We start from the raw sequence: 115343 nt of genomic DNA on the forward strand, positions 1-115343 counted from the left end.
AAATTGGCTGTACTGACCGCCAATCAAGAGTTCCGCTTTAACGGTAACGATAGTACGGAGCTAGTTCGTAATGTGCATGCGGCTTCGGTGTTGTCATGGAAAGAAGGCAAACTCACTTTTGAAAAAGATCAGTTGAGTGAAGTGTTGGTATCGTTGGAAAATAGGTATGGTAAAAAGTTGGTGTTACTGTCGAAACATAAAGCAGCCATGGAGATTTCCGGCACATTCGACCGGAATCAATCGCTCAGCGATGTATTACATATTCTTTCGAAGGTCTATGGCCTTCGTCAGCAAAAGCAAACTGACGGCACTATTTGTATTAACTGACCAAAATATATATGCCATGACTGAGAGATTTACTTAAGAACAAAAAACCGGATAACGCAAGCGTATCCGGCTCGTCGCGATGCTGATGACACCAGGCCTGAGAAACCGCGTCATCCCATCGCTGTCAATTACTCACCCGAAGGATTAACTAATTAACAAGGTAAAAGTATGAATTTTTTCCTGGGGAAACCCTGTGCTTATTTAAAATGGGTTATGCGTATTTCTTTTTACGTAATGGTGCTGTCGCTCACAGTTACCAACCTAATGGCCAGCGTCGCTTCCAGGGGGCAGTCTGCCGATAACATTCGGATGTCGCTAGACATTCACGGACAGCCTCTGAGAACGGCATTGGAACAAATTTCCACCAAGTCAGGTGTGCGTATCTACTTCAATGATGAAAAAGTAGACCGGATCAAACAGGTTAGCGTGCATGCACAAGATGAACTGTTGATGGATATCCTGAAAGATCTCCTCTCTTCTTCAGGAATGGCGGCACAAATATATGCCGACAACAAAATCACCATCATTCCTGCCAGCGACCTGCCACCGCCTGTTAAAGGGGTTATTATCGATAAAACCACCGGCACTCCGCTGCCTGGCGTAGGCGTACGCATCAAAGGCAAGCAGGGAGGCGTTATCACGGATGGTAATGGTCGGTATACCATCAATATCCCTGATGGCGGCGCTACCTTGCTCATTACCTACATCGGTTATGAACAACAGGAACTGCATGTAGGCGCAGGTACTACTACATTGAATATCTCCCTGAAACCTTCGCGTACCCAACTGAGTGAAGTACAGGTACAGGCCCGTCGTAAAGCCAACACGGAAATGGCCGTGCTGTCTGAACGCCGCGCTGCCGCTATCGTGCAAGATGGTATCTCTGCTGCTAATATTGAGAAAACAGCGAGTATCACCACCACACAGGCATTACAACGCGTTTCTGGGGTAACAATTACAGATGATAAATATGTGGCGATACGTGGTCTCGGAGACCGCAGCGTTATTGGTCAGTTGAATGGGGTGCGACTCGCATCTTCCGATCCTGACAGAAGCGCTATTCCTCTGGACCTCGTTCCTGCTGGCCTTTTGGATAATATTACTGTTTATAAAACCTATACCCCCGATAAACCTGCCGATGCAGCCGCTGGTATCATCGAGCTGAAAACCCGCTCTGTTCCTGATTCCGCCACTTTCAATGTGACCGTACAGGCTGGGTTTAATTCCAATATCGGTCTCGGTGGAAAAGTGAACAGCTTCTATAATAGCGATCCTGGTTTCCTCGGACAGAAAGTAAAAAATGCCGGCCTTTCCAACGATTTCGTGCAGTTGGGAAAACAATATCCTGGCGGATTTTCTTCGGTGCAGTCTATGATTGCTAATAGCGGCAATGATCCTGCCATGCGACAAGAAGTAAATAGAATCAATGGCATCATGCATGGCTTTGATCCGGTACTCACTACCCGCTATACCACCGCGAAATTGAACCAGATCTATTCCGCAACTTATGGTAACAGTTTTACCATATTTAAAAAACATAAGCTGGGTGTTATTGCCGGCGTAAACTACTACCAACGTTCTACAGATATCCAAGGCGGTGATCTCACCCAGTGGAGCATCTATCAAGGGGTACTCACCGGAAATAACCAGGTGAGCAGTACCCGTATCATTCCAAATTATATCACTCCTAACAATATCAATCTGGGAAAATATATTTCCTATAAAGAAAATACGGGAACGTCTACACTAAACTATGGATTCCTGGGAGGATTGACCTATCGTGTGAATGCGCGCAACGAAATCAGTATGCAGTATATGGGTAGCCGCGGCGCCGAAGTGCAAGCCAGCAACCTCTATGGCGCATATGAATATACCGGACTCCCAGGAACAGTGAGCAATGTGGTGTACTCCCTTCGTCGTAGTTATCGTACCCTGAATACTTTTAACTTGCAAGGAGAGCATCGTCTTTCAGCGAGGGAATATGCACCGCGACTCAGTTATAATTTAGCTACTTCTACTTCCAGCCAGGATGATCCGGATTATCGTTTTGTGAACTTGGCTGCTTACAGACCCGCCGGTGGCGGCAGTTACACCGGCAATGGAAGTTTACCTAATACGGGTGGCGCGCCAGAAGGTACGCCTGTGTATTACTCCCTCGTTTCTGGCTATGTGAATGGTTATGGACCTTATGGTATCATTCAGGCTGATCCTAACGGTCGCCGTTATAGGAACCTGCATGAAACAAACTATAACTATAAAGCAGACCTCTCTTTCCCTTTCCGTTTATTCGGACAAAGACAGGAATTCAAAACAGGGGTGAACTATCTGCACCGCGATAGAACCTTTAATGAAAACGTGTTATCACTGCCGGGTTCGAACTTTTCTTCTACTGGTAATATGGCATTGTACACCGTTCATGGTAACCTGGACAGGCTCGTTGGGTATGATCAGATTGGTGTTAAACTGCCTGGTGGCGCCACCGGAGAAGGCCAACCAGCTATTGGTGGATTCCTTTATAATGCCCAGAAATCACCGAACAACTATAAAGGGTTTTATGAAACACGCGCCTTCTATGGCATGCTGGATCTACATTTGCTGAAGAACCTCCGTGTAACCGGCGGTACGCGATTTGAACTGACAGATATCCAAGCAGCCGTAGATACAGCCGGCGTATTCCTGGACCCTAGTTTGACCACACCTAACAAAGATGGTCAGACCGTGAAGTTGGTATTTACACAACCGAATTCAGTATATAAAACAGACTATACTCCTTACTATTCACTCAATATCACCTATAATCCTCAGCAGGACATGAACTTCCGCCTGGGCTACAGTACAACGCTTGCCAGACCAGAGTTACGGGAGATCACCAATGTGTTCGAGTTTGATCCGTTTCAATTTGCATTAGTGGTAGGTAATCCTAAATTGGTGAACCAAACCACTACTAACTACGATTTTCGTTGGGAATGGTTTCCTGCTGCAGGAGAGGTGATCGCTGCTTCCGCGTTCTACAAGGAAATAGACCACCAGCTCACTAAAGTTTACAGCGCTAATTCTACCGGACTGGATGCGCGTTTCCCAGAATTCCCTTCTATCCGTTTTGAAAATGATCCTAACAAAGGACGTGTATACGGTATTGAGCTGGAAGTAGTGAAAAACCTGGGCAGATGGTGGCGTCCGTTGAAACATTTCAATCTGGGTAGTAACCTCTTGCTGGCACAGAGTGAAATTAAAAAATCAACTGAACGCCTAAATGATTCCAGGATTGTAGACAGACGTTCTCCTTCTAATAGTCCGCTCTTTGAACAAGCGCCTTATTCTGTGAACGTATGGCTCAACTACAGCAATCCTGCGAGCAGAACAGACTTGACGCTCACTTTCAACGAAGTAGGAGAGCGACTGATCCAGATCAACCTGACAGGGGAACCGGATTTGTATAGCAGGCCAGCGCCGGTACTGGACTTCGTTTTCAGTCAGTACCTCACTAAAAGATTACAACTGAAAGGATATGCCAAGAACATCCTGAACCCAGCATGGCAAGAAGTGTATGCCAACCCAGGAACAGGTGGTAAGTATTATGGGAATACGTATATCCGTCGCAGTTACTACCGCGGTACGGAGTTCATGATTGGCCTTAACTACAATATTTTCTAAAGTGACAGCCCGAAAAAATATGATGATGAAAACTGCAAAATATCTTTCGGCCATGCTGCTGTTAGCCAGTATGTGGGCTTGTAAGAAAGATAAAAAAGACTTTGTCTACATAGAGCAGACGGTTCCACCCTTAACCTCATCTACCGTTAGGCTGATGAATTACGGGAGAGGAGCCACAGAACTGACTATTAACGATACGCCACTGACTAGTTTTATTGCACCCAGTATTGAAGGAATATATACAGAGGCAGAAACCAGACCGACGATTTATTTCAGCAATGGCCGGTTGGGTAAGACTTACACCATTCCACAGCGCTTTATCCGCCAGGATGGTACGGCGAATGTAAAGATGGGCTCGATGGCATATGGCATGAAAGACATGCAATATCCGAAGGTATTCCAGGTAAAAGAGAATGTGAGTGTACCTACCGATTATTATAATGTGTTGTATGGAGACCACAAGTCATCTGACATAATCGGCTCTGACAGCTTGTTTGCGATTCCTCGATCTGTTTCACCCCCATCGGACCCTAAGCATTTCCGTATTCGCTTGCTGAACCTTAGTTCTGCACCGGATAAAGTGGGATTGGAAGGGAATATGACACTGGTGTTTGCAGACGGTACGCCCGTTAGTGGCATGACCAGTCATGTAGCCACTGGTAACTACTCCGACTATACCGAATTACCTTATGGTACCTATCAGTTCAAAGTAATCACAGATGACGGTAAAGTATTGCCGGCAGTACCTGTGAACCCAGATGAGCAACTGAAAACACTGAATGGCACCACCGCCACCATGACAGTAGGGAATAATCCGCCAACAGATTTATGGCTGACCTATGCCCCTAGTCAGACCTTCCAACCCGGAGGCGTATATACGGTGATGGTCTGTGCTAGCAGTGCTTTCGATTACTATCCAGCAGGAAATAATACCAGTAGCCAGACAACGCTGAATGCCTATCGTATTATCCCGGATATTAAGGAGTCCCTGAATATCACTTGGGGTAGGATACAAGCAGTCAATGCATACCCTAGCAATAATATCCGTGTTAGCGTGGATAATCAGCCGATACAGGAAGATGTATTGGCCTTTGGGAATGCGTCTCCCTATAAAATCTTTATCACTGGCAATCATATCATACAGGTTACGGACGCTAGTGGTAAATCGCTGGGATCCACTACTGTGAATATTTCCGGCAGTGATAACTACAGTATCTGGTGTTATCCGGATGCCACAGGCCAACCTGTGGTAAAAGCCGTTGCCAATAACCTCAGTGGTAGTTTTTACGCCAATCGCAACAATAGTGGGGATGATGGCTCTGCCAATCAATTCAAGGTAACCATGCCTTTCTGGATTCGCTTCCTGAACCTGAGTACAGATATCCCTGAAGTAACCTTTACGGGTGCGGATGGCCAGTTGTTGAACAGCTTCCTTACTTATAGCGGAACTGCCAGTCAGCGCTTACAACAAGGGCAAATTATCACTACCAACCCATATATGTTGTTTAGTCCTGTGCTCGGTGTAAACAAGCTACAGGCGTATGCATCAGGGCCTAATATGTTACCAGGTAACTGGATTCAAGCGATTCCTTCATTGAAGGGTACTGATTTTATCGCTCGCCCAGACCTATATAAAACCGTCAACCTGCCACCTTATGAATGTGGCGTGTATACGGTAGCGTTAGTAGGTTCTTTGAATCCTAAGAAAGCAGGAGACGTACCTGCGAAAATGATCATCATTAAGCATAACCAATAATTCACTGCAATGAAAATAACATATCACTTCCTGTTGCGATGGATGGCTGGTGCAGTACTGTTACTAACTGCATGCAGGAAAACAGATTTCCCGGAAGTAAGTTCCCCGGCCTATCTGCGGGTATTCAATTGCCTGACTTATAATATCACTATTGCCAATAAAGATGCACCGCAACCATTTCTGACCATGCTGGTAGATCCACAATTGGATGCTTCCGGTGCGCCTATAGGAGCGGCTATCACTTTCGATTTCATGGATGTACGCGGCGAACTGGCCCGTCCTTACCCGGATGCAGGTAATACCGCGCTGTTCCAGAAAGATTTCCCAGGAACCGCCAAAATCCCTGTGGGGCCTATTGTTAACGGTTATGACCTTTCCGGTTATGGGATGATCAGCAGTGGTACACACCGTTTCATGTTTGTGACGAGGCCACGTAGTACCCAGGCATTCTACTCGCTGTCTGCGGACATCCGTAAGCATATATTGGTGGATACTACGGTAAGACTGGATCAAGGAGAAGTATATACGATGAATGTGTTGGAACAGTCTATCTATACGAGGAAAACAGGCGTTTATCTGCGCCAGGAACAGTTTACAAAATTGCCTTTGTCGGACTCCCTGGTATATGTAAATTTTTATAACCTCAGCTCAGAGGGCTTTTCAGATACTTACAACTATGGCGCGTTGAATTCTTGGTTTAACCGGGCGATACGTGATACTATGAACGTATACTATTCCCTGTTTGCTACCAATAGAAGAAGTATCAATGGCTACAGGAACGTATTCACGTCTAAGCTGATTCGTTCACAGGACCCGGTGGTACATCCGTATAGTAGTTTCCCTTTATTCCCGGATACCACTGCTAGTCATATCTACGCCGGTACTACAGGACAGGTGCTTACCTTCTTGCTGCCTGGTGTACCGCCTGAAACGCCGTTTGGTAATAACCAGGAAAGCTATGGCCTGTTTACTTCGCTGGCCATTGGTCCGGAAGCGCCGATTGGGGTATTCAATACCATGGCAGATATCAATAGCGGATTAGTGATATCTATTCGCTCTGGTAAATATAATCCACGCTCATTTGCCACTGTCAATACGGTGGAATACGTTAACGGGAACTTGTATATCACTACGCTGCAACGCAGGTATGATCCTCCCATTTACAATTAATCTGATTATGAAACGTAGTACCATACTATATATGCTGTTGATTTTCCTGGGAGCTGCCAGTTGCCGGAAAACAGATCTGACAGTAGAACAGGAACGCAATAGTGAAATCAGATCGGCGGGGGATTTTATCCGCAATAACTATGATCTGAGCCTGCTGGCAGCGGCTTTACAACAAACTGGTTATCTGGATTCCCTGAATGCCACAGATAAACTGTTTACCATCTGGGCGCCAGACAACAATGCGTTTAACAACATCGGTATTAAGTCCGCATCAGATTTTAAAGCTATGAATACAGACAGTTTACGTACTGCTGTGAAAAATCTCATCATACCAAACCGCGTATACATCACGGATTTGCCATCCCAGTTGGATAATATTTATACCGCATTGGGTGGTGGACCGCTTTATATTTCTGTAGTCGTACAGGGAAAGAACGCAGATGCGTACAAAACTTCTGTAAGTGGCTGTGATGTATACGATGCGCCTAAACGCAATATCGCGCTGCGTAATGGGGTATTGCATGTACTGCAATCTGTGCCTAAAATCATATCAAGTAACATACAGGATTTTATTGCGGCAGATACGAGTCTCACGCTGTTTGCACAGCTCATGAAGAAAACCGGCCAGTGGGATGCACTGAAAACCGTGCAACCATTGACGGTATATGCCCCGCAGAACAGTGTCTTCCTAAACTATCAACTCACTGCTGATAGTATCAACAGATTGGATGTAAAGCGATACAGGCCGGTGGCATTCAATGTTTACACATTGGCATTACAGCAGCACCACCTGTTCTCCAACGATCTACAACTGGTAGGTGGCGCCAACGACAGACTGTTAATAGATGGTTACGGCGTAGCGCCTGCCAAAACTATTACCATCTGGGCGCCAAATGGTAGATGGGGATACCACGGACCCAATAATATTGGCATGGCCGGAGGAGACGCTGGTAAAGACTTTCAGCTCAATAACGGGGTGTTGCACCGTATCAATAATATCATGTTGTATCCAGATTCTTTGCTGATCAAATAACCGGTAATCATGAAATTTAGAAAGATAATATATACACTGGCGTTAGTAGCCACCTGTTGGACGGCCTGTACCCAAAAGGATGCACAGGTAGCTCCAATCGGTAAGCCCATTGATTATGTAGGCCCGGCTAAAACGATTCGCCAGCTCCTGGACAGCACCAATTGTACTATTTACAAGGCTGCCTGGAAGAAAATCAATATGGATTCCATCATCAGTGCGCAGGTATTACAAGCCTATACGTTGCTGGTACCCACAGATGCGGCATTTAATAATGCAGGCATCACGTTGGATAAAATTGCCAGTATGTCTGTGGAAGACGTGGATACGCTGCTCCTCTTTCATACCTTGAATACTTGGGTGCCAGCGGCTACCATCAAGGGTATCAGTGGCAGTATGTCCGTAAAAAGCTTGCTGACAAGAGGGGATTTTTCAGATTATAACTCCTGGACTACCTATACCTATTTCCAGTATATCGGCGTGCATAATAATCAACTGATGTTGAATGGTAAAGCACATCCATATAAAGCGCTGGAAGGTACGAACGGCACTATTTACCTGCTGGATGAAGTACAGAAAAAGGCAGAAACGGATATGATCGATTACCTGCAATCCAGTCCTGATTTCACTTTCCTGTTGGAAGCTTGTCGCATCAACGATAGTATATACCAGCAAACATGGGGGCAGCAAGGATTTCTGAAGTTACTGACCACCAGTACCAGATGTTCTCCTTTTACCTTTTTTGCGCCTACCAACAGGGCTTTTCAAAAGGCAGGATTCAATACGATTGATGATCTGCGCCAAAGAGCGCTCTTGTATGAAGTAGACTGGCCAAATTATGATGATAAAGGCTACTATCGCTATACCTACACCTCGCTGGATACCATGTTGCTGGCACATCACCTGGATTATACCGGTGCGGAACCGGCGAACTATAACATGGTGATCTTTAGCAATGACATGCAGGATAATCCTTCGTTGTCCAATTTTATGATCACACCTGGACGCCAAAGTGGAGAGCCGCCGAAATATATTCGACTGAATTTCTCCAAAACAGGAAATACCATAATGGTAAAAGAAATTGGCAGTACAGTAGGCGCATTGCCGCTGAAAACAACAGACCTGGTATTCCGGAATGGTGTGATGCACATTATAGACGATGGATTGCTGCATCAATAATTTCTCCTTAAACTTTAAGACAAGATGAAAAAACATATACTGTCTGCCGCTTTGCTGCTGTCGCTTTTCGCCTGTAAAAAAGATAAGGAGCCCGCAGCGCCTGTTGGCGGTAGTACCAATAACCTGCTGTATGTGATAGAAGATAACAAGTTTAACTTCTCTTATTTTAATACAGCCCTCACCGTTACCAACCTGGGTAAAAGTCTTACCGCAGCGGGGCCATACACCGTATTGATCCCGGATAACAGTGCCTTCCAGCGGGCGGGGTATAATTCCATTGATATGGTATCGCAGGAAAGCGGAATTGTATTGAAAAATATGGTACAATACCATACCCTGAACGGCCAATGGCAACTGGATAAACTGCCTTATCGTTTTAATCAACAAATCACTACGGTAGCAGGTACACAACTCTTCGTAACCCACTGGGTAAAAAATAATGATACCATCATCACCATCAATGGCACACGGGTTACGGCTCAGAATATGCCTGCCAGCAATGGTTTGATACAGGTCATCAATGCGGTGATGCAACCGCTGACGCAGGATAAAATCAGTGACGCTGTTGCAGCAGATCCGTCGCTGACCTTCTTCAATGCCGCACTTCAACAGGCGGATATGAAAACGTTACTGCGCGGCGATGGACCATTTACCATTTTTGCTCCTAATAATGATGCCTTTAAGAATGCAGGATTCCCATCTACAGACAGTATCCGCAATACAGATCCGGCGGTACTGAAAAACCTCCTGCAGTTCCATATCCTGAATAACCGCCGGTTTATATATGACTATGTGCTTTCCACCGGCGACAATAATATCACCAGTCAGACAATGTTAAACAACAGTACCACTACGGTTAATCTATTATCTAACGGCGTCGACTATACGGGAATTACAATTCAAGGAGCTGGTAATACCACACCCTGTCAGGTGTTGAAATCCAATGTACTAGCCAATAATGGCGTACTGCATGTCATAGACAAGCTATTGATGGAAAACTTCTAAACGTTAAAGGAATGAGAAATCTGTATATACTTTGTTTCCTGCTGTGTACATTGTTCGCAGTCAGACTCAGCGCCCAGGAAACCAGTGGCCGTATAGATGGTAAGGTGACGGATGCCAAAGGGCAGCCCGTTCCTGGCGCCACCGTATTGGCCATTCATACGCCAACGGGCACCCGCTACGGTACCATCTCCGAACCAGATGGACGTTATCACCTCACGGGATTACGTGTAGGCGGTCCGTTTACCATCACTGTATCCATGATGGGCATGGGCACGCAGCAACAAGATGGGATTATGGTCCGACTCGGAGAACCATTAATCATCAACCTGGTATTGGCCGATGATAAAAAGCAATTATCTGAAGTAGTGGTAAAAGGTAAGAAAACGCCAGCGGCGAGCGCTTATGGCGCTGGACAGAATATTAGCGCCGTGCAACTGCGTAATATGCCTACCATCAACCGTAGCATCCAGGATATGACGCGGATGGTACCACAAGGCTCGAAAGATAACAGCTTTGCCGGCACCAACTTCCGCTATAACAACGTTACCCTGGATGGCGCCATCAATAATGACGCTATTGGCTTTAGTCCTTCTACAGGCGGTATCACCGGTACTTCCGGTATGCCAGGCGCCAGTACACATACCAATCCGGTATCCCTGGATGCGATTGAAGATATGCAAGTATACCTGGCGCCATTCGATGTGAAAATCGGAAACTTTACAGGTGGTAGTATCAACGCTGTAACACGCAGTGGTAGCAATACTTTCACAGGTTCCGTTTATGCGATGGGTAGAAATGCAGGGATGGTTGGTAAAGACAAAGCGGGGAAGCTGGGGAAGATGAATGCTGATTTTTATGATTATCAAACCGGGATCAGATTGGGCTTTCCTATCATTAAGGATAAGCTGTTCTTCTTTACCAACGAAGAAATAACTGGCCGTCAGGATCCTACCCAGTTGATGACTGGTCAACAGGAAACAGCGCAAATCCTCAGCGTAAAAGATGAGGAAAATATCCGCAATGCAACCCTACAACGCTATGGCAATGCATTCGATCCAGGTACTGGAGGTATTTACAACGCTTCCAGCAAGTCTGCCAAGTTTTTTAACCGATTGGATTGGAACATCAATTCCAAAAATCAGTTATCTATTCGTAATAATACCATCCTGTCCGATGCCCTCATCATGGACCGGGATCAACAGGATTTCCGGTTTACCAGCATGGCTTACAAACAGACGAATAACCAAACCTCCACGGTCGCGGAACTGAAAACCCGCTTTTCGCCTAAACTGGCCAACAGCCTGATTGTGGGGTATACGGTGGTAAATGATAAAAGAGATCCACAGTCGAATCCCGCACTGCCACAGGTGCAGATCATGGGGCGCACGCCTGGTACCACTATTTACTTAGGTACGGATAGAGAGGCCGCCATCTTCAACATGCAGCAACGCACCTGGGAGATCACAGATAACTTCACGATGTATAAAGGAAAACATACTTTCCTTTTTGGTACGCATAATGAATTGTATCATGTGAAATATGGCTTTGTAAACAGTTGGAACGGACGTGTAGACTATCTCAGCATCGATGACTACCTGAATAACAATCCTTGGAGAGTAAGAGGAAATTATAATTATACAGATAATAGTAGAGACTACATTCTGTCGCATCCACAGTCGTTTAACGTAGATCTGATGAGTGTTTACGCCCAAGATGAAATCCAACTGACGGATAAACTGCGTTTGACGCCGGGTATACGTGCCGACTATACGTTGCTTCCACAAGCGCCACTGCTGAGCGATAAAACGAGAACGGCGATACAGGATGGATTCTTGGGTAACACCTACTACTATACGCCGTTAAATCATATTACGAACAATTATTTTGATAAAGTACAGATCTCACCTCGATTAGGTTTCCGCTACGACTGGTTAGGTAATCAGCGACTGATATTACGCGGAGGGGTGGGTATGTTCACTGGCCGTATTCCATTGGCATGGCTGGCTTACGCCTACTACAATAACGGGGATAGTTATGGCTCTTTCGATCAGAAAGCAGATCAGCAGGTATTTGTAAAAGGAACCGATCCATTGAAACCTGGTAAGAATGGCATTGCAGATTTCATTGAACAGAATGGAGCAGTGATCAATAACAAGAATGGAGGTAAAACACAGGTAGATGTGGTGGATAATGGTTTCGTGATGCCTAAAGTAGTGCGTGCCAGCCTGGCGATGGATTATACTACGGAGAACGGCTATAAGTTCACCGTGGAAGGTATTTATACCAAGAGTTTAAAAGATGTGATGTTCCAGCAGGTAAACATCAAGGACGATCCGAAGTATTACGGATATGATGTCTCTATGAAACAGCCTGTTTACGCTGGTTCTATAGATCCTCGTTTTGCCAATGCCTATGAGCTGAGCAATACCCGGAAAGGATATCGGTATAGTCTTACAGGTAGCGTATCCCGTAATTATAAAATGGGGCTGAATATAAACCTGGCTTATACCTATGGTGAGTCTAAAGACATTTCCAATGGTATCCGTAACTCTATGGAAAGTAACTGGCAGTTGAATCAGGCATTGAATCCGAACAATCCGGAACTGGCCTATTCCAATTTTGATATTCGTCATCGTATAGTGGTAAGGGCTGATTACCGCAAGGCCTGGAACAGTCGCTGGGTAAGCAACCTGGCGCTGTTTCTCAGTGCCCAGTCGGGTTCTCCATTTACATACGGCATCGTGAACAATAGTACTCAAGGATTGCCGCAGCAGGTGAGCCTGATATACATTCCGCAGGCAAAAGACGCCATCAATTACTTCCAGGATTACACCGATGCATCAGGTAATGTAGTAACGGCACAGGCCCAAGCAGACGCCTTTAATCGCTATGTAGATGGTAATGCTTACTTGCGCTCTCGTCGTGGCGATTTTACAGAAAGAAATAGAGGACGTACACCATGGAATACGCAGGCTGATTTTCATTTCGCGCAGGAATATCATCTTTCTGCTAAACCTGGTAGCAGCTACCTGACATTCACCCTCGATATCATGAACGTGACAAACCTGCTGAACAAAGAGTGGGGAAGGAGCTACTTCTCGCCGAATACCTTCAACTCTACTGCCAGCGTGGGATTGACGCCAGTATATCCTGGTCGTCAGACGAAGGAGAATACGCCGGTATATCAGTTTACAGATCCTGGACAGCCGTATGCAATCGACTTTTTCAATTCCCGATATCAGTTGCAGATGGGGCTGCGCTATTCCTTCTAATTTAAATCAAAACAGATGAAAAAACTGATCTATCTCGGTTTGATGATATTGGCGGTGATGGCAGGGTGTAAAAAAGACAATCCCGCTGCCTCCGTTCAACTGACAATAAAAGACTTTTTCCCGGTAAGTGGAAATCCAGGGACCGTGGTAACGATCCGGGGTACAGGCTTCGGTAGAGACTTAAATGCCAATGCCGTTGCTTTCAACGGAACAGCCGCCCGCGTGCTGAATGTAAACGACACGATGTTAGTGGTACAGGCGCCGGACAAAGGCACTACTGGTAAAATCACCGTTACCGCCCATGAACAGACTGTTAACGGTAACGTATATACGTATCAGGCGTTGAGCGTACACCAGCTTTCTCCGGCCAATGGTCCGGAAGGAACGAATGTATATATCTCTGGCGCTGGGCTCGCAGGTACAGACGGGCCTGCAACAGTTACCATCAATGGCAAACCTGCCATCGTATCCAATGCCAATGACACCTTACTAGTGGTAGTTATTCCGCCAGGAGCAGGCAGCGGACCATTAGAGATTGCCGTAAACGGACAGAAGACAGTTAGTCCTGCTTTCACCTTCCAGGCCATCGGCAGTATTAAACCGTTGAAAGGTGGCGCCGGCACCAATGTGACGATAACTGGTACTGGTTTCAGTTCAAATCTCCCCGATAATATAGTGGCGTTCAATGGTGTGAATGCCAAAGTAGTAAGCGCCACTGCCACTTCTATAGTGGTTACAGCGCCTACAGGCGTGCAAACGGGACCTGTTTCCGTGACCATCAACGGTCAGAAAACAGCAGGACCGGTATTCACCGTAGTACCAGCGCCTACTGTGAAATCAGTAGCACCATTGAGTGGCCCGGTAGGGACAGTGATAACAATTACTGGTAAAGATTTCAGCGAATTAAAAGAGGAGAATAACATCACCATTAATGGGGTACAGTTGACGATTTCCAGTGCCTCTGCAACTCAACTCACCGCAGTGATTCCCGCAGCGGCTACTACTGGCCCTGTGGCATTGAATGTAAACAATCAAATGGTTACTGGCCCGGTATTCACCGTGCAGTCGCTTGGTGTATCTCAATTGCTACCTGATAACGGTCTGGCAGGCTCCATTGTAGTGATGAAAGGAACGGGCTTCAGTACTACTATTGCGCAAAACCAAGTAACCATCAATGGGCTTACAGTACAGGTAAACGCCGCTACGGATACTACCCTCACCGTGCAAATGCCTGTAGGCGTGACCACTGGTACGTTGAATGTAAAAGTAGGTACCCTCAGCGCCACAGGCCCTGTTTTCCGCAGAGCAGGCGTGGAGGTATTCTATACAGGTACTTGGGGGAATGCGCCATCATCGCATATGGTGTTTGATTCCAAAGGAAATATGTTCGTAGGTATTAATGCTAAGATTGGACGTATTGCACCGGATGGAACCGCTACTGCTTTTGCAGGCAGTGATAATACAGGAAACCAGGATGGTACAGGTACTGCTGCACTGTTCAGTAATATCGGTGGATTGGGTATTGATGCGCAGGATAACCTCTATGTGGCAGATGCTTGGAATGGTAGTATTCGTAAGATTACGCCCGCAGGAGAGGTATCTACCTATTATCAGGGTATTACCTTCTCTCCAAGATTTGTAAGCACGGATGCCGCTGGGAATGTGTATTTCGGTTCAGAATACAATGGTTATTTCAAGTTGAATCCAGGCGCTACCCAAATGACGCAGGTAGGCAGGGTAAATGGCAATGCGCAGTTTGTAGTGAATAACGGTAAAATCTTTTACGCAAATACAGATGGGCATACTATTCAGCAGATCGTGATGTCTACCGGTATGATCAGCACTTTTGCAGGTGCCTACTGGCAGGATGGTTATGTGGATGGACCTGCAAACCAGGCCAGGATGAATAACCCTGCGGGTATTGTGTTTGACCCTGTATCTGGCATGTTCTATTTCAATGATGCCTCCAACTTCTCCATACGCGCCTTTGCGCCGGATGGCACCGTTAGTACTATCACTGGTGCTGCTGGCAGCTATCAGCCTTGGATGTCTGGAAATGTAAATGGCACTTTAAAAGATGCATTGTTCGGGATGAACCAGTCTTCCGGTATAGCGGTCGACAAAGCTGGGAATATCTATATCTACGAACAGCGTTATAGTCAAATCAGGAAGATCATTCTTCAATAAAAGTTGTGAAGCTGTGCAAGAGGCTGTATCATATTAATGATGCAGCCTCTTTTTATGCGATGAAAATGGTTTTGGGAGACACGTGCTGATCAGTACAGCCATAATTCCTTCATTCTCCGGTAGAAGTTGGTAAGATAAATTTAACATTTGAAAGCAGACTTCCACAGAATGTTACCAGAATCGGTTCCTAGTTTTGGGTCATTATTTAATCCAATACATTACAATATGAAAAAAATCACCTTGATTGCCCTGGCATTTTGCCTAGTAGGTGGAGCTGTATCTGCACAAGAAAAAAAAGCTACTTATACCCCTACTGCTGAAGCACAGGCGGCATTTGCTAAAAAATTCCCAGGCGCTGAGAATGTAAGATGGAAAGCAGAAGGAAAAGACGGGGAAGCGAAATTTATGTTGAATGGGGCTAAAACAGAAGCCGTTTTCGATAATAAAGGTAATTGGATACAAACCGAAACAAAAGTGGCCGTTACCGATTTGCCTGCATCTGCTGCGGCATACATGAAAAAGAATTACCCAAATATTCCGGTGGAGAAATTAGCTAAGATTGTAAAAGCAAATGGTACTGTGCTGTTTGAAGTAGAATCAAAAAAGAAAGATATTCTGTTTGATACTGCTGGAAAATTTGTAGAAGAATCAAAAGACTAAGGGAGATAATTATAGATCCTTACCAAAAGCTGCCCAAAAGGCAGCTTTTTTGGCATAATTATGGTGCAATTGCGGGAAAATTTTTTAACCCATTCGACTATATGAAAAGAGTATTACCGTTGTTATTGGCCATGTTTGCCATTGTATTATTCTCCTGCAGTAAAAGTGAAAAGACTACCACAGTTGCCGGAGACGCTTCCTGGAAATTTGGCGATTATACCTATGTAAAAGGAACTTCTGCCCAATCATCTTCCGCAAATGGAAGTGGCAGTACGATTACTGCCATGACTGTAAGTACAATGGGAGACGGTGGCAATTATGGCGTTTTTTCTGGAAGTGCCCTGGTGATCACATTTTACAGTAATCTGGGCGAAGGTACCTATACATTGGGCTCTACGGAGGCAATGGTATCTAACCCGGGTTTGAAAATCATGAATATTACTTGTACCATCGGTACCGCAGTGAATACTGGCGCGGTGCTGTATGATATGACTACCGCCAATGGTACTGCGGAAGTAACCAAAGACGCCAAAGGAAATTATCATGTGAGCATTAAATCTGCCGTGACCCTCACGAAAAAAGTGATTGTTGGCGGTGGTATTGCTAGTGCAAAAGATACTTATGCGTTGACAGTGAATAATGCGAACTAATTTTTCCGCTCATTAGATGCACAAAAAAACGGGATGCACTTGCATCCCGTTTTTTTATCCCCTAATCCAAAGTGCACCGTTCTTGGTATCCAATCGCTTTAGTTCTTTCTCGTCGACTAATTGATTTAATATCTGTTCAGCTATTTCCGGTGATATATCGGCTAATGTTGCAAACTCCCTTCTGGTAAGTGTTGGATATGATGTAAACAGGCTTTTCCAGTCTTTGGAATAGATGGTTTTGATGGCGGAAGGATCAATTTTTAACAATCCCTCTTCAAAAGAGGTATAAGGTCTTGTACCATAAACGGTTTCCAAATTTCCTTGGGTATCGGCGATGAACATAGTAGGAAACCCTCTGATACCCATGTTCCTAGCGTAGTTTAGGTCTTCCCGGAATAATAGTACGGCATTCCCCTCGTAATCATTTTGCAACTGTTGTACATTCAGTCCGGCCTGTTCAGCGGCTTGCGACAAATGTTCCCATTTGGTAATGTTTTTCTTTTGCAGAAAAACCATTTCCCGGATTATTCTTAAAAAGGTGATGGCCTTATTGTAATCCTGTAATTGAGCGGCTTTAAATGCGATAGAAGGAGGGTAGGAGGAATGCAGGGGATCTTCCAACCACACATCACCATCTATGGGCATTTGATAGTAGCTGCTGACTTCATCCCAGTGGTGCGCCACATCGGATGGTTTGCTGATGCCGCCACTATTATAGCTCCAATCGGGCAGCAGGCCGCCCATATGGTACGCTATCTCAACATTATTCCCATATTCCAGTTTCAGTCTTCTCAACTGGGGCTCAATGCCCCAGCAGGAAGAACAGATGGGGTCTGTAAAGTATATGATTTTAACTGCTTTGCTGGGAGCCGTTATTTCCTGGTTTTGTGTATTCCTCTCTGTAGCAGGCAATTCGCAGATGCCAGTTGCCGGATTGCATAAAAGCGGATTATTTTTATTTTCCATTGTCATGTATTAAACCTTCCCGTATCTTTATTCCTACTTTTGCACAAAGGTCCATAACACAACGATGACTAGCAATAAGTCAGAAAAAGATGACTACTAAAAAGAATGACAATACTGAAATCTGCCCTGCACAGGGATTACTGAAGATGTTATCCGGCAAATGGAAGCCGGAAATCTTCCGACTGGCGGTAACGGCTCCACTCCGTTTTAATACCCTGCTTCGTCAGATCGAGGGGTCCAACAAGCAATCGCTGGCCACTGCCCTGAAGGAAATGGAGGAATCCGGACTACTGGAGAAAACCATTATTCAGCAGAAACCCTTGCATATTGAATATACCCTGACGGAGAAAGGGCAATCCCTGGTGGCCGTTTTCCAGCAGTTAGAAGGCATGAATACCTAATATTTTAAGCAGCTTTTTTGCCAAAATACCTACCCTGATTTTTCCTTTTCTGGGAAAAATTCTACTATCTTTATAGGCCCTTAACCCTTAGTTACCTTGAAAACACAACCCTTACGCCAACAACAAAATTGTCTGAATTGCGGGAATGATGTACCAACCAGATTCTGTGGCTATTGCGGACAAGAAAATATTGTTCCGCACGAAACCTTTGGTCATCTCGTAAAACATTTTGTCGCAGATATTTTCCATTACGATTCCCAGTTTTTCCTGACGATAAAATATCTCTTTACCAAGCCGGGCTTACTTTCCCGCGAGTACCGCGAAGGCAAACGTGCACGGTATATGAATCCTATCAAACTGTACGTTTTTACTTCGTTCTTTTTTTTCTTCATATACCTTACCTGGCAATCGCCAGAGGCGAAAAGTGCAAAAGTGCATACTACTGAAGCTGGCCCCCAAGCGGTCCAACTAGGTCACACAGATGAACTATGGAAACTGGAAAATAAGCTCAAAGATGGTGTAGAACGACATGATTCAGGGGCTATCAGGAATATGAAACTCCTGGAAATGATTGCAGCATCAACATCCCTGGAGGAATTCGATTCTATCCACCAGCAATTGCCTGATTCATTACAATTCTCATTCTGGATGAAATTAATTGCCCGGGCAGATGCACGTTCTTTGAAGAGCTATAGTTCCAATGAAGAAAGGGAAAGAGCTTATGGGGAAGGCTATTATCATAACTTCCCCAAAATAATGATCCTTTGTCTGCCACTATTCGCTTACTTCCTGAAGCTCATTTATTTCAGAAATAAGCAATGGTTCTATGTGGATCATGTGATTTTTACGCTGCATTTCCATGCTTTTGCATTCATCGTGACAGCGGTTTTGCTGCCTGTCATTCCTTACTTTTACGGTTGGTTCGGCAATGGCACGCTGTTCTACCAAATTTTCGCTTGCATAATGGCAGGTTATCTCATTATTGCGATGCGTAGGAATTATGAACAGTCTATCTGGAAATCCGCCATCAAAGGGATAATACTATACGCTGTGTATTTAACTTCCCTGAAGGTAGTATTGTTATCAACCGCGCTGTTTATAACCCTTTATCATACTTATTTTTAATCCAGTAGAAACATGTCATATGACGCAGTGGGACAGGTAGTGGTATCGTCCCGTAACGTGTCTCCCTAAAATAAAATGACCAGACTAAAGTTGTAGGTGATTTCATGGGAAATGATAGCTGTAATCGCTACATTTACGGACCTGCTATAAGCTTTATGTCGATGAAAATATTTTATAAATCGCTGATCTGCCTGCTGGCAGTGACTCCGGCGGCCTTTGCCCAGCCAAAACCTATTCCGGTTACAACGGGCGTTTCCCTGGAGCTGGCTACCTATCGTTACAGCGTCATTGGAGATATTACCTATACGTTGCATTTTCATATTCCAAACGAAAAAGCAACGACGATTCCCGCGAAAGAAAAGCTGGAATTTACTTTGAAGGAGGTTTCGCAACCGCTGCAATTGGACTTCAAACAGCCAGTGGAAAATATCACCCGCCTGGTAGTGAACAGCGTTGCTACGCAAGCAGTGATGAGTAATGAGCATCTGCTGATTCCCACTACATTATTAAAAACTGGGAAGAACAATATAGAACTGGAATTCACTGCGGGAGAAGGCTCTCTCAACCGCAATGCGGAATTCCTCTATGCCTTGTTTGTTCCGGACAGAGCCAGATTCGTATTCCCCTGCTTTGATCAGCCAGACCTGAAAGCAGTATTCCAGTTGAGTATGGAAGTGCCGTCCGATTGGAAAGTGCTGGCCAATGGCTGGATGAAAGATAGTCTCCCTACGCCTGCTAACTATACCGCATACACTTTTGCACCAACGGAGAAACTGCCTACCTACCTGTTTTCCTTTACTACAGGCAAATACAGCGTGGCGCAGCAGGATGTCAATGGTAAACCGGCTACTCTCCTCTACCGGGAAAAAGATCCTGGTACGAATATCGATAGCGTTTTCCAACTCCATCGGGATGCAGTGAAGTTCCTGGAACAATGGACGGGCATCCCTTTTCCATTCCAGAAAATGGGCTTCGCAGCGATACCCGACTTTCAGTTCGGCGGCATGGAACATCCCGGCGAAGTACAGTATAAAGCGTCTGCACTATTCCTCCAAAATCCTACGAAAGATCAGTTGCTGGCCCGTACTAACCTGATCTCCCACGAAACGGCGCATATGTGGTTCGGGGACCTGGTGACCATGAAATGGTTTAACGATGTGTGGATGAAAGAGGTGTTCGCCAATTTCATGGCGGATAAAGTAGCGGAAGATATCCTCGGTAGCAAACAGTTTAACTTGCGCTTCCAGCAAGATCATTATCCACGCGCTTATAACGTAGACCGCACTGCGGGCGCCAATCCTATCCGTCAGCAACTGGAAAACCTTCAGGATGCCGGCACGATGTACGGCGATATCATCTATCATAAAGCGCCAATCATGATGCGACAGATAGAACTATTGATGGGCAAGGATAATTTCCGCAAAGGGGTACAGGAATACCTGAAAACATACGCCTATGGCAACGCTTCCTGGAACGATATGATTGCTATCCTGGCAAAATTTACGAAAGCGGACCTGTACAAATGGAATAATGTATGGGTAAACCAGCCAGGAAGGCCCGTATTCGACTATAAAATGACTACCGCCAACGGCAAAATAAAACAATTCACCATTACCCAGCATCCAGAGTCAGGAGAGAAGCGTTTGTGGCCGCAGGTCTTTGATATCGCATTGGTGTATGGTGGCGGCATGCAGGAGTCGCATACTTATCCTGTCACGGTTGAGGAATTGCGGGTGAATATGAACGATTTTAATACAGTGGTGAAAGCGGCAGTGGGTAAGAAAAAGCCGGATTATATCCTCTTTAATTCCAGTGGCCTTGGTTATGGCTTGTTCCCATCAGATAGCGCTGCTACCATAGGCATGTTTGAGCTGGCCGGTTCTGTATGGAGTGCCACTGCTTATGTAACGGCCTACGAAAATGCCCTGGCCGGACGTACTTATAAACCCAATGCCCTGCTACGTATATTCGTGAACGGTTTATTCCATGAAAAAGAAGAAACCAATCTTAAACTCCTGACCAATTATATCAGTACCCTCTTCTGGGAATTTACCACTCCCGCAGAACGTGCTGTTTTCGGCCCTGAGCTGGAGAAACAGATGTGGGAGGCGATGCAACAACAAACACTGACCAATAACAAAAAGTTATTGCTGAAAGCCTATCAGGATATATACACGACGCCAGATGCCGGCAAACGTATATACGATATCTGGGAACAGCAACAGCCGCCAAAAGATATAAAACTCTCGGAAGAAGATTACATCTCCCTGGCGCTAACGATTGCATTGAAAACAGATACTGCTGCCAATGTGCTGGCTACCCAAAGAGATCGACTGAAGGATAATGATAAGAAAGACAGACTCAATTTTCTCATGCCGGCATTATCCGCAAAGGTGGCCGAAAGGGACCAGTTCTTCGCTTCTTTACATGATAAGAAAGGACGTGCCAAAGAATCGTGGGTAGTCACCGCTTTGTATTTTCTCAATCACCCACTGCGTCAGGCTACAGCTATGAAATATCTGCCGGAAAGCCTCCTATGGCTGGAAGACATTCAGCGTACTGGTGATATATTCTTCCCTGCCAACTGGCTGGGGGCTGTATTTGGGTATTATCAATCGCCGGAAGCTTGGAAAGTAGTAACTGATTTCTTGGCTACTCATCCCGACTATAATCCAAAATTGAAAAATAAAATCCTGCAAGCAACCGATAATCTGCATCGCGCGCAGCTTTTGTTGCAATAGCAGTGAAATATAGTATTTTAGGGAGATGGCCAGTTGTCGCGACAACTGGCCATTCTCATTTTCATGGCATAGCGCTGTTTTACCGACCGTCCTCCTCGATTTGTATATTACCCGCCAATTTTGTAGTATTGGTGTATGATGTCCCCCAAGATTACTTATGAATACGAGCGTATTACCGATATTAAACGCTTGAACTTTATCACAGACAGCCTAAAAGACACGATCCCTGCCAACGCCACCATTCTCGATGTAGGTTGCGGAAACGGCGTTATTTCCCGCCATCTTGGTCAGTTTGGATATACGGTACTCGGCATTGATGTCAGTGAAAAAACCATTGCTGTAGCGCGTAGCAAAAACACCCTTCCCAATGTTCAGTTTGAAGTGATCAGTGCAGAAGCCTTGATCGCCCAAGGGCAGCAGTATGATGCTGTTATATGCAGTGAAGTGTTGGAGCACCTACACCAGCCGGGTGTATTGCTGCACACCATTTATCAATCGCTGCGCGATAACGGTACGCTCATCGTTACCGTCCCTAACGGCATGGGCCCAAGGGAGGTATTCGTTACCAAGCCTATGCTGTCAGTGCGCAAAAGTCCTGGATTGCAGGCGTTTGTGAACAAGGTGAAAGGCCTACTGGGCTACAGCGGTACCACCGTACAATCGCAGGCAGATAACTTGGATCACGTGCAGTTTTTCACCAAGAAGGACCTGCAACAGTTGGCCGCGGAGAACAAATTTGAAATTATCCGGTTTGCGAAAACGAATTTTGTGGAAGACGTGTTTCCCTTTTCCCTGTTGACCAAACGCGTGAAACCTTTGCAAGCATTTGATTGCCAGGTCGCCGAAATACTGCCGCTAGCATGTACCGGCGGTTTCAATACCGTCTGGAAGAAGAAATAAAACTGATTTTTCATAGTAATGGCGCGGGAATCGCGCCATTTTTTATGGCGTAAAGCAGTATATTTTAACCTGCTTTGAGTATATTGTTCAGTATAATTTTATGTGAACAATGGATCATCAACATGCAAGGAGAGTATTCCTGAAGCAGGTGGGTTTGCTGACTGCAGCCCTGACATTGACAAAACTGCCTGCAATAGGCCAAACGCTGCTGCAGCCGCCCTCTCCCAAACATAATATACCACTCGATAAGCAGTTGAATCCCATATGGATAAAATCCCTCTATACAAGGGAGCAACCTACTCACTACAAAAAATCCAATAAGGAACTTAAATACCTGGGCATGCCCGTGAGCGGACTCCATACTGGCACCGTTTATGCCGGCGGAGATGGCCGCCTATGGCTCTGGCAGATCTATAATCAAAGTATGGAAGGCCAGCATGAAGGTATTACGGCACATACTACCATCTGGAATGATGGCAGTAGTGAAAGAAAAATTCGTCCCCGCGATGGCGCCGCCTATGTGAACCCGCCATTGGCCAATAGCTTCCGGGTATTGGAACAGGGCTTTGCGCTGGAACTGCGCATCGGCGATCAAATCCTCCTGAAAGAACTAAATGAAGATTGCTGGGATGAAGTCATCTTTAAACCTACCTATCCCATCGCCACTATCGAATTTCGTTCAATAGATTTGCAGCTATGGGTGGAGATGCAAGTCTATTCTCCTTTCATTCCACTGGACCCCGACAACTCCGCGCTACCTGCTACCATCCTGCGTATTACAGTAGTCAACGATACTACAGCGCCAGTAGAGGCCCGTATCACCGGATGGATGGAGAATGGCGCAAACAAACTATCTGCTGCCAGTGGTAAAGGTTTCCGCAGGAATACGCTTGTATCTTCAGCAGATAGCACTAGTATTTTCATGGATTTTGACGCCACAGATGACGCCCTGAAAACCAGTCAGGATGCGGGATCTGTTTGTCTAACCCTCCATGGCAAAGCTACAGGGGCTAATACCGCCTTTAATCCTTGGCCGGTAACGACAGAGGGCTGTAATATCTTCATTAAAGCAGTAGCCCATATGCCAGCTCCCGAGAAACTAGTGGGTAGTATACAGGCTGGCAGTACGATTGCCCCTGGCGGTAAATGGCAGGCGGATTACAGCATTAGTTGGCATTTCAATCACCCCCATCCCCAATTAGTGAAGCTGGTACACGATGCGGCGGAAGGGTATTGGTATGGCCGCAAGTTCGCTACTGCATTGCAGGTGAGCCAGTACATACAGGATAACTTTACCTACCTAACGGGTACGACTGAATTATGGACAAAAACCTGGTATGAGGGCACCTTGCCTTATTGGTTCCTGGAGCGAACGTTCAACAATATAGGCACCCTAGCTACGGCCAACACCTATCGTTTTGCTAGTGGCAGGTTTTGGTCATGGGAAGGTATTGGCGCCTGTGGAGGCACCTGTACGCATGTATGGCAATATGCGCATAGTATGGCACGTGTCTTCCCAACACTGGAACGAGACATGCGCCAACGGGTAGACCTAGGTACCGGCTTTATCCCGGACACCGGCGCGATCCTCTTCCGTGGCGAAATGGAAACGAGGCCGGCTATAGATGGACAGGCTGGTACGATCCTCCGTTTTTACAGGGAACATCTAATGAGTCCGGATAATACGTTTCTACAACACAACTGGGCAAGCATGAAAAAGACAGTGCAGTTTATGCTGGCACAGGATAAGAATAAAGACGGCATGACGGATACCCCAATGGAAAATACCCTGGATGCTGTATGGGAAGGGGAGATCGCTTGGATAGTAGGACTCTGTATCGCTGCAGCAGCAGCGGCTGAGCAAATGGCCATAGAAATGAAGGATACCGGTTTCGCCAAGGTTTGCCATGATTATGTGGCCAATGGTCGGCGTAATATGGAGCAATACCTCTTTAATGGGGAATACTTTATCCATCGCCCGGATGCTGTGCAAGGCCGCAAGCAGCTTGGATCTTACAATACCTGTCATATAGACCAGGTATACGGACAAAGCTGGGCCTTCCAGGTAGGACTGCCACGCATCCTGGATAAGGACAAAACGTTGTCGGCTTTACAGGCACTCTGGAAATATAATTTTACTACGGATGTTGGTCCCTATATCAAAACGCATATTGGTGGCCGGCCTTACGCCCTCGCTGGAGAAGCGGGCATGATCATGAATACCAACCCACACAATGAACCACGCCCTTATGGAGAGAGTATGACCTGGCAACTAGAATACTTCCATGAATGTATGAGTGGCTTTGAACACCAGGTGGCGGCCCATCTGATGGCGGAAGGCATGACAGATGAAAGTTTGGTCCTTACCCGTGCTATACACGATCGGCATCACCCCGCTAAACGAAATCCTTTCAATGAAATAGAATGCAGCGACCATTACGCCCGTGCTATGGCCAGCTATGGCACTTTCATCAGTGCTTGTGGCTTTACTTGTCATGGCCCTCAAGGCCGTATAGGTTTTGCGCCACGCATACAACAGGAAAATTTCAAGGCCGCATTTACTGCTCCTGAAGGCTGGGGTACTTACGCACAATCGCTTACTGCCAATGGGCAGCAACATCGGCTGCAACTGGCTTTTGGAAAACTACGCTTGAAAACATTGGATTTGATCATGATAAAATCAACAACGCCCAAGCGTGTAACCGTTACCGTGAATGGAGTGAATAAGACGGTGAAATTCAAAATGAATGAAAATCAAGTGGAGATTGATTTCCAACAGGCGTTTACGTTAGAGACTAACCATGAGTTACAGGTAGAGATAATTTGTTGATGTATTTAAGTAGCTATATTTGACGTGAAATATTATGCTATGAAAAGATCTTTTAAACCCTATATGCTGTTTTTTGTACTGGCGATAATCACTATTGTTACAGGATTCGTGTATCCTCCTAAGATAACTGAGGTGCATTTGTATGATACTTATTATATCTTCTCTATATCTACACCAATTTATGGTTTTGCAGTATTACTGCTGATCGGTGGGGGAGTGTATTGGCTGATCGATAAATGGGTGTATTCACAGAAGTTAAGCTGGTGGCATGTCATAGGTACAATGGTGCTATTGGCGATTCTATTGTTATTGGAGATAAATGCGACTTATTATATTCGGGACATGCGGTATAATGATAGGTTTTCATTTATGCTGTTGAATCCTGTATGGTTTTATTTGGTGATTATACTATGGCAGTTGATTTTCCCTTATAATCTAATACGGGGCTTGTTGAGAAGACCATAGCAAACCTTCCTGCCTTTCGTCCCTGCCCGCAGGGCAGGGACGACGAAAAAGATCAAAAAAGGGAAATTGATGTCGCAGATGTCAATTTCCCTTTTTTGATACGACTTTTTTTCGCTTTTATTTACCCATCGCATGTTTACCAAACATTCGCGGATAGTACGCAATCGTACACATAAAGAATTGTTGCATCACATTGGAGGTACAGGTAGTAATGAAGTTCTGTTGTGTAGTATTGGTGATACCTTTGTTCTGACGCAGGATATCATATGCCGCCAATCTCACTTCTGCATTTTTCCCTTTCAGGAAGCGATAATTCGCACTCATAGACCAATTGGTGAATCGAACACCCTCCGTTCCAGAACTAGTGTTGGTATTGCGATCTACATCCGTGTAAAGCGTAAATGCCTTATTGATGTACCAAGTAGCTAGTAATCTAAGCGAATTGTTCAACACCTCACTGCTGGTATTGCGGTAATCCTGTTGAGAATAATTAGTGGTGATACCCTCTGACAATTGTACGGATAGTTTATTCTGTAGCTCATAACCCAAGGTTAGATTTCCCTTATATGTTTGTGATTTTAATTCACTATTCACACTGTTTACAAAAGCGGGCGTACTGCTCAATGATATATCGATACTAGGTTCAATGGTATACAGCGTTTTGCCAAATTTAAATCCTCTACGTGTACCGGCATGGAATATAGCAGATCGGACGTTGTTTACATTGACAAGGTATCGGCGTGTTTTTCCATCATCTGTATAGATGGTACTATCGCCAATAGCATTATTGGTGCGACTAATTTTGGCATATACAAAATAATCGAGTGGATTGCCGGCATTCAGCTTGTCCATATTATAATTAAACATTAACTCCTGTGCGCGACTTTCCTTCAATCCTGCATTGCCATACTGTTGATACAGTACATTGCTGCTATCGATTAACGGCGCCAGTTCGTTGATAGTGGCATAGTTTATTCGCTGCGAAAAGCCCAATTTCATTTCAGTGGACCTGCGATCATACAAATAATTGTTATAGAAAATGGAAGCTTGCGGAATAAAATTGCTGTAACGTCTTGTTATATCCTGGAAGCTTTTCTCAGAATTATTGTGCATAAAAAAGAACTCTTCTTTCAGTACAAAGTTGAAATTAAGCGACCGGTAATAGCGATTTACAAAATTCTTAATGATACTTTTATTGAACTCTAATGACGGGATTTCCTTTACCTGCAATAGGTCCGACTTATTCGTCAAATAACTGTTAGCAGTATACGTTTTTTGGGTAGTATCATAGTCCTGTACTGCTGTATTGCCCTTGTCCTTTGAAATGGAGAGGTTGTTAGATGCATTAATGGAAAACGGCAGTAGCTTACCATTTTTAATTCCTTTGGATAAATCTCCAAACCTGGAATCCAATGTATGACTCATACCATTTTTATGCGTATCATAACGACGATTATAATAGGTGTCCTGTTTGTCGTCTAGGAAGGAATGGAAATTTGTAATACTGTTATTGACAATATCATTGGAGGTAGTCTGGAAGCGATAATCATGTGTAGTAGTGAACCTTCCTTTGATATTTCCTCTATATGATGGATTTTGCGTGAAATGAATGTTTAACGCTGCCTGTTTGCCGTCATTCGTGCCGTAAGAGGTATTATTATTCTGACTTACATCTCCTGCGGAAGAGCTGCTGGTATTGGTTTGATTAGAAGATTGATTGCGAGAATTGGAGAAGTTAGCGGAAGGCGCAATAGTAAGTTCGAAATTTTCAGTACGTCGATCATACTTAGTATTCGCATCCATTCTTTTCGTCCAATTGATACTGCTGCTGGCACTATTGCTGGTCTGCTGTCCTTGTTCCAGTAGGGTAATTTGGTTTTTAGTGCTATTGGTATGCGTATTCAGATCATCATATTTGAAATTCCCTTCCAATGCATTTTTATTATTGTAATCATTGGCGCCTTCGTTGAAATCCCGCCGGAAGATGAAGCCGCCGGATTTGGTTTGCTGAATGCCAGCGGCACTGAAGTTAGGCCGGTAAGAAGACAGCCCGGAAAAAGTTTTGTAAGAACCATTATCAATTAACGAACTAATATTAGCAGCGGATTTATTGACATTATTCGTGGCCCCTGCCACGGCGAACTGCGTACGTTTATTAAAGAGACTAAACATCACGTCCGACTCGTATCTCCCGTCAGTACCGCCTCCGGCGGCAATTTTTCCAAATTTCCCCATCTTCCACTCCTTCTTTAATTTGATATTGACATGGGTGACAGAATCCTTGATAGGCGATGTCGGATCTTTTTCACGTTGGTATACCTGGATTTTATCTACGGCCTGCTTAGGAATATTCTGCAATGCCATATTCACACTGCCTCCGAAGAATTCTTTCCCATCAATCAATACTTTACTGACAGTCCGGCCATTCACCGTAATGGTGCCATCTCCCCAGATAGTGATGCCTGGGAGTCGCTTGAAAAGATCTTCTATGACCGCATTGGAGTCCAGCTTAAAGGCATCTGCATTGAATTCCAGCGTATCTCCGTTCAGCTCTACCGGCGGCCTCGTGATCACCACATCTTTCAAGGTATGTACGCCGCGTTCCATATTTATCTTTTTCAAATCCCGATCTTTCGTCTCCAATGGAATTTTTGTGTAGATGATGGCCGACTTATAACCCATAAAACTCACTACTACTTTCAACGGAATATCAACGGGCACCTTGGCTATACGAAAATCACCAAACCCGTCTGTCAATTGAAAAGAGAGCAGACTGGAATCTGTGGCCTTGTAAACGGCTATAGTGGCGGAGGGTAGCACATAATCATATGCCGAATCCAAAACATTGCCATGAAGGGTACCGAGCGGAATGGTATCTTTTTGCTGTGCATATGCCGCTGTTTGCAACAGGAGGATGCAGAGCAGGAAGGGAATAAACAAGATGTACTTCATGGCTAGAATTTTTCTTTGAGCTTAAATAGGACGATTACAGGGTTGTCGGTAGGTTTGCCCTTTAGGAAATATTGCTGTAACGCTGGCGGATAAACGGGCCTACGTACCGTTTTACCCACTTCATGCGCATTGAACATCGCATTGGAAGGATGTGATACATAGCAATAATCATCTACTACGCAATGAATGGCAGTTCTGCTCCAGCCACTAGAAGTCGCTACAGGTAAGAAATAGGTGGTACTATCGGAACTGACTTTCTCCAGGCAGAGTAGTGAATTCGATTGCAAATGATAGGCAAATGTATTGTTGGCATCCTCCCTCATGTTGGAGGAAAGCAGTCGAAATAGCAGGATGTTTTTAACATCTGTAATATAGCCTGCTGCATAGATCGCATCTTTGTGATTTTGGAGATATTCAATTCGTTTATTGTCTAATGTGGTATCGGTGCCAAATCCTTGCGGGAGGGTCAAACTCATCGGGTACACCATTTTGAAAACCGCTATGGCAGTATCACTGGAGATCCGGTAAATAATATCTGAATATACCTTATTGTAATAAACATATTCCCCGCTATTGCTCCGTGTTTGTTGAATGATGCCATCGGAGAAAAAGAAATCCGTAGATATCAGCATTTTATTCCACTGGAATGGCAGGAATTTATTCGTACGAACGGTGTCTTTATACACATCAAATTCATGAATGATACTATCCTTTTTTTCCCTGGAATAGAAATAATGTGCCAGTACAGCGCCATTTTTCAGGCGAACGTTATAAGGCGAAAGAAATTTATAGTCGAGTTTTTCCCGCTTTAATTCTTTACCATCAAAGTTGCAGGTGATGCGTAGGGCTTCGTTGAGCTGATAATAGATAATTGTATTTTGCTCATGGTCTACCATCATACCACCAATCTGTCCTTGAAAGACAAATTGAGCAATTTTAGGTCCGGCGATTTTTGCGTGAAATTTGCCTTTTTTGTCGAAAATCAAAATGGCATTCGTGGTTTGATCTGCAATGATGAAGTAATTTGGCGTGACTTCCAATTTATCAATTTTTCCAAACAGGCTTTCCTTGGTCGTTTCCAGGGGAATGTACTGGACATTTTCAAAAATCTTGCTGCTGGTGCCACCATGGGCAGTATTGGGATCAATGCGTAATACACGCTCCTGGGCATGTAGCGATAATGCTGTACAGCAGAATAGGACAATTCCCACTAGAGGAAAAAGGTGACGCATAAAGAAGAATATAAGGACATTTATCTTGGGCAGACAGCGAGAGGTATTGGTTGATCACTGTGCATTTGCTCGTATTTTGGCTGATTTGTTTATCTCACTGCCTGTAGTGATCTTGACTCAAAATTAATACCAGTCGTGCCTTTTTGAAGGTATTTTTTGGACTGGATAAGTAGGGGGAGACACGGGTCAAACGAGCCGCAATTGGTAATGCATTTCTTCGTGTGTGCCTTCGGGTGAGATATCCTTAAAACCGTGGCGTAGTAAGGATTGTATGGAGGGCTGATTCGCCGCAGCGACGGTTGCATTAATAAAGTGCGCGTTCATTTTGTCAAATACAAACTGTATCACCGCGCTCATGGCTTCATGCATGATTCCTTTACCTTGCCAGGAAGGGTGCAGCTCATAGCCGATTTCTACACTGCTATTTTCAACATTGAAATCATACAAACAGATGGTGCCTATCAAATGGAGGTCTTCCTTGGAAGTAATCCCCCAGTATAGCCCTTCCCCATTGGCCACTCCATTATTGATAGTGGTAATAAACTGTTGTGCAGCTAATAGGTCTTTCGTGGGTTCCCTATCCAGGTAACGATTCACGGCTTTATTGGAGCGAAGATCCAGTATAGCCGCATCGTCCGTGGGTTCTAATTCACGGAGCACCAGCCGGGTGGTGGTTAAAAGGGGAAATGGATAAAAGTCTGTCTTTAACATAAAGTGATGATTATTCTTCCAAATGCGTAACGCTATTGTAAAGTTGGCAACTCCAGCTATTATCTGCATGCAGTAGCTCGGTAACAGCCGTATTTTTTAGCATTACTTGATGTGGTGCCTCTGGTACCAGGTGGCTAATCAATTTACGAATAAATCCACCATGACTAACAATCAAAATGTTTTTTCCGGCATGTTCCGCCAGTAGGTCATCCAGGAATGAAACACCTCGGGCGATCACTTCTGTGGTGGCTTCCACACCCAGATCCATCAGTTTCCAATCGCTGCCCCATTGTGCAATGCGCTCTGCTTCTGTAGTCCCCTCTATGAGTCCGCCACCAGCTTCGCGCAGGCGGGCATCTTCCATTAGTGTATGCGGATGCGTTATAGCCGCAGCCATGATACTAGCCGTTTCTTTGGCGCGCTGTAAGTGACTGCTATATACCAGGTCCCAGGGGCCCTCTGTCATTCTCTGTCCCAGTTTGCGGGCTTGTTCTCTTCCTTCTTCATCCAAGGGAATATCAGAATGCCCTTGTAATCTGCCTGCTTTGTTCCAGGCTGTAGTGCCATGTCGGATAATGGCTATTCGTGTAGTCATATCGGTTTAAAAAATATGTATGCGCTGCAAAGATAAAAAATGATCGTGGTTGGTTCGGGTACAAATAGTTAAATTTAGAAAGCCAAAAAAGTTATGTTATGTTATCCTTGGACAAAATCAGTGAGTTATTAGGAAAAGAAAGTGAGCTACTATTGCAGCATACCAGTCAGACGATCGACAAATCCCTGCTGCATTTGCCTAGCCCAGAAACAGTAAATGAGATATATGGCCCTTCCAGTCGGAATCCACAGGTATTGCGGAGTTTGGGGCAGCTTTTCGGCTCGGGCCGCCTGGCCAATACGGGGTATATGTCCATCTTGCCAGTAGATCAGGGAGTAGAACACAGTGCGGGTGCTTCATTTGCTAAAAATCCCATCTATTTCGATCCTGAAAATATAGTTAAATTAGCCATAGAAGGGGGCTGTAACGCCGTAGCCTCTACGTTTGGCGTATTGGCCTCCGTTTCGCGGAAATATGCCCATAAAATCCCCTTCCTGGTAAAAATCAATCATAATGAGCTGCTTACCTATCCCAATCACTTTGATGAGGTATTATTCGGTACCGTAGAAGAAGCTTGGAACTTGGGTGCGATGGCAGTAGGCGCCACCATTTATTTTGGCTCGGAGAACTCCGACCGGCAGTTGGTGGAAATAGCGCATGCCTTTGAAAGAGCCCATGAGCTGGGCATGGCCACGGTGCTCTGGTGCTACCTCCGCAACGATGCCTTCAATAAGGATGTAGATTATCACCTGGCAGCGGATCTCACCGGTCAGGCCAATCACCTCGGTGTTACCATCCAGGCGGATATCATCAAACAGAAACTGCCGGAAGTAAACGGCGGCTTTAAAGCCATGAATACAGGCACTTCCAGCTATGGTAAACTGGATGAGCGTATCTATACACAACTGACATCTGATAATCCGATTGATCTATGCCGTTACCAGGTAGCCAATTGCTATATGGGCAGAATGGGGCTGATCAATTCAGGCGGCGCCTCCAAAGGAGCAGAAGATATGGCGGATGCCGTACGTTCTGCAGTGGTGAATAAACGCGCTGGCGGGGCAGGACTCATCTCTGGCCGTAAAGCCTTCCAGCGGCCTATGGCAGATGGGGTCGCGCTGCTCAATGCCATCCAGGATGTATACCTGAGTAAAGATATTACAATCGCATAACTGAAGCAGGATGTTGGCAAACGGCATCCTGCTTTATTTTTTAATAATCACTTTGCGATGCTCACGCCCCCAGTTAATCATTTCCATAATGATCTTCCCGAAAGTCCGGCAGTAAGGCGTTGGCTCATAAGTCACCAATACGGGACTGTCGTCATAAACCGTACGCTTTACCAATTTATTGAGTTCCATCTCCTTCAATTCCTTCGATAACATACGGGTAGTGATACCCGGAATGCTACGCTCAATTTCCCTGAAACGCCTGTTCCCATTGCATATCGAGTTGATAACCGGTATCCGCCATTTCCCCCCGATAAAGTAAAGCGTGTCTTGTAATGCCTTCAACTCTTCTTCCTGATTTCTTTCCATAATGCTGAAATTAAACTGGTATACTTCGTGATACTGGTAACAAAAGTATACCAATTGGCGGGTACTTTTGTCAAAAAATAAAATACGATGAAACGATTAACAGGAAAAACAGCACTGGTTACTGGTGGAAACAGCGGAATAGGCTTTGCAGCAGCAGCGGAATTGGTAACACAAGGTGCGAAAGTAATGATTACAGGTCGCCGTAAAGAAGCGATTACTGCGGCGGCAGCACAAATAGGCGCTGATTATTTCCTTGCCGACCAGGCAAAGATCCAGGATACCATTGCCCTGGCAGAAGAGGTGAAAACGAAGTATGGCCAACTGGATATTCTCTTTATCAATGCAGGTATAACAGGCGAAAGAATGCTGATTGCAGATGCCACCCCGGAGAATTTTGATCAGGTGATGGACATCAATTTCAAAGGGGCTTATTTTACACTCAGCAAGCTAATACCAGTATTATCGGATGGGGCTTCCGTAGTGATTTTATCCTCTATTGTGGCAGGGACGTATTATCCGCAGAGTTCCATATATCAGGCCAGTAAAGCGGCCCTGAATTCAATTGCCAAAACAGCGGCAGCGGAATTGGCATCCAGGAACATCCGCGTGAATATTGTAAGTCCCGGCCCTACCAGAACGGAAGTACTCAGCAAGAACGGTGCAGACCAAAAAGAAGTGGAGGCAATTTTTGATCAACTGAAAAGCACCATACCACTGCGACAAATAGGGGATGCTACCGATATCGCTAAAATGGTTGCTTACCTCTGTGATAATGCGGCTAAATTTATCACAGGGGCTGAATTTGTGATAGATGGAGGCATAACATTATAACAACACAAAGGCTGTCTCCACAATGACGAGAGACAGCCTTTATGTTTAAAATATGATGAACGAATGCTATTCCCTTACCTGGCCATCTCCATACACAAACCATTTCTCGGTTACCAATTTCTCCAATGCAAAAGGACCACGTGCATGCAGTTTCTGCGTGGAAATGCCTATCTCGGCGCCCAGGCCGAAAACGCCTCCATCTGTGAATCGCGTAGAGGCGTTCACGTAAACGGCGGCCGCATCTACCGCATTCAGAAATAATTCGCTCAGTGCCGCATCTTTCGTGATGATGGCTTCTGAGTGTTTGGACGAATACGTTTGTATATGCTGTAAAGCTTCCGTGATATCATTCACCACTTTTACAGAACATTTCAGGGAAAGAAACTCTCGGCCGAAATCTGCTGCGGTAGCAGGATAGAGTTGTGGGTATCCGGATTGTCGCAATAAATCAAATGCTAACGGTTCCGCATATACGTCTACTTGGTAGGCCGACAATTGCGGCGTGAGGATGCGCAGGAAATCCGCTGCCACGGCCTTATCCACGAGAATTGTATCCAGGGCATTACATACCGAAGGACGGGAAACCTTTGCATTGGTCACGATCTTGGCGGCCTGTTCGAGGTCGGCGGTTTGCTCCACATAAGTGTGACATACACCTGCACCGGTTTCGATGACGGGCACTTTGGAATTGGCCCGTACAAAGTCGATCAACTGTTGCGACCCGCGTGGGATAATGATATCGATGTATTTAACGGCGGTCAGCATTTCTGTCACCAGACTTCTGTCCGGTGGCAGTAACTGTACCGCATGTATATCGGTTTGAAAAGCACCCAATTGCTCCTGAATAATGTTTACCAGGATGGTATTGGTGTGAAGGGCATCGGAGCCGCCGCGTAATACGCAAACGTTTCCTGAGCGAATACAGAGTGCTGCCACATCCACGGTTACATTGGGACGGGATTCATAAATAACGCCCACAACGCCCAGGGGAACGGTTTTTTTCTGCACAAGCAAGCCGTTGTCCAGTTTCCTTTCCAGGAGCAGCACATTGGCTGGATCGGGGAGTTGTGCAATATCATGTAAGCTATCCGCCAGCGCTTTGATACGAGCGCTGTTGAGCATTAGTCGGTCTTTTTTGGGGTCTGTATCCGGCATTTTGTCCAGATCCAGTTGATTGGCGGCTATGATATCCGCCGTGCGTGCCTGTAGGGCATCTGCCAGGGTATATAATAAAGCCTGGCGTTTATCTTCCGGCAGTTGCCGGAGTGCTGGAGCGGCTTGTCTGGCCTGTTCCAGTAAGGGTTGAATCGTTTGCATGTCAGCGTTATTTACAGTAGCACGATATCGTCCGCATGTGCTACTTCTGTATTTTGTTGCCGACCGTGTTTTTCCAGTGTATCGGAAGATAGCCTGGCTCTCCCCACGGCAACGGCTATATTATTTTCGTTGACCATTTCTATTACTTCGCCGCCTTCAAATTTTTCCAGGATTTCCTTTACGCCTACTGCGAGCAGACTATGGCGTTTCAAAATGGCCTCCTGAGCACCGGCGTCTATCAGTACTTTACCTGTTACCAAACTGCCGCTGGCCAGCCATTTCCGACGGGCAGGCATGCTGCAGGACTGAGGCAAACATAAAGTTCCGGTTTTTCCTGCAATCGCATTTAGAATACCATCTTGTGTACGGATGCCGAATATTACTACCTTTATGCCCATTCGGGTAGCCAGTCGGGCGAAGGTGAGCTTGGATACCATGCCACCTAATCCCAATGCTGATTTCTCTTTGTCTGCCAGTCCAAGTGCGGCCTGGTCGATGACATCGATCTTCGGCACTACCTTCCCTTCGCGATCCAGCACGCCCGCAACGGAGGTGCTAAACAGCAGGAGAGAGGCCCCGAAGCCCACAGCAATGAGGGTTGCGAGTTCGTCGTTGTCAGAGAATTTCAGTTCCGTATCGCTGACCACATCGTTCTCATTGGCAATTGGAATGATATTGCTAGCCCAAAGTTCTTCGTAAGTTCGTTTTAATTGCAGGAACCGTTCGCGGTCGGAGAAGTGGTTACGTTCACAAAGACTCTGTGCCACCGCAATATTATACGGGGCGAAATAGCGGCTGTATTTATTGAGGAGCAGCGGGTTGCCGATGGCGGCTGCTGCCTTGCGTTCACTGATAGTACCGGAATATTGTTGCAGGAACTGTTTCCCTGCGGCGACCGCACCGGAAGACACCAGTACGACATGGTATTTGCTATGCAATTCCGCCACCTGACGGGCAATGCCAGCGAGCACGGTTTCGTCCAGATCCCCGTTTTCTCGGGTGATGGAGGCTGTCCCAAATTTGATGACAAGTATTGGTTTACTCACTTTGTTAGAAATTTGATAACAAAAGTACTATAACAGTGTGAGAAATTACAACATTAGTAGATATTGGTTGAAATATAACTATATATGGTTAGAATATTGGTAATTGAAGACGAGGAAAGGGTTGGAACGCTGATCCGCAGAGGATTAGAAGAACAGGATTATGAAGTGACGCTAGCGCGAGAAGGGAATGCCGGCTTGAAACTGGCGCTCACAGGGGAGTTTGAACTAGTAATCACGGATATCATCCTGCCTGGAATCGATGGATTGGCCATCAGCCGGCAAATCAGGGATGCTCTTCCTGAAATGCCCATCCTCATGCTGACCGCCCTAGGGACCACCGATGATAAGGTGGAAGGCTTCGATGCCGGGGCAGATGACTACCTGGTGAAACCCTTCGATCTGCGGGAACTGCTGGTGCGTATCCGTGCGCTCCTCAAACGGCATACGGTGGCGCAACCGCAAGCAGCGGCACAGTTGCTGTACGCAGACCTCCAACTGGACCTGCGCACCAAAACCGTTACCAGAGGAGGGAAAGAAATCAGCCTGACACCGAAAGAATTCCGTTTATTGGAATACCTAATGCAAAACCGAGAACGTGTCATCTCCCGTGCCGAAATAGCAGAAAACGTATGGGACACCCATTACGACACAGGAACTAACTTTATTGACGTTTATATCAATTATCTTAGGAAAAAAATTGACAAGGAATATTCCTTAAAACTCATTCATACCAAAACAGGTATGGGTTTCATTTTTAAAGCAGGATAAAATGAAAATCCGAACGCGGCTGACATTCCTGTTCTCCGGCATTACTGCGGCTATACTGCTGCTGCTGGTAACAGCCATCTACATTTCGTATGCTCGAGACCGTGAGGAGGATTATTATAAAAACCTCCGGCAACAGGCGGTTACTAAAGCCAACCTGTTGTTCGATGCCGGCATCGACCCGCATGTATTGCAACTGATCTACCGCAACAGCTCCAGCACCCTCTCCCAAGAAGAAGTAGCGATTTACGACACGGATATGCACCTGTTATATCACGATGCCGTAGATATCGATAAAGTGAAGGAAACGCCGGGAATGCTGGAAAGAATCAAAGCGAAGAAAGAGATTTTCTTCAAACAGGCGCAATTGCAGGTAGTAGGATTTACGTATCTCCACAACAATAAAACTTACCTGATTACCGCCGTTGCAGAGGATGAATATGGACTGGCTAGGCTCCGGAACCTGGGATATATCCTTGGTTTTTCTTATCTGGCAGCAGTACTTTGTATCATTGTAGCAGCATGGTTCTTCGCGCGTAAGGCGCTGAAACCCGTGTCTGATATGGTAGACAGGGTAGAAGAGATTACCGCCACCAACCTGGATCTGCGTTTGCCAGAAGGCAATGGAACAGATGAAATGGCCGAGCTAGCTATTACCTTCAATCTCATGCTGGATCGGCTGGAGCAGTCGTTCGATGCGCAGAAACAATTTGTATCCAATATTTCTCACGAGTTACGTACGCCGTTAACCGCCATGATGGCCGAGTTAGAGATCTCCGCTTCTCGTGAAAGGCCAGCAGCCGAGTATCTGCAAAGTATGCATCATGCTATTTCAGATGCGAAACAATTAGTAAAACTCTCTAATAGTTTATTAGACCTCGCCAAAGCCAGTTACGATCCTTCTGAGATCAACTTCAAGCCCATGCGCCTGGATGAACTGTTGATGGAAGCCCGTGATGAAGTGCTGAAGGCATTTCCGTTTTATAGGATCAATGTCAATTTTGAAGAGCCCCAGGAAGACGAAGATTATCTTTCCGTAGAAGGAAATGCCTATTTATTGAAAGTAGCCTTTGTGAACCTGATGGAGAACGGGTGTAAATTTTCAGCTTCCCATGAAATGCAGGTAGTAGTCACCTGGTTCAAAGAGTCCACCATTCTGCGCTTTAGCGATGATGGCGTAGGCATCTCCAAGAAAGACCTGCCAAATATTTTCACGCCATTTTACCGGGGTGGTAATGGCCAATATGCCGATGGCAATGGGATTGGACTAGCGCTGACCTCCAGGATTGTGAAGCTACACAAGGGTACTATCAGTGTGGTATCCAAGGTAGGGCAGGGAACAACTTTTACCGTCGAGTTTACTCATGTCTGACCGTAGGTCAAAAAAAAATTCATTGAAAAATTTCGATATTTCGAAAAAGGACCTATATTTGCATCATGGATTTGGGATTAATTGAAAAAGCAGCCAACGCCATTGCGGACAAGCACCGATTATCCATATTGATGGAGATCGCGAAGAAGGGAAGCATGGCTTGTGGCGACATGTGTGGTCTGTGTTGTTTATCTCAGCCTACAATATCTCACCACGTGAAGATATTGACAGACAGTGGTGTATTGAACGCTACTAAGAACGGACGTGTGCTGGAGTTGACGGTGAATAAAGAAATGATGAAGCAACTGTCTATGTTCTTTTTGAAATTGAGCTGATATGTGCGCTCTTGGCGGCATCCGGCTTTTTTTATCCACTGAAATATTGATTGTTTTAAATGTATAGATATAGGGAGATGAACATCCCTTTTTTTAAATGTTTAAACATCGAAAGTTTTAAATAAATCGAAGAAACAACAGCAATCTAGATTCCAGCACGGGCGCTGGGGATAAAGATTTTGGGATAACGGTTAGTACAATAAATAATGAAGGCGCTTTCCCAGCACGGGCGCGGGGAAGGCGCAACCTTCAGGACTTTCCTTAAATAAAAACTGTCAGCCACGCGTACTGCGGGTATTATTTAAGTCTTTATAACAAAAAAAGTATAGTCAAAAGGATTTCGGCCTGTGGCCAAACAAAGTAACTGATATCAAATATGACAAAGCAACAACAGACAGTCGTTATTACAGGAGGAAACAGTGGAATTGGATATGCAACAGCAGAAGAATTTTTAGGAAGAGGATATCGGACACTTATCACAGGCAGAAATCCTGCGGCGATACAAGAAGCGGTATACCAGTTGGGATTTCCAGCAGAAGGTTTTACGGCGGATCAGCGTTCACTGGAAGATGCACAAAAACTGGCGGATTATGTTCGCTCCCGTTACGGTAAGATAGACGTACTCGTTATCAATGCCGGTGTCGGGAAGTTCGGACCATTCGAAGCAACAACAGAAGAACTATTTGACGAAGTGATGGACATTAATTTCAAAGGAGCATTTTTCACAGTGCAGCATTTGTTGCCACTGTTGAATGAAGGCGCCAGTATTGTGTTTCTTTCTTCCAGTAATGCCAACGGCGGAATGCCGGGAGCATCGGTGCATTCAGCGAGCAAAGCAGCCATTAACTCCCTTGCCCGCACCTTATCACGGGAGCTTGCCCCTAAGAAAATAAGGGTGAATACCATCGTTCCAGGCCCAGTAGATACGCCTATTTTACAGAAAGCAGGTCTCGGACAGGATACACTCGCGCATATGGCTAGCCGCATACCACTCGGCAGAGTGGCCGTGCCCGCGGAAATAGCCAAACTCGCAGGTTTTATCACTTCCGAAGACGCTACTTTCATCAATGGGGCAGAATTCAGTATAGACGGTGGATTCTCTGTACACCCACTGGCCGGTTGATTCATTTTTTTCCCTCACAACCAGATCGACTTCATCCATTAACTCCGAAAATTAACTTCATCCATTGGCTTGCTCCTCCATTCCCTTCAGCGCGTCAGCGCTTTTCTTTATCATCCATATATTGAAACTTTTAAATTAATCGAAATGAGTAGTTATCAAGATAAAACGGTGGTTGTCACCGGCGGAAACAGCGGAATAGGCTTTGCTACAGCGGAAGAATTTTTGGCGAAAGGATACAGGGTGCTCATTACGGGCAGAAACCCCGATGCGGTGAAGAAGGCAGTACAACAACTGGGAGAGCCAGCAGCAGGATTTACAGCAGACCAGCAAAGTCTGGAAGACACTAAGCAATTGGCGGAGTATATTCGTAACCGTTATGGTAAAATAGATGTGTTATTCATCAACGCAGGAGTGGGCAAATTTGCGTCCTTCCAAGATACGGATGAAGGCCACTTCGATACCGTAATGGATATCAACTTCAAAGGGGCATTCTTCACCGCTCAATATCTGCTGCCACTGATAAATGAAGGAGGTTCTATTATATTCCTTTCTTCTATCAATGCCTTAGTAGGTATGCCAGGAACGGCGGTATACAGCGCTAGTAAGGCGGCACTGAACTCCCTTGCCAGAACCTTATCCCGAGAGCTGGCACCAAGGAAAATACGTGTAAATGCGGTTAATCCGGGTCCTATTCAGACCCCTATTTTCGATAAAGCCGGTTTTCAGGCGGAAGCGTTAGAACACTTCAGCACCCTTGTTCCGATGAAACGCATCGGGCAACCTGCTGAGGTAGCCAAACTAGTGACCTTCCTAGCTTCGGATGATGCTAGCTTCATCACCGGGTCGGAAGTGAATGTGGATGGCGGTTTTGCCGTGCACCCTTTAGCTGGCTAATTTGATTTGTTTTGTTTTGTTTATCCGGCAGTAACATTTGTTGCTGCCGGATTTTTTATTGCATTTTACGAATGAGTTTACCCAGCGTTTTCAGACTCTCCTCAACCTGTTTAGACCAGGGCACGCTGAAGGATATACGTAAACAGTTGGAGTAACGGTCCTGCAAACTGAACACCCTACCCGGACAGAAGCTGATCTTATGTTTCAGCGCCACCTGGAATAATTCGTAGGTATTAATTTCAGGGTCCAGCTCTATCCACAATACACAACCTCCCTGCGGACGAGATATTTTTGTACTCTCCGGGAAATATTCCATAATGGCCTGAGAATAGCGTAAAAACTGGGTATGCAGGATCTTCCGCAAGTTGCGCAGATGATTTTCATACCTGCCAGTTTCCAGGAAATAAGCCACAGATGCATGCGTAACAGTAGGACAAGCAATGGAATGATGCCGTTTCATTTGCAATACTTTGTCTTTATACTTGCCGGGGATCGTCCACCCTACGCGAAAGCCCGGTGCTACTGATTTGGATACCGAACTGCAATACAACACATTTCCTTTCTTGTCGAACGTTTTGCAAGTGGCCGGACGCTGTTTGCCAAAATACAGATCTCCATAAATATCATCTTCAATCAGCGCGATATCATATTTCTCCACGATATGCACCAGCGCCTGCTTATGCTTGTCGGGCATACAACAGCCGATAGGATTGTTGAAATTAGGAACAAATAAGCAAGCTTTGATTTTATGACGAGGAATGGCTTTGTCCAGGTACGCGAGGTCCACGCCAGTAATAGGATGGGTGGGCACTTCCAGCACTTTCAGTCCTAGTCCCTCTGCGAGTTGTAGCGCGCCATAATAGGCCGGACTTTCAATCGCAATGGTATCCCCCGGTTGGGTGGTGGCGGTGAGACATAACGTCAATGCATCTACGCAGCCGTTGGTGGTGATCACGTCATTTTCTGTATAGGCGCCGCCCCAGTAGAGAGCATGCAAGGCTACTTGTCGGCGTAACCTTACATTTCCTTGTAACTGTTCATAACCAATCCCATAATTGGGGAGGTCGCGCATGGCTTGTACCACCGCTTTGGCCAATTTGGCCCCTGGGAGGAGACTAGGTGGAGGCGTGGCTACAGAGAATTTCATCACATCGTCGTTGGCCATATGTTGGAATACGGCATCTACCATTTCATGAACGGTAACGTCTGTGGCTTTTTTTACCGGTTCGCAGCTAGTAGGGATATCCGGCATCCGGCGGGTATTAAAGCGAATATAATAACCCGATTTCGGCCTGGATTCAATCAGTCCCTTTGATTCCAGGTGGTAATAGGCCTGGAAAGCAGTAGAGAGGCTGATGCCCTGTTGCTTGCTCAGCGTGCGTACAGAAGGGAGTTTCTCGCCAATTTTCAGGACGTCCTTCTCTATCAGTGTTTCTATATTGTCTGCCACCTGGAGATACAGGTGATCGGCTGTTTTTAGCATGGTAAAAAAATCTGATATGGTCAAAAGTACAAAAAATACATCTGTTTTATTTAAGAAAATATTCGCAAGAATCGGGCTTGGAACTGTGCGTTGATTTTTTATTTTTGTATACTATGGATGTTCAGCAGATTTTGGTGGATGTAACTGATCCGGATAATTTTTCTTTCCAGGAATGTTTGATATTCTTGGGGCGTTCTGACAAAGAGAGTTTGCATTTTATCCGAGAGGGGCAGTTGCAGAAAGTGATTTTGGCAGACGGCATTCCCGTGTTGCTGACAATTTCTGATAATGGAGACGGTCGGGTGGCCGTAGCCGTATTGCCGGTAGCATTTACAGAGTTGGAAGAAACGGCGACAGCACTAAGCAAGGCAGCCATCGCGGAGATACAGCGCTATGTGACCCGCTGGCTACACCTCGACGCGGATTTGCGCGCTTTTTATACATGGGCGGATGCCAACCCATTGCTAGCAGGACTACCAGCCAGGTATCGGGGCTTGCGATTGATAGGGATTCCTGATATGTTTGAATCCCTCTGCTGGACCATCATCGGGCAACAGATTAACTTGGCTTTTGCCTACACCTTGCGTCAGCGGTTGATAGAACATTTTGGCTACAGTATTACGGTGAATGGCTCCGTGTATAACCTGTTCCCTAGGCCGGAAGTAATTGCGGCCCTTACGCCGGAAATGCTGACCCCATTGCAGTTTTCAGGAGGGAAAGCCAAATACCTGATTGCTACTGCCAATGAAATTGTAGCAGGCACTTTTTCCGCAGCGATGTTGGACAGTATGAATTATCAACAGGCGAAAGAGAGACTGATAGCATTGAAAGGGATCGGCAACTGGTCGGCCAATTATATCTTGATGAAATACGGCCGTTTCCCAGAAGCATTACCTTTGGAGGATGCGGGCCTGCACAATGCCATCAAAGCCAGGATGCAATTATCCGCCAAGCCAGATGCAGCATTGTTAAAGCAAATTACTCATGGCTGGCAAGAACATGCCGCCTATGCAACATTTTATCTGTGGAGAACACTACTACCCCAATAAATACTATGGATACGCAGTATCATCTTCGTATAGACACTCCCGTTGGGCCGCTGGTAATCACCGGCACCCAAACCCATATCAATGCGGTTTCCTTCACCGAGGACCCAGAGGAAACTTTCCTGGAAGCGCCCCCATTGTTATTGGAGTGCGCCCAGCAATTGCATGAGTACTTCACAGGGGAACGCAGGAAATTTGAACTGCCTTTATCTCAACCGGGCACCGATTTTCAACAATCCGTCTGGGAGCAATTATTGCATATTCCCTTTGGGCAAACGATCACCTATATGCAACAGGCCAAGCGAATGAATAACCTCAAAAGCATTCGCGCAGTGGCGTCTACCAACGGTAAAAATGCACTCGCTATCATTGTACCCTGTCATAGAGTAGTAGGCGCAAATGGTGTACTGACGGGCTATGCGGGCGGATTATGGCGCAAACGCTGGCTGCTGGATCATGAGCGCGGCGATTTGTTTACTGGATTGCGTTAACTGTTTACAAAATAGCTGCTTTTAAATCTGATATCCTCAAAAAATCAAAAACTGGATCTGTTTTAGAATTTGAAAATGTGTCAATTTTGTGCCGGAATAGCGAATGATTCACCCTTAAAGATTCCAGGCATCCATGAAGTTATCAGACGATTTAAAGTACACAGACCAGCTATTACAGCTCACCAAAGACTTTAGCAACAGGTTTTTATCAGTAGCAGATAAACTGGCTCCCCACAAGGCTAATCATTCGCTTCCTACTGTGACATTGCCGCAGGCCGGCATGGGCGGTGCAGCCACCCTGGAGAAATTCAGACAATTATATGGTGATCAGCTCACCGCCGCAACAGGGCCGCGTTACTGGGGCTTTGTAACCGGAGGCGTTACGCCGGCGGCGCTCATGGGTGATTGGATCACCTCCGCATTGGACTTGAATGGCTCCAGTAGCGGAACAGTAGCCACCTGCATAGAAGAAGATACCATTCAACAATTAAGATCCTTATTCGATATACCAACGGAATTTCTCGGCGCTTTCGTTAGCGGTGCTACCATGGCTAATTTCACGGGCCTGGCCATAGGCCGGCAGTGGTTAGGGAATCAGCTAGGAGTAGACATCGCCGCTGATGGGATGAGCGCATTGCAGCACGTGAAGATTTTGTCTTCCGTACCACATTCCAGCATCCTCAAATCTATGTCTATGCTAGGTTTAGGAAGGAATAGTTTGGTGCGAATACCTGCATTGCCCAATCGGGAGAGTGTAGATCTACAAGCACTGGAAGCCTATTTGCAGGAGCATCCGGATCAGCCGTTTATTTATGTAGCCAACGCGGGAACCGTTAACACCGTTGATTTTGACGATATCGCGGCGATTGCGGCGTTGAAAGAGAAATATAATTTCTGGTTGCATGTAGATGCCGCCTTCGGTGGATTTGCCGCCTGCTCAGAGGAACATAAACATTTACTCCAGGGATGGGAACAGGCCGACAGTATTACCGTGGATGCCCATAAATGGTTGAATGTACCTTATGATTCCGCCATGGTTTTCAACAGGCATCCAAAGTTGCAGGTAAGCGTATTCCAAAACCCTGGAGCAGCCTATCTCGGCGATCCGCTCCAGGAATTTCATTACAATAATTATATCCCGGAAAACTCCCGTCGACTGCGTGCATTGCCGGCCTGGTTTAGCTTACAAGCTTATGGTAGGGAAGGATATCGGTACATCGTGGAAAACAATGTCAACTTAGCGCGGAAGCTGGGAGCATTGATCGCCTCAGACGCTCGTTTAAAACTGCTGGCGCCTGTACGCATGTGTGTAGCCTGCTTTACACTGGATGTACCCTCCGAAACGCAAGCAGATGCAGTGTCGGGATTCCTGACTGCATTGAATAACAGTGGAGTAGTATATATGACGAAAACGCAGTATCAAGGGCAACCCGCTATACGCGCGGCATTGGTCAACTGGCGCACGACCGAAAAAGATATTCAACTAGTATGGGATACCATACAACAATTGTTAACCAGAAAATAAAAATTATGCGGAAATCATTAACAATGGGCTATGTGGCATTGGTCATCGTAAGTATTTTTTGGGGAACTACTTACCTCGCATCCCGTATCGGCGTAAGACATATTCATGGCATCACACTGTCTGGATTAAGGCAAACCACAGCAGGGTTCATACTCATACTATTTTTCCTGTTGCGTGGCTATAAAATCCCGCAACGGGTGGTGCTCTCCAAATTATTTATCATCGGTTTACTGATGCTTTGCGGCAGCAACGGCCTGATGACATGGGCGATGCAATATATCCCTAGTGGATTAGGCGCTATCATCAGTGCTACCGTACCTATTTGGATTACCTTATTTAGTTATTTCCTGGTACAGAAAACCAGGATGAGTTTACAACTCATTATTGGGCTGGTATTGGGATTCGCAGGAGTAGCCTTTATATTCTACAATTACCTGTCGAGTTTGATGAATCCGGAGTTTCGCTTTGGTATTCTATTATCCATTTTGGCGTGTATCTTTTGGGCATTAGGTTCTGTGCTAACTGCTAAATGGGCGATTGAAGTGAATTTCTTGTATGGAGCCGGATTCCAGATGTTTTTCAGCGGCGTGGTGATGTTGTTGATATCTACATTGTTTATGGGGCAACACATTAATGCCGGCACTTTCTCCACAGAGTTATGGGAAAGTTTGCTCTACCTGATATTGGTAGGATCACTCCTGAGTTATAGCGCTTATATTTTTGTGTTGAATAATCTGCCCACCTCTCTGGCCTCCGTGTATGCTTATATCAACCCGATAGTAGCGGTATTGCTGGGGTGGATACTCTTGAAAGAAGGGCTGACTTGGATGATGGGCCTGGGCTGCCTGATCACCTTGGGTGGGGTGTACCTGGTCAATAATGCGGTGGCCAAGAATAAGCAACTAAAAGCAGCCAAATAACGTTATCCTATATACGAAAAATGTTTTAAGGTAGAAGTATAGTCAGATGCCGCGCCGGTTTCCACCGGATCAGGCATCTGATCTATTTTTAGGAAAATAGTTACCTTGTATAAATATTATAAAAAACAGATCTTATGGAAATCATCCAGGCAAACACCTCGTGGGTCAATGAAGCAGGAGCCCTGTTCTTCGAATATCGTAACTTTTACCGTCAGGAGCCTGATTATGAAGGTGCATGGCAATTTATGTCAGACAGGATCAACAATCAGGATAGTATGATCTATCTGGCCCTGGAAGAGGGTAGAGCTATTGGTTTTGTGCAGTTGTATCCCATTTTTACCTCAGTTGGCATGAAACGTGCGTGGATGCTGAACGATTTATTTGTGCTGGAAGCCCATAGGGGCAGAGGCGCTGGTAAATTACTGGTGGAAAGATCCCGCCAGTTGGCTAAGGATACAGATGCGAAATGGATGATGTTACAGACGGAAATCACTAATACAGGCGCACAAAAATTGTATGAGAGCCTGGGTTTCCAGAAGGATAATGACTTCCTCACTTACTATCTGTCCATCTAAAGCCGATCCAAATAACTTTTTTACATTGCAGGATGGATATACACAAAAACCCCTGGAAGATAACTTCCAGTGAGCTGAAATATGAGAATAACTGGATTAGTGTTACCCACCATCAAGGGGTGAACCCAGCAGGGAATCCAGGTATTTACGGCGTGGTACACTTTAAGCATTTGGCGGTAGGTGTATTGCCGCTGGATGAGGAAATGAATACTTACTTGGTAGGCCAATACCGTTTCCCGTTGAATCGTTTCAGTTGGGAACTTCCAGAAGGAGGAGGCACATTTGGAGAAGATCCCCTGGATACGGCCAGGAGGGAACTGTTAGAGGAAACTGGTCTGGTAGCCCGAGAATGGGAAGTACTTACCCGACTGGATACCTCCAATTCCGTGACAGATGAATCGGCCATCGTATTCCTGGCCCGTGGCCTAGAGCAACAAGAATCGACCCCGGAGGAAACCGAACAGTTACTGGTCCGGAAGGTACCTTTTGAGGAAGCGTATAGGATGGTAAAGGATTTCGAGATAACTGACTCTTTATCTGTAGCGGCTATTCAGCAGCTTAAATTGCAGTTACTGGGGCATTAACGGGCTATGTCCGCCAGGACTAGTATCTTTGTGCCAATGGAAAGGAAATTTAAGAAGCACGCGAGCCCGCGTCCAAAGCAATCATCGTTGATTATCGGTCGTCAGCCTGTTATTGAAGCCATTAACAGCGGTAGACCAATAGAGCGGATATTTATGCTGCGCAGTGCTACGGGAGATATCATCCCACAGATTAAAGAAGGTGCTCAGCAATTTAATATACCGGTGAACCTGGTGCCCGTAGAAAAGCTGAACGGGATGACCCAGGCGAACCATCAGGGCGTTATTGCCCTAGTAGGAAATGTAACCTATCTGGATTTACAGGATGTCATTTCCCATGTAACAGAACAAGGTCAGACGCCGTTGTTCCTGATACTGGATGGTATCACGGATGTACGAAATATTGGCGCCATCGCGCGTAGTGCGGTGTGTTGCGGTGCTCAGGCAATCATCATCCCGGATAAAGGGATTGCTGCTTTGAATGAGGAAGCCATGAAATCTTCCGCCGGTGCACTGGAAAAAATTGCTGTTTGTCGCGTGAACAGCTTGCTGAAAGCGATCGACACCCTGCACCTGAACGGAATCAGTGTACTGACCAGTGAAATGGAAACAGATATCAAACTGGGTGATTGTAACCTGACAGAGCCGGTAGCGGTAATCATGGGTTCCGAAGATCACGGCGTTTATCCTGCATTGCGCAAGGCTTCAGACGTATTATTCCGTATTCCTATGGCCGGAGAATTTGAATCCTTCAACGTGTCTGTAGCAGCCGGAATTATCCTGTATGAAGCGATGAAGCAGCGGATGTAGTTTCACGCAGAGACGCAAAGAATAAATACGCAAAGGGCGCGAAGAATATTTTGTAAAATTGCGTCTTTGCTCCCTTGCGACCTTAGCGAGACACTTAACTGCCCATTCCAAATTATGCATATGCTTAAACTGATTGAATGCCCAAGAGATGCTATGCAAGGCTGGCATCGAATCATCAGCACGGAAGAAAAAGTGCAGTACCTGAACGCACTGTTGCAGGTCGGTTTTGACACGATCGACTTCGGCAGTTTTGTATCGCCGAAAGCCATTCCACAGATGGCCGATACGGCGAAGGTATTGCCACAGCTTAAACTGGAGGGCAGCAAAAGTAAGCTGCTAGCGATTGTAGCGAATGTCCGCGGAGCAGAGGAAGCGGTGGTATTTGATGAAATCAATTACTTAGGGTTTCCTTTCTCCGTATCAGAAACATTCCAACTGCGCAATACCAATAAAACCATCGCAGAATCCCTGGAACAGGTGCAAACCATGCAGGAGCTCTGTATCAAGAATCATAAGGAACTGGTGGTGTATATTTCCATGGGCTTCGGCAATCCTTACGGAGATGCCTATAGTCCGGAAATCGTGCTCCGTTGGGTAGAGGAGATGGCGAAACTGGAGATCAATATCATCTCCCTGGCAGATACTGTTGGCGTAGCAGATCCTGTTACGATCTCCAATCTCTTCCAGCATCTTATTCCAGCCTATCCGAATGTGGAGTTTGGCGCACATTTCCACGCCGCTCCGCACCAATGGGAGGAAAAAGTACTGGCTGCCTGGGAGCATGGGTGTCGCCGGTTCGATAGTGCCATCAAAGGCATCGGAGGATGCCCTATGGCGAAGGATGAACTGGTGGGCAACCTGGCTACAGAGAACTTGATTGCATTCTGCGATAAACACCAGGAATCCCTGCCGCTGGACAGAAATGCCCTTATAAAAGCGCAGGCCCTGGCGGATTTAGTGTTTACGAATTAACCGGATAACATGCAATTTCACCTCGGATTTCCAGTGGAACCACTGGAAAATGCCATCCAGTACAGTGATAAGCTGATGCTGATGGGGTCCTGCTTCGCTGAAGAAATAGGCGAAAAACTGCAGGAGCACCGTTTTAATACCCTTATCAATCCGCATGGTATTCTCTTCAATCCCCTGAGCATTACCCATGCGCTTACCGCTTACCTAGACGGTAAAGTATATACGGAAAAAGACCTCTTTCTTCATAACGATATCTGGCATAGCTGGGATCATCATAGTCGCTTTTCGGATGTAAACCCCGAAAAGGCACTACAGCAGATGAATACCGCTGCCGCCGCTGCTGCGAATACCTTAGAGCAGGCCGATTGGCTCGTGCTCACCTTGGGTTCCGCCCATGCTCATTTCCTGAAAGAAAATAATCGCCTGGTGGCCAACAACCACAAGGTACCAGCGGCCCATTTCTATAAACGCATGTTGACGGTAGATGAAATCATTACTGCCCTGGATAATGTGATGCACCGACTGTTTTTCCGTAACAGGAAAGTCAATATCCTGTTTACGGTGAGTCCTGTCCGTTATATCCGGGATGGTGTGGTGGAGAATAATTTCAGCAAAGCGATCCTGTTACAGGCAGTACATCACCTGGTGAATAAATTCGATCGTTTGTTTTATTTTCCTGCGTATGAACTGGTGATAGATGATTTGCGGGATTATAGATTTTTTAAGGAAGACATGGTTCATCCGAATGAACTGGCGGTCAACTATGTATGGGAGAAGGTGGTTCAAAGCTGCGTGCATCCTGAAAGTCAGCCTTTACTGCACCAGATTGCGGAAATCAACCGGGCGGCCGCTCACCGACCTATGAACCCGGAAAGTACCCAGCACCAGCAGTTTCTGAAAACCTATACCGATAAGGTGAAAAAACTGATGCTGGACCATCCGGAGCTGCAACTAGCCGACCTTTTGGAGCGACTCTCGTCTCACTGAATTTAATGCTTCGCCTTTACGGTCTTTAATCAACAACATACCTACTACAAAACATATCAACGCGATAGCCACCGGGTAGATTAAGCCTGCCAGGTGGTTATGGTAGGTGGTAACCAATATCGTGGAAATAGTAGGTAGGAGTCCGCCGAATACGCCATTCCCGATATGATACGGCAAGGACATTGAAGTGTACCGGATACGCGTAGGGAATAATTCCACCAGGAAAGCCGCGATGGGCGCATATACCATCGTTACGAAGAGTACCTGTACAAACACCAACAATATCAAATAAATCATATTCGTCCGACTCACCGTAATCTCTTTTTTATCGCCTGTTTCCTGTAGGATGGTTTGGTCGTCATAGGTATGGATACGGGTGCTTACCTGTACCAGTTCTCCCTTATCGTTTTTATGGCTGTTACTTTCGATGCGGAATTCGCTGGCGAGTTCCTTTTTTATACTGAGATTACCGATATTATCCATTGTATAATATATCGGGAAATAGGCCAGGGCAGCCAATAGCATACCTGCCAGCATGATTTTTTTTCGTCCGATTTTATCGGATAATCCACCAAACCAGATAAAGAAAGGCGTACCCAGTAATAATGCCACCGCAATGATGATATTAGACTGTACAAATTCAATATTCATGGTTTTCTGGAGGAAAGACAGTGCATAGAATTGTCCGGTATACCATACCACCCCTTGTCCCATAGTGGCCCCGAAAAGCGCAATCAGCACCAGTTTCAGGTTTTCTTTATTACCGAAGCTCTCTTTAATAGGATTGGTACTGGTTTTACCTTCCTTCTTCATTTGTGCGAACAACGGTGATTCTGAGAGGCGGATGCGGATATAATAAGACATCACCACCAGCAGAACGCTCAGCAGGAAAGGAATACGCCAGCCCCACTCGTTGAAGGACTCCGTGCTCATACTGGTGCGGGTAACGAGTATCACGCCGAGCGACACAAAGAGGCCCAGTGTAGCAGTTGTTTGGATAAAACTGGTATAATATCCTCTTCTTTCTGCCGGCGAATGTTCGGCCACATAGGTGGCGGCGCCGCCGTATTCTCCGCCCAGCGCAAGGCCTTGCAGGAGTCGGAGTATGAGGATCAATGCCGGCGCTATAATCCCGATGGTATGATAGCTCGGAATGAGTCCTATAGCGAACGTAGAGCCACCCATAATCAATAAGGTGAGGAGGAACGTATACTTACGTCCGGCGATATCCCCTAATCTTCCGAAGACGATCGCACCAAAAGGACGTACCACAAAACCTACCGCGAAGAAGGCCAGTGTGGCGATATACGCAAGATCTGGATTGCTGGGTGGAAAGAATTTTTCAGAGATAATGGCAGAGAGACTTCCGAAGATGTAGAAGTCGTACCATTCTATCAAAGTGCCCGCGGAAGAGGCAAAGATAACCTGCCAGATATTCTGTTTAGCAGAGAGTTGATTCATAGACGTGTAAATGGATGGATTAATATATAGGTAAAAGTTAACGAATTCTTGTAACGTTTCATAACTGCATATGAATCTTTCTTTATCTTAGTGTAGCGCTCGATACTCATGAACCCAAGACAGAACAAAAGTTTCCGTTTAATATTCGTCGCGCTGCTACTGTGCCTACATGTGATTTCCCAGGCGCAGCAGCGGCCGAAGATTGGCCTTACCCTCTCTGGGGGAGGAGCCAGGGGCTTGGCGCATATTGGTATCCTGGAGGCGATAGACAGTGCTGGTCTGAAAATCGACTATCTAACGGGAACGAGTATGGGAAGTATTATCGGGGGCTTATATGCCATGGGCTATTCCGGGGATACCATTGAAGTACTCGCCAAACGGATGGACTGGAATGCATTGTTCTCCAATCAGCCTAATATCCAGGATATATCCTACGAAGAAAAGAAAGAGTACAACAAATACATCATAGAAATTCCTTTCGAATTTGGGAAGCCAAAGTTGGCATCCGGCGTAATCACTGGACAAGCGCTCTGGTTGGAACTGGCGAAGTTGTGTTGGCCTGCAAAAGACCAGAAGAATTTTTCAGGGTTTAATATTCCTTTCAAATGTATTGCCACAGATGTTGCTACCGGGGAGATTGTCACCCTCGACAGTGGCGAGATTGTGACCAGTATGCGGGCGAGTATGGCCATTCCATCCATCTTTACGGCTGTTTCCATTAATGGACGCAAGCTAGTGGATGGGGGCGTGGTTCGAAATTTTCCGGTGATCACTGCCAAAGAGATGGGAGCCGATATAGTCATAGGATCTAATGTCAGTGGAGGCTTGCGTAAATCTGAGCACCTGGTCACCCCGATAGATATTTTATACCAATTGGGATTTTATAAGGATGCCGTAGATTTTGAGAAAGAGCGGAAGGAATGTGATATTTATGTCTCCCTAAAAAAAGAATTGGAGCCTTATACTGCTGCCAGCTTTGGCAGTGTAGATTCCATTATAGAAGCCGGAAAGCGGGTGGGCAGAGAGATGTACCCGGTATTTAAGCATTTGGCGGATTCGCTAAATGCGTTGGCGCCTGGTCCTGCGTTTGTAAAGAATCGCTTGCCGTTTTCAACAGATATTGAGCTCAGTAGTATCCATGTAAAAGGATTGGTGCATTCAGATGAGAAATTCTTTATACAACGATTGCGATTGAGACCAGGCGGTTGTTATACGTCGCAGCAATTGCGGGATGCCGTGCAAAACGTGTATGGTACTCGTTTTTACAAGGTCATTACGTATGAATTGACACCGGAAGGATATGGTCAAAGCCGGATGGATATTACTGTAGAAGAGAATGCATTGACATCTGCCAAATTCGCCCTGAATTATAATAGTCTGACCAATGCGATGGCGATTGTGAACCTCACACAGCGCAATTTTATCACGAAGAATTCCCGTTCCTTTGTGACGTTGGGTATCAGTGAAAATCCGCGTCTGCAGGCGGAATACTTCAAATATTTGGGTGGTCGGAGGAATTTTGGATTGGGATTGAATGCTTATTACGAAAACAATGGTATTAATTTTTACGATGAGTCTTTCAATAAGCTACAATCATATCGGAATAAGTTTGCCTATGTAGGCATGGACGTGCAGTTCACCTTTGGTAATACCATGGCCATGGGCGCTACTACTCGATGGGAATACATTAAATATTTGCCGCAATTCTCGCCCTACTTGGAGTTGCGTGGCAGTACCAATCAATTGAATTCATTTATTTATTTCGGCGTGAATTCGCTGGATAGGAAAATATACCCTAGCAAGGGGATGTTGTTGGATTTTAAGACCGGTTATATTTACAATCAGCATAGCGGGATAAGGGTGAATGTCAATGGGCAGCCGGTGGAGCCAAAAGATGTGGGCATCGACTTCCAGGATTTCATGCATGCCATGATCAAAGCGAAGTATTATCTGCCTACGGGGGATCGTTCTTCCATCACCGCCAATGCTGCGGGTGCCGTTAATTTTGGCAATCGTCAGACGGGCGTGAATACCTATTTTGTAGGTGGCATGACCGATGTGATGTACAACCAGATTCCATTTGTAGGCTTATATGAAGGCGAAGTGATTACCACCAGTATAGCCGCCATGCAGTTGGGATGGCAATGGGAAGTATTGCGGAATATTTTCGCCATGCCGAAAGTGGGGGCAGCCGTGTATGATTTGAATGCCAGTACTTCGGGGAAATATAAATATCTCAGCGGATATGGGCTAGGAGCGGGTTACAGCAGTAGATTAGGACCGATAGAAGCCACTATGATGTATAGTGATCAAGTGGGAAAGCTCCGGTTTTACGTGAATATAGGGTATAATTTCTAGGGAACTTTGCCTCTGGGCGAAGTGATAAAGGAGATAAATAATATCGGGAGACACGTGTCTCCCGATATTATTTATACAAATCTCATCTTCGTGTGCGATTAGTGCATTCTATCGCCGCGCACTTCAATTTCATTCATTATTTCAGCTTCTCTGTGCAGCCATTCTTGCCAGCGTTGGCGTACGCGATCTTCTGGGAAGTATTCGATGGCTAGGTCGATGAAGAGGCGGTAGTGGCCGGCTTCAGAGATCATAAATTTCCGGTAGAATTCGCGCAGGTATTCATCTTCCAGTCCTTCGCTGAGGAGGCGGAAGCGTTCACAACTGCGGGCTTCGATGAGTGCAAATATCAGGAGAGAATCCAGGAAAGCATCTTCGGCGCTGCCGCCTTTTACTTTGAATTCCAGCAAAGCGTTAACATAATCGTCTTTTCTTTGTTTACCCAATTGAAGGCCTCTCTTCTTCATTTCGGCCAATACTTGGCGGAAATGACCCCATTCTTCCGTTACGATAGGCGCCAGTTCTTCCACCATTCTGGTTCTGCCGGGATTGCGCTGAATGAGGGAAATAGCAGATGAAGCCGCCTTTTGTTCGCAATAAGCGTGATCCGTCAGAATATCTTGGAGGGAGATGGCCGCCAGATTTACCCACCTTGGATCGGAAGGTAATTTTAGGCCTAAAATGGAAACTTTACTCATGATATCGGCAAATGCAATTTTTTTGCGAAGATAAGTTTGATTTTTAACTTGGTGGCAATACAACAATTATGGAAGATTTCTTACAACAGCAGTTACAGCAACGCAGAGAGCAGCATATGTTCCGGAGCCTGCGCCATTCCGGTAATCTCGTTGACTTTTGTTCCAACGATTACCTGGGACTCGCCAGGAGTGCCGCCATGAAGGAAGCCGTTCACACTTTGACGCAAGAACGGGCCCCGATGATGGGGAGTACTGGATCGCGACTGCTGGCAGGTAATTATCCCTGGATAGAAGAAGTAGAGCAGGATTTGGCCGCCTTTCACCAGGCCCAGGCCGGCCTTATATTCAATTCCGGTTATGATGCCAATTTGGGGCTCTTTTCCACTGTTCCGCAGAAAGGAGATACCATTGTGTATGACCAGTTGATACATGCCAGTATCCGGGATGGTATTCGCTTGTCGAACGCCGAGTCCTTTTCCTTTGCCCATAACGATTTGGTGGAATTGCAAAAGAAAATCGAGCGTGCAAAAGGGAATGTCTTTGTAGCCATAGAATCCGTGTATTCTATGGATGGAGATATGGCGCCATTGCAACAAATCGCCAAGATGTGTAAAGAGTTAAATGCTTGTCTGATAGTGGATGAAGCCCATGCCACTGGCATCATTGGCGCCAAAGGAGAAGGGTTGGTGCAGCACCTGGGGTTGCAGGACTATTGCTTTGCGCGGGTACATACCTTTGGGAAAGCGGTCGGTTGTCATGGAGCGGTCGTGTTGGGATCTACTACACTGCGGGATTATCTCATTAATTTTTGCCGGACTTTCATATATACGACCGCGTTACCACCGGCGGCCATTGCGGCCGTGCAGGCCTCTTACAGTTTGTTCCCTTACATGCACGAAGCGCGGGCGCAGTTAAAGCAGTTGACAGCCTATTTCCGGAAGGGGATACATCATTTTGAAAACATTCCCAGTGAAACACCGATACAGGCTGTGATTACTAAAGGGAACGAATATACGAGAACAGTAGCTGCCGCGTTGCAGGAATCGGGGTTGGATGTGCGCGCCATTTTACATCCCACAGTGCCAAAAGGAGAGGAGCGGTTGCGGATTGTACTGCATAGTTATAATACCACAGCGGAAATCGACCGATTATTAGCAGTATTAAAACAATGACGGAATTGCAACAAATTTGATGTATTTTACATATTACATTCCTTGAAGTAATATGAGAATCATCCCCGCAGTTATTTCCGGCGCCATCACTATATCGTTGACCTGGGCGCTGAACACCAAAATAGGTTCCATACCGCCACTGGGTAAGTTATTGAGCCCCCAGGAGGGTTTCTGGGTAAATGCAGATCCCATTGATGGCACGCGCGAATCCATCAAGTTACCAGGATACAAAGGGAGTGCGGAAGTATGGTTTGACGACCGTATGGTACCGCATATTTTCGCTCCTAGTGAGGCAGATGCCTTTTATGTACAGGGATATATCACCGCCAGGGATAGGCTTTGGCAGATGGAGTTGCAGACGTTCGCTGCTGCAGGCAGACTGTCGGAAATCCTAGGACCTTCCATGATACCATATGATCGGGAAGCCAGGCGTAGAGGGATGGGTTATGGTGCAGAGGAATGTTTAAAAGAGATGTTGGCCAATCCGGCTACCAAGGATGCCATAGAGTCTTACGCTGCTGGTGTCAATGCCTATATTGCCACGCTCACCGATGCCACCTTACCAGTAGAATACAAGATATTGGATTACAAGCCGGAAAAATGGGATGTAATCAATTCCGCCTATCTGTTGAAATACATGGCGCATGATCTAGCAGGATTTGCTAACGATCTTGGCTATACGAAAGCTAGACAATTTTATAGCCAGAAGGATTTTAACGTGATGTATCCGGATTTCTTGGATAGCACCGATCCTATCATTCCCCAAGGCACAGCCTACGAAAAGGCCAGCAGTAAAGCGGTAGCGCCGCCAGATTCTGTACTGGCAATGGATGCCGCCTACATGAAATATCAAATGAACAATCCGGACCCTGCCAACGGTAGTAATAACTGGGCCGTAGCGGGGAGTAAAACCATGAAGGGAGCGCCTATCCTCTGTAGCGATCCCCATCTGGGATTGAGTTTGCCTTCTCTCTGGTATGAAGTACAGATTCATACGCCAGAAATGAATGTATACGGTGCGAGCTTGCCAGGAGCGCCGGGCGTTATCATCGGGTTCAATGATCATATCGCCTGGGGTGTAACGAATGGCGAAGAAGATGTGAAAGATTTCTATCGCATGCAGTTCCGCAATGGGAAGTCGGAATATCTTTTCAAGGGAGAGTGGCGCAAAGCAGAACAGCGGATAGAAGCCATTAAAGTGCGTGGTGGTAATACCGTCTACGATACGGTGGCCTATACCGTATGGGGCCCAACGATGTTTGATAACACTTATCCGGAGAAGACTTTAAATCAACAGTTCCTGGCCATGCATTGGAAAGCGTTGGATCCATCCAATGAATTCCTCACCTTCTACAAACTAAATAAAGCCAAAAATTACGACGATTACCTGGATGCGCTCAGCACTTATCAGTGTCCTGCTCAGAACTTCGCCTTCGCTGATAAAGATGGTGATATTGCCATTTGGCATAATGGGCAGTATCCTTTGCGCTGGAAAGATCAAGGAAAGTTCGTGATGCCCGGAACAGACAGCAGTTTTGCATGGCAGGGATATATTCCACATGGAGAACTGCCGCATATCAAGAATCCGGCGCGTGGCTTTGTGAGCTCCGCCAATCAACGAGCCACCGACAGTACCTATCCATACAACCTTTATGGTTCTTATGATCTCTTCCGTGGCAAGCATGTGAATGAAGTGTTGGCCGGTAAGAGCAATATCACCCCTAAAGACATGATGAACTTACAAACAGACAATACCAATCTGTTTGCCCGTGATGCCATGCCAATGCTAAAAGCACACATGTATACCGGTTCCCTCAACGACAAGCAGAAAGGGTACTGGAAAGAGTTGGTCGATTGGGATGGGGTGGCTAGTCCTGGGAGTCGCGCTGCTACTATCTTCAATTTGATGTGGGGGCATTTAGAGGATACTCTCTGGATGGATGATATACATATCAATGATAGTATCATGTTGCCGTACCCGCAGTCGACAGCCACTTTGATGATGTTGTTGCGGGATACGACGGTTAAGTTCATAGATGATAAGCATACACCGCAGCGAGAGACATTATCCGACCTTGTGCATGCGTCCTTTATCGCCACCGCCGGTGAAGTTGAGGAGGCCGATAAGCAAGGGATACTACCACTCGGTAAATATCGTGGCACCGACATCCGTCACTTGACGCGGGTATTAAAAGCCTTCAGTGCCATGCATCTGAATACCGGTGGCGGTCAGAACATCGTCAATGCTACGAAGAAGACGCATGGTCCTTCTTGGAGGATGGTGGTGCAGTTGACTTCCAAAACGGAGGCCTATGGCATATATCCAGGAGGGCAGAGTGGAAACCCTGGCTCCCCGTACTACGACAATGCCGTAGCGGACTGGGTAGCAGGGAATTATTACCTACTGCGGATATTTGAACCTTCCGAGAAGGATGATCCGATTATTCGCTACAAGATGTTATTCGGCGGCAAGTAACCTCCTCATTTTCAACTTTTTAAATATTTTTTGAATAAAATTTGGCGGGAATAAAATAATTCCTATCTTTGCACTCCCGTTACAAACAAGGGTATCGCGGTGAAAGCAGCGATATGATTCCGTAGCTCAGTTGGTAGAGCAATACACTTTTAATGTATGGGCCCTGGGTTCGAGTCCCAGCGGGATCACGGATAAAGCCACTTAAGTCTTAGGATTTGAGTGGCTTTTTTGTGTTTGGGGAATTGTAGATCATTTCAAAATAGCCTTTGAAATAAGTTTTGATTTCCTCTTGTGAATCTTCCTTGCTACGTTGCATCTAAATTTATTCATTAAGATTCTGTGGAATCTCAAACTGAAAAAAAAGGAACAAATTTATATTCATAATTTAGGACTATCAGTAGTTGAAATAGGTAGCAATCCGTTTTTATCAATTCTTTGAGATTAGATTATACTATAAGGTAAGATACAGTATCTCAATTTGATTGTTCGCAAAGTCCAATATTTGGGGGATTGCGATCAATAAAGCAACTCTATTCAGCAATGGAACGTGCCCAGGTTTGATGGATAAATTCTAATTAAGATCAGGATTTATTATTAAGGTATGATTCAATCCATCATCATATGAGAAAAGGATAGAACCTTTTAAAAAATATTTGAGATTACATTGGAATTTCACTACTTTCCGAGTTACACCGCTTGATAAGCAATGGTTTATGTGTGGATTGTAAAATAGGAAGTTTATCACTGAGTAGTGGATAATAATACAAGTGGAAAAAAGGTACAAATTAAAGAAGGCAAAATATATCCCAATAAACTATGAACTACATCCTGAATCAACTCAATCGAAAAATTAACTTATTATTATCTCAAGATAAGAAGACTGAACTTAAAACACATCTTCAAGCTAAGCTTGAGTTTTACCTGGTTTTTATTCTCGGGTATTTATGGAATAAAAACTTAGATAAATTAGAAGAGGAAAAAAAAGCGGAGGTTATTAATGCAATTTTGAAGCCTTCCATTGGGAGTATTGTTGCTGTATCTAGGAACCTTGATTTAAAATCAGAGATTTTTGGGAATAAGAAGTTGAGAAAACTAATTGAAGCGATTGAAAGATATCCTAATCTTCGAAATGAACAAATTGGGCATGGATTTTCATTCGAGGATGATATTGATAATTATATTACTAAGTTTACCGAAATTTTGTCTCAATTTGAAGAGACTGATATCTGTCAAATTTTAAAAGAAAATGATCTAGTAATAGTATCATCGCTTCGTAATGGAGTATACAATGGAATTATTTTTAAGGCGAATGGATCTGATTATAATGTGTGGTCATGTCCTAAAGAGGTATGTGATTTTAAGTTAGATAGTTTGTATGTGAAATTAAGTGACAACCTGTATGGTAGGCTAACTCCCTTTATAGTTATAGATAATGAGAATGATTTTTTTACTTTTTGTTCAATTGAGGAGAAATTGACTGGTAGAGTGGTGTATAACCAATTAATTAGAACAGGTCGGAAAAAAATTGAGTGTAGTGAATTGGCAAGTATAAATATAGTAGAGGATGGATTTAAGCGCCGAACATCAAACGGTACGATTATTAATAATTATACAAAGAACTATAAAAAATATATAGACCTTTCCGTATCAAATCAAATAATAAACTTTTTAACTAAAAATAATTCCACTGTATTTGCTACTTTATGGGGACATGGTGGCATTGGAAAGACTGCTGCAATTCAAAACACATGTGAAATACTGTCCAATCAAGAATTTAAAAAGTTTGATTATATAATTTTCTTGTCTGCAAAGGATAGGTATTATAATTATTATAGAGGGATCATACAGGAAATAAAGGGAAATATCAATACACTAAATGAAATAATTGAGTTTATTAATAGGTTGATGTTTGATACTGTTGACACAAGCGAGGAGCTTATTATTAATTATCAAGGGCGAGTGCTAATTGTTATTGATGATTTTGAAACATTTAGTAAAGATGAGAAGAATAAGATTACTTCATTTATTCAACGACTGAATATTAACTCACATAAGGTAATCTTAACAACTAGGTCTGCAACTCTAATAACTGGGCTTGAGATTGAAACTAATGAATTAGATGAGAGCAAAACTATTGAATTCCTAATTAAAGCATCAAAAAATGAATTTCCAGATCTGAATATTGACAAGGACATAAAAGTTTTTCGGAAATATTCTAAAACAATACATGCTATTACATCAGGTAGGCCACTTTTTATTTTACAGTTCCTAATAATGTATGCATTAAAAGGATCAATAAATGAGGCGTTATTAATTGATATTAAGTCTTTGGATGAAGCTAAGAAATTTTTGTATGATCGGATTTATGACTATTTATCATTGGATGCAAAGAATATGTTTCTTGGAATTAATTTACTTGTAAATTCCGATGATTTAACTGGGGTTATTGAAAATTTAAAATTTATCTTAAATAAGGAAGATAATGAGGAATTGTTTGATAACTCACTGAATGAGCTAATCAAGCTTCGTATAATCGAAAGAATTGATAATGATTTATTCAAAGTGTACTCGCCTGAAATTCTCAAACTGATGAGAGTTTATTATGAGAACAAAGGGAGGGAATATGACGGAGATATAACAAATCGATTTAATCTGATAAAGAGTGGAGAAAAACTAGAGACAGATTATGCACTATTGAAAATTGCGGATTCAAAGAGAATTGACTCATCAGAAAGTGAGGTTGAAAATCAGTATCGTAGAATTATAAAAAGAGAATCGGCTAAAATTGAGGTTAGGCTAAAGGCATTATTAAATTACGCCAATTATTTGTTTACCCAAAAGGGAAGAATTGATAAAGCAATAAAATTATTTAAGGATTATTGGCATTGGTTTAAAGCCCAACCTGATTTTAATATTATGAATGCTAGGTATCACTGGGCAGAAGGAAGTTCTCAGTTTCGATACAAAGCAGTAGAGATACTCGACAATTACTTAGGAACAAAGCCGAAGATAGCAGAAGAAATATATCTTGAAATCCTGGGAACCCATATGGTGTATGCATCCAACATACTTGTAACTGAAAGAAATGAGCTTAAAGATCGAAAGCGCTTTAATGAAATTAATGACAGAAATTATAGATGGATGTATAATGATCAGAGGGACCGATTCAATAAATTGTTTAACTATCCAGGGTCAAGGCTTTTTGATCTTATTAGGAATCGAGACTTAATGACCTTGAGTCCCAAATGCAGGACTTTTGTTTTAGATGGGTTGACAAGCCATGTTGAGGTTTGTATTAGACTGAATAAACATGAAGTTGCGAAAGAAGTATGTTTTAAAGTACTAGACCAGATGCCTGCTGATTATCATAAACCATTCGAATTCAAAATGAATAAGATTGACAATATTCTTGAGAACGACGGGGAGAGCGATCAAAAGTCTGCGAGAAAGCCAAAGGCTACATTATTAGGTTTGAGACTCTCCGAAGCACTTTACAAAAGGAATGAGAGTTAATCATATATAGTTAAAATCGAGCCATATGAGACTATTTAATTAGATTTTCTCCAAAGATTAATGTAGGCACATACAATAATAGCTTAGATTTGTAGCCAAATTTTATTATATCTTAGAAATAAAATTTTGTTAAACGGTGTCAATAACGGGTGTGAAATATATAAGCCAGTCGATTAAGGGGATCAATAAAAATGAGAACCAAGACAATTTTTTTATTGAGGAAAACTTAAACTATTATTTTTTTGTTGTTTTTGATGGAGTAGGAAGTGCAGCAAATGGCAAACTAGCTACCCAGCTTGTATGTGATTATTTAAAACATCAAATTAATAAGCATGTTGATGTGTCTAGTATTAACCTTAGAGAGCTGATGTTTGGGTGTCATTTGTACCTTTTATCTCTGGAACTTCCTGAAGCATTTACAACCTACTGTTCTTTATTTGTGCCTACTGATGAAAATGAGAGAATCGTTTACTCTTCTATGGGAGATTCTAGGATTTACGTAATAACCAATCAATATATTGAGCAAATAAGTCAAGATGATAAAATTTCTGGAGATCGCAATGTTATTACTAAGTGCTTAGGATTGGACTCTGTTTCAATTAGGGACTTTAAACAACAGAGTATTCCAAGAATGGATGGGCATATTTTACTATGTACTGATGGATTTTATCATTTGTTGGAGGACAATAAAGCTGAATTTTTTGAGTCCATAAACAAGAAGTCTTTGACCACAATTGAAAGTGACTTAGATAAGTTGACGAGAAATAAGAATATTGATGATTCAACATATATATTAATTAGATAAGCATGTTTACTACGGAAAGACAATTGGTAATTAAGTTGAAGAGTAATTTTTCTCCAATTTGCAATTGGACAAGTAACAAGCTTAATACAGAAGTTCTAGAGGAAGTTAACTTAGGATATGGAATTGCCGATCTTGTGATTACTAAAATTAAAAAAGAGAAGAAAACTAAAAATAGTTTAGGTTACTTCGATATACTAGTATATAAAATCATCGAAAGTGGCATTAAGGTATCAATTAGCAAAATAAAGGAGATAACGAAGGCTAATGAGTTCACAATAAAAAAGTCCTTGAATAAATTAATTGTTGATTGTTACATAAATCAACAAGATGGATATTACCAGTTTAAAAAATCGTATGATTTAATTGCCTCGGATTCCATAGCAATTGAGGCTAAATTGAAAAACTGGAAACGAGCTTTAAATCAGGCTTATCGATATAAATGGTTTGCAAGTCAGTCATACGTCGTTCTTGATAGTAATTATATTAATCCTGCGTTAGCAAATTTAGAGGATTTTAGAAAGTATAATGTTGGATTAGCTGAAATTTGTAATAGCGGAATATTAAAAATCCACCATAGGCCCACTAGTGAAAAACCCATAGATGATAAAATGTTCATTTTGCTTAATGAGCAAATAAGACTCAATTTACTTAGCAAGCAAGTATGACTTCCATACTCCAAGGTGATAATTCCTGCTCTCATCTTGAAAATAGACACTCTTTACCTCCAGTTGATTGTAAGAATCTATAGCTCTATCAATTAACCTTATTACGAAATTTTTTCTATCAATCAAGTTGTCGATGGATCCAATTTCTTTTAATATTCTATCAATTGATAATATATAGTTCTTGTGAACGTCAGCCTTTTGATTACTCCAGGGGTAGTTGGCTTCGAGTATTATATCAGAGAATATATTTTTTTCATTTTTGATTAGTTCTAAACCATCTTGTTGCCGAATAAGTTCGATAAATGGAGCTTTTATAAAATTTAATAGTTTCTCTGAATAATACCACCCTTTAGAAGGTCCTCCATCCTCAGAACTCAAAAAACGCTTTATATTAAACGATCTGAGATTTTCATATGTGGCTATTGTAATGTAATCAATGTCGCATGTTGCCAAGAAGATCATGGTATCCCAATTCGCATAAGAATAAATTGTAATGAATTTTTGCTTTTTGAGAACTTCAAGTACTCGAGATAAGTTCCTTAAATATTTAAAATCAATATTTATCTTCTGCCGGATTTCTAGCTTGGGCTCACAAACAATATAATAACCATCAAACTCAATATCTATATCTGTTAGTGTATAGAGTAAATCATCTATTTTTTTTGCATCGATTATGGTATGATAGGTTATTGGAATAGTCATATAGTATCTCTTACTTCCAATTCTATTTTTTTTGAGCCATTTATTTATTGTAGCTACTAGACCCATAAATTGGCCAAGGTCGTCATTCTCATAATAGTTTGGAATTATTATATCCGTAAGTCCTAAATCAGTTTGAAATTTGACCCCGTTTATTATTGAACTCTCCATATAGCAAGTTGTTTGACTTGCAGTACCTTGATCAGCTGCAGGATGGAATGGATAAAGACTTAATTTTCCTTTTCCTATATTCCCTGACTCTTTTTTCCCAAAATATTGAAGATCAATGAATGATTTTTCGAGTACTTGCAGGCTATCTATTTTGTTTATCTTTTCCTTTGTATAGAAGTCAGGTTCAAAGCTATATGCGCAAAAAATGAACCCATCACCAATGCCATTTTTGAAATGTGAATCCAAATTCCAATTATGTCTATGGCCAACTAAATGTAATGTCTTCATGGTTAGAGTAAGTTGATTAAATCTTTTATTTTCCTCGGACGTTCTGCAGGGCTGAACTTTAATGCCTCTATGCAAAAATTTGTTAGTGGAAAATCTTTATGAGTGATAAAACTTTCGTTTTTACTTTTGAACTTGTTACTTATTTCCTGCTCATTATTTCCGAACGGTAGATATTGATGGAACAAATAATAAGCTAGAATTCCAAGACTGAAGAAATCAGTCCTGTAGGATATTTTGTCTTTGTCCCCCTGATATTGTTCTGGACTTGCAAATCGCCAGCTTTTAGGCTGCCAACCAGCCCCTGTAATTGAATTAGCTTCTAGATCTCTTGCGATGCCAAAATCTATAACTACTGGGGTCCCATCTAAGCGAATAATTATGTTCTCAGGTTTTATGTCTCTATGAACATATTTGGCCTCCCATATAGGGTGCATTATATCCATGATAGTCCAAATTAATTTTTTGACGCTATCCCCATTCCCGGCATATTGGTTAGCGATATCTATAAGTGTATTTCCTTCAATATATTCTTCAATAATGAATGTTTCATTCCCATATTGCTCTATTTTAATTATTTTGGGGATGCCATTAATAGCTTTGAACTTTTCATAGATCTCCATTTCCCTAGTTTCTCGATCACCTAAACCGCTATGTAAATGTTTTAGGACAACATATTCTCCATTACAAATTGGAAAATAGACCATTTTTTGACCACCTTTCTTTTCTTGTTGATAAAAACCTGAGATACCAAAATGTTTTAGGAAATTTGGAGTGAAAACTTGAACATTCATGCTTCTACAAAATATTTTACATTGGGTACTAATCTGTTACGGTGTATAGATTGAAACGAAAATTGTGAAATTAATTTAGTATCAATATAAACTCCATTCTTATAACAATATTCGAATTGTTTTGGTACTAGTGCTTTTTGTTAAAGTTTCTATAATAAATAGGATGTATTATTGAGATAAAGTCATTTAGACATTGTAAATAGAACATAACCTAGCTGGAGTTAGGCTATGTACGTCTTTGCGAGGAAAGAAATTTGTAGGGATCCTTAAGATTTCTTCACATACTGGGTAGAAGCAACTCCTATAGTTTGAACAAATAGTTATACAAATTCTATCTATTGAGCTCCTTATCTTTGCCCTACACCATCAGCCACCATCATGCATCACTACCTCCACTCATTCTCCCCCCTTTCCCCTCAGGAAATCGCGGCCATCACCACTTCCACGCGCACTCTCAAAAAAAACGACTACTTCATCTGCAACGGCCACTCCTGCAAAGAAGTGGCCTATATCAATAAAGGTATCTTCAGATCATATTACATAAACGATAAAGGGGAGGAAGTTACCAGTTGCTTCATGTTTGAAGGATCCTTTATTACAACCTATGCTTCTTTTCTAACGCAGGAGCCTACAGGGGAGAATATCCAGGCGATTACGGATGCGGAAATAGTGGTGATTCCTTATGAGTATATCAAAGAGCAGGAGCGCGAGAGCACTGCAACATCTGGCTTCTTATTTGGGGATTACGCAGCGGCACTTGAGTCGGATCAGAAAAGCCTTTGCGAATTAGACATTTGTCCTTTTTCCAGAGGATTACATGGCTTTGCTTTGCAGGCATGAAAAAGATACTAATTATAAACGGCCACCCAGACAATGCAAGTTTCAATGATGCATTAATAGGGGCATACCTTGGAGGCCTTGCCGATTCCTTTCAGATATCTTCCATTATCATTAGAGAACTGCAGTTCAATCCCAATCTGCAATACGGTTACCGCAAAAGAACGGAACTTGAACCGGATCTGGTGACTGCCATCGAAAAGATAAAGGTGGCTGATCATATCGTCTGGGTATTCCCTATATGGTGGTATGGCTCTCCGGCGATGATGAAAGGCTTTATTGACCGTACCTTCCTTCCCGGGATAACTTTTGAACCCATCCCTGGATCATCAATGATCCGCAAACTGCTCCGTAGGAAAACAGCACATATCATCGCTACTGCCGATACCCCCAGATAGTACGACATATTGTTTATGCGGAGTCCCGCACTCAATCAGTCTAAACGCGGTACCCTGGAATTATGCGGTATTAAAGTGATAAAAGTCTCATACATTGCTTCCATGAAGGGTTCCAGCCCGGTATTCAGAGAAAAATGGCTGGGCCGCATTAGCCGAATAGCCGGTAGCTTTAGATAATAAATACAGGGAAGACATCGCTCCTAAAAATACCTTTCCCCTAAGAATATTTTTTGCAATGTGGCAATGCATTTGTAAATTGGTATTCCCAATGTGTGGTATCCGCCGTTGGAGTATAGACTGGTCCATTGTCCTACCTATGGAAGTCACTGCTGTGAAAAGAATGCGTTATTGAATTTACCATTTTCCTACGTGAACCCTCAAAATCACATTCATGGCAAGCATTCATAATTTGGTTACTGATGAGCTTATTGTTCCCACCCCATTATTTACTGTGGGCAGAAATCCGGTCATGGTAAACCTTTACCTGCCTTTTAATGATGTTTCTCAGGCACATGCTACTATTTTTTGGTCTAAAGATGGCTGGTACTTGCGTGATTACAGTCGCAACGGTACTTTAATAGACGGACAGCATGTGTGGAACCGTACAGTGAAACTATTCAAACAACACATCATCCAATTCGGTGCTGATGCGCAAACGAGGTGGAAAGTAACCGACCTCGAGCCACCATTTCCTTTCCTTAAATCAGTTCACCGGAAAAATCAAATCATCCGGTTATCGTTTGCCACGGCGCTGCCTGATAGGGGACAGCACGATGCAACTATTTATTTTTTACCAGAAAAGGGGTGGGTATATGAAAGAGGGGGAAGTGTAAATACCCTTATGGATGGTACCACGATACAGTATGCCGACGATGAATGGGAATTTGTAGCCATTGATGAATTGGAAGATACGATTGTCCAGCATTCAGTAAAAGATACAGCGGTATTTAATTTTCACCTGAGTTTGAACGAAGAGCATATCCGCCTAGAGCTTGCATTGAACGAATATACTTCCCTGGATTTAGGCAGCCGCTCTCATAATTACTTGCTGCTTTCATTGGCCCGGAAAAGATATGAGGACCGTCTATTGTCTTTGGCAAACGCAGATCAGGGCTGGTGTTTAATAGATGAGGTGATAGCAGACGTGTCAAGGGAATTGCGAAAAGAAGTAGACGTTTATTTCCTCAATCTCCAGATTTTCCGTTTACGTAAGCAACTATGTGAGATCCCCGATGTCGGTTATCTCTTTAATAACATCATAGAAAGAAGGCCGGGAGAAATCCGCCTTGGCCATCCTTATTTCACCATCCAAAAGGGTGATCAGATAGAAGCAGACGTACAACCTTTCAGAAACCAGAAGGTATGAAAAACTATTGCTGTTCTGCTGCTACATTCCCTTTGGTAGAAAACTATCACTTACTGGAATGTACAGGAGAAGGAGCCACCTGTCATGTATATAAAGCTAGACAGCAGCATACGGGGCAATTGGTGGCCTTAAAGGTACTTAAACGATCTTTGCTCCATTCACAGCAGTTAAGTCCCTTTGAACGCGAAGCGAAGGTATGTAGGGGGATCAGTCATCCATATATTGTTAAGTTGTTAGATAAAGGGCTTACCACCGATGGAATTCCCTTTGTTGCATTTGAATTCCTGGAAGGGCACACACTAAAGCAGCAACTGTTGCGAAACGGGGCGCTTTCGATTCACGATACGCGCGTATTCATGGGCCAGTTGCTCGACGCATTGTGTTGTGCACATACAAATGGAATCGCCCATCGCGATTTGAAGCCGGAGAATATTATTATCCTTCGTAGAGACGTCTTCCCACATATAAAGATTCTTGATTTTGGTATTAGTGCCTTTGTACAGGATGTGATGCAGCATGCTGATACAATGGGAACGCCCGCTTATTGTGCCCCTGAACAATTGCGAGGAGAGCCCCCATCAACAAAGGCGGACCTGTATGCCTGGGGACTGATCCTTATCGAATGCCTAACTGGATACCCAGCCGTATGTGGCAACAGTATCGCCGATATTTACGACCAACAACTAAGCCCCGAAGTGATTGGCATACCCGCTTTTCTAAAAGATCATCCCTTATATGAATTGCTTAACACCGTACTTGTAAAGCAGGTTACAGAGCGTATAGGAGATGCCCATACCTTGTTTAGACGATTCCGGGAACTGGATTTCTCCATCCCGCTCAAACCTGTAACTGCTGACTACCGCGACCTTACCTCCCCGGTAACCCTGGATAACGCCCTTGCGCGGATGTATGAAAAAAAGGATCTGCCACACTGAAATCCATACAGTCCCTTTCGGCTGACTTTGCACTTTTTCTGGCGAGGAGCTGCGGAAGCTCATTTTCGAAATGATATAACGTGGTCGGATATACGATTTTACACAATAAGCAACTGCCGGACTTGTTCCAGATAGGTGCAAGCGGGAGCATGTTATCTACTTGAAATATTATAAAAACAATAATGAAATATGATGAAATAGGAAACTGATATCTGCCTACGTAGATTTGAATGGTCAGTCAAATAGAACTCCTGGCTGCGAAGAGGCGGATACCGAAAAGCCTAAAAAAGAGTAGGTGCTTATTTACTAAACTATGAAACTATGGCAGACTATGCATTAAATGTTAGTTTTACTAACGATCAGTTACAAGTATTGTATGCTACTGGTACCAATGTGGTGGTAGCAAAACCTTCCGGATCAGGAACTCCTAATGTTGCCTGGCAGGTATATAAACCATTACAGGCTAACCAGCTTACCTGGGATGAGCAATATGGTATTTATGCGTCTACTTCATCTATTACCAATGGCGCTACGCTTTCACAAATGTCAGCTACAGGGCCTAACGCTTCGATGAACAAGTTGTATACCCTCCAGGATTCAGGCGTTATCACTGGTCCTGCTAACGGTGGTCAGGCAAGTTCATTTGCCCTCCAGAACCTGTACAGTGCCGTACCTTACATGACGGTAGGTTTATTCCAGGCTGCTACTGTAAACGGTACACCTATTTCCGGTAATGCTGTTTCCGCAGTTCCTGTATTGCTGGCTAGTACAGCGGTGATGACTCCATACACTACCGTATATATCTGGCTGCAGTCACAGGTAAAAAGTAACTCAGTTGTAACTACTGTGACTTCTCCAATGACTGCCCTGAAATTTGGTGGCGGCGTTAATACAATTTCTGTTGCCTATGACAGCAATTCCGGTACTTTCCTGCCTACTGGAACCCTGGCTGTTACTGCAGAACCTCTCGAAATCTCCTACTTGGAAGCAGCCCTTTAAGCATATAACGGAAGGAGGCCGAAACGGTCTCCTTCTTTCATCATTTATTCCTATAAACAATAGCTTTATATCATGCTGCAGCGAAACCGTGTATGAGTTACGAACTGTTTATGATTAAGTGGGTCTGAAAAAATTATTCTTATGTGGAAGTATACCCTTCGTTGGGTTAATGGTTCCGACTCAGAGCAGTATTGGAATGTTAACCAATACGATCAATTCACGCTGCAGTCTGGCTATATGGTCAGTGCGGATGTAACGCTTTACGGCAATTGCACCTTTGGCGTTACTGTTGGCACTGATAATGCTTTCACAAGTGCTATGCTGGCTTTCTCGGCTGCCACTACTTCTTTTTCACTCAATAGTAACCCATTGTATGAATGGCGTTTCAACCAGGCCGGCACAACGATCACTATCAAGTGCTACTTAGAGGCTTCGTTTAACACCAGTCGATCTCCAGACTACCAAGTATCTGCATACTTACAAGACGAGACTGCTAATAACGGGAAGTATCCCGCTTATCAATGCTACCAGGATAGTATCGGTACCGTTTATTCCAGCAGTTATAAAGTAAATGATCATTCCGAAGGCGCAGCCTGGATCAAGGCATGCCTGCTCGCCCATGAAGGCACCCTTTTTAATGGCCGCCCATGGCTTAGCCAAACGCAGGAAGGTACCATATGGCCAGATTAATACCAATCTGAACACGCATAGCTCATCACACGGGCTTACTACCTACAAACTGCATTACAAGCCCGAGACCATTATGATAAATTCCTTCCTCCTGCTTTACTTCCACTTCTTCCAGTAAGTGAACCTTGTAATGACCGAAGATTTGCATTAACTCCTCCGTGGAGTACAGGTCGTCCACATTCTTAGGGCCGCCAGCAGTAGGATTTTGTTGTTGAAATTTTATGTGTTGTTTGCTGTATGCTTCGAAGATTACGTATCCACCTGGCTTCAAGTAATGATCTACTTGCTGGAGTAAATGGAATTTTTGTGCTGCTGGAAAATGCGCGAAAATGAGTCCTGCGGCATCGAATGATGATTCCGGAAAATGGAGCGTACCGAAGTCGCCGACCAAGTATTCCAAAGTAACACCTCTTTCCGCGGCCAATTGCAGGGCTTTACTGCGCCCTTCTTGGCTAAGATCGCAAGCAGTCACTTTCCAGCCATTTTGGGCGGCATAGACGCCATTACGGCCTTCGCCATCGGCGGGCATTAGAATAGATCCTACCGGAAGCTTGTCTAACTGTAATTTGAAGAATTCATTAGGCTCCTTACCATAAACGAATTCCTGTTTCGAGTAGCGTTCATCCCACATTTCTTTCATAGTAGATAGTGTTTTATACAAATTTACTGGATACCTATGGTGGGGAGTAGGACAAAAATCAGCATTAATAGGACTTATCTATGGTTGCTGCGAAAGACTTCAGGAGAGAAGCCTGTATGCTTTTTGAAAAAGCGGATGAAGTAGGAAACGTCCTCGTAGCCGAGCATGGCAGCGATCTGGTTTACCTGGTTGGAGGTGGCAAGGAGTTGCCTGCGGGCCTCGAGGATAATCATTTCATTAATGAGCGCCGAGCTGCTCTTACCCAACAGCATTTTGGTGACGGTATTCAGTTGGAAGGGGCTGAGGTGCATTTTTGAGGCATAGAATGCTACCTGCTTATGGACAGACACGTGTCTCTCGATCAATTCCAGCAATTCATCCAAACGCTCCTGCATATATTCCGGATGTTCTGCTGTTGTTTGCTTGTTATCCTGCCGTAATAACTCTAGGAAGAAGATATCCATGGCGGATTTTATCGCCTGTTTATAGCGTTCTTGTTTTTCCCTGTATTCGCGGTGAATGATGGCCAGCACCTGGAGGAGTCTTTGGAACTGCACCTCTTCCATGGGAAAATAGTTCCTGGTAGCAGCGTGCCGCAAAACTTGCTTGGCGGAGGCTTCAATAGGGGCATAAAAATCCTCGGTAAAATGTAGCAGGTAACCCCGACTATCTTCCTTCAGGAATAATTGATGTATCTGCCCTGGCCGCATGAAAAATACAGCGTTATCCTTCACGGGATAGGGCACGAAATCAATACTATGGCTGCCGGTGGCTTTTTCTAGCACCAATACATAGTAAAAGGAATGCCGGTGCAATTCCTGCAGCATATCCTGTCCCTCCATGAGATCTTCGAGAGATCGCATGCTGAAACCGCCAGAAAAGCCGGGTTCTTTCGGTGCTTCGATAATATATCGAACCGGAATTTTTTGCATTGTCTTGCAAGTTAGGGAAACTTGCTTGCAATAATAGTTGAACCCGTATTAGTCAACTACATATACATTCTCCTATCACTGGTAGATGCATTCAGTTCGCTTGAAGACTCGCGTTGATGGGTCAATGGGGGCAGGGATGCGTAGGTCTGTTTAAAGTTTTGAACGGTAATCATGCTTCGATTTGCGCTTTTTAGGTCATTCAGGTTAATAATCGTGGGCTACTATGGCCGCTTTATATGGATTAGAGAACAGATTTTAAAGGTTACAAAAAGTTGAAATTTTTTGTAACCTTTTTTTCTCCTTCGTACTCTAATACCTGTTGAATGGGAATTATTCAACGAATTGACACCCTAATAGACATTGAAATTATCATGTGTGTTATCAATTGGAAAGTGAAAATGGGGACCAGGAAGATTTCAACTATGAAGCAGTCAGATTATTCTGAAACCTAAGAAACACCCTGTGGAAGTATTTAGTACCAAAGAGCCCAGTAATATACTGGAGCAAGCACTTTTAAGTATCCCGGAAGATTACCGGGTCGTTTTTATACTGAGGGAAATAGAACAGCTTAGCGTAGCTGACACCAGCAAAGTACTCAATATCTCCCCTGTAAACGTAAAACTCCGGCAAATCCGGGCCAAAATGATGCTGCATGAACAGCTTTCCCATGACTACAAGAATCAGGTGATTTTCCCTTTCCACCCTACCCGGTGCGATAGGATCGTTCATCGAGTACTTGATAAATTGGGGATTTAAGAGAGCATATTTAGTCAGGTGCTATGCTATTTTATACAGCCATCTACGAGTTCAATGATTCTTCCAGACTTTTTTGCAAAGTCCTGATCGTGGGTGACAATAATAATGGTGTTGCCTTGTATCATGAGTTCCTGAAAAATTTCGAACACTCTTGCTGTATTGGAAGAGTCCAGGTTGCCAGTGGGTTCATCCGCCATGATGATACTTGGATTGTTGATTAATGCGCGCGCAATAGCCACGCGTTGTTGTTGTCCGCCGGATAATTTTCCTGAGGGTTTAAGTGCAAAATCCTGCATTTCCATTTGTCGTAATCTTTCCATGGCTTGGGCTTCTATTGTTTTAATATCTGACTTTCCCAGTTTCATAGCAGGGAGCATTACATTCTGTAATGCCGTGAATTCTGGAAGAAGGTAATGGAATTGGAATACAAACCCGATATGTTCGTTGCGGAAACGAGCCAGTGCTTTCTCACTCAGCCCTGTAATTTTGGTGTCATGAATAAATATTTCCCCTTCATAATCTGTATCCATAGTGGAAAGTAAGTACAATAGCGTTGATTTTCCGGAACCAGACTTTCCTATTATCGATACAAATTCACTTCTTTTTATCGATAAGGAAATATCTTTCAACACATGAAATGTGGTTGGTTCAGAAAAGTATTTATTTAGTTTCTCCGCTTTCAGAATTTCTTGTTGCATATTATTGATTTCCGCGCAAAATCGCTACGGGGTCTATTTTTGATGCTTTGATAGCCGGTGTTACTCCAGCCAGTAATGTGGTGAGCATTCCAAATAGTGCTCCGAAAAAGTAATATTTGGGTTCAAAAAGCACTGGGAAATACTTAAGGCTGAAAATGTCGCCACCAGGAAATGGAACACGGGATACAAGATAGGATAGTAGATACCCTAATATCAATCCCGCTGTGGTTCCGAATACTCCAATAGTTAATGATTGTGACAGGAATATCTGGACGATATCTTTACCCGAAAAGCCTTGTGCTTTAAGGATGGCTATATCCTTCATTTTGTTGGTGATTACCATATTCATGATGTTATAGATCCCAAATCCAGCTACCATTAATAGTGTAAAGCTAACTACAAATGTAAGCACATCCCTGATGGTATCGGAGGCAATCATAGAAGCGTTGGTGGTTTCCCAGTCATCGGACTTATATCCATATTTTCTTTCGAGAATTGGCGCAAGGACTTTGGCTTGGGAATTATCCGCAAGTTTTATCCGAATATCCGTAATATAGTCCCGGTTTTTGCTCAATAGCTGTTGCAATGAAGAAAGGTTTACGTAACATTTAGCGGCATCAATGGCGCCAATTCCAAATTTGAAAGTACCTATTACTCTGAACCGTCCTTGTGTACCAGAGGGAGCATTCAGCGTTACCAGGTCGCCTGGGACGACATTTAGTTTACTGGCTAGCATATCGCCAAGTATAATTCCATTTTGTGTATTAAGCAGGTTTTCCAGTTGTCCACTTTTCATTTTGTCTTTCAGGTGAAAAAGTCGGTTTTCTTCCAGGATATTTACGCCATCTACACTGGCGCCTACCTGTACAGATCCATAATCAAAAAACAGTGGTGCAGATACGAGAGGGGATATAATTGTAATATTGGGGTCTTTTTTTAGGTCTGCAATGATACCAGGAGCATTTTTCAGACCCAGGTTTATTTGTTTAGGTCGTAAATGATGTACAATAACCAATTTATGGGAATCCTGTTGATAGAATCGGGCTGTAATCGAAGATGATTGGTCTGCTTTGAAATCATTGTAGATATGGATATCGGGAGTAGATGATAACATCACCTCATGGAGAAATTGGTTGACTCCTTTCATAAAGCTGATCATCAATATAAACATGGCAATGCCAAAAGTGACCCCAAGCATAGCAATAATGGTTTGCCGCTTTCTTGCGAGGAGTTGTACTCTGGATATTTTAAGATTTACCAATAGCACTGTGTAATCTTATTTAGAAGTTACTAATACAGCCGTTTTTTCATCCGCACCAGCAAGTATTTCAATGTAATCAAGCGTCTTTATGCCCACGTTCACAACTGTCTTTTTATTCTTACCGTTTATTCGTATCCAGATGCTGTCGTCATCCGTTAATGCGCTTCTTGGCAGCACAAGGGCATTATTTTTTGTTTGTACGATTATGTTTGCTTCAATTGAATTATGTATGAAAGTTGCCGATACGGGCTCTGTAAAATGTGCGTCAATTCGGAATGTTTGATCTGCCTCATTCATGACAGGATAGATGCGGGTAACAGAGGCCTTATAAATTTTCCCGCCAGTGACATCTGTTTGTAACAAAACCTCTTGTCCTACTCTGATTTTATCAATATCCTGTTGGTCTACCGCTAACCGGATTACGCGGTTACTACTATCTCCTATTAATGCTACTATTTCATTTGCCCTTACGGCTTCCCCTTCTTCTTTTAATGTTTGGAAAACCACTCCATCCCGAAGGCTATTGATAAAGTAGTTTTTTAATTCATCCTTGGCCCCAGTAAGCTGACTTCCAGCGGAACTATAAGCAACTCGTGCCTCATTTAAAGCGGTATTATATTTCTGTTCAGCACTTTTTTTCTGGTTCAATGATTCCAGATAGGTGCTGTAAGTATTATCCAGGTTACTTTTGGAGCCAATTCCCTGATCCCATAAGTTTTTCCAACGATGATAATTAACGGAGTCATTTTGATATTTTATGATGGCATTTTGTAAGGATAATTTTAGATCATTGAGGATGGGGGAATTGCTGGAAAGATTTAGCTGTGCTATATCATAATTCTTAGCAGCAGCATCCAATTTTGCGGTGGCCGCAGTATTACGAATGACATATATCACCTGTCCTTTGTGAATGATGTCTCCATCCTTTACCATCTTTTTTATGATGGTACCGTTACTTAATGCGTATAAGTTATACTCGTTTTCTGATGTAATCTTCCCAGAAGCATAGACTGTTTCTATTATATCCTTTCTCGTTGGATAAATCACTGTGGGATTATTGCAACCCAATATCACCAGTGTTAATACTAATATGATAGACATTCTTTCGGCACATTTTACTATGTTAATTGTAAACATGAGAGATAACCTAATTTTTTGACAAAATTATTTAGTAGCCTTTTTGTTCTGAATGATATTGATCAGATAAAGTAATGATTTTTATCAATTAAAAACTAAATGATATGTATAGTTGGATTTATAAATATTGCTATTTTATTATATGTGATCGAGATGTGCTATTACTTTGATTTCTTCTTAAAATACCCTCTCAGCAAGAAGTTATGTTTTAAGGCTTCTAGGTCTTCACTCAGTTTAGCACTAGCAGAATCAAGGTTATTGATGGTGCCTTTCAAAGCCGCACCAGCGGCTTCATCCTTTAAAAGCACATGGATGATGTTATCACTGTTTTTGTTGAGTGCATCGGTGGCCTGTTTGAGATTAGCGGCAAAAGCGGTCAGGTTATTTACTGTTTCCTCTAATCCTGCAGCACTTTTGTTTATTTTGCCATAGATGACGGTATCTGAAAGCAGCTTGTTAATCAAGGTGCCTTCCTGGTTCAGGTGCTCTGAGAAGGTCCTGAGATTGTTTAACATCTCAATGCTGGTGGCAGATGTGGTCTTGAAATTGGCTACGGATGAACGAACATCACTCATAGATTGTTTCAGGTTTCCGGAAAAGGTGGAATCATTCAATAGGGTAGTAATGGTACCGTTGCCATTCAGGATGCGGGTGGTGATTTGTTTTAAATTATCTGTTATCTGTAAAACGTTGTTGCTGGCTGAGTCCAGAACAGCCATCATATCTTTGGAGCCAGGCGCTTTCCTGCCGTTTAGTAAATCATTATCTTCTATTACAGGACTGTTTTTGGTGCCACCGTAAATAACGATGATTTTATTTCCGATTAGGCCGTCTGTACCAATTTTGACAGCGGAGTTTTTATGGATGAATCGTCTTGATTTTTTTTCAATGTTCATGGTGATTAATACGATGCCATCATCGGTAAGGTCTATTTGGTTTACGATGCCTACTTTTACGCCGGAGATCCAAATGTTATCTCCTAATTTCAGTCCATTCACATCGTCAAAGACACCTTTGATAGTAAACTTTCTTTCAAAGGATTTGTGTTGTTCGCCCAGCGTTAGTATTCCAGCAACGAATATTACTATTGCGATGAAGGAAAATATCCCTACAGTAATGATATGTTTTCTACTGGCTTTCGTCATTTATCAATGATAAAATTATAGTCATAGAAATTTTTTGCTTCAGGGTCACCTGTTGTAAACACTTCTTCGAATGAACCTTCCCGTCTGAATTTTCCATCTACTATTAATGCAATTCTGTCGCCGGTGTATTTAGCGCAGGTGAGGTCATGTGTGATAATTACTGAGCTGGTTTTATACTTTTGTTGTACATCGTTAATGAGTGCGATGACGTCTCCACATGTTATCGGATCGAGTCCTGCAGTTGGTTCATCATATAGCATGATCTCCGGCTGTAATATCAGGGTGCGGGCAATGCCAATTCTTTTCTTCTGGCCGCCAGAAAGCTCTGCGGGCATCTGGTTAATCACTTCTGATAATCCGACATTATCTAGCACTTTGTTGATTTCATCATCTACTTCCTTTCTGGTTAAATTCCGTTTGTTTCTCACCAATGGAAATTCCAAGTTCTCTTTTACGGTCATACTGTCATACAATGCACTATCCTGATAGAGGAATCCAATTTTTAACCGCAAGTGTTCCAATTCTTTTATATTCAACTGACACACCTCTTCTCCTGTTACTTTAACGGTTCCTTTGTCTGGTTTTAATAAGCCTGCTATCAACTTGATTAGTACAGATTTTCCACTCCCTGAACGCCCAAGCACGACCACATTTTCCCCTTTATAAAGGTCTAGGTCCATGCCCATGAGTACATCTACTGTATCAAAAGATTTGTACAATCCCCGAATACTGATAACAGCATCTTGTTTGTCTATTTTTACAGGTCCTTTTTTCATATGCTATTTTTATGAAGGGCGGAGCTGATTAACTATTTGTACAATGATCATTTCTTCTATAAAAATCAAGAACATGGAAATGACCACTGCCTGATTGGCGGCTTTACCTACTCCTTGCGTACCTTTCTCTGCATTAAATCCCTGATAACATCCTATAATGCCAATGGAAAAGCCATATACCATGGATTTAATAACAGAGGCAAATACATCCAGAAAGGAAATACTGGTAAAACCATGTTGGAAGAATGCCACAAAACTCGTGTCCTCACTCATATGTACGTTAACGTATGCCCCTACTAATCCGATAAAAGCCATATACAACATCAACATGGGATTCATAAAGGTGGTCGCGAGCACCCGACTTACCACCAGGAATTTAAAAGGATTGGTGGCGGAAACCTCCATCGCTTCAATCTGTTCTGTAACTTTCATGGAGCCCAGTTCTGCACCTATATTCGACCCTACCTTTCCCGCCACTATCAAAGAGGTAATTAAAGGCGCCAGTGCCCGTACGAGTGCAATAGAGATGAGTCCGGGCAACCAGGAAGTAGCGCCAAATGCGGCTAGGGATGGCCTCGATTGTTTGGTGAAAACGATGCCAGTTATGAATCCTGTAAGCGATACCAGCGTCAGTGATCTATAACCAATGTTGTAGCATTGTTTAGCTATTTCTCGGAATTCATATGGGGGGCGGAATACTTCGGAAAAGAATCTGGCAATGAACCTGCAAACATGCATTATATCTGTTAGCAAGACAGTATATATCATGAATATATCTTTTTGCCGGGCAGATTTCATATGTCAAGTATCTGATTCATTACAAAATTAGAAATGTTTTTTCCCACGGCCAATGAGAAACATCAAGGTTTTGTATGACTACCGTCATTATCTAAACTGCAATTTGCTCCTATCTTCATATTCCCAATAAAATAAACATATGAAATCAATTCTTGTTGGTATAGATTTTTCACCGGCAGCACGGAATGCGGCTGCTTATGCTGCTAATCTGGCGTTAATGCTACATGCAGAATTGGTGCTGTTTAACATATATACTATACCGGTAACCTACGGCCAGGTTCCGATGATGATACCTGCTGTGGAGATGGAAGGAGATCTGGCAGGCGAACTGAACAAATTAAAAACCGAATTGAATATAATCACCCAGGGTAAAATTAATATCAGCTTACAGGTAAAAGTAGGACTCTTTTTTACCGAGCTGGTAAATATGTGTGAAAGTATGCAACCATACCTGGTTGTACTCGGTAGCCAAGGCTCTACGGCTACTGAACGATTATTCCTAGGTGGACATACTGTGTATGCCATGAGAAACCTGCCCTGGCCTGTTCTGGCGGTTCCTGTCAGTGCTCAGTTTGGCGGTATCAAAAAAGCAGGCCTTGCATGTGATCTTCACAGTATAGAAACTGTGCCTGCTGCCAAGATCAAACTGCTACTCCAGGATCTTCATGCAGTACTACATATCCTGAACGTAGAAAAGAAAAAATATGGAGGACAAGAAACCATTTTGGAATCAATCATGCTGAAGAAACTATTCGAAGATATGAATCCGGAATATCATCATTTCCGGAATAACCAAGTGGATGAAACACTGATCGATTTTTCAGAGAAAAATAACCTCGACTTATTAATCGTATTACCACAACATCATAATCTATTGGAGATGCTGACGCATAAAAGCAATACTAAACAATTAACAAAGCATTGCCAAATACCGATCCTTGCTTTATAACTTTTATGAAGATTTATAATTAAGATTAGCCAACTAGTCTTGATAATATTCAGCGCGGTAAATTGGGTAACGTTTTTTATATTTAGGCAGACATGATTTAATGCAAGCTGAGCAAGCCATCAGTTGTCAAATCTGAACTGCTTGTTTAAATTGACCAGTACTGTACACTAATATCAATGACATCGTATCCTTCGAAATGATTTTTAAAATTGCGGACCAACCACATGAATTTGAGCAGATTCATCGGCTTAACTACAAACTGTTCACAGAAGAAATTCCTCAGCATCCTATCAATGAGGAGAAAATATTGATAGACAAATTTCATTTCAAGAATACATACGTAATCGCTTTAAATCAAGACCGCCTAGTAGGAATGGTTTGCTATAACGAGATCCGGCCGTTCTCCCTCGATGGGAAAATAGAAAACCTGGATGAAAAGATACCTGCTTACTCGCGACTCGCAGAAGTAAGGTTGTTGGGGGTCGAAAAATCAGAAAGAAAAATTTCCATTGCATATCGACTGCTGCAAAAACTTTGTGCGGAGCTGATAAGCCAAGGAATTGAAACCGCTGTGGTATCAGGAACTACCAGGCAATTGCCTTTATACACCAAACTAGGCTTTATCCCATTTGGTGATTTGGTGGGCGTACCCGGCGCTTTATATCAACCTATGTATATTCATGTAACTCACCTACGCCATGACTTTCGAACAAGTGAACCTTAGTACCGGACCTGTGAATATTTCCAATGAAGTAAGAGCGGCTTTAGCTGCACCGACCATTTCTCATCGGTCATCCCATTTCCAGCAACTGCTGGATGATACTGTGTCTTCCCTATGTAGCCTGCTCTCTGTTCAGCATACATTTATCATGAGTGGCAGCGGTACCCTCGCCAATGAGGTGATGTTGCATCAAATCAAGACGTTAGGATCCAAGGGATTAATACTCTCTAATGGAGAATTCGGTTCCCGACTAATCCATCAAGCAGAACGAATAGGTATACATTTCACTACCTATACACAAGCATGGGGGACGCATTTTGAACTACGCGAAATTGAGAATAGGTTGTCTGAGGGAAATATTGGATGGATACTTTTTTGTCATTGTGAAACCTCCACTGGAATGATGAATAATCTGAATACGATTGCAGAAATTTGCAGCAAGTACCAGGTGCAATGCTTCGTCGATTGTATGAGTTCAGTTGGCACGATGGCACTGGATCTCTCGAAGGTAACAATGGCCACTGCCTCTTCTGGCAAAGGTCTGGGAGCCTTTCCCGGCTTGGCGCTCCTGTTTTCAAATATCTCCCCATTATCCAATCCGCAAATCCCAGTCTTCCTTGATCTTGCTAATTATGCGGTGAAGAAAAATATTCCTTTTACTATTTCTTCGAATCTTGTCAATGCGCTACATACTGCTATTGTACAAAAGCAGACCATTGCTCATACGGATATGATTCATCATTATAGTCGTAAGTATTATGATATCATGTACCAGCATGCACTCATTCCGTGCAGCGATCAGCATTCAAAAGTCTTTACAGTGGTACTCCCAGACAAAATGAAACCTGTCTTCGTGGATTACATGCAGGAAAAAAATATTATCCTAAGTTATGAGAGCGAATATCTGGTAAAGAGAAATTGGGTACAACTGGCAGTATTGGGGTACTATCAGGAAGAACAATTGCATTATGCGGCGAATGTATTGGAACAGTGTATGGATCGTATACATAGTTAATGCCATGTGTTGCCAGAAGCTGCTACTCTGTTGGCAGCTTCTAACCTTATTTTTGATAGTGAAAACTCTGTTTCTGGGGTACCTAATACTCACTGATAGCAAAAGAATTATAAAGATTTACCTCAACTGTGGCCCTCGCTATATATTTTTTTCGATAAATTTGATGAAAGAACCTCAAAGTAATGTCAAAGCAAGTTCAATTTCCGATTATTTCTAATGAAACGGTGTTCGAGGAGTTTGTTTGTGATTTATTTAATGCGGAGTACCCAGAAAAGAAGTTTCAGCGTTTTGGAAAGAAGGGTAACAAGCAATATGGAATAGATATCATCTCTATTTCAGATGGTATCGCGATACAATGTAAAAAGAAGGAAGTCGATAGGAAAAATATATTAAATGAATTAAAGAAAGATTTTGAATCTTCGGTTAATGCCATCGCCTCATCGGGAATTGAGATTAATAAACTGATTATTGCGTCCACCTATGATAATAATACGGAACTAAGCATATTTCTAATTGAACTAAAGAAGAAGTATGCTATTAAATATGATCTAATTTATTTAGGTTGGTCTAGCCTTTCATCAATGGCAGTTAACCATCTGGCTCTCTTAAATAAATATTTTCCAATATACCCTAATAGTAACATCCGTAAGAAGACCTTAATCCCATTTTATGAACCTCAATCCTTAGTAGGAAGAGAGGAATCTTATGCCGAAATGCAGAAGTATGCTGATAAGTACGCAGTGTTTGTGGTAAGTGGCATAGCGGGTATTGGCAAGTCTTCCACAACGTCCTGTTTCCTTAGAAATAGAAAGAAAGATTATGATAATATCATTTGGGTGGATGCACAATTGAATAATTTAAGGAGTGATTTGCTGAATACACTTTCATCTACATTTGATTCGGAGAACGTTGGTAATACCAAACAATTATCTTGGAACGAAATAGTGGAAAATCTAGCATCCGAACAAGGAAACAACATTATCGTGATCGATGGTGTGGAGCAGATTCATGATGACAGTTTAGATATACTAGATACACTCTGCTCAACCGGTTGGAAAGTTATAATAACCTCACGTGTCAAAATTGGCGATTATCCACATGTTCTTCTCTCTGGGTTAAATTACTCATCGGCAGCGGCGTTATTCAGGAGATTTTACACTAAAGACACGCCAGATGGGATATTGGAAAAAGTGTTTAAGAAAATAGATTATCATCCCCTGTTAATAGAACTTATTGCAAAGTCATCCAACATCGTTCCCAATCTGGATTTGAAAAAGTTGGACCAACTACTGGATTTACGTAATATAAAGGCCGATCCTTTGCAGACGGATATTCATATTGGGAAACATGCTTCGAAATACTCAACGGATAGGAATGATAAAATATACAACTATATTCTGCGGTGCTTTACATTATGGGAGCTCTCAGAGAATGAGAAGAAACAATTATTATTTTTCTCTGTTTTGCCTCAATCAGAGGATATTGACATTACCTTGTTTCTAACTTATACTGCACAGTCTAATAAAAGCTTAAGTGAAATCTGGAATACCCTTATGTCGCTTGAAAAGAAAGGATGGATAAGCAAAAGAGGGGATAGTTTTGCTATTCACCCCATGATACAGTCTGTAGTACAGAAAAAATTAAAAATTTCGACTAAAAAAATAGAATCTTTAATATTTAGTAATACAAAAAGCTTAGGCGCTATTAATGAGGTGAATGCATGGCGATTAGCTGATCATATTACTATTGCAAAAAACATATTGTATAGCACTAAATTAAGCTATAGGACTGTCATGCTTAGTCAGGTGTTTGGTACAGCCATGCTAAAACTAGGAGACTATACGTTGGCATTGAAACACTACGAAGAATGTCTAAACTTTTTGATCAAAAATTTTATCTTCGATTTTGATTCACTGGGGACGTTTCTTAATAACCTTGGAATTGCCTATTCCCACTTAGGAAGATATGACGATGCAATAGACTCATTTAACCGTGTTTTATTGATTTCTCACCAATATTCAAAAGAGAGCAAAATATCATTAGGTAAGTCATTGGATAATTTTGCAACTGTTCTTGAGAAGGTCGGATATCACGAAGAGGCATTTAATCTAACGAAGAAGGCCATCCAGATATTTAAGAAATATGGGGCTAAAAAAGAACTAGGTATTGCATGTATTAACATTGTATCTTCCTATTTACACAAGAACTTGATTGATAAAGCTAAATATTTTTGGAGGATAGGATATGCCCTCCAAATGCAATACTTGCCCGATAGTCCATATCTTTCAGATGCTTATAATCACCGTGGGCTTATTTACTTAAAAGATAATATGCCAAGACATGCCATTTGGTTTTATAAGAAGTCGCTAAGCATTTATAAGGAAGAAAGAAATCCTGATATTATTGGGTTAGGCTACTCAAATCTTGCACTCGCCTATTTACAGGCCAATGATCTACCTTCTGCCAAATACAGTTTGGATAAGGCATTAGCACAATATCAAAGTATGTCCATAATTAACTGGCATAATAATGCGCAGATAGAGGAACTTTACGGTCACTATTATACGAAAACTGGTCAAGTAGAAGCCGCAATTAAATGCTTCAGTACTTCGTTGGCTCTGTTTAGGCAATTCCTTAACCCGGGGCATTTTAAACTCAAGGAGCTGGCTTCATTATTAAATAGGTTGAAGTCACGGAAGGGATTGAAATTAATTGATAGAATTAATTTTAGTGAGAATTTAACCGCCTTAACAGAGAATATAGATATTGTTACAAAAATAATACAAAGTATCATCGATGAATATGGAGCGGTAAAAGGATTAGGAAATGGAAATCCAGGACTAGAGAGCTTTTTGCATGACTATATTTTCTTTTGTTTCTCAAAATCATGCAAGAGTTTTTTAGCTGTTGCAAATCTTATAAAAAGCAATATCCCTGAAGATGCAATGGTTATTTTATATAATGTTTATAGAAATTACTTAAATATTTTGGTTACAAGGGAGAGTGCTGAATCGGTGGTTTTTTTCATTGAAACTCCGATTAAAGTTGCCAAAGGTCTATATAAGGCTAAGATGAATGAAATGGGAATTCCTGAGGTAGGGATTTTCATAGATAGTAAAAAGAATAAAGAATTTGAGCTTTATCCATCCTTATCTAAAATGGTTTCATACTCACGATATGTGGAAGATAAATATATCCATAACTACCTCAATTCACATTTAAGTGACCATGCTCATTCTAATTTTATGACTTCAGGGAATTTTAGAGATGAACAAAAAATGCATTATGATTATGGGTTATGTGATATGCTTGGACAGCCAATTTATCAATGTGCCTATCTTCAAATTTTAATATTGAATGAAGTGGTCCTTTTCCTGGATAATAAAGAACTTTCAAAGAGTATGAAAACCGTGTTTGAAAAGAGTGTGGCGTTGTTGATATCCACTATAAATATGTTAGAGGAGGAGGATTTTCAACTGAAGGCTAATATGGTATCACGACTGCAGCAAGTATTAGTTGAAGTTAATAGTAGCTTATAAATGTATTGTTGAAATCGTATATAAAACTAAAAAGCTGCCACTCCTAAGTGGCAGCTTTTTAGTTTACAATAACTTAAACCCTGCTTCCTTCACATCTCTACTATTCCCGCCTATAAAGACTTTAAACTCTCCAGGCTCCGCCACGAATTTCAATTCACTGTTATAAAACTTCAGATCGTTTGCGGTAATGGTAAAAGTTACTTCCTTCGATTCTCCTGCTTTGAGGGTAATGCGCTGGAATCCTTTCAGCTCCTTCACCGGACGAGTAATGCTACCTACTAAATCGCGGGTATACAATTGCACAATTTCTACACCGTCTTGTTTACTGGTATTCGTTACCGTTACTGTTGCCGTAATTTGGCCACCTGGTTTAAACTGGTTGGCAGATAGACGGATATCGCTGTAGGTATAGGTGGAGTAGCTCAGACCGTAGCCAAAAGGGTATAATGGTTCATTGGATACATCCAGGTAATTGGAGTGGAACTTGGTGAACCATTTATCATTAGCCGTCAATGGACGACCAGTATTCTTGTGACTGTAATAGAGCGGAAGCTGCCCTACGTTTTGTGGGAAACTGGTGGTTAGTTTACCAGATGGATTTACATCTCCGAATAATACGTCGGCGATAGCTGCGCCAGCCTCACATCCGCCAAACCAAACGTTTAAGATGGCAGGAACATGCTCATTTTCCCAGGTGAGGGTCATTGGGCGGCCTGCGAAGAGCACTAATACCACTGGTTTGCCAGTAGCTACCAGGGCGGCCAGTAATTCTTTCTGTGTATCGGGAATGCCTATATCTGTTCTGCTAGCAGCTTCTCCGGTCATTTCGGATGATTCACCCAGTGCTGCTACAATGATATCAGATTGACTGGCAATTTCCAGGGCTTCTTTCCTTAATTCCGCTGCAGTACGTGCGTCTCTGTAGAGCGTGCGGCCAAACATGGTGCTGTTGATCTCCAACATGGAATCAGCGGTAAGATTGGAACCTTTTGCGTAATTGACTTTCACCTGGCTGCCTACTGATTGTCGCAGTGCCTCCAAGAGGGAAGGATGTTTGGTGATCTCGGCAGACACAGACCAAGTACCGGTCATGTTTACCCTGGAATTGGCCAATGGACCAATCAATGCAATACTTCCTTGTTTTTTTAAAGGGAGTAGTTGTTGTTGATTTTTTAGTAAGACGAATGTCTCTGTAGCTGCTTTACGCGCTTCCAGTCGCTTTTCAGGCGTGTAGATTTCTGCCGTCCGATCGCCCTTGCAATTGCGGTATGGGTCTGTGAAGAGGCCCAGTTTATATTTAGCTTCCAGGATACGTCTACATGCGGTATTAATCGTATTGATATCTACTTTCCCTTCTTTCAAGGATTTGGCGATAGTACCGGTGAATCCTTCGCCAACCATGTCCATATCAGTACCGGCGTTGAGGGCCAGTGCTGAAACGGTTTGCAGGTCGCCCATGCCGTGGGCCATCATTTCATTGATAGCGGTATAATCAGTTACCACGAAGCCTTTGAAGCCCCATTGTTTGCGGAGTACATCCGTCATCAACCATTTGTTGGCAGTGGCGGGAATACCATCTACTTCGTTGAAGGAGGTCATGATGGTAGCAGCGCCTGCGTCTACAGCGGCTTTGTAGGGAGGGAAGTATTCGTTGTACATTCTCACGCGACTCATATCCGTTGTGTTGTAATCCCTGCCTGCTTCTGCTGCCCCATACAGTGCGAAGTGTTTTACGCAGGCAAGAATATTACTGTTTTCGGAGAAGTTGTTTCCCTGATAACCTCGTACCATAGCGGCGGCAATGCGGGCGCCCAGGTACGGGTCTTCCCCAGATCCTTCTGCAATCCTTCCCCAACGGGCATCACGGGCAATATCCACCATAGGAGAGAATGTCCAGTTGATACCATCCGCACTGGCCTCGATAGCCGCCACACGCGCACTTCTTTCAATCATGTTCATATCCCAGGAGCAGGACAATGCCAGTGGAATGGGGAAGGTGGTTTTATATCCATGTACTACATCCAGTCCGAAGAGCAAAGGAATTTTCAGGCGCGATTGCTCTACCGCCATCTGTTGTGCTTTGCGGATATCGCCTACTTTGGTCATGTTCAGTAGTGCGCCTACCTGACCCGCTTTGATTTTTGCTTCTACACCGGTGCTCACAGCGGAACCGGTTACCACTTCACCGGAAGTGAGTAAGTTCAACTGCCCCAACTTTTCTTCCAGTGTCATCTTTTTTAGGAGTGCATCTACAAACGTTTTCATTTGCAGATCTTGTTGCTTTTGCGCAACGGCTACATGGCTGACCCAGGTGCAAGCCAATAATAACGTGAGTTTTAAATATCTCATATCAGTATAGATTAAAAGCGAATGGTGGCTGCTACAGGAAAATGGTCTGAAGGAAAACGAAGGTCTTTGGCATCCGTCAGTACCCCGTAGTTCAGTACCGTTATGTTATTATTTATGAAGATAAAATCTATTCTGCCTTCTTTCACCACTTTTGTCCAGTTATGATATTTAAAGTCCTGGAAAGTGCTGTCAGGGCCATATGGTTTTGTTTGGGAAACCAATTTGGCATCGTTGAATTGTTGTACGATAGTGCCATAGGCGCTGGTTTCTGGGTTGGAGTTGAAATCTCCTGTAATGATGACAGGGGTATTTTTGTCGGACAACTGGTGAATTTTCTCCAGGATCATTTTAACGGAATTTTCCCTGGCCTGGCGCCCTTCATTATCAAAGTGGGTATTGAAGAAATAGAACTCCTTACCACTGGTTTTTTCCACCAACTGCGCCCAGGTACAGATGCGGATATAAGCGGCATCCCACCCTTTGGAAGGAATGTCTGGGGTAGGAGATAACCAGAAATTACCGGATTTTATCAATTCATATTTTTCTTTGTTATAAAAGATCGCTGAAAACTCACCACCTTCTTTCCCGTCATTTCTGCCAACGCCTACGTGGGCGTGCGTGCCCATCGCATCTAAGTCGTGCATCTGGTCGATGAGGGCTTCCTGTACACCGAATACATCGAATTGGTGGTATTGAATCAGATCGCGCACCATTTCTTTCCGATGAGGCCATGCATTGGCGCTATCCCAAGCGATATTCAATCGAAGATTAAAGGTGGCTACCTTCATCGTGGTGATGGATTGATCTACTAGGTGTGGTGCAATGGCTTTCTGCCAGATGCGATAACCTACTGGTTTCATGTGTAGTTGGTCCTCTTTGAAGAGTTCCGCTTTGATAGTACCATTGGGATGGAGCATTTTGCTGTATACATCCACAAAGGAAGTATAGGGCTGCTTGGCCAGGAATTGTTGGATGGCTTTATTGCTTTTCACCATTTCCCGCAATAACCTGATTCTGCTGGGACTAGGCTTTATGGAGATATATGTTACCGGGACTTGCGGCATTTTATTTCTAATCATTCCAAAGAGCGTCTGGAAGCGTTTTAGCAACAGGGGCGCTTTTACCGTATCGGAAGATAGGTCGTTTTCTCCGCAATAGATAACGATTTGCTGAGGATGATAAGCAAAGATGACATCATTGGCATAATGGATGACATCCAGCAGATTAGAACCTCCAAAGCCCCGGTTTATAATATGATGGCCAGGGAAATAGTTATTTGCATCCTGCCAATAGGTAAAGGAAGAACTGCCAATAAAGAGGATCTCCTTGCCAGTAGGAGGTATAAGGGAGTCTTGATGTTTAAATGCCTGAATATCGCTGTAATAGGGATATTGTTGTTGGGCATAGCTAGTGCTGTAACAGCAGATGCAAATGATTGCAGCTAAAATTTTTCTCATGGAATATAGATTGATCGCTTCACTTTGATGTATAGTGTAGCCATGCTAGTATCTTACCCCATGTTGCCTTGAAAAAATTTTATTTTGATTCGCGGGAACGCATCACAATGGTATTGCTATCTTGTTTTACGACCTCTGTGTTGAGTACGGTCGATAGTACAAACAGGGCATCGTCCAGAGAAGATATGAGGATGGGGCCACTCACCGTTCTGTTGTTCAATGCCGGGTCTTGCATGATAATGCGCTTTCCGAAATTGTCCTCCAGGTAAAGGAGTATATCATTTACCGTAGGATCTTGTAAAATTAGCTTTTGATTTTTCCAGGCACTGTATTTTTCCGGAGAAGTAGTGGCAGTAATGAGTTTATTTTCTTCATGATTGTAAGATACTATCTGGCCTGGCAACATAATAATATCCTGCGCTTTACCATTGCTGAAGGAAAGTTTTATTTTCCCGCTTTCCAGTACTACTTCTGTTTTCTGGCGTCGTTGTCTCACGTCGAACATCGTCCCTAATACAGTAATGGTAAGGTCTTTCGTGTGTACGAGGAATTTTTCTTCTGCCTTTATCTGATTGGTATCTTTATTAATATGAATGACGTTAAAGAGGGCTTCCCCTTCTAACCACACTTCTCGGTTACTCCCTTTCTCCCAATTTTTGCTATAGGTTATTTTTGAATTGGCATTTAGTTCTACTTGCGAGCCATCTGGAAGCATCACCTGGCGGATTTCACCAAAGTGAGTGCTGGCCATCATTTGCTCGTTATGGGTGCGCTTCATAAAGAAATAAGCGCCAATGAGTACCAGTCCTGCGATAACTGCTGCTGCTGGAAGGAACACCCTGCGGGAAAGGAAATGTACTTTCTTCGGCTGTGCTGCAGTTGTTTGCAATTGGTTTTGTAAAAGTTGTAAATGTTTTTCCCAAGAGGCGTCTACTTCCGCATCAGTTGGGGTGTGGATGGCAAACGAAATATTTTTCAGGTATAAGCGGGCATTTTCAATGGCTTCCTTTTGCTGTGGAATAGTGGTGATAACCATCTGCCAAAAAGCTTCATGCTCGGCGGTTGGCTGGTACACCCATTCCTGGAAATAGGCATCCGTAAGAAAATCGCTTTCCTTATAGTGAATATATTTATATGTGATGGCTCCTTTTTTCATGCTGTTATATAGTTCCCTGTTCTGCTGATTTTACCCCAAACTATTTTATAAAATTTCTTTAAAATAGAGGAAGCGGCAAATATTAGCATAATAAAAATAAGAACATAACCTTTTCTTTTAAAGCTAACAGACTCCTTGCCATGATTTTATATGTAGCTTTTACCGAGATATTAAGAATAGACGCCACTTCCTGATAAGAAAGATTTTCATAAAACTTCAGGAATATTGCTTCGAGTTGGCGGCCAGTCAGTGTTTTAATTGCTTTTTGTAATTTAACTTGCAGCTCCTCGTTTAGCTCTTTGCTGACGATCACATTCTCGATAGACATTTCATGATCTTCCGCTGTAGCCGAATTAAAAACCATCTTATCGTGCTGCCTGATTTTTTTTATGAGAACGTAACGGAATGATGAATAGAGATAAAAATTAGGTGAATCTACATGCGATAATTTTTCACGTCTGTTCCACAAATCCAGGAATACCTCCTGTATACTGTCTTCTATCAGATGCGTGTTGGTAGTAAATTTCCTACCGTAATTATAGAAACGCTTGTAATATTCTTTATACAATCCGGAGTAGGCGTCAATGTCGCCATTCATAATATGTTGGAATACCGGATTGTCCATTTTTAGGTCAGAGATTGATTGAAATTGAACGCGAAATTATTGAAAAAAGGATACCATTAACAGTTTGCTCCTGCTTAAACAGGCGCTTATTATGTTAACTAATTGTTATCAGGATAATAACGTATTCGTATGAACGATAAAAAGAGTCATTGTAATGTATTGATTATTAGTTTATTATATATTTTAGGGAGACACGTGTCCGTCTTATGCTTTTACCTGTACTGCGTGCTTGGAAAAAAAATTATAAATGGATGGGGTAATTTTTTCCATTCCTAACACTTACTCCTAAACGGAACAAATTCCACTTTAACTAAACGAAAAATTTACCAACTATGACGCTGCGCTATTTTAAGCGGTTGCTTGTGGTACTATTGCTGGCAGCCACAAGTACGGTGTATGCACAGAAAACTGTCCCTGTAATTGATGCCTTGAAAGCTATTACCCGCGTGTACAAAGCAGATTTTGTGTATGATCCGCAGGTAGTAAAGACCAAAACAACCACCTACAACATTTCTAATTTCTCTGGCAAATCGCTGGAAGATGTACTGAAAGGGGTATTGTATCCAAATGACCTCGTATTTCTGTATGTAAAACCTAACTACTACACGATCGTAGAGAAAGACAGAGTAGGGGAGTATCAGTCGTCTCCCAAAAAATTAACGGATGAAAACAGCCAGGCTACTGCATCCACCAATCAGAAGGTGAAAGTATCCGGTGTTGTAAGCGATGCCACACAACCCATTCCCAGTGCGATGGTAATGGAAAAAGGCTCCTCCACAGGTGCTGTTACCAAACCTGATGGTAGCTATACTATTACCGTATCCGGCCCGCAGGCCATCTTGGTATTCTCTTCTATAGGCTATGGTAGCCGGGAAGAACTGGTGGGCGACCGCACTAGCATTGATGTACAGTTGCAAGAAGTGAGGAAAGAACTGGGTGAAGTAGTGGTAACGGCCTTAGGTGTGAAACGAGAAGAGAAAGCACTGGGTTATGCGGTGCAATCTGTAAAAGGTACCAATATGCAAACCGTTAAAGGCGTAGATGTAGGTACTTCCCTCACGGGCCAGGTCTCTGGTCTCACCGTTAAAAACTCTACAGAATTTAATGGTACGCCTAAGTTGGAAATGCGTGGTGAAACACCTCTGCTGGTAATCGATGGTGTACCTTATGGTAATATGACACTGCGCGATATCCCTACAGATGATATCGAAAGCATCAACATGCTGAAAGGACCTACTGCTGCGGCTTTATATGGTGCGCGTGGGGCTGCCGGCGCTGTGATGATTTCTACCAAACGCAGTAAGGAAGATCGCCTCACCGTTGATGTCAACAGCAACACGATGTTTAATCTTGGCTACCTGGCCATCCCGAAAGTGCAATCCTCTTATGGCCACGGTCTGGATGGTAAAATCGCTACGGATTATGTTTGGGGCCCTAAGTTGGATATCGGTCAAACGGCTACCCAATGGAATCCTATCACCAAGAAGAATGAGGATATGCCACTGGTATCTAGTGGTAAAAACAACCTCAAAAACTTCCTCCAAACAGGACTGATCACCAATAACAGCGTGAGCGTTACAAAAGGTGGAAAGAATGGTTTCTTCAGAGCAGGCCTCAATCATATCTATAATAAAGGTCAGTTCCCTAACCAGAAATTGAATATCATTAATTATACCATGAGTGGCGATCTGAAAGCAGGTGATAAATTCAGCCTGGAAAGCCATATGGGATATACCCGTACGACAGCGCCACAACTCTGGGGAAGCTCTTATGACCAACAAGGTTATATCTACCAGATCCTCATGTGGACGGGCCCCGACTATGATATCCGTCAGTATAAAGATTATTGGGTGACACCAAACATCAAACAGAACTGGCTGTATAATGCCTGGTACGATAACCCTTACCTGATCGCTTATGAAAAGTTGAGAAGTACAGAGCAAAATAAACTGAATGCTAGTTTGATCATGAACTACAACTTCACCAAAGACCTGAAGTTAATGTTCAGAAATGGATACGACTATTACAAAAATGAGGATATCATCCAAAACCCCGCTGGTATTAATTCTACGAGGGGTATGACCATTGGAAATACTTTCCCATTTGACTTCAGTGGTAAAGGTTTGTATGGTCAGAACCAAAGCTGGGGTAATAGTATCAACAGCGACCTGTTGCTCACCTACAATAAGCAGGTGGGTAAATGGAATATCGATGCGTTGGGTGGTGCTAGTATCTTCTATTATAAACAAAGAGAGCAAGGCGCTAAAACAAGAAACGGATTGGCAGTACCAGGCTGGTATTCCCTCGCGAATGCGGTACCTTCCACCACCGCAGGTGTAGATGGTATCATTAATACCTATGGCACCTGGGCTAAACAAACCAATTCCGTATATGCGAAAGCGAGTCTCTCCTGGAATAGTGCCGTATTCCTAGACGTAACCGGAAGAAACGACTGGAGCTCTACACAAGATGAAAGTGCTAGATCTTATTTCTATCCTTCTGTGGCCACTAGTGTGCTGATGTCTGAATTCATCCAAATGCCACGCTGGATCGATATGTGGAAGGTACGTGGCTCCTGGACGATGACTAAAACACCGCTGGACGTATATGCCAACAACCTCGCCTATACGATTAATAACAGTTGGGGTACTATTAGTGCTACTACGCCGAATAACTTGGCGGGAAGCAATTTATTGCCAGCTACCACTCGCACTTGGGAGTTTGGTACCGCTGCCTACTTGTTTAACAAACGCCTGCATGTAGACCTGGCTTACTTCACAAAACTCTACTACAATACCCAGATCCAGCAAACGTTGGCGCCTTCTTCCGGCTACGCTACCACCTTGATCAATACCAATGAAACCGCTGCTCGTCGTGGTGTAGAGGTAACCTTGGATGGTACCGTGATGAAGAAAGGTAAGTTCCAATGGAACTCCATGTTGAACTTTTCTACACAACATAAATACTATGTAGATATCGATCCGGTGTATTCTGCTAAAAACCTCTGGACAAAAGAAGGTGGACGTATGGACGTAGTAGCATATACGCAGAAAGCACTGAGAGACCCACAAGGTAACGTGATTCACCAGAACGGCATGCCGCTCCTGAGTACTTATACCCAGCAGTATGGTTTGTCTGATCCAGACTTCGTATTCGGCTTCATCAACAATTTCAATTATGGCAACTGGAATCTAGGTATCACCATCGATGGCCGCATTGGTGGGGTGATGTACGATTATATCTATGCTAAAATGTTTGATACCGGTGCTAATCCAGAAACGGATAACCAATGGCGTTATAACGAAGTAGTGAAAGGGCTGAAAAACTATGTAGGTACCGGTGTGAAAGTAGTTAGCGGCGACGTTACCTACGACAAAAACGGTACTATCGTTAAAGATACCCGTCAATATGCACCAAATGATGTTCCTGTGAGTTACCAGGCGTATACGCGCAGATGGGGTAATTCTTATGAGAATGGCGTCATGAAAAAGAGTTTTGTAAAAGTGCGTGAAATCTCTGTAGGATATAATATTCCACAAGCATGGTTCGGTAAATCAGGTATTAAAAATGCTGCTGTGGCATTGACTGGACAAAACCTGTTCCTCTTCACTGGCTTCAAATTCTCCGATCCAGATGTGGATACGGAGAACATGAATGCTCCTGCACAACGAATGGTAGGTTTTAACGTTAAGGTGGGCTTCTAAAATTTTACAAACATGACTAAGCATATTTCTAAAATATCTATTCTTGCAGCATTGGTGACTGGTTTCAGTTTCACCAGTTGCACCAAAAAATTCGATAAGATCAACACCAACCCAGATAAGCCATCTACGGCGGCTTCGGAATGGTTGGCTACGAATATCCTGACTTCTGTTACATCAAAAGATATCTCCCAAGCAACAGGCTTTCGTCAGCCGTTTTCATTGGGTAAATATATCAGTTGGACGGAGCTCGTGTCTGACTACCAATACAATAAACTGGCTAGAGTCGATTTTGCTAGATTACTGGTGCTGCGGGATGTAGACCCTATGATCAAGAACGCCAGTACCGCTGATCTGAAAACCACCTTTGACGGTTTTGGTCACTTTATCCGCGCATGGCAGTTTTTCCAAACTACGATGCAAGTGGGCGATATCCCTTACAGCCAGGCTATCCAAGGATCTTCAGGGGTTATTAAAGCAAAATATGATACACAGAAAGATGTATTCCTGGGTATCCTGAACGAACTGGATCAGGCAGATCAGCTTTTATCTAAGGGCGTGAATTTCACAGGCGATTTCATCTACCAAGGAAACGTGGATAAATGGAGAAGACTGGCCAACAGTTTCCAGCTCTACGTACTGATCAATCTGTACAAGAAAACAGGAGATAAAGACCTGGATGTTATCAATAAATTCAAGACGGTAGCCGCTCGCCCGTTGATGCGCGATTTCAACGATAACTTTGCGGTAACCTACACCGCCTCTGCTGGTTATTGTTACCCATGGAGCAGCACCCCGGCGCAGATCAACTCTTTCCTGGATTATCCGGTGCTTTCCAGCTACCTGATTGATCCAATGAAAGCGGGCGCAGATAAACGTTTGTTCTACATGGCAGAACCATCTCCAGCGCAGATCTTAGCAGGCCAAACTGCTTCAGACTACAACGCTTACCTAGGTATTGACCCTGCGGACGAATTAGGAACGATTGTTACCAACAAGAAAGCAGGTAAATCCTGTGCGGTAAACAAACGTTATGAAGAGCTGTACAATGCAGAACCAGTAGGCTTATTGAATTACTGGGATGTGCAGTTCATTCTGGCGGAAGCCACTGTTCGTGGCTGGATTTCCGGTACAGATGCACAAACCTACTATGCGAATGGTATTAAGAGTCATATGAACTTCCTGGTGAAGTATACACCTGCGTCTTATACACATGGCATGGCAATGGATGATGCCTATATCAATGCATACCCTGCTACTGTGGCGCTCACAGGTACTACCGAAGATCAAATCAAACAGATCATTACACAGAAGTACATTGCAGGTTTCTTCCAGAATTCCGATTTCAATGCATGGTATGAAAACAGACGTACCGGTTATCCGGCGTTTACGCTGAAACAGGCTACTAACCTGAATACGCCTGCTACCGTAATGCCATTACGCTGGATGTATCCACAGAAAGAGTTGGATTATAACTCAGACAATGTTACCAGTGCAGTAAATGCCCAATATGGCGGATTTGATGACGCTAACCAGGTAATGTGGTTGCTTAAATAATATGTTATTTGAAATATAAAGAAACCATCTCTTTTTCAGAGATGGTTTCTTTATTATGGACGGTTATTCCCGGATCGTACTTTTATCCTTCAATGCAATTGCTGCAATTTCATCTTTTCGCTTAAAAGTAACACCATTATGCCCTTGCATATATTTTATTAGATCGGCTGTAACCTTCACCATTTGGGGAGTACCGCCTATACGATCATGAAAGCTAATCGACATCTGTCTTCTTTTCACCTTGCTTTCCTGATAAAGCTGATCAAATTCTGCTTTTACCTGGTTAAAAAATTGATCGACAGAAAAGTGCTTACCTTCTATGAGGAGTATATCATTATTGCGTAAGGTGTACGGAACCACTGCAAAGTCTTTATTGTTGACTTGTATTATAAAGGGTTCATCTCTGCTCAAATCGTCGATATGATATTTGAATCCTAGTTCCTGAAGGATTTTCAAGGTGTTTTCGCCACGCCGTAGCCAGTTGGCATTATAGCCTACAGGATTAAACCCGGTGGCTGCTTTTATTGCATCCACACCATCTTTTATGAATTTTTTCTCCTCTTCATAGGAGAGGTTATATTGTGAGCTCCAGTTCATACCATGAGCGGCTGCTTCATGTCCGCGATTTACTATTTCCTTTGCCAGGGAAGGGTTTTTAATGACTGCGGAACCTACCATATGCGAGGTGACTTTGATACCCAGCATATCCCAGTTGTCCAGCATACGAGGGATACCTTCTTTAAAACCATACTCATACCAGGTTTCTGCAGGAAGGTCTTTATATCCTGGTTGCATGTTTTGGGGAAACGGGCTTTCCGCATGTATTGGTTGTCCACCTGCTTCAAATTGCATGGAAACGGAAACTATTAACCGAGAACCATCTGCCCATTTACTTTCCGTCTTTTCTGATATAACTGGTAAAGCCCCCAAAGGGTTGACCATCCCTGCTAAACCTATGATACTACTTTGTTTTATGAAATTGCGCCTGGTGTTCATTTTTACATTTTTACCCATGAGATACTATTCTTTGCATGCAAATTTCAGCATATGCTCCTGCCTGGAAATTGTAAAAAATGGTGATTTATTGGTATAATCATGGGATAAGGATGTAGGTACTTTACCGATGGTAGAAAATATTGTATCAATAAGGGTCAATATAAAGGCGATTTATTCCTCCACGTTCGATTAGCTTCGCCTTTCAAAGCCTAAACAGGCTGATTTTATTAGGTTGCTGTATATTATCGATAGGAATTAAATTTTTCATTAATGAGTTCGAATGGGTTCAAACAGGTGGTTTTCCTGTTGTCACTACTCTTATGCGCAGTAGGTCTGCATGCACAGTCAATCCGGCTGGAGACCAAATATGCCATTTTTACAATCGATAGCAAAGGTTTTATATCGAGTATCAAGAATAAAAAAACTGGACAGGATTATTGTCCTAAAGGGCATCGTTCGGCGTTAATGAGTTTGTATGCGCACAAAAAATATATCCTACCGGAGAAAGCGACCGCACTGAAACAAAAGAACCAGGTAATACTCAGTTACCCCAACGGTTCCGAAGCGACGATCAAAATGGATCAGCAACCGACTTATCTGCGACTCCAACTCTTGTCTCTTACCAAAAATGAAGGCATAGAGAATATAGTATGGGGGCCATATAAGACTACCATTTCCACATTGATTGGAGATGTAATAGGCGTAGTGCGGAGTAAAGAATTTGCCTTTGGTTTATTGGGCCTGGATGATAATACCACTGGTGGCCCTCCTAGTGAAGGCGACTTGTCTTTCATGTATTATTTCATTCACACTCCGGATAGTGTAAAGTATCCGTTGCCAGCTCATTTGAAAGAAGGGCAGACGTTTAGTATAGGTGGAGATGGTGTAAATGATGTGGCCTTCTATTCGCAGCCAGAGGAATATTTCCGAATGAATTATGGCAATGGTGCCAAGCTGGAACCAGCTTTTGGTGCTACTATCTGTATGCATTCAAGAAATAGGCGCAAAGAGCAAATGATCCGTTTCCCTGATTACCCGGATGGGGTGGAAGGGAAAGCCAATTCTGCTCGCTACCAATTAGTGACGCCGGTGGATGTGGATTATATCGGTTCTGCCGTGGCGTTGTATGCCTGCCCGGATTCCCTTGGATTGAATACGATTGAATCTATTGTATTGAAAGAAGACTTACCGCATCCGAAAATAGATGGTAAGTGGATTAAAGATCCTGCTGCCTACCGCCCTGATATAGCCTGGTGGGGGCCGCATGATAGCCTCGCAGCCTATGCGAATCAACTGAACATCAAAGGTGTCCAAGATGAAGGATGGGGAGAATATTATCCAAATCCTAATAATCGCTGGAAGAATAAAAAAATTAGTTTTAACGGGAGACAAGCGATGCCCATACCTACTTTCGGTACTCAAATGAAGGACCAGGGCATCCGCTATGGCTTGCATACGCTTTGCGAATTCCTCCAACCAGATGATAACAGTGATGTTTCGCCGGTGCCGAGTGATAGTCTGGCTATTATGCAGCGCACAGTGCTTACCAAAGCGCTCTCTCCGACAGATACCATCATCACGGTGGCGGATACTGCTTATTTCAATGAATTTGGCGGTTGGGAAGGTAACCACACCAATGTCCTGAAAATTGGAAAGGAACTGATTGAATATGATGGTATCACGCATACCGCGCCGTATACTTTCCTCAAAGTAAAACGGGGCTTCCATAATACGGTTCGCGGTAGTTATCCAGCCGGTACCACCATCGTGAAACTACAACCTAACTGTTACCGGGGCTTTGCGCCAGACATACATTTACAAGATGTTTATGCAGATTATTATGGTAAATGGCTCACAGAAGGAGGCATGGACTATATCGACTTCGACGGCCTAGAAAGCTGTATGTATCAAGGACACGGACAATACTCCTTCAAACGTTTCTTCCGCGGACTATTCGATAGCTATTACCGGAATGGTGGTAAATACCTGCGGGTAATGGGTAGTGCCGTACAAGAAGGTAATTGGCACTATATGAGTGTTTGTAATGTGGGTGGAGGAGATCATATGTTCAGTCCAGTAAAGAATAAATGGGGTATTGAAGGAAAGGATATGCGTTATGTGTTTGAAAGCAGCTATTTCCCTGCCACATTTGGTATCCAGGATTATCAGGCAGATTGGAGTCTCTACGATGCAGAAAACCTGGAGGCCAAATCCATTGGTTGGAATGCTACTTATATGCTGGGCCTGAGCCAACAAACGGTGGAAGCCAGTGCGGAAAAAGCAGCGATCTTCCATGCATTTCACACCTGGGAAGAGGCCCGTGCTGCTAATAAATTCAGCAATGCACTGAAAGAAAAACTCAAAAACCTGGATTATAAATTCCATTTGGAAAAGACTGGTACAAAGGATTTCCTATTGTATCCGATCAAAGAATACAGAGCAACTGAACTTTACACTTCAGCAGGTACATCTTTACAAATAGAGAATCCTTATAATACACAAGCACTAGAATTCTCCATTAAAATCACCGGACCTAAAGAGGCCACTATAGAAGGTTTTACCATAGTGCTGCCTGATGGTACCAAACTGCTCATTGATAAAACGCTGTCTGCTGGTCAATATGTTATTCTCAAAAAAGGACAACTGTATATAGCAGATAAAGGGCGTAAGCCACTGGAGCAGATAGCTGTCAATAAAAAAATGCATATTTTGAAAGGTAAAAACACCTTCAAAGTGGCAGCAAACCATCCTCCTCACAATGACAAAACCGGCTTCGAACTGGTGATTCCTATGATCGGGGAACCATCCAAATTCTGATAGATGGATATCACTCGTATCATATTAGGAACGGCAGGGCTAGGAGGCGTATGGGGAAAAGTGGATCCCGATACGGCAAGTCAAACTATTTTACGAGCACTTGAAAATGGAATAACAGCTATAGACACGGCTCCGGCTTATGGCGATGCGGAACTGTTGGTGGGCCATGCCCTCCAACAGTGGTCTGGCCGGGTGCCCGTGATAAGTACGAAAGTAGGACGTCGAAAAACATATGCGGCAGATCATGCAGTATATGATTATTCAAACGCCGCTATGAGGGAGAGTGTGCACAATTCACTACGTACCTTGGGCGTTCCAGCAGTGGATGTTTTATTCCTGCATGATCCAGAAGCGGTGCCAGTAGCGCAAATGCCGGAGGTGATGGAGGTAATGCAATCCCTAAAACAACAGGGCCTGGCTAAGAAAATTGGACTGGGAGGAAATATTCCTGCCTGTTTTGAGCCTTTTATGTCCAGCTTTGATGTGATCATGGAATTTAACAGGCTGAATGCCTGTAATGTGGCGGCTTTGAAAGAACGGCTTCCTTCCTGCCTTGCCAGGGGGATGGCCTATTATGCCGCCAGTCCACTAAATATGGGGCTGTTGGGAAGGAATTTTGAAACTTGGCAGCAATATCCGCCAGCATGGTTAAGTAAAAAAAGCTTAGCGGTAGCGCAACAGTTACATCATATCGCAGTAATGAATGATATGACATTGCCTGCATTAGCGCAGCGTTTCCTACTAAATATTCCAATGGAATTTAATATCGTGTTGGGGGCCTCCTCCGTCGCAGAGTTGGAGAATAGTCTTGCTGCTTTACGGGAAGGTCCCTTGGCGGAGGACTTGTATCGAACTATACTAACCTTTCTCTCAAAATAATCATAAAGGAACAACCACCTTTGCGTGTTCACTGTATCGTTTGATGAAATCACGGGGAGACACGCCTTTGATGTCTTTAAAATGTTTGTTGAAATTCGAAATGTTGTTATACCCGCTGTCGTAGGCGGCTTCCGTCACATTATGGTGTCCTTCCAATAACAGCTTGGCTGCGTGTCCGATGCGTACTTCCTTTACAAAGTCGATCAGTGTACGATTGGTTTTACGTTTTAAGAAACGGCAGAAAGCGGCGGAGGACATAGGTATGAGATCTGCTACATCCTGTAAAACGATCTCATTTCTGAAATTATTAAATATATAATCAAATACCTTATTGATCTTACTGGCTTCGCCGGAGGTTTCAACGGCGTTGAAGTAAGGAGAAGAAAGGATCTCTACGTGTTCCGAATGTGCCAGGAGATCCAATAATTGCAACATCAGTATAGCCCTGGTTAATCCTGATGTAGCCAACATTTCCTCCATAATCTTCTTGGCGGCGGTAATAGTGGGGCCTGTAAAAAGCAAGCCACTGGATGCTTTTTCGAAAAGTGTGAGTAGGAGTTTCGCTTCCGGTTTCTCCAGCAACTGTTTGCCAAGGAAATCAGGAAAAAAATGTATAACCGTGGCTAATGGTGGCCGCGTAGGATCTGCCAGTTGGTAATATTGCCAGCAGTGGGGGAGATAACTACCCAACAATACCAATTCAGTACCTTCAAAATCTCGTATATGATCGCCAATAAAGCGTTTGCCAATGCAGTTTTCTAGGAGGGCAATTTCAAAATTAACATGTGATTTTAGTGCCGTATACCTTTTGATCTCCAGAAATTCAGCCCTGACAGTAAAGGATTGGTCTGGTGGAAAGGTGAAGTTCTCATAAATGTACTGCATAACGATGTGGCATAGTCCTGGATTTAAAGGTAATGATTTTTAAATGGTTATCACTTTTAAGGAGGATGAACGGTTGTATTCATGCAAAAAAAGCATTGAAATTGGTCAAATAATGGCTTGTAATAGGCAGGCATCCAGCAGAACTTCGCAGCACTTTAAGTAGGTTGTTGGTTAAATAAAGTAAAGAAGTTTAGAACAGACAATGAACATGAATCTTTGGCGTTTTACGGTGGTAGCCCTTTTATGCGGTAGTGGTTTGGTGCATGCCCAAGAAAAAGGGAATCACTTCCTCAACACATTACATGGCGCATTCCGAGTTAGTATCTGCCAGTATAATGGAACTACTTTATTGTCTGAGCAAGCATTTCAGGATGGTCAATTACATACCGCTGGTAGTGATTGGCGCCTAAAAATAGAGGCTTCTCCAGGTGACAATGGCGTTATGGATGTAACAGCCGTTTGTAAACTGGAACGGGGCAGTGCTACACAGAGCGCCGTTAAATTATCCATTGATTTTGGCCACTGGAGTGATCAGCATTATGTATTGGTACCAGCATCTGTTTATAACGGTAACCGCTATCGCAGCATAGGAAATGGATATAATCCTGATTATCCTCGGGATATGTATTACAATCCTACTGTTCCGTTGACGATTTCCAACAATCCTCGCTTCTCTACCGAAAAAGGTCAACCTTCCACAATAGCTTTACAAACGGGCAATGCGGCCACACCTGCTGTATGTTTTTATGCCCCGGAAGAAAAGAAAGGCTTTATCCTGCTGACCACACAGCAAACAGTTGTAGGGAATAGTGGCATGACCCTCACTGAAAATGCGGCAAAGGACAGTTGCTCCTTGTCCTTGACAGCGCCGGCCATGCGAAAACTAGCCGCCGGCTTCGGCGACTTCCACGCCAGCGGCGATCATGCGCCGGATTGGAAAGTGGGTGATGAGGTCACCTTACATTTCCGCATGTATGTGTTGAATGATGTGGCAGGTATTCCAGGATTGTTACAACGCTTCTTGCAAGTGAGAAAAGACCTGAGTGGTCCTAATGCTCCGAGAAACATATTGCCCATGAGTAAACTGTTGCAAAGCGCTACAGATATATGCAAGGGGAATTTCATAGAAGTAAAAACGGGCGCTTATTATAAGCCAGAAAATAATAATGATTTCCAATTGGGATGGGTGAGTGGTATGATCAATACCTATCCGATGCTGGCCTTGAATGAGGAAAAGGAAAGAATCCGTGTAGGCCGGGAACTGGATTTTATTGTAGAAAAGCTCCAAGGCAAGAGTGGTTATTTCTATGGCGGGATCACTGCGGATGGCGTATTGCGTCCGGAGAAAATGAGCCCTGCATTTCCAGAACCACAGGCGATGGTGAGGAAGAATGGCGATGTGTTATTCTGGATGATGAAACACCTGTTGCTGTTAAAGGCGCAGGGATATAGCCAAATGATTAAACCAGCGTGGGAGACAGCCGCCCGCCGACTAGCAGGTGCTTTTGCAGCTACCTGGACAAAACATGGTGAATTCGGACAATATGTAGCTCCTGCAACAGGAGAGATAGCAGTATATAATTCAACAGCGGGGGCCATTGTTCCAGCAGGTTTGCTGATGGCTTCCCATTATTTCCACGTTAAGGCTTGGACGGAGATAGCTGAAAAAGCGTCCGCCTTTTATTACCTCCGGGATGTAGCGAAACAGGGCCTGACAGGCGGCGATTGTGGGGATATCTCACAGGATGCCAACTCAGAATCGGCTTTTGGTTTTCTAGAGTCGGTGATGGCCATGTACAATTATTCAGGGCAGCAACGCTGGATAAAAATGGCAGAAACACAGGCTGCGCTGTGTGCCACATGGGTACTGTCTTACGACCCTGTTTTCCCCTCCGGGAGCGCTATCCACCAATTGAATAGTCATATGGCCGGTGCTGTATGGGCCAGTATTCAAAATAAGCATGCTGCGCCAGGTATCTGTACTTCCTCTGGAGATGCATTATTCAAACTCTTCAGAGCTACCGGCAATAAATTATATGCGGATCTTATCCGCGATATCCAACATGCACATGCGGAAGCCGTGAATATGCCAGGACACCTGACTACTAATAATCTGATTGGTTCCTCTATGGAGCGTATCCAGCCTAGTGATGCGGAAGGAAAAGAGAGTATCGGTAATTTCATCAATACCCGCAACTCCTGGACAGAAACCGCCGGTATGCTGATGGCATTGGAAATTCCAGGGATCTATATTAACACAGATAAAAAAGAGATCTACACGTTTGATCATGTAACGGCTAAGGTGGAATCGGCAGATCAATCACAAATAATCATCTCTGTTACCAATCCAACATCCTACAATGCATCCGTGTCAATAATGGCGGAAAACAGTCGACAGGCTGGTATTCCATTGGCTTATACGGCATTCCTTAACTGGCCACATGTGGCGGTGAATGCAGGACAAACGGTGAAATTCTTGGTTACCCCTAAAGGTAAAGTCATAGTGCAGTAATTCGGCCCTTATACGGATATTAGGCCGGATGCTGTCAACTATGACATATAAAAACGGGTTGGTTAGTCATTCGTAAAATAGGGGTAGCATGACTACTCTTCAGCATATTGGAAATGGTACTTCTGCCATAAGCGCCCATCACCAAAAATGCATTCTTTTTATTCAATACATATTCCAATAGCTCTGTTTTAACGATGCCTTTCCTTTCTGTAAAATCAACCTGATTATAATGTTCACGCAACCATTCCTTTAATTGGTGTTTTTCTTCCGCAGTGACGGTATGTTCATTGTTTACAGTAATGATGTTAACTGGTTGCTGAGAAAATTGAGGAAAGAGATGTGTGAATTGCTTAATCGCAAGAATAGCAGAGGGGTGTCCATCGTAGGCAAAGATAATTTGTTCAATTCCTTCAAAGCCAACCGGTGTAATAATCACCGGACATGCAGCCTCCATCAATAAATGCTGGACTAATTTTGTAGGAATAGATTCTTGCTGATTTTCAAACGATAATTCAGCATCTATTAGTAGCAAATCTGCATATTTACTTTCTTTAACGATCTCATACAAGGGAATGCCCCTATCGCGGTGAATAATACTGCTTATACCCCTGCTTTCACAGGCAGTTTTGAACAGTTGTATATTTTCTTCACAACATTTTGTTTTAATATCGTGTACCGCCATGTGGGTGGGGGCACCGGCGATCTCCTTTAATTTACTGGAGGCTCTACCCTCATATTCCATGTTCTCTAGGAAAACGCCAGTTAGCTTTGAATGGGTAAGATTACATAAAAAGGTCGCAAAGTCAAGCGCCTGTTCATTTATAGCCATTGCATCTGTTACAAATAAAATCTTTTCCATAAAAGATATGCTTTGTTGTAAAAGTAGTCCACCCGCCGTTTGACAACTATGATAATTGTCAGGGTACTTTGTGATTTTAAGCAAAGGTTTTCATAAAATAGCCTGATAATAATCATGCTGTTTTATGAGGTTGGACAACTGACATGCTGAACAATAAAAGTACCTTTGAAGGGAGATTATTATTGATCCTAAATAACCTTAAATATGTCTTTAATAACTACGGTGACATTCAATCCCGCTATTGATAAAAGTGTAACGGTTTCTGCCCTGGTACCAGAGAAAAAGTTGAAGTGTACCGCTCCGGTATTTGAGCCGGGTGGAGGAGGTGTGAATGTGGCAAGGGCCATTAAGAAACTGGGTGGAGAAGCAACGGCTGTTTATATGGCTGGAGGGTATACAGGGAATTTTTTTAATTCCTTATTAGATGCGGAAGCTGTTCCCTATATGATGGTTCCGATCTCATCCCATACCCGGGAGAATCTGATTGTAATGGATCAATCTACTGGGTTACAGTATCGTTTTGGAATGCCTGGTCCGGTGGTGAGCCTTCAGGAGTTTGATAATTGTCTGGATATTATCCGGCATATCAACACCTCTTGGTTGGTTGTAAGTGGAAGTCTGCCCGCAGATGCGCCACCGGAGATATATAGCACCATTGTTACTATTGCGAAAGAAAGAGGCATCAAATGTATTGTAGATACCTCAGGCGCGGCCCTTAAAGCAGCGGTGGAAGTGGGTGTATATCTGATTAAACCAAATTTGTCGGAGTTAAGTTTCTTGGTGGGAAAGGAATCATTATTGGGTAATGAAGTGGCCATTGCTGCAAAAGAGATCATTGCAACTGGTGGGTGTGAAGTAGTGGTGGTTTCTTTGGGGCCGGCAGGAGCCATGGTGGTTACCGACAAGTTGATACAAACCATCGCGGCGCCGACTGTAAAATGCTGCAGCACAGTGGGGGCTGGTGATTGCATGGTAGCCGGTATCGTAGATAGCCTTGCTCGAGGCAAAGATATAGTTGACGCTGTTCGATATGGTGTGGCCTGTGGAACTGCCGCCACATTGAATCCAGGTACTGCATTGTTTAAATTGGAGGATCTACAGTTATTATACAAGAATATGCGCCTGGCTGATCACCTGCAATATTAAATCTATAGCTATTACAATGGCTGCTATTTTATAGCAAACGTTTTCATTTGAAGGATTTATCTCCGCTCTACCCATTCATTCACCAATTTCCGATAAGTTTCGCCAATAGGTAAGAAGGTACCATCTGCCATTTGGATTTGATTGCCTTCAATCACTTTTATTTTATTCAGTGGAATGATATAAGAGCGGTGGATACGGACAAAATGTTGCTGTGGCAGCTTCTCCAGGATATCTTTCATATTTTCCAGTACCATGATTTTTTCATCAACGGTATGGATGCGGATATAATCCTTCAACCCTTCAATGTACAGGATGGAATCCGGAGAAATTTTATAGTGTTTGCGATCTGCTTTTACAAACAGGAAATGGTTTATGTCTTGTTGTTGAAACGTTTGCTGCCAGCGGTTATACTTCTCAATACTTTGATAGAACCGATTGAAGGTAACCGGTTTCAACAGGAAGTCGATCACATGAAACTGATATGCATCCAGTGCATATTGGGGATAGGCGGATGTGATGATGAAGTTATGCTTTTGATTGAAAAGTTGCATCAATTCTATGCCTGTTAGTTGTGGCATTTGAATATCCAAGAAGATGATATCTACTGTTTCTTTGTGCAATATCTCCATTGCTTTGTACACATCACTATCGGCGTATAGTACGTTGAGCTGAGGAACCTTTGAGGCATAGTCGGCAATTAGTCTCACCGCAAATGGTTCATCATCCAATATGATACAATTTATTCTATTCTTCATTATAGGTTAATTAACAGTTCGGCGGTAAAATATTTTTGATCATTGGTGAGGTGCAATTGATGCTCGTTTGGATAGTGGATTTCTAATCTCCTTTTGAGATTGTCCAGTCCGATTCCTCCTAGTTTATCCTTTTTCTGTGTACCAATTTCATTGGCTATCTTAAAAGTAATCTGTTGTTTATTGGCGGTAAGCCTGATATCTATTGGGTTTTCACTAGAAGTGGTGCCATGTTTCAGGGCATTCTCCACTAATGGCGACAATACATACGGTGGAATTTCGATGTACTCGCTATCCACCTCGCTGATAAAATTAATGAAACCAGTTTCTTGGTGTCGTAGTTGTTCCAGTTCTATATAGGCTTTGATGTAATTGATTTCATCGGATAAATTGATTTTTTCCTTTTGTGACTCATAGGTGGTGAAACGCATTACCTGGCTTAGCTTTTCAATCGCTGGTAAAGATTTATCAGATTGAAAATATACCATGGAATAGATATTGTTGAGGGTATTGAATACGAAATGTGGATTGATCTGTGCTTTCAGGAATTTAATTTCTGTATTCTTATTTTCTTCCAGGATGGCCTTATTGTACTCCAGCAGTCGAATGAAATAAATTCCCCACCAGAGAAAAGAACTGAAAATAATAGGCATACTACTATACTGTAGATTATCGAATAGATAGTTCAGGAAGCTAGGTTGGGTATAATTTATCCTGTTAAATAGAATCTCCGTGATCACCTGCTCTATCAGCCACCGCATGCCCGTAAAAAACAGGTAGGAAACACAAATGCCTGCCAGCAGCCTTTTCCACTGGAATACGGACTTGAAAACCTGCTTCATTACAATCAAATAATGAAAATAGAAGGTGGCAATAAACACCACCACATAAGTCATGTAAAACAGATCAGGTTTGGAAAACTGTGCATACATCGGGTTCTTTACGAAAGTAAAATAGGCCGTTAGTATCCAGAAGATACCATGAATCATCCCTTCCTTTTTCCGTGATAATGTACCCTTGTATTGCATTGAATCCTTTTTTACAAAGTTATTCAATTTCAAAAAGATGTTTAATCGGGTTCGTAGAAAAACGAACGGGGTTTGTCGATAAAAGTGGTGAAAGGCATTTATTCCATAGAGTTTTGTGCCCTACTTAATTCACGACATATGAAGCGAATCACCTTGTTACTGCTGGCATTCTTATATATTTCCCATGTGTTTGGCCAACAATTTTCTATTAAAGCCCAACTTGTCAATCAGCGCAAAGAGCCTATGGCGTTTGTGTATATCGGTTTAATGCAGGATAGCGTTCCGGTTCAGCAAGTGTTGACGGATACCCTTGGCCGTTTCTCCGTGAAAGCCGGAAAAGGCCATTATCGCTTGCTGGTGAAGCAATTTGGAAAAGAGTGCCTGAACAGGGACATTGAACTGGACAAGCATATGGACTTGGGTGTCATCGAAGTACAGGAGGCCACGGAGCTGCAAGGGGTTACTATCGCTTCTCGAAAAAAGCTGGTAGAGCAAAAGGTAGACAGGCTGGTCTTCAACGTGGAGAAAGCCATTATGCCCACTGGTGGTACCGCTTTAGATGCGCTGAAGGCTACTCCCGGCCTCCGGGTACAACAGGAAACGGTGTCTATTGTAGGGAAAGGCGAAGTGTTGGTCATGATTGATGACCGCCTGCAAAGAATGTCGCAGGAAGACCTGACCACTTTCCTGAAATCCATTCCTGCGGATAATATCCAGCGCATAGAAGTGATTACCGCGCCTCCTGCACAATATGACGCAGAGGGCAATAGTGGCCTGATAAACATTAAATTGAAACGCGCCAGGGCAAACTCCTGGGATGCTACCATTGGCGCTACTTATAACCAGAAAACCTACGCCGGTGGCAGCTTACAGGGACTGTTTAATTACAACCGTAATCGTGTCTCCCTACAAATATCATTGAACAAGGGAAAACAACAGCTATTGACCACCACAGACGAAGAGATATTTTATGCGCATGAATTATGGAAACAGCATGTCAGTAACAAATCCCAGAGTGATGTACTGAGTGCAGGAGTGGGGATAGATTATAAGATTTCCGATAAGTGGTCCACAGGTGTAAAGTACCTGGGTAGTTTTACGGATCGCACATCTAATAATCAGCCTTTTACTGCCCGTATTGGGGAAGCCGACAGTTACATTAGCTCCGATGCAAATGCCGCGAATAAACCGGCCATGAATGCGGTTAACTGGCATCATACGATTGCATTGGATTCCCAGGGTAGGAAAGTTAGTGTGGATGTTGATTTTTTCAATTATCGGAAAAAGGATGATCGTTTTTATGCGGGAAATGAGTTGGATCGAAACAAGGTTATTATTCCTGGCAGTTTCTTTGCTGCCAACAATGCAAATAGCAATAAAATTGACAATTTTTCAGGTAAGGTGGATATTTCTCTTCCCTATAAATGGGCGAATATGAATGTGGGAACTAAAGCTTCCTATACCAATACCAATAACGATTTGGTGGTATACGATTATCATACAGGAAATCCTGTTTTGAATACAGATCAGTCCAATATTTTTAATTACAAAGAGTATAATGAGGCCTTCTATTTTTCTGGGAGTAAGAAAATAAATAGTTTTTGGGAGACACAAGTCGGTCTGCGCCTAGAGGCCACTCAAACCAAGGGTTACAGTCAAAATCTGAAACAGACTAACGTGAATGAATATATTAAACTGTTCCCAACCGCTTATCTGACCTATGTGCCGAATGAAAATAACAGTCTATCGCTTAATTACAGTCGCAGGATACGCAGGCCGGATTTCGACTACTTGAATCCTTTCGTAATCCGCACCAGTCCTTATTTTTATTCGGAGGGGAATCCGTTTTTAAAACCATCTTACATTGATAATATTGAGCTGTCTTATGTGAGAAAGCAGCAATGGGTGAATTCCATTTACTATTCGCGTGTAACGGACTTCGGGCAGGAATTATCTATCGTGGATAGTGTTACTAATATCACGCGACAAACCCCATTAAACTACGCCAATACTTACCAGGTAGGATTTTCCACTTATTATAATTTCAATAAATGGGGATGGTGGAATAGCGCTACTGGCTTTAATGTCAACTATCAGCATGTAGGCTCCAAGACAGGTTTTATCCAATCTACAGATGGATATAACGGCTATTGCTATACGAATAATGATTTTACGCTGAATAAAACAAAAACCGTTTTTTTCAGCATCAATTATGCCTTGCAGTTACCTGGGCGTTATCAGATCTTCCAGATTTCCACACTGCATATGCTGGATGTATCCATGAAGTTTTTACTGGCCAATAAAAAGTTGTCTGTTACAGTTACTGGTGAGGATCTGCTGAATGCGCAGCGTCCGTTGATAGCTTATTATTCCAATGGTATTAAGAATACAGTACGCAGTTATGGGGATACAAGAGGATTTCGGATAGCGCTGAGTTACAAGCTGGGAAAGAATTTGGTGGCCTTTAAACAGAGAGATTTCGGTAATGAAGAGGAGCGAAATAGGGCGAATTAGGCTGTGGGATTGAGCCATACGACAAAGTAAATTTGAGCTATACAACAAAATGAAAGTGGAGATCTAACCGGAAATTTGTACTGTAAAAACAAAGCATATGAAAAGTATAAATAAAGGTTACATCAACGGAGCGTTTGTAACACTCCACGGCACAGAAACATTTAATTTGATTAGTCCTACCAATCACGAACAAATTGGTGTGGTGACTTTGGGTGATGAAATAGATGTACAGCAGGCAGTAGCGGCTGCGAAGGAAGCCTTTGCCTCATTTTCCAAATCCAGTATAGCGGCGCGTATTCAGTTGCTAAAGAATTTACAGGATGCTGTTAGTAAAAGAGAAAAGGAGCTGGTAGAAGTGATGATCCAGGAATATGGAGGTACCCGTCAGTTTTGTACCATGAGTACACAATTTGCCATCGCCTCTTTTGGTAATATGATCGAGACATTGGAGGCGTTTGAATTTCAGCGTAAAGCAGGTAATACTTTGGTGCAGTTGACGCCAGTAGGAGTGGTGGGCATTATTACCCCTTGGAATGCCAGCAATAGCTTTATCTGTGGCAAGGTAGGAACGGCCATCGCAGCAGGTTGTACAGTGGTGGTGAAGCCTAGTGAGATGAGTGCTTTACAGACGCAATTATTAGTGGAATGTTTTCATGAAGCAGGTTTACCTAAAGGCTTGTTTAATGTGGTAAACGGCCTGGGAAATATAGTAGGGACCGCCATTACCAATCATCCAGATATTGCTAAAATATCCTTTACCGGTTCTACTGTTACCGGCAAGCTGATTGCTAAATCAGCCGTAGACACCGTAAAACGGGTGACCTTGGAATTAGGGGGCAAATCGCCCAATATTATTTTGGATGATGCTGATTTTGAAAAGGCTATTCCCATGGCGGTATTTGGCGCTTATATGAACAGCGGACAGGCATGTGTGGCGCCTACCCGTTTGCTGGTACCAAAAGCCAAGCTAGCGCAGGTAAACCAGCTCGCCAAGGCGGCTGTGGAACAAGTAGTAGTAGGTAACCCTACGAATGCAGCTACGAATGTAGGCCCAATGGTATCCAACAAACAGTTTGAACGTGTGCAAAGTTATATCCAGATTGGTTTGCAAGAAGGAGCTACTTTGCTGGCTGGTGGCCTCGGCAAACCAGCAGGACTAGAAGATGGCAATTTCGTTAAAGCCACCATATTTACAAATGTTAGCAATGATATGCGCATTGCGCGGGAAGAAATTTTCGGGCCGGTGTTATCGATTATCCCTTACGAAAATGAGGAGGACGCTATTAGCATCGCCAATGATACCACTTATGGACTGGCAGCTTATATCACTTCTTCGGATGAGCGTCGTGCGCTGAGAGTGGCTTCACAAATTGATGCAGGCAGGGTATGTGTGAATGGATTTAAACATGATCCTTTGGCGCCGTTTGGTGGTTTTAAGCAATCGGGCCTTGGACGCGAGTTTGGTGCATACGGACTGGAAGAGTACTTGGAGCCTAAATCCATCCTCCTTTAATTTGCAATGTAATAAGTTTTATATTTACGAACCCTGTCGGCATGCGTAGCGGACAGGGTTTAAATAGAGATAGAGCGTCATATGTCTACCGATACTAACTATATCAATTATGCTTGTTATCACGCTACCTATCGGGAGGGTGAGCAGTTTGTGAGCCATCACAACCTGTTGATGATTCTTTCGGGAGAGATGGAATTGAATGATGGTACGGAGCGGCAGGTGTTGGTGCCGGGAGATTTGGTGCTGGTGAGGAAAAACCAGTTGCTGAAGTACATAAAAAAAGGAACGGCACAAGAAGAGTTCAAATCGATATCTATCAGGTTGGATGACGCATTGCTGCAGCAACTGAGTAAGCAGGAGGCATTTCATTCAGAGGAGAAATTGCATACTGCTGCGTTTATAGCATTACCTGGTGCGCAGCATCTGCGGTATTTCATGGAGTCATTATTGCAGTATAAGGAGTTACTGGAGAATAAAGCCCCTGAACTGTTACAACTAAAGCAACAGGAAGTGCTCATGTTGTTGTTTGCTTATGATAAAAACCTGAAGCGAGTATTGTTTGATTTTTCAGACCCGTACAAAATGAACCTCGAAGAGTTCATGCAGAAAAATTTCCACTTCAATGTAAATCTGGATCGCTTCGCCTATCTGACGGGGCGCAGTCTGGCTACGTTTAAGCGGGATTTTCAAAAGATCTTTCAAACTTCCCCACGTAACTGGTTGCAGCATCGGCGGTTGCAGGAAGCTTATTTCCTTATCACGCAAAAGCATCAACGCCCGAATGATATTTATTTGGATCTTGGGTTTGAGGATTTGTCGCATTTTTCATTTGCGTTTAAAAAACAATACGGGCAAGCGCCTACGGAGTTGTTGAAGCGGTAAACGAAGAAAATCCCTGGAAGTGCTTCCAGGGATTAACAACAATAACTTTTTCCAAAGAGGTATTACATTAATTAGAAAGTCTGGATATACCAGTGTTGGTTAGCGCCATTATGATCGTCATACTGGATGATAGCGGCGCCATTAGCTGTTGAGCCTCCATTAACATCCAACACTTTCTGACTGTATCTGTTTTTAATAGTATAGGTACCATCCGTATTGGCCGTTACCTGCCATTCCTGGTCATAGGTTTCCTGCCATGTGTACTGTATCATTTGTTGTCCATTGGCTGTAGAGAAGCCGGGATCAGCCAATGCTTTACCACTATTTACACTTGTGATGCGATAGAATCCGTTGTTCAGATAGGTGAATGTCCATTGTTGATTGGTACCCCAACCCCAGACCCACTGTTGGATGAGAGCGCCATCACTTGTAGAAGACGCGGGTACATCTATCACCTTTCCGGATGATGCACTGGTTATTTTATAGTTGCCGTTAGGGATGGGATTTGTTCCATTACCAGCGCTATACAGAAATTTGATGGCGGTGACATCATTCGCGTTGAATGGCCGGTTTGTTGTTGTGCCTATGCAGGCCAGCATCCAGCTATTAGGGTCCTCTGTGGTGGGCGTACCAGGTATAGCAATTGCACCAATACTGCCAGCACCTTCGTTGTTGTTAACTGGATCCACCCAATTGCAACTATAGGCACGATTGAAGTAATCTGTATGCCTGAAACCAATAGCATGTCCTAGTTCATGCGCGATCACGGAGGTCAGGAAACCCTGGTCCGGATTTGCACCCATCGCATTGGCGTCAGAGTTAAGATAAATCAGGTTATATGGATTACCATTTGCGTCCGGAAATCCTGATTGTCCCCAACTATTTGCACCCAGACTGGCATACTGGATGGCAATATCAGCGCCACTGGATACGCGCTGCAAGGTTAACATGAGTCCTAATGCATTATATCGAGCGATGGCGGCATCTGTAGCAGTGGTATATGCCGCAGGCAGACCAGATATAGAGATCGTGATAGTGCGTGGCAGACTTCTTACCAGATTTTGCGTCATGTACTGCTCTGTCTTGGCGATCAGTAAAGCTGGTGAATTGGTTTTGGCTTTCTTCAGGTCCAGATCAGAGAGGAAGATATCGCCTTCCACTATATAGCCACCTGCAACACGTTTAACCTCATGTGTACTAAAGCCCAGTCTCTTAACGCTGGCTAAGTCCTCCTGGGAAACTTTTTCCGGTGTTTTAGCTATTTGATTATCTTTTTGGCAAGATTGGCCTATCAGTAAGGTCAATAGTATAATTATACAGAATAGGGGACGTAATTTCATTTGCTTGGGTTTGGGTCGATAAATAAGGTTTAAGGATGGATGAAAGTTATTGTTGCAGCGAAATTAGGATGGGGGAGTGCAAGAATAAGACAGTCCCCACTCATCCCTCTCCCCACTATAATTTCTCCCAATTAATATTAAATTTACCGTTGCATCAGGAAATGGGAGCTGATGGTACTATATTAATGAACGACCAGGACTTACTGCAACAACTAGCCCTCGGCAACCGGGAGGCATTTACAACGATATACCAGCAATATCACGGCGGGATCTATAACTATTTGCTGAAATTTACCAAGAACCCGGCTTTCACGGAGGACCTGGTACATGATGTATTCCTTAAAATATGGGAAGTAAGGTCTCAGTTGGATATTAAAAAATCCTTTGATGCCTATCTTTACCGCCTAGCCCGGAATACCGCCCTTACACAACTGAACCGCATCTCCCTATACGATACTATTCGCGATGAAATCATGCATCGCCTTTCTACGGGCATGAACGACCAGTCGCTCATGAATGCGGTGGAAGCCAAACAATACGAAGAACTACTGCAAAAAGCGATCGACAGCCTGCCGCCCCAACGTCGGGAGGCGTTTATCCTTTGTCGCCAACAGGGCATGAGCTATGAGGAAGCGGCTGCACAGATGAATATTTCCCGTAATACATTTAAACAGCACCTGTCACTGGCCGTAAAGTCCATCCGGGACTACCTCCTGGAGCATGGTAGCATCTCCTTATTGGTACTATTGGTATCCCTGAAATAAAAAATTTCAGATTTTTTTTCGATTCATCCACCCATTTGATTTATTCGTTAGTCTTATTATTATGGAGCCAAATAATTTTCCTGTTAAAGACCTGCTTCAAAAGTTCCTGGACGGTACCATTACGGAGACCGAAAGCGAAGCTTTGTTTGCATGGCTGAAGGAAAATCCTGCTGAAAACAATCCGGAGGTGGAACAGGTGCTGGAGAAAAATTACCAACGCGCTTTTGAAGAGCAACCTGCCCTGACGCCAGCCGCTGGTAACCGTATTCTCCACCGATTGCTAGACAGCACGGCTGCCCCGGTAATGCCTATACGTCGCAGATGGCTGCCATATGCCGCTGCTGCTGCGATATTGCTACTGGCTACTACGGCTACGCTGATAATACGTCATCCTAAGAAAGTGACGCCTATGGCGGTGAATATTACCAAGTCTGTTAAACCAGGAAACCATGCCTATCTAACTTTGGCAGATGGGAAACAAATTCAGCTCGACAGTGCCTATGGTA

92 protein-coding genes and 1 tRNA gene (2 of these 93 cut by a window edge) are annotated in these 115343 nt (G+C 43.4%); 62 read left to right on the top strand and 31 right to left on the bottom strand.

What is annotated here, in order from left to right:
- From JO154_RS04345 to JO154_RS04395, 11 genes are all read left to right on the top strand, one after another.
- Positions 1-327 carry the final stretch of a FecR family protein gene (locus tag JO154_RS04345; protein WP_291942209.1) on the top strand. Its footprint begins 639 nt before the window's first position, so only the last 327 of its 966 coding nucleotides appear in the window; its start codon lies beyond the left edge, outside the window; the stop codon is at positions 325-327.
- A 213-nt stretch (positions 328-540) separates the two neighbouring features.
- Complete coding sequence (locus tag JO154_RS04350; RefSeq protein ID WP_291942211.1) at positions 541-3981, top strand: TonB-dependent receptor; 3441 nt, start codon at positions 541-543, stop codon at positions 3979-3981.
- Between the two features lie 25 nt (positions 3982-4006).
- Positions 4007-5737, top strand: coding sequence for a hypothetical protein (locus JO154_RS04355; RefSeq protein WP_291942213.1), 1731 nt, complete (start codon positions 4007-4009; stop codon positions 5735-5737).
- Positions 5738-5746: 9 nt separating this feature from the next.
- Positions 5747-6907, top strand: coding sequence for a hypothetical protein (locus tag JO154_RS04360; protein WP_291942240.1), 1161 nt, complete (start codon positions 5747-5749; stop codon positions 6905-6907).
- Positions 6908-6914: 7 nt separating this feature from the next.
- On the top strand, positions 6915-7940 hold the full coding sequence (locus tag JO154_RS04365; RefSeq protein ID WP_291942243.1) for a fasciclin domain-containing protein: 1026 nt from the start codon (positions 6915-6917) through the stop codon (positions 7938-7940).
- A gap of 9 nt (positions 7941-7949) precedes the next feature.
- Positions 7950-9116, top strand: coding sequence for a fasciclin domain-containing protein (locus JO154_RS04370; RefSeq protein WP_291942246.1), 1167 nt, complete (start codon positions 7950-7952; stop codon positions 9114-9116).
- Positions 9117-9140: 24 nt separating this feature from the next.
- Positions 9141-10121, top strand: coding sequence for a fasciclin domain-containing protein (locus JO154_RS04375; RefSeq protein ID WP_291942249.1), 981 nt, complete (start codon positions 9141-9143; stop codon positions 10119-10121).
- Between the two features lie 11 nt (positions 10122-10132).
- Positions 10133-13393: a carboxypeptidase regulatory-like domain-containing protein gene (locus tag JO154_RS04380; RefSeq protein ID WP_291942251.1), complete on the top strand. Its 3261-nt coding sequence runs from the start codon at positions 10133-10135 to the stop codon at positions 13391-13393.
- 15 nt (positions 13394-13408) lie between these two features.
- A complete protein-coding gene (locus JO154_RS04385; RefSeq protein WP_291942254.1) occupies positions 13409-15580 on the top strand; it encodes an IPT/TIG domain-containing protein in 2172 nt (723 codons plus the stop codon).
- Between the two features lie 225 nt (positions 15581-15805).
- Positions 15806-16240, top strand: a complete 435-nt coding sequence (locus JO154_RS04390; protein WP_291942257.1) for a PepSY-like domain-containing protein — start codon at positions 15806-15808, stop codon at positions 16238-16240.
- Between the two features lie 101 nt (positions 16241-16341).
- A complete protein-coding gene (locus JO154_RS04395; RefSeq protein WP_291942259.1) occupies positions 16342-16890 on the top strand; it encodes a hypothetical protein in 549 nt (182 codons plus the stop codon).
- A gap of 54 nt (positions 16891-16944) precedes the next feature.
- On the opposite strand, the gene JO154_RS04400 is transcribed toward JO154_RS04395, so the two are convergent.
- Positions 16945-17856 (bottom strand): DsbA family protein, encoded by a 912-nt coding sequence (locus JO154_RS04400; RefSeq protein WP_291942261.1) that lies wholly within the window; start codon positions 17854-17856, stop codon positions 16945-16947.
- Between the two features lie 89 nt (positions 17857-17945).
- Here JO154_RS04400 and JO154_RS04405 point away from each other — a divergent pair, with 89 nt between their 5' ends.
- The 6 genes from JO154_RS04405 to JO154_RS04430 all read left to right on the top strand — a co-directional run bounded on the left by JO154_RS04405 (position 17946) and on the right by JO154_RS04430 (position 26318).
- Entirely contained in the window at positions 17946-18257 is a 312-nt protein-coding gene (locus tag JO154_RS04405; RefSeq protein WP_291942262.1) for a helix-turn-helix domain-containing protein, read from the top strand.
- Between the two features lie 96 nt (positions 18258-18353).
- Entirely contained in the window at positions 18354-19382 is a 1029-nt protein-coding gene (locus JO154_RS04410; protein WP_291942263.1) for a DUF3667 domain-containing protein, read from the top strand.
- 161 nt (positions 19383-19543) lie between these two features.
- Positions 19544-22123, top strand: coding sequence for a M1 family aminopeptidase (locus JO154_RS04415; protein WP_291942264.1), 2580 nt, complete (start codon positions 19544-19546; stop codon positions 22121-22123).
- Positions 22124-22258: 135 nt separating this feature from the next.
- Positions 22259-23023, top strand: a complete 765-nt coding sequence (locus JO154_RS04420) for a methyltransferase domain-containing protein (protein ID WP_291942266.1) — start codon at positions 22259-22261, stop codon at positions 23021-23023.
- Positions 23024-23132: 109 nt separating this feature from the next.
- Positions 23133-25853, top strand: coding sequence for a GH116 family glycosyl hydrolase (locus JO154_RS04425; protein WP_291942269.1), 2721 nt, complete (start codon positions 23133-23135; stop codon positions 25851-25853).
- Between the two features lie 39 nt (positions 25854-25892).
- Complete coding sequence (locus JO154_RS04430) at positions 25893-26318, top strand: hypothetical protein (protein ID WP_291942271.1); 426 nt, start codon at positions 25893-25895, stop codon at positions 26316-26318.
- 117 nt (positions 26319-26435) lie between these two features.
- Here the strand turns inward: JO154_RS04430 and JO154_RS04435 are convergent, their stop codons facing one another.
- The 4 genes from JO154_RS04435 to JO154_RS04450 all read right to left on the bottom strand — a co-directional run bounded on the left by JO154_RS04435 (position 26436) and on the right by JO154_RS04450 (position 31808).
- Positions 26436-29270: a TonB-dependent receptor gene (locus tag JO154_RS04435; RefSeq protein ID WP_291942272.1), complete on the bottom strand. Its 2835-nt coding sequence runs from the start codon at positions 29268-29270 to the stop codon at positions 26436-26438.
- 2 nt (positions 29271-29272) lie between these two features.
- Positions 29273-30502: a 6-bladed beta-propeller gene (locus JO154_RS04440; RefSeq protein ID WP_291942273.1), complete on the bottom strand. Its 1230-nt coding sequence runs from the start codon at positions 30500-30502 to the stop codon at positions 29273-29275.
- Between the two features lie 186 nt (positions 30503-30688).
- Positions 30689-31213, bottom strand: coding sequence for a GNAT family N-acetyltransferase (locus tag JO154_RS04445; protein ID WP_291942275.1), 525 nt, complete (start codon positions 31211-31213; stop codon positions 30689-30691).
- A 10-nt stretch (positions 31214-31223) separates the two neighbouring features.
- Entirely contained in the window at positions 31224-31808 is a 585-nt protein-coding gene (locus tag JO154_RS04450) for a histidine phosphatase family protein (protein WP_291942277.1), read from the bottom strand.
- 98 nt (positions 31809-31906) lie between these two features.
- On the opposite strand from JO154_RS04450, the gene JO154_RS04455 reads away from it, so the two are divergent.
- A complete protein-coding gene (locus JO154_RS04455; RefSeq protein ID WP_291942279.1) occupies positions 31907-32980 on the top strand; it encodes a class I fructose-bisphosphate aldolase in 1074 nt (357 codons plus the stop codon).
- A 33-nt stretch (positions 32981-33013) separates the two neighbouring features.
- Here the strand turns inward: JO154_RS04455 and JO154_RS04460 are convergent, their stop codons facing one another.
- Positions 33014-33346 carry a helix-turn-helix domain-containing protein gene (locus JO154_RS04460; RefSeq protein WP_291942282.1) on the bottom strand — a complete coding sequence of 111 codons (333 nt, stop codon included), beginning with the start codon at positions 33344-33346 and terminating at the stop codon, positions 33014-33016.
- Positions 33347-33433: 87 nt separating this feature from the next.
- Between JO154_RS04460 and JO154_RS04465 the strand changes: the two genes are divergently transcribed.
- Complete coding sequence (locus JO154_RS04465; RefSeq protein ID WP_291942285.1) at positions 33434-34177, top strand: SDR family oxidoreductase; 744 nt, start codon at positions 33434-33436, stop codon at positions 34175-34177.
- Between the two features lie 66 nt (positions 34178-34243).
- Here JO154_RS04465 and JO154_RS04470 read toward each other — a convergent pair whose 3' ends face one another.
- Together JO154_RS04470 and proB are read right to left on the bottom strand one after the other, a co-directional pair.
- Complete coding sequence (locus JO154_RS04470) at positions 34244-35494, bottom strand: glutamate-5-semialdehyde dehydrogenase (RefSeq protein WP_291942287.1); 1251 nt, start codon at positions 35492-35494, stop codon at positions 34244-34246.
- A gap of 11 nt (positions 35495-35505) precedes the next feature.
- Positions 35506-36540, bottom strand: coding sequence for a glutamate 5-kinase (proB, locus tag JO154_RS04475; protein ID WP_291942290.1), 1035 nt, complete (start codon positions 36538-36540; stop codon positions 35506-35508).
- Between the two features lie 84 nt (positions 36541-36624).
- Between proB and JO154_RS04480 the strand changes: the two genes are divergently transcribed.
- From JO154_RS04480 to JO154_RS04500, 5 genes are all read left to right on the top strand, one after another.
- Positions 36625-37308: a response regulator transcription factor gene (locus JO154_RS04480; protein ID WP_291942293.1), complete on the top strand. Its 684-nt coding sequence runs from the start codon at positions 36625-36627 to the stop codon at positions 37306-37308.
- A gap of 1 nt (position 37309) precedes the next feature.
- Positions 37310-38677 carry a HAMP domain-containing sensor histidine kinase gene (locus tag JO154_RS04485; RefSeq protein ID WP_291942295.1) on the top strand — a complete coding sequence of 456 codons (1368 nt, stop codon included), beginning with the start codon at positions 37310-37312 and terminating at the stop codon, positions 38675-38677.
- Between the two features lie 65 nt (positions 38678-38742).
- On the top strand, positions 38743-39012 hold the full coding sequence (locus JO154_RS04490; RefSeq protein WP_111595316.1) for a helix-turn-helix domain-containing protein: 270 nt from the start codon (positions 38743-38745) through the stop codon (positions 39010-39012).
- A 376-nt stretch (positions 39013-39388) separates the two neighbouring features.
- Entirely contained in the window at positions 39389-40135 is a 747-nt protein-coding gene (locus tag JO154_RS04495) for an SDR family oxidoreductase (protein ID WP_291942300.1), read from the top strand.
- Positions 40136-40279: 144 nt separating this feature from the next.
- A complete protein-coding gene (locus JO154_RS04500) occupies positions 40280-41029 on the top strand; it encodes a glucose 1-dehydrogenase (protein ID WP_291942302.1) in 750 nt (249 codons plus the stop codon).
- 55 nt (positions 41030-41084) lie between these two features.
- Here the strand turns inward: JO154_RS04500 and JO154_RS04505 are convergent, their stop codons facing one another.
- A complete protein-coding gene (locus tag JO154_RS04505; protein ID WP_291942304.1) occupies positions 41085-42512 on the bottom strand; it encodes a PLP-dependent aminotransferase family protein in 1428 nt (475 codons plus the stop codon).
- A 113-nt stretch (positions 42513-42625) separates the two neighbouring features.
- On the opposite strand from JO154_RS04505, the gene JO154_RS04510 reads away from it, so the two are divergent.
- The 9 genes from JO154_RS04510 (at position 42626) to JO154_RS04550 (ending at position 50419) form a co-directional block, all read left to right on the top strand.
- The gene (locus JO154_RS04510; protein WP_291942306.1) at positions 42626-43561 is read left to right on the top strand and encodes a hypothetical protein; all 936 of its coding nucleotides are present in this window, start codon (positions 42626-42628) and stop codon (positions 43559-43561) included.
- A 5-nt stretch (positions 43562-43566) separates the two neighbouring features.
- A complete protein-coding gene (locus JO154_RS04515; RefSeq protein ID WP_291942308.1) occupies positions 43567-44049 on the top strand; it encodes a methylated-DNA--[protein]-cysteine S-methyltransferase in 483 nt (160 codons plus the stop codon).
- A 133-nt stretch (positions 44050-44182) separates the two neighbouring features.
- On the top strand, positions 44183-45574 hold the full coding sequence (locus JO154_RS04520) for a pyridoxal-dependent decarboxylase (RefSeq protein WP_291942310.1): 1392 nt from the start codon (positions 44183-44185) through the stop codon (positions 45572-45574).
- Positions 45575-45579: 5 nt separating this feature from the next.
- Entirely contained in the window at positions 45580-46494 is a 915-nt protein-coding gene (locus JO154_RS04525) for an EamA family transporter (RefSeq protein WP_291942313.1), read from the top strand.
- 134 nt (positions 46495-46628) lie between these two features.
- Positions 46629-47069, top strand: coding sequence for an N-acetyltransferase (locus JO154_RS04530; RefSeq protein ID WP_291942314.1), 441 nt, complete (start codon positions 46629-46631; stop codon positions 47067-47069).
- A 32-nt stretch (positions 47070-47101) separates the two neighbouring features.
- Positions 47102-47653 (top strand): NUDIX hydrolase, encoded by a 552-nt coding sequence (locus JO154_RS04535; RefSeq protein WP_291942317.1) that lies wholly within the window; start codon positions 47102-47104, stop codon positions 47651-47653.
- 36 nt (positions 47654-47689) lie between these two features.
- Positions 47690-48460, top strand: a complete 771-nt coding sequence (rlmB, locus tag JO154_RS04540) for a 23S rRNA (guanosine(2251)-2'-O)-methyltransferase RlmB (protein WP_291942320.1) — start codon at positions 47690-47692, stop codon at positions 48458-48460.
- Positions 48461-48580: 120 nt separating this feature from the next.
- Positions 48581-49432 carry a hydroxymethylglutaryl-CoA lyase gene (locus JO154_RS04545; RefSeq protein WP_291942322.1) on the top strand — a complete coding sequence of 284 codons (852 nt, stop codon included), beginning with the start codon at positions 48581-48583 and terminating at the stop codon, positions 49430-49432.
- 9 nt (positions 49433-49441) lie between these two features.
- Positions 49442-50419, top strand: coding sequence for a GSCFA domain-containing protein (locus JO154_RS04550; protein ID WP_291942323.1), 978 nt, complete (start codon positions 49442-49444; stop codon positions 50417-50419).
- Here the strand turns inward: JO154_RS04550 and JO154_RS04555 are convergent.
- Complete coding sequence (locus JO154_RS04555) at positions 50384-51880, bottom strand: MFS transporter (protein WP_291942326.1); 1497 nt, start codon at positions 51878-51880, stop codon at positions 50384-50386. The genes JO154_RS04550 and JO154_RS04555 overlap by 36 nt on opposite strands.
- 108 nt (positions 51881-51988) lie before the next feature.
- On the opposite strand from JO154_RS04555, the gene JO154_RS04560 reads away from it, so the two are divergent.
- Positions 51989-54238 carry a patatin-like phospholipase family protein gene (locus JO154_RS04560; RefSeq protein ID WP_291942328.1) on the top strand — a complete coding sequence of 750 codons (2250 nt, stop codon included), beginning with the start codon at positions 51989-51991 and terminating at the stop codon, positions 54236-54238.
- Positions 54239-54336: 98 nt separating this feature from the next.
- Here the strand turns inward: JO154_RS04560 and JO154_RS04565 are convergent, their stop codons facing one another.
- A complete protein-coding gene (locus JO154_RS04565) occupies positions 54337-54933 on the bottom strand; it encodes a tRNA-(ms[2]io[6]A)-hydroxylase (protein ID WP_291942331.1) in 597 nt (198 codons plus the stop codon).
- Positions 54934-55001: 68 nt separating this feature from the next.
- Here JO154_RS04565 and JO154_RS04570 point away from each other — a divergent pair, with 68 nt between their 5' ends.
- From JO154_RS04570 to JO154_RS04595, 6 genes are all read left to right on the top strand, one after another.
- Positions 55002-56105 carry an 8-amino-7-oxononanoate synthase gene (locus tag JO154_RS04570; RefSeq protein WP_291942333.1) on the top strand — a complete coding sequence of 368 codons (1104 nt, stop codon included), beginning with the start codon at positions 55002-55004 and terminating at the stop codon, positions 56103-56105.
- Positions 56106-56157: 52 nt separating this feature from the next.
- On the top strand, positions 56158-58581 hold the full coding sequence (locus JO154_RS04575) for a penicillin acylase family protein (protein ID WP_291942334.1): 2424 nt from the start codon (positions 56158-56160) through the stop codon (positions 58579-58581).
- A 115-nt stretch (positions 58582-58696) separates the two neighbouring features.
- Positions 58697-58769 (top strand) — tRNA-Lys (locus JO154_RS04580).
- A gap of 628 nt (positions 58770-59397) precedes the next feature.
- Positions 59398-62094 (top strand): NB-ARC domain-containing protein, encoded by a 2697-nt coding sequence (locus JO154_RS04585; RefSeq protein ID WP_291942336.1) that lies wholly within the window; start codon positions 59398-59400, stop codon positions 62092-62094.
- A gap of 151 nt (positions 62095-62245) precedes the next feature.
- Positions 62246-62899: a protein phosphatase 2C domain-containing protein gene (locus JO154_RS04590; RefSeq protein WP_291942338.1), complete on the top strand. Its 654-nt coding sequence runs from the start codon at positions 62246-62248 to the stop codon at positions 62897-62899.
- 2 nt (positions 62900-62901) lie between these two features.
- On the top strand, positions 62902-63564 hold the full coding sequence (locus JO154_RS04595; protein WP_291942341.1) for a hypothetical protein: 663 nt from the start codon (positions 62902-62904) through the stop codon (positions 63562-63564).
- On the opposite strand, the gene JO154_RS04600 is transcribed toward JO154_RS04595, so the two are convergent.
- Positions 63544-64722 carry a hypothetical protein gene (locus tag JO154_RS04600; RefSeq protein WP_291942342.1) on the bottom strand — a complete coding sequence of 393 codons (1179 nt, stop codon included), beginning with the start codon at positions 64720-64722 and terminating at the stop codon, positions 63544-63546. The two genes, JO154_RS04595 and JO154_RS04600, sit on opposite strands and share 21 nt — an antisense overlap.
- A gap of 2 nt (positions 64723-64724) precedes the next feature.
- A complete protein-coding gene (locus JO154_RS04605) occupies positions 64725-65513 on the bottom strand; it encodes a protein kinase (RefSeq protein WP_291942345.1) in 789 nt (262 codons plus the stop codon).
- A 378-nt stretch (positions 65514-65891) separates the two neighbouring features.
- Between JO154_RS04605 and JO154_RS04610 the strand changes: the two genes are divergently transcribed.
- The 6 genes from JO154_RS04610 (at position 65892) to JO154_RS04635 (ending at position 70738) form a co-directional block, all read left to right on the top strand.
- Positions 65892-66353, top strand: a complete 462-nt coding sequence (locus JO154_RS04610; RefSeq protein WP_291942347.1) for a Crp/Fnr family transcriptional regulator — start codon at positions 65892-65894, stop codon at positions 66351-66353.
- Positions 66350-66748: an NAD(P)H-dependent oxidoreductase gene (locus JO154_RS04615; RefSeq protein WP_291942348.1), complete on the top strand. Its 399-nt coding sequence runs from the start codon at positions 66350-66352 to the stop codon at positions 66746-66748. Before JO154_RS04610 ends, JO154_RS04615 begins: the two co-directional genes overlap by 4 nt.
- Positions 66749-67139: 391 nt before the next feature.
- Positions 67140-68114 (top strand): FHA domain-containing protein, encoded by a 975-nt coding sequence (locus JO154_RS04620; protein ID WP_291942350.1) that lies wholly within the window; start codon positions 67140-67142, stop codon positions 68112-68114.
- Positions 68111-69049: a protein kinase gene (locus JO154_RS04625; protein WP_291942351.1), complete on the top strand. Its 939-nt coding sequence runs from the start codon at positions 68111-68113 to the stop codon at positions 69047-69049. Before JO154_RS04620 ends, JO154_RS04625 begins: the two co-directional genes overlap by 4 nt.
- A gap of 321 nt (positions 69050-69370) precedes the next feature.
- The gene (locus tag JO154_RS04630; RefSeq protein ID WP_291942354.1) at positions 69371-70048 is read left to right on the top strand and encodes a hypothetical protein; all 678 of its coding nucleotides are present in this window, start codon (positions 69371-69373) and stop codon (positions 70046-70048) included.
- Positions 70049-70189: 141 nt separating this feature from the next.
- A complete protein-coding gene (locus tag JO154_RS04635; RefSeq protein WP_291942355.1) occupies positions 70190-70738 on the top strand; it encodes a hypothetical protein in 549 nt (182 codons plus the stop codon).
- 25 nt (positions 70739-70763) lie between these two features.
- Here JO154_RS04635 and JO154_RS04640 read toward each other — a convergent pair whose 3' ends face one another.
- Together JO154_RS04640 and JO154_RS04645 are read right to left on the bottom strand one after the other, a co-directional pair.
- Positions 70764-71378 (bottom strand): class I SAM-dependent methyltransferase, encoded by a 615-nt coding sequence (locus tag JO154_RS04640; protein WP_291942357.1) that lies wholly within the window; start codon positions 71376-71378, stop codon positions 70764-70766.
- A gap of 74 nt (positions 71379-71452) precedes the next feature.
- Positions 71453-72310, bottom strand: coding sequence for an AraC family transcriptional regulator (locus JO154_RS04645; RefSeq protein ID WP_291942359.1), 858 nt, complete (start codon positions 72308-72310; stop codon positions 71453-71455).
- A 462-nt stretch (positions 72311-72772) separates the two neighbouring features.
- Between JO154_RS04645 and JO154_RS26480 the strand changes: the two genes are divergently transcribed.
- The gene (locus JO154_RS26480; RefSeq protein WP_366935561.1) at positions 72773-73066 is read left to right on the top strand and encodes a sigma factor-like helix-turn-helix DNA-binding protein; all 294 of its coding nucleotides are present in this window, start codon (positions 72773-72775) and stop codon (positions 73064-73066) included.
- Between the two features lie 26 nt (positions 73067-73092).
- Here the strand turns inward: JO154_RS26480 and JO154_RS04655 are convergent, their stop codons facing one another.
- From JO154_RS04655 to JO154_RS04680, 6 genes are all read right to left on the bottom strand, one after another.
- The gene (locus JO154_RS04655; protein WP_291942363.1) at positions 73093-73764 is read right to left on the bottom strand and encodes an ABC transporter ATP-binding protein; all 672 of its coding nucleotides are present in this window, start codon (positions 73762-73764) and stop codon (positions 73093-73095) included.
- A gap of 1 nt (position 73765) precedes the next feature.
- A complete protein-coding gene (locus JO154_RS04660; RefSeq protein ID WP_291942366.1) occupies positions 73766-74962 on the bottom strand; it encodes an FtsX-like permease family protein in 1197 nt (398 codons plus the stop codon).
- 78 nt (positions 74963-75040) lie between these two features.
- The gene (locus tag JO154_RS04665; protein ID WP_291942368.1) at positions 75041-76126 is read right to left on the bottom strand and encodes an HlyD family efflux transporter periplasmic adaptor subunit; all 1086 of its coding nucleotides are present in this window, start codon (positions 76124-76126) and stop codon (positions 75041-75043) included.
- Between the two features lie 197 nt (positions 76127-76323).
- Positions 76324-77307, bottom strand: coding sequence for an MlaD family protein (locus JO154_RS04670; protein ID WP_291942370.1), 984 nt, complete (start codon positions 77305-77307; stop codon positions 76324-76326).
- Positions 77304-78083: an ATP-binding cassette domain-containing protein gene (locus JO154_RS04675; protein ID WP_291942372.1), complete on the bottom strand. Its 780-nt coding sequence runs from the start codon at positions 78081-78083 to the stop codon at positions 77304-77306. Before JO154_RS04675 ends, JO154_RS04670 begins: the two co-directional genes overlap by 4 nt.
- A gap of 9 nt (positions 78084-78092) precedes the next feature.
- Positions 78093-78851, bottom strand: coding sequence for an ABC transporter permease (locus JO154_RS04680; protein WP_291942374.1), 759 nt, complete (start codon positions 78849-78851; stop codon positions 78093-78095).
- A 169-nt stretch (positions 78852-79020) separates the two neighbouring features.
- Between JO154_RS04680 and JO154_RS04685 the strand changes: the two genes are divergently transcribed.
- From JO154_RS04685 to JO154_RS04700, 4 genes are all read left to right on the top strand, one after another.
- The gene (locus JO154_RS04685; protein WP_291942375.1) at positions 79021-79830 is read left to right on the top strand and encodes a universal stress protein; all 810 of its coding nucleotides are present in this window, start codon (positions 79021-79023) and stop codon (positions 79828-79830) included.
- Between the two features lie 196 nt (positions 79831-80026).
- A complete protein-coding gene (locus JO154_RS04690) occupies positions 80027-80554 on the top strand; it encodes a GNAT family N-acetyltransferase (RefSeq protein WP_291942378.1) in 528 nt (175 codons plus the stop codon).
- Positions 80529-81566: an aminotransferase class V-fold PLP-dependent enzyme gene (locus JO154_RS04695; protein WP_291942381.1), complete on the top strand. Its 1038-nt coding sequence runs from the start codon at positions 80529-80531 to the stop codon at positions 81564-81566. The genes JO154_RS04690 and JO154_RS04695 overlap by 26 nt, the downstream gene beginning before the upstream one ends.
- A 182-nt stretch (positions 81567-81748) precedes the next feature.
- Positions 81749-85105: a tetratricopeptide repeat protein gene (locus JO154_RS04700; RefSeq protein WP_291942383.1), complete on the top strand. Its 3357-nt coding sequence runs from the start codon at positions 81749-81751 to the stop codon at positions 85103-85105.
- 63 nt (positions 85106-85168) lie between these two features.
- Here the strand turns inward: JO154_RS04700 and bglX are convergent, their stop codons facing one another.
- The 4 genes from bglX to JO154_RS04720 form a co-directional block, all read right to left on the bottom strand.
- On the bottom strand, positions 85169-87454 hold the full coding sequence (gene bglX / locus JO154_RS04705; protein ID WP_291942386.1) for a beta-glucosidase BglX: 2286 nt from the start codon (positions 87452-87454) through the stop codon (positions 85169-85171).
- 11 nt (positions 87455-87465) lie between these two features.
- Positions 87466-88911 (bottom strand): endonuclease/exonuclease/phosphatase family protein, encoded by a 1446-nt coding sequence (locus tag JO154_RS04710; protein ID WP_291942389.1) that lies wholly within the window; start codon positions 88909-88911, stop codon positions 87466-87468.
- Positions 88912-88990: 79 nt separating this feature from the next.
- Positions 88991-90067, bottom strand: a complete 1077-nt coding sequence (locus JO154_RS04715) for a FecR family protein (protein ID WP_291942392.1) — start codon at positions 90065-90067, stop codon at positions 88991-88993.
- Between the two features lie 82 nt (positions 90068-90149).
- Positions 90150-90692, bottom strand: a complete 543-nt coding sequence (locus JO154_RS04720) for a sigma-70 family RNA polymerase sigma factor (protein ID WP_291942394.1) — start codon at positions 90690-90692, stop codon at positions 90150-90152.
- A 332-nt stretch (positions 90693-91024) separates the two neighbouring features.
- Between JO154_RS04720 and JO154_RS04725 the strand changes: the two genes are divergently transcribed.
- Both JO154_RS04725 and JO154_RS04730 read left to right on the top strand, forming a co-directional pair.
- A complete protein-coding gene (locus JO154_RS04725; protein ID WP_291942396.1) occupies positions 91025-94396 on the top strand; it encodes a SusC/RagA family TonB-linked outer membrane protein in 3372 nt (1123 codons plus the stop codon).
- Between the two features lie 12 nt (positions 94397-94408).
- Positions 94409-95950 carry a SusD/RagB family nutrient-binding outer membrane lipoprotein gene (locus JO154_RS04730; protein WP_291942398.1) on the top strand — a complete coding sequence of 514 codons (1542 nt, stop codon included), beginning with the start codon at positions 94409-94411 and terminating at the stop codon, positions 95948-95950.
- A gap of 63 nt (positions 95951-96013) precedes the next feature.
- Here JO154_RS04730 and JO154_RS04735 read toward each other — a convergent pair whose 3' ends face one another.
- Positions 96014-96946 carry a polysaccharide deacetylase family protein gene (locus tag JO154_RS04735; protein WP_291942400.1) on the bottom strand — a complete coding sequence of 311 codons (933 nt, stop codon included), beginning with the start codon at positions 96944-96946 and terminating at the stop codon, positions 96014-96016.
- Between the two features lie 270 nt (positions 96947-97216).
- On the opposite strand from JO154_RS04735, the gene JO154_RS04740 reads away from it, so the two are divergent.
- Together JO154_RS04740 and JO154_RS04745 are read left to right on the top strand one after the other, a co-directional pair.
- A complete protein-coding gene (locus JO154_RS04740) occupies positions 97217-99763 on the top strand; it encodes a hypothetical protein (RefSeq protein WP_291942402.1) in 2547 nt (848 codons plus the stop codon).
- Positions 99764-99766: 3 nt separating this feature from the next.
- Positions 99767-100642 carry an aldo/keto reductase gene (locus tag JO154_RS04745; RefSeq protein ID WP_291942404.1) on the top strand — a complete coding sequence of 292 codons (876 nt, stop codon included), beginning with the start codon at positions 99767-99769 and terminating at the stop codon, positions 100640-100642.
- On the opposite strand, the gene JO154_RS04750 is transcribed toward JO154_RS04745, so the two are convergent.
- Complete coding sequence (locus tag JO154_RS04750) at positions 100643-101527, bottom strand: AraC family transcriptional regulator (RefSeq protein WP_291942407.1); 885 nt, start codon at positions 101525-101527, stop codon at positions 100643-100645.
- 208 nt (positions 101528-101735) lie between these two features.
- On the opposite strand from JO154_RS04750, the gene JO154_RS04755 reads away from it, so the two are divergent.
- Positions 101736-104039, top strand: a complete 2304-nt coding sequence (locus JO154_RS04755; RefSeq protein WP_291942410.1) for a hypothetical protein — start codon at positions 101736-101738, stop codon at positions 104037-104039.
- A gap of 34 nt (positions 104040-104073) precedes the next feature.
- Here the strand turns inward: JO154_RS04755 and JO154_RS04760 are convergent, their stop codons facing one another.
- Positions 104074-104898: a universal stress protein gene (locus JO154_RS04760; RefSeq protein ID WP_291942412.1), complete on the bottom strand. Its 825-nt coding sequence runs from the start codon at positions 104896-104898 to the stop codon at positions 104074-104076.
- 204 nt (positions 104899-105102) lie between these two features.
- Between JO154_RS04760 and JO154_RS04765 the strand changes: the two genes are divergently transcribed.
- Positions 105103-106044 (top strand): 1-phosphofructokinase family hexose kinase, encoded by a 942-nt coding sequence (locus tag JO154_RS04765; protein ID WP_291942416.1) that lies wholly within the window; start codon positions 105103-105105, stop codon positions 106042-106044.
- 56 nt (positions 106045-106100) lie between these two features.
- Here JO154_RS04765 and JO154_RS04770 read toward each other — a convergent pair whose 3' ends face one another.
- On the bottom strand, positions 106101-106799 hold the full coding sequence (locus tag JO154_RS04770) for a LytTR family DNA-binding domain-containing protein (RefSeq protein WP_291942418.1): 699 nt from the start codon (positions 106797-106799) through the stop codon (positions 106101-106103).
- Positions 106799-107824, bottom strand: coding sequence for a histidine kinase (locus tag JO154_RS04775; protein ID WP_291942421.1), 1026 nt, complete (start codon positions 107822-107824; stop codon positions 106799-106801). Before JO154_RS04775 ends, JO154_RS04770 begins: the two co-directional genes overlap by 1 nt.
- 138 nt (positions 107825-107962) lie before the next feature.
- On the opposite strand from JO154_RS04775, the gene JO154_RS04780 reads away from it, so the two are divergent.
- The 3 genes from JO154_RS04780 to JO154_RS04790 all read left to right on the top strand — a co-directional run bounded on the left by JO154_RS04780 (position 107963) and on the right by JO154_RS04790 (position 112733).
- Positions 107963-110338 carry a TonB-dependent receptor gene (locus tag JO154_RS04780; protein WP_291942422.1) on the top strand — a complete coding sequence of 792 codons (2376 nt, stop codon included), beginning with the start codon at positions 107963-107965 and terminating at the stop codon, positions 110336-110338.
- A gap of 97 nt (positions 110339-110435) precedes the next feature.
- Positions 110436-111851 carry an aldehyde dehydrogenase family protein gene (locus JO154_RS04785; protein ID WP_291942424.1) on the top strand — a complete coding sequence of 472 codons (1416 nt, stop codon included), beginning with the start codon at positions 110436-110438 and terminating at the stop codon, positions 111849-111851.
- An 81-nt stretch (positions 111852-111932) separates the two neighbouring features.
- Positions 111933-112733, top strand: coding sequence for an AraC family transcriptional regulator (locus JO154_RS04790; RefSeq protein ID WP_291942426.1), 801 nt, complete (start codon positions 111933-111935; stop codon positions 112731-112733).
- 71 nt (positions 112734-112804) lie between these two features.
- Here the strand turns inward: JO154_RS04790 and JO154_RS04795 are convergent, their stop codons facing one another.
- The gene (locus JO154_RS04795; protein WP_291942428.1) at positions 112805-114073 is read right to left on the bottom strand and encodes a M57 family metalloprotease; all 1269 of its coding nucleotides are present in this window, start codon (positions 114071-114073) and stop codon (positions 112805-112807) included.
- A 149-nt stretch (positions 114074-114222) separates the two neighbouring features.
- Here JO154_RS04795 and JO154_RS04800 point away from each other — a divergent pair, with 149 nt between their 5' ends.
- Both JO154_RS04800 and JO154_RS04805 read left to right on the top strand, forming a co-directional pair.
- Entirely contained in the window at positions 114223-114837 is a 615-nt protein-coding gene (locus JO154_RS04800) for an RNA polymerase sigma factor (RefSeq protein ID WP_291942430.1), read from the top strand.
- Between the two features lie 61 nt (positions 114838-114898).
- Positions 114899-115343, top strand: the beginning of a protein-coding gene (locus JO154_RS04805; protein ID WP_291942432.1) for a FecR family protein. It continues 710 nt past the right edge of the window; 445 of the gene's 1155 nt are visible here — the first part of the coding sequence; its start codon is at positions 114899-114901; the stop codon falls past the right edge of the window.

It is taken from the genome of Chitinophaga sp., from assembly GCF_019236475.1.
Classification (GTDB): domain Bacteria; phylum Bacteroidota; class Bacteroidia; order Chitinophagales; family Chitinophagaceae; genus Chitinophaga.

What these genes read in the sequence shown, in the direction of transcription:
- JO154_RS04610 (WP_291942347.1), top strand. Translation starts at nt 65,892, where the DNA reads ATGCATCACTACCTCCACTCATTCTCCCCCCTTTCCCCTCAGGAAATC.
- JO154_RS04390 (WP_291942257.1), top strand. Translation starts at nt 15,806, where the DNA reads ATGAAAAAAATCACCTTGATTGCCCTGGCATTTTGCCTAGTAGGTGGA.
- JO154_RS04680 (WP_291942374.1), bottom strand. Translation starts at nt 78,851, where the DNA reads ATGATATATACTGTCTTGCTAACAGATATAATGCATGTTTGCAGGTTC.
- JO154_RS04775 (WP_291942421.1), bottom strand. Translation starts at nt 107,824, where the DNA reads ATGCAATACAAGGGTACATTATCACGGAAAAAGGAAGGGATGATTCAT.
- JO154_RS04765 (WP_291942416.1), top strand. Translation starts at nt 105,103, where the DNA reads ATGTCTTTAATAACTACGGTGACATTCAATCCCGCTATTGATAAAAGT.
- JO154_RS04495 (WP_291942300.1), top strand. Translation starts at nt 39,389, where the DNA reads ATGACAAAGCAACAACAGACAGTCGTTATTACAGGAGGAAACAGTGGA.
- JO154_RS04695 (WP_291942381.1), top strand. Translation starts at nt 80,529, where the DNA reads ATGACTTTCGAACAAGTGAACCTTAGTACCGGACCTGTGAATATTTCC.
- JO154_RS04620 (WP_291942350.1), top strand. Translation starts at nt 67,140, where the DNA reads ATGGCAAGCATTCATAATTTGGTTACTGATGAGCTTATTGTTCCCACC.
- JO154_RS04715 (WP_291942392.1), bottom strand. Translation starts at nt 90,067, where the DNA reads ATGAAAAAAGGAGCCATCACATATAAATATATTCACTATAAGGAAAGC.
- JO154_RS04605 (WP_291942345.1), bottom strand. Translation starts at nt 65,513, where the DNA reads ATGAATGTTCAAGTTTTCACTCCAAATTTCCTAAAACATTTTGGTATC.
- JO154_RS04635 (WP_291942355.1), top strand. Translation starts at nt 70,190, where the DNA reads ATGTGGAAGTATACCCTTCGTTGGGTTAATGGTTCCGACTCAGAGCAG.
- JO154_RS04445 (WP_291942275.1), bottom strand. Translation starts at nt 31,213, where the DNA reads ATGTTAAAGACAGACTTTTATCCATTTCCCCTTTTAACCACCACCCGG.
- JO154_RS04510 (WP_291942306.1), top strand. Translation starts at nt 42,626, where the DNA reads ATGGATGTTCAGCAGATTTTGGTGGATGTAACTGATCCGGATAATTTT.
- JO154_RS04470 (WP_291942287.1), bottom strand. Translation starts at nt 35,494, where the DNA reads ATGCAAACGATTCAACCCTTACTGGAACAGGCCAGACAAGCCGCTCCA.
- JO154_RS04630 (WP_291942354.1), top strand. Translation starts at nt 69,371, where the DNA reads ATGGCAGACTATGCATTAAATGTTAGTTTTACTAACGATCAGTTACAA.
- JO154_RS04405 (WP_291942262.1), top strand. Translation starts at nt 17,946, where the DNA reads ATGACTACTAAAAAGAATGACAATACTGAAATCTGCCCTGCACAGGGA.
- JO154_RS04795 (WP_291942428.1), bottom strand. Translation starts at nt 114,073, where the DNA reads ATGAAATTACGTCCCCTATTCTGTATAATTATACTATTGACCTTACTG.
- JO154_RS04430 (WP_291942271.1), top strand. Translation starts at nt 25,893, where the DNA reads ATGAAAAGATCTTTTAAACCCTATATGCTGTTTTTTGTACTGGCGATA.
- JO154_RS04355 (WP_291942213.1), top strand. Translation starts at nt 4,007, where the DNA reads ATGAAAACTGCAAAATATCTTTCGGCCATGCTGCTGTTAGCCAGTATG.
- JO154_RS04615 (WP_291942348.1), top strand. Translation starts at nt 66,350, where the DNA reads ATGAAAAAGATACTAATTATAAACGGCCACCCAGACAATGCAAGTTTC.
- JO154_RS04425 (WP_291942269.1), top strand. Translation starts at nt 23,133, where the DNA reads ATGGATCATCAACATGCAAGGAGAGTATTCCTGAAGCAGGTGGGTTTG.
- JO154_RS04420 (WP_291942266.1), top strand. Translation starts at nt 22,259, where the DNA reads ATGATGTCCCCCAAGATTACTTATGAATACGAGCGTATTACCGATATT.
- JO154_RS04530 (WP_291942314.1), top strand. Translation starts at nt 46,629, where the DNA reads ATGGAAATCATCCAGGCAAACACCTCGTGGGTCAATGAAGCAGGAGCC.
- JO154_RS04375 (WP_291942249.1), top strand. Translation starts at nt 9,141, where the DNA reads ATGAAAAAACATATACTGTCTGCCGCTTTGCTGCTGTCGCTTTTCGCC.
- JO154_RS04380 (WP_291942251.1), top strand. Translation starts at nt 10,133, where the DNA reads ATGAGAAATCTGTATATACTTTGTTTCCTGCTGTGTACATTGTTCGCA.
- JO154_RS04600 (WP_291942342.1), bottom strand. Translation starts at nt 64,722, where the DNA reads ATGAAGACATTACATTTAGTTGGCCATAGACATAATTGGAATTTGGAT.
- JO154_RS04385 (WP_291942254.1), top strand. Translation starts at nt 13,409, where the DNA reads ATGAAAAAACTGATCTATCTCGGTTTGATGATATTGGCGGTGATGGCA.
- JO154_RS04440 (WP_291942273.1), bottom strand. Translation starts at nt 30,502, where the DNA reads ATGCGTCACCTTTTTCCTCTAGTGGGAATTGTCCTATTCTGCTGTACA.
- JO154_RS04485 (WP_291942295.1), top strand. Translation starts at nt 37,310, where the DNA reads ATGAAAATCCGAACGCGGCTGACATTCCTGTTCTCCGGCATTACTGCG.
- JO154_RS04400 (WP_291942261.1), bottom strand. Translation starts at nt 17,856, where the DNA reads ATGGAAAATAAAAATAATCCGCTTTTATGCAATCCGGCAACTGGCATC.
- JO154_RS04480 (WP_291942293.1), top strand. Translation starts at nt 36,625, where the DNA reads ATGGTTAGAATATTGGTAATTGAAGACGAGGAAAGGGTTGGAACGCTG.
- JO154_RS04755 (WP_291942410.1), top strand. Translation starts at nt 101,736, where the DNA reads ATGAATCTTTGGCGTTTTACGGTGGTAGCCCTTTTATGCGGTAGTGGT.
- JO154_RS04720 (WP_291942394.1), bottom strand. Translation starts at nt 90,692, where the DNA reads ATGGACAATCCGGTATTCCAACATATTATGAATGGCGACATTGACGCC.
- JO154_RS04760 (WP_291942412.1), bottom strand. Translation starts at nt 104,898, where the DNA reads ATGGAAAAGATTTTATTTGTAACAGATGCAATGGCTATAAATGAACAG.
- JO154_RS04415 (WP_291942264.1), top strand. Translation starts at nt 19,544, where the DNA reads ATGAAAATATTTTATAAATCGCTGATCTGCCTGCTGGCAGTGACTCCG.
- JO154_RS04455 (WP_291942279.1), top strand. Translation starts at nt 31,907, where the DNA reads ATGTTATCCTTGGACAAAATCAGTGAGTTATTAGGAAAAGAAAGTGAG.
- JO154_RS04365 (WP_291942243.1), top strand. Translation starts at nt 6,915, where the DNA reads ATGAAACGTAGTACCATACTATATATGCTGTTGATTTTCCTGGGAGCT.
- JO154_RS04730 (WP_291942398.1), top strand. Translation starts at nt 94,409, where the DNA reads ATGACTAAGCATATTTCTAAAATATCTATTCTTGCAGCATTGGTGACT.
- JO154_RS04685 (WP_291942375.1), top strand. Translation starts at nt 79,021, where the DNA reads ATGAAATCAATTCTTGTTGGTATAGATTTTTCACCGGCAGCACGGAAT.
- JO154_RS04740 (WP_291942402.1), top strand. Translation starts at nt 97,217, where the DNA reads ATGAGTTCGAATGGGTTCAAACAGGTGGTTTTCCTGTTGTCACTACTC.
- JO154_RS04535 (WP_291942317.1), top strand. Translation starts at nt 47,102, where the DNA reads ATGGATATACACAAAAACCCCTGGAAGATAACTTCCAGTGAGCTGAAA.
- JO154_RS04690 (WP_291942378.1), top strand. Translation starts at nt 80,027, where the DNA reads ATGATTTTTAAAATTGCGGACCAACCACATGAATTTGAGCAGATTCAT.
- bglX (WP_291942386.1), bottom strand. Translation starts at nt 87,454, where the DNA reads ATGAGATATTTAAAACTCACGTTATTATTGGCTTGCACCTGGGTCAGC.
- JO154_RS04750 (WP_291942407.1), bottom strand. Translation starts at nt 101,527, where the DNA reads ATGCAGTACATTTATGAGAACTTCACCTTTCCACCAGACCAATCCTTT.
- JO154_RS04565 (WP_291942331.1), bottom strand. Translation starts at nt 54,933, where the DNA reads ATGAGTAAAGTTTCCATTTTAGGCCTAAAATTACCTTCCGATCCAAGG.
- JO154_RS04360 (WP_291942240.1), top strand. Translation starts at nt 5,747, where the DNA reads ATGAAAATAACATATCACTTCCTGTTGCGATGGATGGCTGGTGCAGTA.
- JO154_RS04780 (WP_291942422.1), top strand. Translation starts at nt 107,963, where the DNA reads ATGAAGCGAATCACCTTGTTACTGCTGGCATTCTTATATATTTCCCAT.
- JO154_RS04660 (WP_291942366.1), bottom strand. Translation starts at nt 74,962, where the DNA reads ATGCTTGGGGTCACTTTTGGCATTGCCATGTTTATATTGATGATCAGC.
- JO154_RS04725 (WP_291942396.1), top strand. Translation starts at nt 91,025, where the DNA reads ATGACGCTGCGCTATTTTAAGCGGTTGCTTGTGGTACTATTGCTGGCA.
- JO154_RS04575 (WP_291942334.1), top strand. Translation starts at nt 56,158, where the DNA reads ATGAGAATCATCCCCGCAGTTATTTCCGGCGCCATCACTATATCGTTG.
- JO154_RS04560 (WP_291942328.1), top strand. Translation starts at nt 51,989, where the DNA reads ATGAACCCAAGACAGAACAAAAGTTTCCGTTTAATATTCGTCGCGCTG.
- JO154_RS04550 (WP_291942323.1), top strand. Translation starts at nt 49,442, where the DNA reads ATGCAATTTCACCTCGGATTTCCAGTGGAACCACTGGAAAATGCCATC.
- JO154_RS04520 (WP_291942310.1), top strand. Translation starts at nt 44,183, where the DNA reads ATGAAGTTATCAGACGATTTAAAGTACACAGACCAGCTATTACAGCTC.
- JO154_RS04525 (WP_291942313.1), top strand. Translation starts at nt 45,580, where the DNA reads ATGCGGAAATCATTAACAATGGGCTATGTGGCATTGGTCATCGTAAGT.
- JO154_RS04505 (WP_291942304.1), bottom strand. Translation starts at nt 42,512, where the DNA reads ATGCTAAAAACAGCCGATCACCTGTATCTCCAGGTGGCAGACAATATA.
- JO154_RS04570 (WP_291942333.1), top strand. Translation starts at nt 55,002, where the DNA reads ATGGAAGATTTCTTACAACAGCAGTTACAGCAACGCAGAGAGCAGCAT.
- JO154_RS04745 (WP_291942404.1), top strand. Translation starts at nt 99,767, where the DNA reads ATGGATATCACTCGTATCATATTAGGAACGGCAGGGCTAGGAGGCGTA.
- JO154_RS04670 (WP_291942370.1), bottom strand. Translation starts at nt 77,307, where the DNA reads ATGACGAAAGCCAGTAGAAAACATATCATTACTGTAGGGATATTTTCC.
- JO154_RS04625 (WP_291942351.1), top strand. Translation starts at nt 68,111, where the DNA reads ATGAAAAACTATTGCTGTTCTGCTGCTACATTCCCTTTGGTAGAAAAC.
- JO154_RS04735 (WP_291942400.1), bottom strand. Translation starts at nt 96,946, where the DNA reads ATGAACACCAGGCGCAATTTCATAAAACAAAGTAGTATCATAGGTTTA.
- rlmB (WP_291942320.1), top strand. Translation starts at nt 47,690, where the DNA reads ATGGAAAGGAAATTTAAGAAGCACGCGAGCCCGCGTCCAAAGCAATCA.
- JO154_RS04555 (WP_291942326.1), bottom strand. Translation starts at nt 51,880, where the DNA reads ATGAATCAACTCTCTGCTAAACAGAATATCTGGCAGGTTATCTTTGCC.
- JO154_RS04790 (WP_291942426.1), top strand. Translation starts at nt 111,933, where the DNA reads ATGTCTACCGATACTAACTATATCAATTATGCTTGTTATCACGCTACC.
- JO154_RS04465 (WP_291942285.1), top strand. Translation starts at nt 33,434, where the DNA reads ATGAAACGATTAACAGGAAAAACAGCACTGGTTACTGGTGGAAACAGC.
- JO154_RS04640 (WP_291942357.1), bottom strand. Translation starts at nt 71,378, where the DNA reads ATGAAAGAAATGTGGGATGAACGCTACTCGAAACAGGAATTCGTTTAT.
- JO154_RS04770 (WP_291942418.1), bottom strand. Translation starts at nt 106,799, where the DNA reads ATGAAGAATAGAATAAATTGTATCATATTGGATGATGAACCATTTGCG.
- JO154_RS04490 (WP_111595316.1), top strand. Translation starts at nt 38,743, where the DNA reads ATGGATTTGGGATTAATTGAAAAAGCAGCCAACGCCATTGCGGACAAG.
- JO154_RS04435 (WP_291942272.1), bottom strand. Translation starts at nt 29,270, where the DNA reads ATGAAGTACATCTTGTTTATTCCCTTCCTGCTCTGCATCCTCCTGTTG.
- JO154_RS04500 (WP_291942302.1), top strand. Translation starts at nt 40,280, where the DNA reads ATGAGTAGTTATCAAGATAAAACGGTGGTTGTCACCGGCGGAAACAGC.
- JO154_RS04645 (WP_291942359.1), bottom strand. Translation starts at nt 72,310, where the DNA reads ATGCAAAAAATTCCGGTTCGATATATTATCGAAGCACCGAAAGAACCC.
- JO154_RS04395 (WP_291942259.1), top strand. Translation starts at nt 16,342, where the DNA reads ATGAAAAGAGTATTACCGTTGTTATTGGCCATGTTTGCCATTGTATTA.
- JO154_RS04595 (WP_291942341.1), top strand. Translation starts at nt 62,902, where the DNA reads ATGTTTACTACGGAAAGACAATTGGTAATTAAGTTGAAGAGTAATTTT.
- JO154_RS04655 (WP_291942363.1), bottom strand. Translation starts at nt 73,764, where the DNA reads ATGCAACAAGAAATTCTGAAAGCGGAGAAACTAAATAAATACTTTTCT.
- JO154_RS04675 (WP_291942372.1), bottom strand. Translation starts at nt 78,083, where the DNA reads ATGAAAAAAGGACCTGTAAAAATAGACAAACAAGATGCTGTTATCAGT.
- JO154_RS04515 (WP_291942308.1), top strand. Translation starts at nt 43,567, where the DNA reads ATGGATACGCAGTATCATCTTCGTATAGACACTCCCGTTGGGCCGCTG.
- JO154_RS04350 (WP_291942211.1), top strand. Translation starts at nt 541, where the DNA reads ATGCGTATTTCTTTTTACGTAATGGTGCTGTCGCTCACAGTTACCAAC.
- JO154_RS04665 (WP_291942368.1), bottom strand. Translation starts at nt 76,126, where the DNA reads ATGTCTATCATATTAGTATTAACACTGGTGATATTGGGTTGCAATAAT.
- JO154_RS04545 (WP_291942322.1), top strand. Translation starts at nt 48,581, where the DNA reads ATGCTTAAACTGATTGAATGCCCAAGAGATGCTATGCAAGGCTGGCAT.
- JO154_RS04785 (WP_291942424.1), top strand. Translation starts at nt 110,436, where the DNA reads ATGAAAAGTATAAATAAAGGTTACATCAACGGAGCGTTTGTAACACTC.
- JO154_RS04710 (WP_291942389.1), bottom strand. Translation starts at nt 88,911, where the DNA reads ATGAGAAAAATTTTAGCTGCAATCATTTGCATCTGCTGTTACAGCACT.
- JO154_RS04450 (WP_291942277.1), bottom strand. Translation starts at nt 31,808, where the DNA reads ATGACTACACGAATAGCCATTATCCGACATGGCACTACAGCCTGGAAC.
- JO154_RS04370 (WP_291942246.1), top strand. Translation starts at nt 7,950, where the DNA reads ATGAAATTTAGAAAGATAATATATACACTGGCGTTAGTAGCCACCTGT.
- JO154_RS04585 (WP_291942336.1), top strand. Translation starts at nt 59,398, where the DNA reads ATGAACTACATCCTGAATCAACTCAATCGAAAAATTAACTTATTATTA.
- JO154_RS04700 (WP_291942383.1), top strand. Translation starts at nt 81,749, where the DNA reads ATGTCAAAGCAAGTTCAATTTCCGATTATTTCTAATGAAACGGTGTTC.
- JO154_RS04460 (WP_291942282.1), bottom strand. Translation starts at nt 33,346, where the DNA reads ATGGAAAGAAATCAGGAAGAAGAGTTGAAGGCATTACAAGACACGCTT.